94 protein-coding genes, 1 tRNA gene and 1 pseudogene (1 of these 96 running past the window's edge) are annotated in these 115,343 nt (G+C 42.4%); 65 read left to right on the top strand and 31 right to left on the bottom strand.

The features are described 5' to 3' along the window. Positions 1–88: 88 nt before the first annotated feature. Positions 89–610 (top strand): redoxin domain-containing protein, encoded by a 522-nt coding sequence (locus tag J2X69_RS07715; protein ID WP_310101044.1) that lies wholly within the window; start codon positions 89–91, stop codon positions 608–610. Here the strand turns inward: J2X69_RS07715 and J2X69_RS07720 are convergent. Next, entirely contained in the window at positions 607–1,818 is a 1,212-nt protein-coding gene (locus tag J2X69_RS07720; protein WP_310101047.1) for an ATP-binding protein, read from the bottom strand. The genes J2X69_RS07715 and J2X69_RS07720 overlap by 4 nt on opposite strands. A gap of 194 nt (positions 1,819–2,012) precedes the next feature. Here J2X69_RS07720 and gldA point away from each other — a divergent pair, with 194 nt between their 5' ends. From gldA to dnaN, 4 genes are all read left to right on the top strand, one after another. Further along, positions 2,013–2,921, top strand: a complete 909-nt coding sequence (gene gldA / locus J2X69_RS07725) for a gliding motility-associated ABC transporter ATP-binding subunit GldA (protein ID WP_310101050.1) — start codon at positions 2,013–2,015, stop codon at positions 2,919–2,921. Between the two features lie 2 nt (positions 2,922–2,923). Then, complete coding sequence (gene gldF / locus J2X69_RS07730) at positions 2,924–3,643, top strand: gliding motility-associated ABC transporter permease subunit GldF (protein ID WP_310101053.1); 720 nt, start codon at positions 2,924–2,926, stop codon at positions 3,641–3,643. Continuing rightward, complete coding sequence (gldG, locus tag J2X69_RS07735; RefSeq protein ID WP_310101056.1) at positions 3,640–5,316, top strand: gliding motility-associated ABC transporter substrate-binding protein GldG; 1,677 nt, start codon at positions 3,640–3,642, stop codon at positions 5,314–5,316. Before gldF ends, gldG begins: the two co-directional genes overlap by 4 nt. A gap of 248 nt (positions 5,317–5,564) precedes the next feature. Further along, entirely contained in the window at positions 5,565–6,689 is a 1,125-nt protein-coding gene (gene dnaN, locus J2X69_RS07740) for a DNA polymerase III subunit beta (protein ID WP_310101059.1), read from the top strand. A gap of 274 nt (positions 6,690–6,963) precedes the next feature. Here dnaN and J2X69_RS07745 read toward each other — a convergent pair whose 3' ends face one another. Genes J2X69_RS07745 through J2X69_RS07765 form a run of 5 tightly spaced genes read right to left on the bottom strand, consistent with a single transcriptional unit; the run spans position 6,964 to position 12,069 of the window. Further along, positions 6,964–7,584 carry an ATP-binding cassette domain-containing protein gene (locus tag J2X69_RS07745; RefSeq protein ID WP_310101062.1) on the bottom strand — a complete coding sequence of 207 codons (621 nt, stop codon included), beginning with the start codon at positions 7,582–7,584 and terminating at the stop codon, positions 6,964–6,966. A gap of 2 nt (positions 7,585–7,586) precedes the next feature. Continuing rightward, positions 7,587–8,366 carry an acyl-ACP--UDP-N-acetylglucosamine O-acyltransferase gene (gene lpxA, locus J2X69_RS07750; protein WP_310101066.1) on the bottom strand — a complete coding sequence of 260 codons (780 nt, stop codon included), beginning with the start codon at positions 8,364–8,366 and terminating at the stop codon, positions 7,587–7,589. Then, positions 8,363–9,757: a bifunctional UDP-3-O-[3-hydroxymyristoyl] N-acetylglucosamine deacetylase/3-hydroxyacyl-ACP dehydratase gene (locus J2X69_RS07755; RefSeq protein WP_310101070.1), complete on the bottom strand. Its 1,395-nt coding sequence runs from the start codon at positions 9,755–9,757 to the stop codon at positions 8,363–8,365. Before J2X69_RS07755 ends, lpxA begins: the two co-directional genes overlap by 4 nt. Positions 9,758–9,796: 39 nt before the next feature. Continuing rightward, positions 9,797–10,819: a UDP-3-O-(3-hydroxymyristoyl)glucosamine N-acyltransferase gene (gene lpxD, locus J2X69_RS07760; RefSeq protein ID WP_310101075.1), complete on the bottom strand. Its 1,023-nt coding sequence runs from the start codon at positions 10,817–10,819 to the stop codon at positions 9,797–9,799. 17 nt (positions 10,820–10,836) lie between these two features. Then, positions 10,837–12,069, bottom strand: a complete 1,233-nt coding sequence (locus J2X69_RS07765; RefSeq protein WP_310101078.1) for an HD domain-containing protein — start codon at positions 12,067–12,069, stop codon at positions 10,837–10,839. 59 nt (positions 12,070–12,128) lie between these two features. On the opposite strand from J2X69_RS07765, the gene J2X69_RS07770 reads away from it, so the two are divergent. From J2X69_RS07770 to J2X69_RS07780, 3 genes are read left to right on the top strand one after another with little or no spacing between them, the layout of a single operon-like run. Beyond that, positions 12,129–13,685: a bifunctional response regulator/alkaline phosphatase family protein gene (locus J2X69_RS07770; RefSeq protein ID WP_310101082.1), complete on the top strand. Its 1,557-nt coding sequence runs from the start codon at positions 12,129–12,131 to the stop codon at positions 13,683–13,685. 8 nt (positions 13,686–13,693) lie between these two features. Next, positions 13,694–14,125: a tRNA (adenosine(37)-N6)-threonylcarbamoyltransferase complex ATPase subunit type 1 TsaE gene (tsaE, locus tag J2X69_RS07775; RefSeq protein WP_310101085.1), complete on the top strand. Its 432-nt coding sequence runs from the start codon at positions 13,694–13,696 to the stop codon at positions 14,123–14,125. After that, on the top strand, positions 14,115–15,326 hold the full coding sequence (locus J2X69_RS07780) for an alanine dehydrogenase (protein ID WP_310101088.1): 1,212 nt from the start codon (positions 14,115–14,117) through the stop codon (positions 15,324–15,326). Before tsaE ends, J2X69_RS07780 begins: the two co-directional genes overlap by 11 nt. A 5-nt stretch (positions 15,327–15,331) precedes the next feature. Here the strand turns inward: J2X69_RS07780 and J2X69_RS07785 are convergent, their stop codons facing one another. Further along, positions 15,332–15,805 (bottom strand): response regulator, encoded by a 474-nt coding sequence (locus J2X69_RS07785; RefSeq protein WP_310101092.1) that lies wholly within the window; start codon positions 15,803–15,805, stop codon positions 15,332–15,334. Between the two features lie 379 nt (positions 15,806–16,184). Here J2X69_RS07785 and J2X69_RS07790 point away from each other — a divergent pair, with 379 nt between their 5' ends. The 5 genes from J2X69_RS07790 (at position 16,185) to J2X69_RS07810 (ending at position 21,822) form a co-directional block, all read left to right on the top strand. Continuing rightward, complete coding sequence (locus J2X69_RS07790; RefSeq protein ID WP_310101095.1) at positions 16,185–17,276, top strand: ThiF family adenylyltransferase; 1,092 nt, start codon at positions 16,185–16,187, stop codon at positions 17,274–17,276. Beyond that, a complete protein-coding gene (locus tag J2X69_RS07795; protein WP_310101098.1) occupies positions 17,266–17,973 on the top strand; it encodes a hypothetical protein in 708 nt (235 codons plus the stop codon). Before J2X69_RS07790 ends, J2X69_RS07795 begins: the two co-directional genes overlap by 11 nt. Then, positions 17,970–20,114: a 7TM diverse intracellular signaling domain-containing protein gene (locus tag J2X69_RS07800; RefSeq protein WP_310101101.1), complete on the top strand. Its 2,145-nt coding sequence runs from the start codon at positions 17,970–17,972 to the stop codon at positions 20,112–20,114. Before J2X69_RS07795 ends, J2X69_RS07800 begins: the two co-directional genes overlap by 4 nt. Next, positions 20,107–21,192: a hybrid sensor histidine kinase/response regulator gene (locus J2X69_RS07805; protein WP_310101104.1), complete on the top strand. Its 1,086-nt coding sequence runs from the start codon at positions 20,107–20,109 to the stop codon at positions 21,190–21,192. Before J2X69_RS07800 ends, J2X69_RS07805 begins: the two co-directional genes overlap by 8 nt. A gap of 90 nt (positions 21,193–21,282) precedes the next feature. Next, positions 21,283–21,822: an inorganic diphosphatase gene (locus J2X69_RS07810; RefSeq protein ID WP_310101107.1), complete on the top strand. Its 540-nt coding sequence runs from the start codon at positions 21,283–21,285 to the stop codon at positions 21,820–21,822. 21 nt (positions 21,823–21,843) lie between these two features. Here J2X69_RS07810 and J2X69_RS07815 read toward each other — a convergent pair whose 3' ends face one another. Both J2X69_RS07815 and J2X69_RS07820 read right to left on the bottom strand, forming a co-directional pair. Next, positions 21,844–22,302, bottom strand: a complete 459-nt coding sequence (locus J2X69_RS07815) for a hypothetical protein (RefSeq protein ID WP_310101110.1) — start codon at positions 22,300–22,302, stop codon at positions 21,844–21,846. After that, positions 22,289–22,894 carry an ACP phosphodiesterase gene (locus J2X69_RS07820; protein ID WP_310101113.1) on the bottom strand — a complete coding sequence of 202 codons (606 nt, stop codon included), beginning with the start codon at positions 22,892–22,894 and terminating at the stop codon, positions 22,289–22,291. Before J2X69_RS07820 ends, J2X69_RS07815 begins: the two co-directional genes overlap by 14 nt. Positions 22,895–22,955: 61 nt before the next feature. On the opposite strand from J2X69_RS07820, the gene J2X69_RS07825 reads away from it, so the two are divergent. Next, entirely contained in the window at positions 22,956–24,887 is a 1,932-nt protein-coding gene (locus J2X69_RS07825) for an AAA domain-containing protein (RefSeq protein WP_310101116.1), read from the top strand. A gap of 156 nt (positions 24,888–25,043) precedes the next feature. Here the strand turns inward: J2X69_RS07825 and J2X69_RS07830 are convergent, their stop codons facing one another. From J2X69_RS07830 to J2X69_RS07845, 4 genes are all read right to left on the bottom strand, one after another. Continuing rightward, entirely contained in the window at positions 25,044–25,583 is a 540-nt protein-coding gene (locus J2X69_RS07830; protein ID WP_310101118.1) for a DUF4924 family protein, read from the bottom strand. Positions 25,584–25,637: 54 nt separating this feature from the next. Continuing rightward, positions 25,638–27,122, bottom strand: a complete 1,485-nt coding sequence (locus tag J2X69_RS07835) for an efflux transporter outer membrane subunit (protein ID WP_310101121.1) — start codon at positions 27,120–27,122, stop codon at positions 25,638–25,640. Further along, complete coding sequence (locus tag J2X69_RS07840; protein WP_310101124.1) at positions 27,109–30,318, bottom strand: efflux RND transporter permease subunit; 3,210 nt, start codon at positions 30,316–30,318, stop codon at positions 27,109–27,111. Before J2X69_RS07840 ends, J2X69_RS07835 begins: the two co-directional genes overlap by 14 nt. A 156-nt stretch (positions 30,319–30,474) precedes the next feature. Then, on the bottom strand, positions 30,475–31,629 hold the full coding sequence (locus tag J2X69_RS07845) for an efflux RND transporter periplasmic adaptor subunit (RefSeq protein WP_310101128.1): 1,155 nt from the start codon (positions 31,627–31,629) through the stop codon (positions 30,475–30,477). Between the two features lie 988 nt (positions 31,630–32,617). Here J2X69_RS07845 and lepA point away from each other — a divergent pair. From lepA to J2X69_RS07865, 4 genes are all read left to right on the top strand, one after another. After that, the gene (lepA, locus tag J2X69_RS07850; protein WP_310101753.1) at positions 32,618–34,411 is read left to right on the top strand and encodes a translation elongation factor 4; all 1,794 of its coding nucleotides are present in this window, start codon (positions 32,618–32,620) and stop codon (positions 34,409–34,411) included. A gap of 106 nt (positions 34,412–34,517) precedes the next feature. Then, positions 34,518–34,871 carry a four helix bundle protein gene (locus J2X69_RS07855; protein ID WP_310101133.1) on the top strand — a complete coding sequence of 118 codons (354 nt, stop codon included), beginning with the start codon at positions 34,518–34,520 and terminating at the stop codon, positions 34,869–34,871. Positions 34,872–34,967: 96 nt separating this feature from the next. Further along, positions 34,968–35,852 (top strand): tetrahydrofolate dehydrogenase/cyclohydrolase catalytic domain-containing protein, encoded by an 885-nt coding sequence (locus J2X69_RS07860; RefSeq protein ID WP_310101137.1) that lies wholly within the window; start codon positions 34,968–34,970, stop codon positions 35,850–35,852. Between the two features lie 145 nt (positions 35,853–35,997). After that, a tRNA-Leu gene (locus J2X69_RS07865) sits at positions 35,998–36,081 on the top strand. Positions 36,082–36,290: 209 nt separating this feature from the next. Here the strand turns inward: J2X69_RS07865 and J2X69_RS07870 are convergent. Together J2X69_RS07870 and J2X69_RS07875 are read right to left on the bottom strand one after the other, a co-directional pair. Further along, positions 36,291–37,061, bottom strand: coding sequence for an arylamine N-acetyltransferase (locus J2X69_RS07870; RefSeq protein ID WP_310101141.1), 771 nt, complete (start codon positions 37,059–37,061; stop codon positions 36,291–36,293). Positions 37,062–37,208: 147 nt separating this feature from the next. Then, positions 37,209–37,664: an excisionase family DNA-binding protein gene (locus tag J2X69_RS07875; RefSeq protein WP_310101144.1), complete on the bottom strand. Its 456-nt coding sequence runs from the start codon at positions 37,662–37,664 to the stop codon at positions 37,209–37,211. A 227-nt stretch (positions 37,665–37,891) separates the two neighbouring features. Here J2X69_RS07875 and J2X69_RS07880 point away from each other — a divergent pair, with 227 nt between their 5' ends. The 11 genes and pseudogenes from J2X69_RS07880 to J2X69_RS07930 all read left to right on the top strand — a co-directional run. Next, entirely contained in the window at positions 37,892–38,992 is a 1,101-nt protein-coding gene (locus J2X69_RS07880; protein WP_409014405.1) for a glycoside hydrolase family 130 protein, read from the top strand. 127 nt (positions 38,993–39,119) lie between these two features. After that, complete coding sequence (locus tag J2X69_RS07885; RefSeq protein WP_310101149.1) at positions 39,120–39,674, top strand: GNAT family N-acetyltransferase; 555 nt, start codon at positions 39,120–39,122, stop codon at positions 39,672–39,674. A 409-nt stretch (positions 39,675–40,083) separates the two neighbouring features. Then, positions 40,084–40,845: an SDR family oxidoreductase gene (locus J2X69_RS07890; protein WP_310101153.1), complete on the top strand. Its 762-nt coding sequence runs from the start codon at positions 40,084–40,086 to the stop codon at positions 40,843–40,845. Between the two features lie 93 nt (positions 40,846–40,938). Beyond that, a complete protein-coding gene (locus J2X69_RS07895) occupies positions 40,939–41,853 on the top strand; it encodes a helix-turn-helix transcriptional regulator (protein ID WP_310101156.1) in 915 nt (304 codons plus the stop codon). 138 nt (positions 41,854–41,991) lie between these two features. After that, on the top strand, positions 41,992–42,339 hold the full coding sequence (locus J2X69_RS07900; protein ID WP_310101159.1) for a VOC family protein: 348 nt from the start codon (positions 41,992–41,994) through the stop codon (positions 42,337–42,339). Between the two features lie 126 nt (positions 42,340–42,465). Beyond that, the gene (locus J2X69_RS07905; RefSeq protein ID WP_310101161.1) at positions 42,466–43,242 is read left to right on the top strand and encodes a DUF3050 domain-containing protein; all 777 of its coding nucleotides are present in this window, start codon (positions 42,466–42,468) and stop codon (positions 43,240–43,242) included. Positions 43,243–43,262: 20 nt separating this feature from the next. After that, positions 43,263–43,700: a GNAT family N-acetyltransferase gene (locus tag J2X69_RS07910; protein ID WP_310101164.1), complete on the top strand. Its 438-nt coding sequence runs from the start codon at positions 43,263–43,265 to the stop codon at positions 43,698–43,700. Continuing rightward, positions 43,690–44,133 carry a GNAT family N-acetyltransferase gene (locus J2X69_RS07915; protein WP_310101167.1) on the top strand — a complete coding sequence of 148 codons (444 nt, stop codon included), beginning with the start codon at positions 43,690–43,692 and terminating at the stop codon, positions 44,131–44,133. Before J2X69_RS07910 ends, J2X69_RS07915 begins: the two co-directional genes overlap by 11 nt. 79 nt (positions 44,134–44,212) lie before the next feature. Next, entirely contained in the window at positions 44,213–45,259 is a 1,047-nt protein-coding gene (locus tag J2X69_RS07920) for a serine hydrolase domain-containing protein (RefSeq protein WP_310101170.1), read from the top strand. Between the two features lies 1 nt (position 45,260). Beyond that, positions 45,261–45,839, top strand: a complete 579-nt coding sequence (locus J2X69_RS07925) for a YdeI family protein (protein WP_310101173.1) — start codon at positions 45,261–45,263, stop codon at positions 45,837–45,839. 149 nt (positions 45,840–45,988) lie between these two features. Beyond that, a pseudogene (locus J2X69_RS07930) lies at positions 45,989–46,120 on the top strand (YdeI/OmpD-associated family protein); the annotation flags it as partial. 19 nt (positions 46,121–46,139) lie between these two features. Here J2X69_RS07930 and J2X69_RS07935 read toward each other — a convergent pair. The 4 genes from J2X69_RS07935 to J2X69_RS07950 all read right to left on the bottom strand — a co-directional run bounded on the left by J2X69_RS07935 (position 46,140) and on the right by J2X69_RS07950 (position 48,864). Continuing rightward, positions 46,140–47,189: a HipA domain-containing protein gene (locus J2X69_RS07935; RefSeq protein ID WP_310101175.1), complete on the bottom strand. Its 1,050-nt coding sequence runs from the start codon at positions 47,187–47,189 to the stop codon at positions 46,140–46,142. Continuing rightward, a complete protein-coding gene (locus J2X69_RS07940) occupies positions 47,182–47,508 on the bottom strand; it encodes a HipA N-terminal domain-containing protein (protein WP_310101178.1) in 327 nt (108 codons plus the stop codon). The genes J2X69_RS07935 and J2X69_RS07940 overlap by 8 nt, the downstream gene beginning before the upstream one ends. A 3-nt stretch (positions 47,509–47,511) precedes the next feature. Further along, a complete protein-coding gene (locus J2X69_RS07945; RefSeq protein WP_310101180.1) occupies positions 47,512–47,721 on the bottom strand; it encodes a helix-turn-helix domain-containing protein in 210 nt (69 codons plus the stop codon). A gap of 369 nt (positions 47,722–48,090) precedes the next feature. Next, on the bottom strand, positions 48,091–48,864 hold the full coding sequence (locus J2X69_RS07950; protein ID WP_310101183.1) for an RDD family protein: 774 nt from the start codon (positions 48,862–48,864) through the stop codon (positions 48,091–48,093). 209 nt (positions 48,865–49,073) lie between these two features. Here J2X69_RS07950 and J2X69_RS07955 point away from each other — a divergent pair, with 209 nt between their 5' ends. The 7 genes from J2X69_RS07955 to J2X69_RS07985 all read left to right on the top strand — a co-directional run bounded on the left by J2X69_RS07955 (position 49,074) and on the right by J2X69_RS07985 (position 56,726). Beyond that, the gene (locus tag J2X69_RS07955) at positions 49,074–50,048 is read left to right on the top strand and encodes a stage II sporulation protein M (protein WP_310101186.1); all 975 of its coding nucleotides are present in this window, start codon (positions 49,074–49,076) and stop codon (positions 50,046–50,048) included. Beyond that, positions 50,030–50,860 (top strand): hypothetical protein, encoded by an 831-nt coding sequence (locus J2X69_RS07960; protein WP_310101188.1) that lies wholly within the window; start codon positions 50,030–50,032, stop codon positions 50,858–50,860. The genes J2X69_RS07955 and J2X69_RS07960 overlap by 19 nt, the downstream gene beginning before the upstream one ends. After that, entirely contained in the window at positions 50,853–51,605 is a 753-nt protein-coding gene (locus J2X69_RS07965) for a DUF4129 domain-containing protein (RefSeq protein WP_310101191.1), read from the top strand. The genes J2X69_RS07960 and J2X69_RS07965 overlap by 8 nt, the downstream gene beginning before the upstream one ends. After that, positions 51,602–52,828: a DUF4350 domain-containing protein gene (locus J2X69_RS07970; protein WP_310101194.1), complete on the top strand. Its 1,227-nt coding sequence runs from the start codon at positions 51,602–51,604 to the stop codon at positions 52,826–52,828. Before J2X69_RS07965 ends, J2X69_RS07970 begins: the two co-directional genes overlap by 4 nt. Beyond that, entirely contained in the window at positions 52,800–53,789 is a 990-nt protein-coding gene (locus tag J2X69_RS07975) for a MoxR family ATPase (RefSeq protein WP_310101197.1), read from the top strand. Before J2X69_RS07970 ends, J2X69_RS07975 begins: the two co-directional genes overlap by 29 nt. 28 nt (positions 53,790–53,817) lie before the next feature. Next, a complete protein-coding gene (locus J2X69_RS07980) occupies positions 53,818–55,125 on the top strand; it encodes a DUF58 domain-containing protein (RefSeq protein WP_310101200.1) in 1,308 nt (435 codons plus the stop codon). A 65-nt stretch (positions 55,126–55,190) separates the two neighbouring features. Further along, the gene (locus J2X69_RS07985) at positions 55,191–56,726 is read left to right on the top strand and encodes a DUF1593 domain-containing protein (protein ID WP_310101203.1); all 1,536 of its coding nucleotides are present in this window, start codon (positions 55,191–55,193) and stop codon (positions 56,724–56,726) included. Positions 56,727–56,780: 54 nt separating this feature from the next. On the opposite strand, the gene J2X69_RS07990 is transcribed toward J2X69_RS07985, so the two are convergent. The 5 genes from J2X69_RS07990 to J2X69_RS08010 form a co-directional block, all read right to left on the bottom strand. After that, a complete protein-coding gene (locus J2X69_RS07990) occupies positions 56,781–57,116 on the bottom strand; it encodes a HopJ type III effector protein (protein ID WP_310101206.1) in 336 nt (111 codons plus the stop codon). Between the two features lie 118 nt (positions 57,117–57,234). Continuing rightward, positions 57,235–58,365: a VCBS repeat-containing protein gene (locus J2X69_RS07995; RefSeq protein WP_310101210.1), complete on the bottom strand. Its 1,131-nt coding sequence runs from the start codon at positions 58,363–58,365 to the stop codon at positions 57,235–57,237. A gap of 256 nt (positions 58,366–58,621) precedes the next feature. Beyond that, positions 58,622–61,771, bottom strand: a complete 3,150-nt coding sequence (locus J2X69_RS08000; RefSeq protein ID WP_310101214.1) for a PVC-type heme-binding CxxCH protein — start codon at positions 61,769–61,771, stop codon at positions 58,622–58,624. A gap of 502 nt (positions 61,772–62,273) precedes the next feature. Then, positions 62,274–63,776, bottom strand: a complete 1,503-nt coding sequence (locus tag J2X69_RS08005) for a RagB/SusD family nutrient uptake outer membrane protein (protein ID WP_310101218.1) — start codon at positions 63,774–63,776, stop codon at positions 62,274–62,276. 18 nt (positions 63,777–63,794) lie between these two features. Then, positions 63,795–66,893 (bottom strand): TonB-dependent receptor, encoded by a 3,099-nt coding sequence (locus J2X69_RS08010; protein WP_310101221.1) that lies wholly within the window; start codon positions 66,891–66,893, stop codon positions 63,795–63,797. Between the two features lie 392 nt (positions 66,894–67,285). Between J2X69_RS08010 and J2X69_RS08015 the strand changes: the two genes are divergently transcribed. The 9 genes from J2X69_RS08015 to J2X69_RS08055 all read left to right on the top strand — a co-directional run bounded on the left by J2X69_RS08015 (position 67,286) and on the right by J2X69_RS08055 (position 82,044). Next, positions 67,286–70,402, top strand: coding sequence for a TonB-dependent receptor (locus J2X69_RS08015; protein ID WP_310101225.1), 3,117 nt, complete (start codon positions 67,286–67,288; stop codon positions 70,400–70,402). Between the two features lie 45 nt (positions 70,403–70,447). Further along, complete coding sequence (locus J2X69_RS08020; RefSeq protein ID WP_310101228.1) at positions 70,448–71,956, top strand: RagB/SusD family nutrient uptake outer membrane protein; 1,509 nt, start codon at positions 70,448–70,450, stop codon at positions 71,954–71,956. 193 nt (positions 71,957–72,149) lie between these two features. Beyond that, entirely contained in the window at positions 72,150–74,834 is a 2,685-nt protein-coding gene (locus tag J2X69_RS08025; RefSeq protein WP_310101231.1) for a c-type cytochrome, read from the top strand. Then, the gene (locus J2X69_RS08030) at positions 74,831–75,634 is read left to right on the top strand and encodes a DUF1080 domain-containing protein (protein ID WP_310101234.1); all 804 of its coding nucleotides are present in this window, start codon (positions 74,831–74,833) and stop codon (positions 75,632–75,634) included. Before J2X69_RS08025 ends, J2X69_RS08030 begins: the two co-directional genes overlap by 4 nt. A gap of 314 nt (positions 75,635–75,948) precedes the next feature. Beyond that, on the top strand, positions 75,949–76,623 hold the full coding sequence (locus J2X69_RS08035) for a hypothetical protein (protein ID WP_310101238.1): 675 nt from the start codon (positions 75,949–75,951) through the stop codon (positions 76,621–76,623). Between the two features lie 533 nt (positions 76,624–77,156). Next, positions 77,157–78,215 carry an aldose 1-epimerase family protein gene (locus J2X69_RS08040; RefSeq protein WP_310101240.1) on the top strand — a complete coding sequence of 353 codons (1,059 nt, stop codon included), beginning with the start codon at positions 77,157–77,159 and terminating at the stop codon, positions 78,213–78,215. 121 nt (positions 78,216–78,336) lie between these two features. After that, a complete protein-coding gene (locus J2X69_RS08045) occupies positions 78,337–79,548 on the top strand; it encodes a hypothetical protein (RefSeq protein WP_310101243.1) in 1,212 nt (403 codons plus the stop codon). Between the two features lie 152 nt (positions 79,549–79,700). Beyond that, positions 79,701–80,723 carry a TIM barrel protein gene (locus J2X69_RS08050; protein ID WP_310101246.1) on the top strand — a complete coding sequence of 341 codons (1,023 nt, stop codon included), beginning with the start codon at positions 79,701–79,703 and terminating at the stop codon, positions 80,721–80,723. Between the two features lie 154 nt (positions 80,724–80,877). Further along, a complete protein-coding gene (locus J2X69_RS08055; RefSeq protein ID WP_310101249.1) occupies positions 80,878–82,044 on the top strand; it encodes a Gfo/Idh/MocA family oxidoreductase in 1,167 nt (388 codons plus the stop codon). Between the two features lie 88 nt (positions 82,045–82,132). Here J2X69_RS08055 and J2X69_RS08060 read toward each other — a convergent pair whose 3' ends face one another. Beyond that, positions 82,133–83,041 (bottom strand): sugar phosphate isomerase/epimerase, encoded by a 909-nt coding sequence (locus J2X69_RS08060; protein WP_310101252.1) that lies wholly within the window; start codon positions 83,039–83,041, stop codon positions 82,133–82,135. Positions 83,042–83,151: 110 nt separating this feature from the next. On the opposite strand from J2X69_RS08060, the gene J2X69_RS08065 reads away from it, so the two are divergent. The 5 genes from J2X69_RS08065 (at position 83,152) to J2X69_RS08085 (ending at position 91,118) form a co-directional block, all read left to right on the top strand. After that, positions 83,152–83,874: a hypothetical protein gene (locus J2X69_RS08065; RefSeq protein WP_310101255.1), complete on the top strand. Its 723-nt coding sequence runs from the start codon at positions 83,152–83,154 to the stop codon at positions 83,872–83,874. Further along, the gene (locus J2X69_RS08070) at positions 83,871–86,609 is read left to right on the top strand and encodes a carboxypeptidase-like regulatory domain-containing protein (RefSeq protein ID WP_310101258.1); all 2,739 of its coding nucleotides are present in this window, start codon (positions 83,871–83,873) and stop codon (positions 86,607–86,609) included. Before J2X69_RS08065 ends, J2X69_RS08070 begins: the two co-directional genes overlap by 4 nt. After that, complete coding sequence (locus tag J2X69_RS08075; protein ID WP_310101262.1) at positions 86,609–87,763, top strand: DUF4249 domain-containing protein; 1,155 nt, start codon at positions 86,609–86,611, stop codon at positions 87,761–87,763. The genes J2X69_RS08070 and J2X69_RS08075 overlap by 1 nt, the downstream gene beginning before the upstream one ends. Before the next feature lie 7 nt (positions 87,764–87,770). Next, a complete protein-coding gene (locus J2X69_RS08080) occupies positions 87,771–89,381 on the top strand; it encodes a hypothetical protein (protein WP_310101265.1) in 1,611 nt (536 codons plus the stop codon). A gap of 396 nt (positions 89,382–89,777) precedes the next feature. Further along, complete coding sequence (locus tag J2X69_RS08085) at positions 89,778–91,118, top strand: hypothetical protein (RefSeq protein WP_310101268.1); 1,341 nt, start codon at positions 89,778–89,780, stop codon at positions 91,116–91,118. Positions 91,119–91,213: 95 nt separating this feature from the next. Here J2X69_RS08085 and J2X69_RS08090 read toward each other — a convergent pair whose 3' ends face one another. The 5 genes from J2X69_RS08090 to tilS all read right to left on the bottom strand — a co-directional run bounded on the left by J2X69_RS08090 (position 91,214) and on the right by tilS (position 98,666). Continuing rightward, entirely contained in the window at positions 91,214–92,869 is a 1,656-nt protein-coding gene (locus tag J2X69_RS08090; protein WP_310101271.1) for a mechanosensitive ion channel family protein, read from the bottom strand. A 68-nt stretch (positions 92,870–92,937) separates the two neighbouring features. Next, the gene (locus J2X69_RS08095; protein ID WP_310101274.1) at positions 92,938–95,643 is read right to left on the bottom strand and encodes a hypothetical protein; all 2,706 of its coding nucleotides are present in this window, start codon (positions 95,641–95,643) and stop codon (positions 92,938–92,940) included. Between the two features lie 101 nt (positions 95,644–95,744). Next, positions 95,745–96,680 carry a malate dehydrogenase gene (gene mdh, locus J2X69_RS08100; protein ID WP_310101277.1) on the bottom strand — a complete coding sequence of 312 codons (936 nt, stop codon included), beginning with the start codon at positions 96,678–96,680 and terminating at the stop codon, positions 95,745–95,747. Between the two features lie 147 nt (positions 96,681–96,827). After that, entirely contained in the window at positions 96,828–97,343 is a 516-nt protein-coding gene (locus J2X69_RS08105) for a cyclic nucleotide-binding domain-containing protein (protein ID WP_310101279.1), read from the bottom strand. A 3-nt stretch (positions 97,344–97,346) separates the two neighbouring features. Then, positions 97,347–98,666: a tRNA lysidine(34) synthetase TilS gene (tilS, locus tag J2X69_RS08110; protein ID WP_310101282.1), complete on the bottom strand. Its 1,320-nt coding sequence runs from the start codon at positions 98,664–98,666 to the stop codon at positions 97,347–97,349. Positions 98,667–98,714: 48 nt separating this feature from the next. Here tilS and J2X69_RS08115 point away from each other — a divergent pair, with 48 nt between their 5' ends. The 15 genes from J2X69_RS08115 (at position 98,715) to J2X69_RS08185 (ending at position 114,456) form a co-directional block, all read left to right on the top strand. Continuing rightward, positions 98,715–100,355: an OstA-like protein gene (locus J2X69_RS08115; protein WP_310101285.1), complete on the top strand. Its 1,641-nt coding sequence runs from the start codon at positions 98,715–98,717 to the stop codon at positions 100,353–100,355. Positions 100,356–100,524: 169 nt separating this feature from the next. After that, positions 100,525–101,241: a T9SS type A sorting domain-containing protein gene (locus J2X69_RS08120; protein ID WP_310101287.1), complete on the top strand. Its 717-nt coding sequence runs from the start codon at positions 100,525–100,527 to the stop codon at positions 101,239–101,241. Positions 101,242–101,308: 67 nt separating this feature from the next. After that, on the top strand, positions 101,309–102,217 hold the full coding sequence (locus J2X69_RS08125; protein ID WP_310101289.1) for an outer membrane protein assembly factor BamD: 909 nt from the start codon (positions 101,309–101,311) through the stop codon (positions 102,215–102,217). Between the two features lie 22 nt (positions 102,218–102,239). Continuing rightward, positions 102,240–102,554 carry a DNA-directed RNA polymerase subunit omega gene (locus tag J2X69_RS08130; protein ID WP_310101292.1) on the top strand — a complete coding sequence of 105 codons (315 nt, stop codon included), beginning with the start codon at positions 102,240–102,242 and terminating at the stop codon, positions 102,552–102,554. A gap of 4 nt (positions 102,555–102,558) precedes the next feature. Then, positions 102,559–103,767, top strand: a complete 1,209-nt coding sequence (coaBC, locus tag J2X69_RS08135; protein ID WP_310101295.1) for a bifunctional phosphopantothenoylcysteine decarboxylase/phosphopantothenate--cysteine ligase CoaBC — start codon at positions 102,559–102,561, stop codon at positions 103,765–103,767. 150 nt (positions 103,768–103,917) lie between these two features. Next, on the top strand, positions 103,918–104,820 hold the full coding sequence (locus tag J2X69_RS08140; protein WP_310101299.1) for a DUF4835 family protein: 903 nt from the start codon (positions 103,918–103,920) through the stop codon (positions 104,818–104,820). 39 nt (positions 104,821–104,859) lie between these two features. Beyond that, on the top strand, positions 104,860–106,512 hold the full coding sequence (gene recN, locus J2X69_RS08145; RefSeq protein WP_310101303.1) for a DNA repair protein RecN: 1,653 nt from the start codon (positions 104,860–104,862) through the stop codon (positions 106,510–106,512). An 85-nt stretch (positions 106,513–106,597) separates the two neighbouring features. Further along, positions 106,598–107,413 (top strand): SDR family oxidoreductase, encoded by an 816-nt coding sequence (locus tag J2X69_RS08150; RefSeq protein WP_310101306.1) that lies wholly within the window; start codon positions 106,598–106,600, stop codon positions 107,411–107,413. A gap of 132 nt (positions 107,414–107,545) precedes the next feature. Further along, positions 107,546–109,135: an amidohydrolase family protein gene (locus J2X69_RS08155; RefSeq protein ID WP_310101309.1), complete on the top strand. Its 1,590-nt coding sequence runs from the start codon at positions 107,546–107,548 to the stop codon at positions 109,133–109,135. 79 nt (positions 109,136–109,214) lie between these two features. Continuing rightward, complete coding sequence (locus J2X69_RS08160; RefSeq protein WP_310101312.1) at positions 109,215–110,015, top strand: alpha/beta hydrolase; 801 nt, start codon at positions 109,215–109,217, stop codon at positions 110,013–110,015. 150 nt (positions 110,016–110,165) lie between these two features. Then, positions 110,166–110,618, top strand: coding sequence for a MarR family transcriptional regulator (locus J2X69_RS08165; protein WP_310101315.1), 453 nt, complete (start codon positions 110,166–110,168; stop codon positions 110,616–110,618). A gap of 72 nt (positions 110,619–110,690) precedes the next feature. Continuing rightward, positions 110,691–111,218, top strand: a complete 528-nt coding sequence (locus J2X69_RS08170) for a YceI family protein (RefSeq protein ID WP_310101318.1) — start codon at positions 110,691–110,693, stop codon at positions 111,216–111,218. A 114-nt stretch (positions 111,219–111,332) separates the two neighbouring features. Then, the gene (locus J2X69_RS08175) at positions 111,333–112,283 is read left to right on the top strand and encodes a ring-cleaving dioxygenase (RefSeq protein ID WP_310101321.1); all 951 of its coding nucleotides are present in this window, start codon (positions 111,333–111,335) and stop codon (positions 112,281–112,283) included. Beyond that, on the top strand, positions 112,276–112,884 hold the full coding sequence (locus J2X69_RS08180) for a dienelactone hydrolase family protein (RefSeq protein WP_310101324.1): 609 nt from the start codon (positions 112,276–112,278) through the stop codon (positions 112,882–112,884). The genes J2X69_RS08175 and J2X69_RS08180 overlap by 8 nt, the downstream gene beginning before the upstream one ends. Before the next feature lie 375 nt (positions 112,885–113,259). Then, positions 113,260–114,456 (top strand): ATP-binding protein, encoded by a 1,197-nt coding sequence (locus tag J2X69_RS08185; RefSeq protein WP_310101327.1) that lies wholly within the window; start codon positions 113,260–113,262, stop codon positions 114,454–114,456. 239 nt (positions 114,457–114,695) lie between these two features. Here the strand turns inward: J2X69_RS08185 and J2X69_RS08190 are convergent, their stop codons facing one another. Beyond that, on the bottom strand, positions 114,696–115,343 hold the end of the coding sequence (locus J2X69_RS08190) for an SMC family ATPase (RefSeq protein ID WP_310101330.1). The gene runs 2,394 nt beyond the window's last position; the window shows 648 of its 3,042 coding nt (coding positions 2,395–3,042); its start codon lies off the right edge, out of view; its stop codon occupies positions 114,696–114,698.

Genomic DNA, 115,343 nt, shown 5'->3' on the forward strand with positions numbered 1-115,343 from the left:
GAGCATGAATATGAAAATTTAACTTCTTAGCGTTTTCTTACCCTTACCTAAAAATATAAAAATGAAGTGACAGAAAAATTATAAACATATGAAAAAAACACATGTGATAATTCTGGTTACTGTACTTCTTGGTAGTGTGGCTTATTTGGGATATTCCTCCCAAGAAGATCAGGAGGTAACCGCTGCAGCTGTAGCTACTCCCGCTACTCTTCCGGACTTTCCCCTTAATGATATAAACGGGGAGTCTTACTCCATTCACCGGTTGACAGAAAACACCCCTACATTGGTAATATACTTCAATTCTACCTGTCATCTGTGCCAAGAAGAGCTTAACGCCCTTTCTAAGAGAATTGAAGAATTTAAGGAGTATGCTATTGTTCTGGTGACAGTGGAACCTGTAGATGAGATGCTGGGCTTTGCAATTGGCCTCGGGATTAAAGATAGAGCCAATGTTCATTTTCTGCTGGACTCCAGGATGGATCTTGCCAGTTTCTATCAGATCAAAAATGTACCGTCTATTTATTGCTACAATTCTCAAAAACAACTGGTGGCAGAATATGTAGGAAATGCCAAAATGGATGTTTTATTGAAGAAATTGAAAGGGGATTAATTTTCAAAATAGTGCTTAGAATTGCTTAAAAACCATTTCCAGGCTGGAACGACAGCAATTCCTTCGAAGCTGTCTTCCTGATTATATGTGATGATAAAACCGGTGCTTAGTCCGGTTTCCTTCATTGCGTCTTTTATTCCGTTGACTTCCCTTTCAAGATTGTCTGGAGTTAATTCCCAGCAAACCTGTACTGCACCGATTATTTCCTCATTCCATTTGATGAGAAAATCGCATTCGGAATTTTTGGATCTGTAGTAATGGATCGTTTGAAATGACCTTCTCAAATGTAAATACACGAAGTTTTCCAGCCTTCTTCCTAGATCCTTGCTAAAGGAGAGGGAATTTGCTGAGGCCAATGCCGGATCTACGCAGAAGGCTTTTTTTGGATTAGCCACTTGCTTTCTGATAGATTGGGAGTACATCGGGATCAAGTCAAATAGGTAGCTTTCTTCCAAATAGTCACAATAATCTATCGCTGTACGGACGGATTTGATCTCTAGCAACTGCGCCATTTTCGAATAACTAAATTCCTTGCCTATGTTGGAAGCTAGGAAAACTCCCAACCGGATCAGTTGAGTTTCATTGGATATATTTCTTCTGACGGCCACATCACGAGTCAATACGTCACGCATCAATGTTCTTAAATATTCTTGATCTTGGTTTTGTAGATATTCAGGGAAACCACCCAATTGAAAATAGGATTCGAAACTGGATTCCTCCGGGGCGAGACTTTTATAGGTCAAAAACTCCGTATAGCTGAACGGGAATAATTCTATTTGTTTGTATCGCCCGGTAAGTCTCGTTCCAAGTTCACGACTGAGCATGCTTGCATTGGAGCCTGTGATGTACAGCGGTTGGTCTTTTTCATGAAGTGAGCGTGCAAAAACTTCCCAGCCTTCTACCCATTGAAGTTCATCCAAAAGGATAACTGCTTTCCCAAACTCATTCCGTAGCTCCTCCAGTTTAGGGAAATCCGTAGGCTCAAAGTTGACGAGTCGTGGATCCTCAAAATTAAGGTATAGCCCAGAGTGGTCTTGGGAAAAGCGATTACGTATCAAAATGCTTTTTCCGCAGCGCCTAACCCCGCTGACGATCACGATTTGATTCGCGTAGTCGGGTAAGGTTTCCTCCCGTCCAATTAGCTTTTTTTGAAGGAAATTCGCTTCTTGATCTAATATTATTTCCCCAAGTGTATGCTTTTGTATCATTTAAAATGCTGTAAATCAATATAAATGTAATATCTTGTATTTATAATACAAGATATCTTGTATTATAAATACAAGATATTTTATGATCGCAAGGGCCAGAAAGCACAACGGCCTTTTTGATAATGACTTTCATCTCTGTTCCAACTAATGAAAACTACATTTTTTCCTTACTTTTGACTGACCAAAAAAGCTGCATGTCACTCGAAGTATCCCAACTCACCAAACTATACGGTACTCAAAAAGCACTTGATGAAGTGTCATTTTCGGCATCTCCGGGAAGGATTCTGGGGTTTCTGGGCCCAAATGGTGCAGGGAAATCCACTACGATGAAAATCATTACCGGCTTTTTGTCCACTGATTCCGGGGATGTAAAAGTTATGGGGAAGGACGCAGTCAATTCGCCCAAGGAAGTCAGTCCGTTGATAGGCTACTTGCCGGAGCATAATCCGCTTTACCTTGATATGTATGTTCGGGAGTTTTTGGAATTTTCCGGGGGAGTATATGGATTGTACGGAGCGGCACTAGCATCCAGGACAAAAGAAATGCTGAATCGTACCGGACTGGAGCCGGAGCAGCACAAGAAAATCGGGCAGCTTTCCAAAGGCTATCGCCAGCGAGTGGGCTTGGCCCGCGCTTTAATTCATGATCCACAGGTGATTATTCTGGATGAACCCACTACAGGATTGGATCCCAATCAGCTGGTGGAGATCCGAAGTCTGATCCAAGAAGTAGCGAAGAATAAGACACTAATACTTTCTACGCATATCATGCAGGAAGTAGAGGCGATCTGCCATGATGTGGTCATTATCAACAAAGGAAAAATACTTGCTTCGGATTCCCTTTCCAATCTAAAATCCAACTCTGATGAAACGATTTTGATTCTGGAGACGGAAGAAGAGCTGGATCTTGAATGGTTCGCAAATGTGGGTAAGATAGATTTTGGTACTAAGGGGAGGGTGGAATTGCTGATTTCAACAACAGATCCTGCTTTAGCCAGAAAAGCTATAATACAAATCCTCCATGAGCGTTCGTTAAACTTGGTCAGCCTTAATCAAAGTAAAAAAAATCTGGAGTTGATTTTCCGGGAAATTACCAACGCCTAACTATGAAAAGTCTTTTTCTAAAAGAAATCAATGCCTTTTTCGGGAGCCTTCTTGGCTATCTGGTATTAGCATTGTTTCTCGTGGCGATTGGTATGATCGTGTGGGTTTTTCCGGAAAGCAGCGTGCTCGAATATGGATTTGCGGATTTGGAAGCCTTATTTACTTATACCCCTTATGTTTTCGTATTTCTTATCCCAGCTCTTTCTATGCGGGCCATTGCGGATGAGCGGAAAACAGGGACTTGGGAGCTTTTAAGAACTTCGCCTCTTTCTTTAGTACAGATTGTTTTGGCAAAATACCTAGCGTTGCTTTGTCTTGTTCTGGTGGCAATTTTGCCCACGCTTTTGTATTTCTATAGCATTATGCAGCTGGGAGAGCCCGTGGGCAATCTGGATCAAGCAGGTTTTTTCGGCTCTTGGATAGGTTTAATTATGATCGGAGCAGCGTTTGCAGCTGTGGGATTGTTTGCCAGCTCTTTGACTTCACAGCAAGTAGTAGCTTTCGTATTGGGCGTGTTTTTGTGCTTTGTCCTTTACTTTGGATTCTCTGCTTTGGCAGAGATGCAACTTGGGAATTTGTCGTATTGGGCAGCCGATTTGAGTCTAAGTTTTCATTACATCAACTTGAGTAGGGGAGTGATTGACTCGGTGGATTTGTTCTTTTTGATTGGTATGATTTGGTTGTTTTTGGGTGGGGCAGTTTTGGTTTTGAGAAATAAATGAAAGAGTCAACTCGACATAGCGCAAAGCCCTGGCTTCTTTTTTTTGGAGGAGTTCTAGTCGTTGTTTTGCTGGCGAACTTCCTGAATTTTCGTATAGATCTTACCGAGGAAAAACGTTATTCTCTTCATCCTGCGACAGAAGAGATGCTTGCTCAGGTGAGCAGACCACTTCATGTGGAGATTCTTTTGGTAGGAGAAAATCTCCCGGGGGGCATGCGTCGTCTGCAAAAATCCATTGAAGAGACAGTCAGAACATTCAATGCCTACAGTGCTGAAAAGATTACGTATTCCTATTTTGATCCCCTAAGTTTGAGGGAGGAAGAACGTGGAGATTTTATTTTATCCTTGACGGATTATGGCATCAACCCCACAAACGTATCCGTGATGAGGAATTCGAGTCAGCAAGCACAGCTGATTTTTCCGGGGATTTTGGTAAGTGACGAGGAATATGAGACAGGTGCTCTAATATTAAAAGGTGATAGAGGAATGGGCCCGGATCAGATTCTTAACCATTCTATAGAAAATTTGGAATTTGAATTGAGCAATGCCATTCGAAAGCTGATTTCGCCTGAGTCATCTTCCATAGCGATGATCATGGGACATGGAGAAATGAGTTCCGATGAGGGGTTCGGACTGGTGGAAGCATTGGACGGGGAGTTTGAACTCTTCAAAGTCCCGCTTGAGCAAGCTCAGAAGCCGGCAGATTTGGCAGGCTTTAAGCTGATTTTCGTTCAGGGCCCTAAAGAGAGTTTTACTGAGCGGGAAGTTTATCTGCTCGATCAGTATGTGATGGGTGGAGGAAATCTGATCGTAACGCTTAATGGAGTAGCGGTAGAAATTGAGAATGCTGGAGGGGAAGGAACCTTGGCCATGCCGGTAGATTTGGGTTTGGACAATTTGCTTTTTCGGTATGGTATCCGTGTAAACAAGGATTTGATTCAGGATCTGAATTTTGGATATATTCCCGTGATGGGTGGGAATTTTGGAGATCAGCAGCAAATGGTTCCTCTTCCGTGGCCATTTTATATCCAGGCAGGAAGAATGCAAGAACATGCGATTACCAAGGGATTGGATGTAGTTCAATTCCGTTTTGTGAGCAGTCTGGATACGGTGAAAGCCGATGGAGTCACCAAAACACCATTGATCTTCAGTTCTGATTTATCGAGGGTTTTGCCTGCCCCCGCTCGGGTTGCTTTCGCGGATATGGATCAGGAGCCCGATGTGGGCCTTTTTGGGATGAGAAATTTGCCACTCGTATATTTGCTGGAAGGGGAATTTACTTCCTTGTACAAAAACCGATTTCTTCCGGATGGTTTTGCGAAGGAGGACTTTAAAGGAAGTGGAAATGGAAAAGTGGTGGTGATCGGAGACGGAGATGTATTTCAGGCCCAAACCAATCTGGAAGATGGTGCTCCCTTAGCTCTGGGAGAGGATCCATTTAGTCAAACAACTTTTGCAAATAAGCTATTTCTGAAAAATCTAGTTCAGTACCTTGCCGAACCTGAAGGTATCATTGCGTCGCGAACTAGAACATTTCAAATTCGTCCTTTGAATAAAGTGAAGATTGCGCAGCAAAAAACTTTTTGGCAGGCATTGAATGTGTTGGCACCGGTGATGGTGTTGGTGATTTTCGGAGGGCTAGTCTGGTGGATTCGAAGAAATAAATACAGTTGAAATCGAGCATGTCGAAGACGACACACAACTTGTCCCGAACTTGCTTCGGGAGAGGGATGATTATTCACCGTGCGAGATTCCATGTGGCCTTTGAAGAACAAATTATAAGCACATGAAAAACAAACTAGCTGATTATTGCCCTTCTATTTCATTAATTTTTGAGAGATTCATTTATACGGGGGTTCGAATTAGATTTTATTTATAAATTTACCCCCATTCAAAAGTAAAAATAAATTAAGCCCTACGATATGAAATTTATTGTTTCCTCTTCTGCCTTATTAAAGCAGCTTTCGGCTATCAACGGTGTGGTGACAACCAATCCCGTAGTGCCAATTTTGGAAAATTTTCTTTTTGAGATCAAAGAGAGTCAGCTGACTATTACTGCATCTGATTTGCAGACTTCGATGATCACAGAAATCAGCGTGGAGGCCAAAGAAGATGGAAATATCGCAGTGCCTGCCAAGATTTTGATTGAGACGTTGAAAAATCTGCCTGAGCAGCCCGTGACTTTCAGTATCGATCACGATACTTATGCGGTAGAAATCAGTTCTGATAACGGCCGATACCGGTTGGCAGGTGAGAATGCTACCGATTTTCCGAAAATCCCTACCGTAAGCAATGCTACTTCTGTGGATATGTCTACAGAGGTTCTTTCTTCTGCAGTTTCCAATACCATCTTCGCTACCAGCTCTGATGAACTTCGTCCTGCGATGACTGGGGTTTACATCAATTTGAGCCCTACCAATACTACTTTCGTCGCTACAGACGGACACAGGTTGGTTAGGTATAGAAGAGTGGATATTGCTTCTCCGGAGGCTGCTACTTTGATTATTCCCCGCAAAGCATTGAACTTGCTGAAGTCAACTTTGCCTTCCGAGAATCTTCCGGTGACAGTGGAGTTCAACCAGTCGAATGCTTATTTCAACTTCAATAACATTAAGATGATTTGTCGTTTGATCGACGAGCGCTTCCCGGATTATGAGAATGTAATCCCTGCGGAAAATCCAAATGTGATGACGATTGACCGTCAGGAATTGTTGAGCTCACTTCGTCGTATTGCGATCTATGCGAATAAGACTACGCACCAGGTAAGGTTGAAACTGACAGGTAGCGAATTGATGATATCTGCGGAAGACCTTGATTTCTCCAATGAAGCAAACGAGAGACTATCCTGTGAGCATGATGGAGAAGACATCGAAATCGGATTCAACGCAAAATTCTTGGTGGAAATGTTAAACAACCTTTCATGCAAGGAAGTTAGCCTGAAGTTCTCTGCACCTAACCGTGCGGGATTGATTCTTCCTGCTGAGCAAGACGAAAATGAAGATATCCTGATGCTGGTAATGCCGGTGATGTTGAATAACTACGTATAATAACCACAATCCATAAAACGAAAAGCCCGGAGATTCCTTCGGGCTTTTTTTGCGACCTTTGAGGTTTTCAAAACCTTGAATGTTTTGTTGCCTTTAACAATCCTGAATAGCGTTGCACTTCTAGGGTTGACTTTTTAGAAGGGGTAGGTCTAATTTGAGTATATCAATCTTCCTATTTCGAGCACTCGAAGGTTTTTTTAGAATAAGACGATCTCCCCTGATAAGTACGATTAGCTCCTAGATGAAGCTATGAGGCCAAGTTTATGACTGCTTTTTACTTAAAATCCTCCAAGGCTATTTTTTGTTCGCAGAACCCGTATTCTCTGGGCTCATTGGAGCAAATCACCAAAATTCTATTCTTACCGTAGAGTGTGATCAGCTCTTGATACCATTCTATTCCTTTGCGATCAAGATTGGAAGTGGGTTCATCGAGAAACACCAGCGGAACGTCCGAAAAAAGTGCCAAGCCCAGTTTCAAGCGTTGCTTCATGCCGGAAGAAAATTGGCCAACCGGCTTTGAACTGTGCTGGGTAAGATATAATTGTTCGATGATTTCCTTCGAAGAAATTCCATCCAAGGGTTTCTTAAACTTGAAATGAAAATCGAGCAATTCCTCCAGACTGAATTCTTCCGGTACCTCCATGTAGGGAGCAGAAATTGTCAAGATGGAAAACCAATCAGTTTCTGAAATTGATTTTCCATCTTGCAAATAATCAATTTTGCCGGAAGTGATCGGTATTGCGCCACACAGGCATTTGAGCAATGTGGATTTTCCGGACCCATTACTTCCTGTGATAGCCAGGGAATTTCCCTGAGATAGCTCAAGGGTTAGATTTTTAAAAATCCATTCGTATTGGAAGCGTTTGGAAGCTTCTTCTAAGTGGATTTTCAGCATGGTTAATTGATGTATCCTTTCATTACACCGCGTTCGGAGGAGCGGATGAAATTCAAAATTTCATCTCTTTCTTTCGTGGCAGGAAGATTTACTTCGATTTCTTCCAATGCTCGGCTATTGTTCATGCTGTTTAGGAAAAGGTAGCGATAGACTTCCTGAATGTGGGAAATAGATTCACTTGAAAAACCTCTTCTTCGTAGACCCAAAGAATTAACCCCTGCATATGAAAGTGGCTCACGGGCTGCTTTTGTAAATGGAGGGACGTCTTTTCTTACCAGAGATCCTCCTGAAACCATTGCATGCATGCCGATTTTCACAAACTGGTGAACTGCACTGGATCCACCTACAATAGCCCAATCATCGATGGACACATGGCCGGCAATTTGCACTGAGTTGGCGATAATGACATGGCTTCCTATCACACAATCGTGTGCTATGTGCACATATGCCATCAAAAGGCAGTGACTTCCGATGACGGTGGTTTGCTTTTCTACAGTGCCCCTGCTTATGGTGACACACTCTCTGATCGTAGTGTTGTCACCGATCATGACTGTGGAGTCTTCTCCCTGGAATTTTAGATCCTGAGGGATACCTGCAATTACTGCTCCCGGAAATATCTTACAGTTTTTTCCAATACTTGCGCCGGAAAAAATAGTGACGTTTGGTCCGATCCAAGTATTGTCGCCAATAGTGACATTCTCACCGATCATAGTGAATGGATCGATTTGAACGTTTTTTCCGATTGTGGCCTTAGGGTCAATATGGGCTAAAGGGCTGATCATGATTCTTTTCGGGTTATGCTTGCTGTCATTACGGCCTCACATACCAGTGTATTACCTACATAAGCTTCACCGCGCATTTTCGCTATGCCTCTTCTTATCGGGGCCAAAAGTTCACATTTAAAAATTAGTGTATCACCTGGAAGTACCATTTTTCTAAACTTACAGTTTTCGATTCCCAGAAAATAAGTCCAGTAATTCTCAGGATCATCCACTGTACTTAATACTAATATCCCACCTGTTTGAGCCATCGCCTCTACCTGTAGTACACCCGGCATTACGGGATTGGCGGGGAAATGTCCCATAAAGAATGGTTCGTTGATCGTTACATTTTTTACTCCAGCTACTACAGTATTGTCAAGATAAATGATCTTGTCAAGTAGCTGAAACGGATATCTGTGCGGCAAAATATTGCTGATCTGGTTGATATCCATTACCGGAGGAAGTTTTGGGTCGTAATATGGAATGTGCGAAGTAGCTGACTTTTCCATAGCACGTTTTATTTTTTTTGCGAAAGCGACATTGGCTGCATGACCGGGTCTTGCTGCCATGATCTGGGCTTTCAGCGGGCGGCCCACCAGAGCCAAGTCCCCAACGACATCCAATAATTTGTGCCGCGCAGGTTCATTGCGGTAGCGCAAGTCCACATTATTCAAAATGCCTTCCTTTCTTACCTCAACTTTTGGCTTGTTAAACATTTTGGCCAAATGAACCAATTCTTTTTCCTCTACTATTCTATCCACCACTACGATTGCATTGTTCAAATCCCCACCTTTGATAAGGTTAGAATTGTAGAGCATTTCCAGCTCATGCAAAAAGCAAAAAGTACGACAAGAAGCGATCTCCGATTTGAATTGGCCGATGTCAGTAATCGAGGCATGTTGGCTTCCCAATACCGGGGAGTTGTAATCCACCATCACTGTCACACGATAGTTGTCAGTAGGTAGAGCTACCATTTCTACTTCACGGGCAGAATCTTTGTATTGGATGCTTTCCTGCACTTCGTAAAATCTGCGAAGTGCATTTTGCTCTTCAAGCCCTGCATCTTCCAATACTTCAATAAACTGGATAGACGATCCATCCATAATAGGAGGCTCTGGTCCATCCAGTTGAATGAGTACATTGTCGATTTCCAAGCCGACCAAAGCCGCCAGCACATGTTCTACAGTATAGACCCTGGCTCCATTTTGCTCCAAGGTGGTTCCTCTGGATACATCTACCACCAAGTCGCAATCTGCATCTATAGTAGGTCTTCCTTCCAGATCAATTCGCTGAAACTTGTAGCCATGGTTGGGGGGAGCAGGTAGAAATGTCATATTGGAAATCACTCCGGTATGTAGGCCCACGCCGGATAATTCCACCTGCTTTTTAATGGTGTGTTGTTTTACTTTCATCTGATTTTTGAACCGTTCAGCATGCTAAAGGCTGCAAATTTACTGCTTTTTTTCTAGTTCTCTTATTCGGTCCTCTATCGCTTCTAGGTTTTTGAAGATAGAATAGGATTTTAGGAAGTTTTTCATGTCAATACCCATGTACCCAAACAAAGTGGTTCCCGGTTTGGACACTGACTTACTGATGCCTGTATTTGCGCCTACTGTGGTGTTATCTGCAATTTTTAGATGGCCTACGATTCCCGCTTTTCCTGCTATTATACAGTTGTTTCCGATCACTGTGGAGCCTGAAATGCCCGCCTGGGAAGCTATGACTGTGTTTTCTCCAATAATCACATTATGGGCGATTTGGACTAAGTTGTCTATTTTTGCGCCTCTCTTTATTACCGTGGATCCCATCGTAGCACAGTCAATAGTGCTGTTTGCGCCCACACTTACATTGTCTTCCAGAATTACGTTTCCGATTTGAGGTATAGCTTTGTATGTTCCATCTTCCTGGGGAGCAAAACCAAAACCATCTGAACCAATTACTGCTCCGGGATGTATTTCACAATTGTTGCCTATTACGGTGTCTGCACAGATTTTTGCACCGGCATGAATTATCGTGTTGTCACCTATCTGCACACGGTCACCGATGTGTGCATGACTATGTAGCTTAACCGACGTTCCGATTTTGCAGTTTTTCCCTATGTAAGAGAAAGCACCTCTATAAGCCTGCTCCCCAATCTGGGAACTGGAATCTATGAAACTCGGCTCTTCGACTCCTACTAAGCTGCTTTTCATTAGCATAGCATAAGCCTCTAGTAATTTTGTGAAACCCGAGTAAGCATCTTCTACCCTAATCAAGTTGGTTTTTAGGGATTTGGTAGGGATAAAGTCGCTGGAGACAATAACTGCCGTAGCTTCCGTGTCATAGATGAATGGAGTGTATTTTTCATTTGCCAAAAAACTTATGCCTCCTTGCTTGCCTTCTTGGATTTTGTCCAGTCGGGTTACTTTTTGGTTTTCGTCGCCTTCTACTTTTCCCTGTAGGATTGCAGCAATTTGTCCGAGGGTGAATTCCATAAACAATATAAATGGAGTTAATGATTTAAATTTAGGCTTTTAGCCATACATATGTAATGTTTCTCCACGATTTTACTCATGACCTTTATGTTTGGCAGATCCGCCGCCTGAGCTACATCAATTACCTTTCCCTTTTTTGTCAAAATATTAATTCTGTCTTTGGTAAGGTATCCATAGTTACTTACTGCTCCGTGAGAAAAGAAATAATCAAGGTCTTCTGTAGGGATTTTAAGTTTATCTATAGTTTTTACTTTCATCCGTGCGATTTCATCCGCAGAAAAAGGCTCCGTAGTCAAATTGATCTTGAAGAGATTGCGGGTCAAAAACATTCGGGAAATATTTCTCAGTACATAATCCGGGTGGTTTTTCCACAGTTTCACTGCCCCCCAAATATCCAAATCATCCATTTCGAGGAACAATCGTAAATATTCGGGATTAGTTCGAAAGTCCGCCAAAGTTACGTTCTGGTTCAAAAAGAAATCAAATTCTTCCGTGATTGTCAAGCGGACACCTGACTGACGTAGAAATCTCGCGCGCTGGATTAGCTTGATAAGCATTTTCTCAGCACTGACGGTAGTTTTATGCAGATATACTTGCCAATACATCAATCGACGTGCACTCAGGAAATTTTCAATAGAGTAAATTCCTTTTTCTTCAATGACCACTTGATCATTTTTCACATCCATCATCTTGATAATGCGGTCTGCTCCGATAGTGCCTTCTGATACTCCTGTGAAAAAGCAGTCGCGCTGCAGGTAATCCAATCTGTCAATATCTAACTGACTGGATACTAGTTGGTAAAAGAATTTCCGTTCGTATTGATTCTTAAATATTCTTAAAGTAAGGTCAAGTTTGCCACCAAACTCCTGATTGAGGAGTTCTATAGTAAGAAGAGAAAGTTCCTCATGGGGTATGCCCTTGAGTAAGCTATATTCTAAGGCATGTGAAAAAGGTCCATGTCCAATGTCATGCAAAAGAATAGCGATTAGTGCCGCTTCGTATTCCCCGTCTGTGATTTCAGTGCCTTTTATTCGTAGATTGTCTAGCGTAATGCTCATCAGGTGCATTGCCCCAATCGCATGATGAAATCGGGTATGGAGAGCTCCGGGATAGACAAAATCAGTCAATCCCAGTTGTTTTATTCTCCGCAAACGTTGGAAATAAGGATGGTCAATAATCGTAAAAATCAACTCGCTTGGGATCGTGATAAATCCGTACACCGGGTCGTTTAGTATCTTTTGGCTTTTCAAGGAGGCCTTTTTTGTTTGACTCAAAAGTAATTATAATTTTAAAAGAAACGGAATCTAAAATGTCTCAAAAATTCAACATACTCTGGGCGGACGATGAAATCGACCTGCTCAAACCACATATTCTTTTTCTCGAACAGAAGGGGTATGCGATCACTACGGTCAATTCCGGCGTGGACGCTATCGAAGAGGTAGAGCAAAAAAACTTTGATGTAATCTTCCTTGATGAAATGATGCCTGGGATGACAGGTCTGGAAACACTCCAGCAAATCAAGCAAATGAAACCTCAAGTCCCTGTAGTAATGATCACCAAAAGTGAGGAAGAGCACATCATGGACGATGCGATTGGCGGGAAGATTGCGGATTATCTGATCAAGCCGATCAACCCAAACCAGATTTTGCTTTCGGTGAAAAAGCTTCTTCAAAACAAGCAATTGATCGACGAACGCACGACTCAAAGCTATCAGCAAGATTTCATGAACATCAGTATGGCTTTCGGCGATGCTGAAGACCATCAGGATTGGGCCGATATTTACCGCAAGTTGACCTATTGGGAAATGCAAATTGACGATACGGAAAATAAGAACATGCTTCCCGTATTGGAGTCTCAGAAAATTGAAGCCAATGCCAATTTTTCCCGATTCATAAAAGATAACTATCTGGACTGGATGGAGGAGAAAAATCAGACCAAACCTCTGCTTTCCCATCATGTGATGAAGAAGAAGGTTTTTCCCCAACTCAAAGAGAAGAAGCCTCTTTTCTTCATAGTAATCGATAATTTCAGACTGGATCAGTGGGAAGATATAGAGTCAATCATTGCTCCTTATTTTAATCTGAAGGACAAGGATACTTATTATAGCATCTTGCCTACCACCACAGCTTTCGCTAGAAATGCGCTTTTTAGCGGAATGATGCCTATGGATATGGCGAGGTTTTATCCCAACTTCTGGGAGGATGAAGATTCGGATGAGGGGAAAAATAATTTCGAGGAAGAGTGGCTGAAGATCAACTTGGAAAAAAACAGACTATCCATCAAATCCAGCTACAACAAAATTATTCAAGCTCATCAGGGAAAAGCCGTTTTGGAGCAGTTCCATACTTTTCTTCAAAACGATCTCAATGTGCTGGTCTATAATTTTGTGGATATGGTTTCACACGCTAGGACGGACATGAAAATGATCAGGGAATTAGCTCCAAATGAATCTGCCTATAGGTCGCTGACTACCAGTTGGTTTGAGCATTCTTCTTTGTTTGAACTGCTTAAAAAAATCCATGATGCAGGATCTGAGGTGATCATCACTACTGATCATGGCACTAAGCGGGTGAACAAGCCGTATAGAATCATCGGAGATAAGAATGTAACTACCAATCTGAGGTACAAGCAGGGGAAAAACCTGAATTTTGAGCAGGGTAAGGTGTTTGAAATCAAAAAACCTGAAGATGCGAAGTTGCCGAGGTTGAATGTTTCTTCCACGTATGTTTTTGCTGTGGAGGATTATTTCTTTGCGTACCCCAATAATTACAATTATTATGTGAACTTTTATAAAGACACTTTTCAGCACGGAGGTGTATCTTTGGAAGAAATGATCATACCTATCGTTCATTTGTCACCAAAATAATTGAGCAGTTGACCCAGTTCACATACGAGCTAGATGAGATTGAAAAGGCCGCACATGCTGTAATAGAAGCGGCTGCTGACGAGAAAGTTTGGGTGTTTCAAGGCGAAATGGGGGCGGGTAAAACCACTCTGGTTAAGGCTTTGTCCAAAGCTTTTGAAGTTACCGATCAAGTAAGCAGTCCCACGTTTGGGATCGTGAATCATTATGAAAATCCAAGTGGTGAGATTATTTACCACTTTGATTTTTATAGGATGGATGATCCCGCAGAAGCCTTGGATATCGGAATAGAAGAGTATTTTTATAGCGGAAATTATTGCTGGCTTGAATGGGCTGAGAAAATTGCATCCTTTTTGCCTGAGAAGTTTTTCCTCATTCGGATCAGTAATGATTCCGAAACAAAACGAACCTTGAACCTACAACATATCCAAGATGCCAGCTGAAATTGATCAATTAACTGCTGTGGGACTTATACCAAAAGAATCGCCTGCCAAGGTTAGAAAGAAAGGCCAATCTTTGGTAATTGGCTTACCCAAGGAGGCTTCTGATCAGGAGAAGAGAGTAGTGATCACGCCTGAGTCCGTTGGTTTGCTTTCAAACAACGGGATTAGTGTAGTCGTGGAGGCGGGGGCCGGCTTGCAATCCAAGTTTTCGGATCAGGATTTTTCGGATGCCGGTGCAAAAGTCACAAATTCGAAGAAAGAGGTATTTGAATCCGGGGTGGTGCTTAAAATTGATCCGCCCACAGAAGAGGAGCTGAGCTATATGAGTATGGGCAGCTGCTTGATATCAGCATTGCAGCTCGAGCGGCAAAGTCAGGAGTTTATCCAGACACTAAACCAGAAGAAAATCACCGCGGTAGCGTTTGAATATCTGGAAGATAAGGTAGGGGGGATGCCTGTAGTGAGGGCGATGTCAGAGATAGCCGGCAGTACCGTAATGCTTATTGCCGCAGAATATCTTTCCAGCGAAAATAACGGTAAGGGACTGATCATGGGAGGAGTCACAGGAGTACCACCAACTCAAGTGGTCATAATCGGAGCAGGGACTGTTGCAGAGTATGCAGCTAGAACAGCCTTGGGCTTAGGAGCTAATATTAAGGTTTTTGATAATCATATATATAAACTCAGAAGACTAAAGCAGCTGCTTGGGCAGCAGATATACACCTCTACAATTGATAATTTCAGCTTGAATCAGGCACTTTCCGAAGCAGATGTAGTGATCGGAGCCTTGCGGGCAGAGAAGGGCAGAAACAAAATTGTAGTATCTGAGGAGATGGTCGCCAATATGATGCATGGAAGTATCATTATCGATGTGGCCATCGATCAAGGGGGGTGTATAGAGACAGGAAGAATGACTTCACACGAAGATCCTGTATACCAAATCCATGATATTACCCATTATTGTGTGCCTAACATTGCTTCACGCGTAGCACGAACGGCCTCTTATTCTCTAAGCAATATTTTTACTCCTATTATTCTTCAAATGGCTGATTTGGGAGGTGCTGAAGAAATGATATTTAACTACAAATGGTTTTTGCGGGGAGTTTATACTTATCGGGGAAGCCTGACCAATGCCTATTTGGGTAGGAAATTTGGCATCAGTCATAAGGAGTTGCAGCTGTTGCTAGCTGCAAGATACTGATGGTACTAGGAGAGTAAATTTTGACGAAGTAGAAATTCCAACTGATCATTGGATTTGATCAGCGCTTTGGTCAGTTTCTCGTTTTCACGGCGAAGCTGGAGGATTTCATAAGCATTTTTGATGACTGTACGTAAATAGTCTTCTTCCCAGGGTTTTGTCAGGTAGTGATAAACCTGTCCTTTATTGATTGCGTCAATGACTGCCTGAATGTCTGTATATCCTGTGAGTAGAATTCTTATTGGGTTAGGATGGATTGGGATGATGGATTCCAGAAATTCCACACCGGACTCCTCAGGCATTCTTTGATCGGTAATGATGATATCCATTTCCTCCTGATCGAGGATCTCTCGTCCGTCTTTCGCATTGATTGCGAGAAAAATTTTATAATCTCTTCTGAAAGTTGCCTTAAATGCCTGAAGATTGTTGTCCTCATCATCTACATAAAGAATTCGTATTTTTTCTGCAGGCTTACTTTCCATAATACAAAAGTCTAAAAAAAAAACTTCAATTCTACACGATTACTTATTGCATTTTCAAAATAGTCTTTTTTTTTCTTACCCATTTCACTGTTAAAATTCTTGAGAAACCCTATGGATAGGGTTTGATCCGTTAATTTTGGGCAATTCTAACTTCAGATCCTACAGTTAGACGGCTCTTATGTCTATTTAAAGTTCTGAAGAGCTGTCCTGTTAAGTCACTGAAATTCAGAATAAAAAAAATGACCGGTGACTTTGGGGCCTAGGTAGAAGAAAATAAAAGAAAATTATTCATTTATCATTAACTGATTTATTGCACTTTAGTGATTTATTACTCACTCCATATCAAAGCCTTTTTAGGTATATTTCAATGTCAAAACTAATGGATGCTTCTACTAAAGAAGTGTATAAGCCGTTGATATTAAGTGCTTCAGATGAGGTGTCGAACAGTGTCATACAAGAGCTGAAAAATGACACCACATTACTTATTCATGATGAGATTAGGTCGCAGGTAGGTGATTTAATCAAACTCAGAAACCCTCAAAAGAAATATCCCCCACTTGAACTGGATGAGGCAATTACAGATTTTTTTGGAAGCCAATCTATTTCGGATTTTGGTAATTGGGTGTATTATCCTTGGCGACATTGCCTCGTTCACATGCTTCCTGAGGAAGAGTTTGTGACGGTAAGGACGGTCAGAAACAAATATGTAATCACCGAAGAAGAGCAAAGAGAGTTAGCAGGCAAAAAAATCGGAATAATAGGGCTTTCGGTGGGACAGAGTGTAGCGTTAACGTTAGCTTTGGAAAGGGGATGTGGAGAACTTCGATTGGCAGATTTCGATACGCTGGAACTTAGCAATCTGAATAGGATTCGCACAGGAGTTCATAATTTGGGAGTAAAGAAGTCGGTAATTGCAGCACGTGAAATAGCCGAAATAGACCCTTATCTGAACGTAGTTCTTTATAGTGAGGGTGTTCAGGATGACAATATTCATGATTTTTTCACAAAGGGAGGTGATTTGGATTTATTAATAGAAGAGTGTGACAGCTTGGAAGTGAAAATCAAGAGTAGAATCAAAGCAAAGAAACTGGGGATTCCGGTGCTGATGGATACCAGCGATAGGGGAATGATTGACATAGAGAGATTTGACAGAGAACCGGAGCGCCCCATCCTTCATGGATTGCTACGGGAGTTTGGTGACGAGTCCGGCCTTGTTGCTGAAATCTCAAATCAGTATCCGGAGATTTTAATGGCTCTTTTGGATTTTAATAAACTGTCCTCAGGAGCTCAGCAAAGTATTCAGGAAATTGGAAAAACAATAACTTCTTGGCCACAGCTAGCTTCTTCAGTAATATTGGGAGGAGGGGCTTGCGGATATTACTCCAGAATGATTCTTCTTGGGAAAGAAATTCACTCCGATAGATATTATGTAGACTTAGAAAAGATCGCAAATTTTAGCCATGGAAGTTAGGGTAAGAGTAATAAGAGTTACTGAGGACGCTGAGGCTACAGAAAAGTATATTGAGGGACATTTAAAAGTTCTTGAATCTTATGGAGTCACTAAGGTTACCTCGGCAGACAGATCATGGATAGACAATCCAAATACGTACCTGATCCTATTTGAATCCATGGATGATTTTAGGGTTTTGGGGGGCGGTCGTGTTCAGCTTAGAAGTGAGGGATATCCTCTACCCTTAGAAGATGCGATTTCGGAAGTGGAACCTCGTATAATTGATTATATGAGTCAGTTCGGGGAATTGGAAGTTGCTGAGTACTGTGGTTTATGGAATAGTAAGGAAGTAGCAGGATATGGGATAGGAAGCATATATTTGGTGAAAGTGGGGGTTGCCATTGCCTCGCAATTCAATCTAAAAAAAATATTGGCTTTGTGTTCACCCGCTACAGTACGTATATCAAAAAAAGTCGGTTATGAAGTGATAGAGACGCTGGGGGATAAAGGTACTTTTTATTATCCAAAAGAAGGATTGATTGCTACAGTACTGGCCATAGAAGATATTACAAATTTGCCAACTGCGGATAGTTCTGAAAGAGAATTTATTTTCCAGCTTAGAAATAACGTGGTTCACCAAAAATTGGAAACAGGCCCCAAAGGAGATATGATGGTTAGGTTTGATTTAATCGCAAATAAGAATTCTGCCGACCAATGAAGAAGTCAAATATCGCTAGTTTCCTCATTGCCATTGTTATATTTTTTATCATCATTCTACCGCTGTCTAAGTACTTGGGCATATTTGGCAACAATGAAGTTCATCAGGTAGACCATTATTTTGTTTTCGAAGATAAGATCAAAGGTGATTATAATTGGAATCAGGAATATGATAAACTAGAGTTTAAGGAGTACGGTATTGTTGATTTAGGAGTGCAAAATGATACGGTGTATATTGGATTGGATTTAAGTTCTAATTTAATGGGTACAGCGGGCTTGTATTTCCTTGAAATTAATAATCCGTCATTCAGAAGTGTTGAGTTATACAGAGTCAATTCGGAAGGAGTTTTGGTTTTCTGTGCGCAGGAGGGGACCGAATTTGTGAATTCTAATGACTTTGGCAATCCAAATCCTACTTTTGAAATTCAGAATTCAGAAAATTGGTTGCCATATGTGATATTAAGGATAAGTGCTTCCGAACCTATCCGGTTTACCGGATTGCTTACTTCGGAAAGCAACTTTCATTCAAGTCTCAATAAGAGGACCGTTTTTATTAATATCTATATAGGTATTATGCTCGCCTTGTTTTTTTACAATCTATTCCTGTATTTTTCCGTCTTGGATGTCTTGTACTTATACTACAGTATGTATGTGCTGTTTATAGCATTAGCCCAACTTTCACTTTCCGGGCACTCCTATTGGTATTTTCTCTATCAGAATCCACTCCTTTATGAGATTAGTATCATAGGATTTACTTCCATAGCAAGTGTGTTTGCCATTCCGTTTGTACGTAACTTTTTAAGTACTAAGGAGCGATTGCCTTTTTTTGACTGGATATTGAAACTGTTATGGACTTCTTATCTAACTGCTTTTGTGTTAAGGCTCTTGGGAGCTGTCAGTTTAAGCTATCGGATTACGGATATAAATGGTTTTCTGGTCGTTATAATATTTTTCTCTATTGCGATATTATTGGTGCGAAAGAAGATTCGTTCTGCTTCATATTTTCTGATTGCCTGGAGCTTCTTCTTGTTGGGGATCGTTTTCTATATCCTACAGACCCAAGGCTACTTTAATTTGGGTTTTTATGCTAATTTACCTATGCTCATAGGAACTGCATTGGAGGCTATCTTGCTTTCTTTAGCCTTGGCGGACAAGATCAATATACTTAAAAAGGAAAATGAAAAGGAGCATGCCGAACGACTGAAAGCCCTTGCAGAAAATGAGCAGTTGGTTCGGGAGCAGAATGCAATGCTTGAGGCAAAGGTGAGAATCCGAACTGACGAATTGGAACAAGCGCTGCGCAATCTGCAGAATACACAGAGCCAACTTGTCAATCAGGAAAAGATGGCGTCTCTTGGGCAGCTGACAGCCGGTATTGCCCATGAAATCAATAATCCGATCAACTTTGTGAGTTCTAATGTCATGCCGCTGAAACGGGACATCAAGGATATTATGGAAGTGGTCGCATTTTATAGATCAACCGGTGAAAAAGAATTTACCCCGAAGTCTCTAAAGGAAGCAAAACAACTGGAGGAAGACCTGGAACTTGAGTATGTGCTGACGGAAGTGGATCAATTGCTTAAGGGAATGGATGATGGGGCAAAGAGGACTGTAGAAATTGTAAAGGGACTCAGACTGTTTTCGCGGGTAGATGAGCAGGATATGAAGAAAGTGGATCTTCATGACGGACTAAACAGCACACTAATTTTGCTTAATAGTACCATGCCTACCAAAGTTCGGATTATTCGGGATTTTGCAGAGTTGCCCTTGGTGGAGTGTTTGGCAGGTAAGATCAATCAGGTGTTTATGAATATTATAAATAATGCCGTACACGCCTTGGCTGATCATATTGATACTGTTGTGGATCCCATAATCGAACTTCGGACAAGAGCATTGAAGGATATGGTTACTATTGAGATCATGGACAATGGCCCCGGTATGCCCGAACATGTAAAACAAAGAATTTTTGAGCCTTTTTTCACAACAAAAGCTGTTGGTAAAGGAACAGGTTTGGGGCTTTCAATAGTTTATTCTATTATTGAAAGCCACAAAGGAACACTGGAAGTAATCACGGAAGAGGGCCAGGGAACTACATTTAAAATCACACTTCCTATTTATCAAAGTATGCAACGCTATGAATGATAAAATTCACGTCCTCTATATTGATGATGAAGACAATAATTTAAAGTCTTTCAGAGCTACATTAAGAAGGGATTTTAAGATTTTTACGGCCATAGATGCTGACGAAGGATTGAGGATTGCCAGAGAGGAAGAGGTGCATGTGGTGATAGCTGATCAGAGAATGCCAGGAATGACAGGCACGGAGTTTTTTGAGGAACTGGTCAAGTTCAATCCGGATCCTATACGTATTTTGCTTACTGGATATTCGGATATAGCATCCGTGATAGATGCAATCAACAAGGGGGAAGTATATAGATTTATAGATAAGCCTTGGAATATAGAGCAGATCAAAAACTCAATTAAGAATGCTGCAGATATATACTTTATGCGGCGTGAATTGAAGGATAAGAACCAGAAACTCAAAAAACTCCATTCTGAAATGAACCAGTTTGTTTACAGTTTGTCTCATGAATTGAGAGGGCCTTTGATGAGTATTTCAGGAGTCTCAAAACTGGCCAAAATGGAACTTAAGGACCCTGAGGCGATGGAGTATTTTGACATGATAGACAGTGCTACAGGCAAGCTGGATGATTTTATCTATAAAATGCTCGACTTCTATAGATCCACCAAAATTGACAATAAAATATCCGAAATCAATTTTAAGGACGTCGTCGATCAGGAATTAAGTGCCTATAAGGCTAAGATTGACATCGCTCATATCAATGTGGCGATACAGATCAACCAAGAATATGCTTTCTACTCCGATGATGCCAAAATTCGGGTAATCATAAATAATCTCTTTAGCAATTCAGTTCAATTCCAGAAATCGGGGGATAGTGAAAAAAGGATAACCCTGACTATTGTAGTTGGAGAGACTGAGGCTACAATTGTCTTGGAAGATAATGGTATAGGGATAGAAGAAAAACATCATCCAGAGGTCTTTAATCTGTTTTCCCGGGCCACCCAGAAGAATGTAGGGACAGGCCTAGGGCTCTATATGGTGAAGGAGGCAGTGGAGCAAATGGGAGGGAAAATAGATTTGGATTCTGTGTTCGGAGAAAAGACCACTTTCAAAGTTACCTTGCCAAACATGAAATAATGGACGGTTTGTGGGCAATTTCGCTCTAAACTGTATCTTTGCACGAGCTTTGTGAGAAGCCTCACTTTTTATCAACTAATTCACGATATTATGATTAATCCCTGGCATGACGTCAACATTGGGAAAAATGCCCCTGAATTCGTAACAGGTGTAATTGAAATACCTAAGGGCAGTAAAGGAAAGTACGAACTGGACAAGAAAACAGGGATGCTTATGCTGGACCGTGTGCTCTTCTCTGCGGTGCATTATCCTGCAAATTATGGATTTATTCCACAGACCTTCTGCGAGGATCATGATCCTTTGGATATTCTGATTATTTCTCAAATAGACATTCCTTCCATGTGTCTGGTAGAAGCCAAAGTGATCGGTGTGATGCGGATGATCGATGGTGGAGAGGCAGATGATAAAATAATAGCCGTAGCTGCCGGCGATCAGTCTGTAAATTACATCAATGATATCGATGATCTTCCTCCACATTTGATGAAAGAGGTTCACAGATTCTTTGAAGATTATAAAAAGCTCGAGAACAAGGAAGTGAAAGTAGAAGACTTCCTGGGCAAAGAAGATGCGATGCGAATCATTCAAGAAAGCGTGGATCTATACGATGCAAATTTTCGAACCAGAAAATAAAACAGAAGCCTGAGATTGATCTCAGGCTTTTTTGCTTTTCACCTTTTGCTTCCCAGCTTTCTTGGTCAAATAGGCAATTAAGTCTTTGTAGGCTTCATGTTCATGATTGGATACAGAGATGGATTGTCTATCCGAGAAAGCTATAGTCACCTGACGGAATTCTTTTTTATTCGCAAGTATGATTTCCTCTTCCCAGGCAAGAATTTGCGAGACCGGATAAGTTTTGGAATAGCCTCTCAAGGGTAATTTGACAATGATCTGATCCCTTCCTGCAGTAATAAACCGAAAGCCTGCCAGCATTTTCACCAGAAGCATCAGAATTACCAGTGTGATCAGCGTGCAGGCAATCAGATAAAACCAGATCCCAAAGCTTCCTATGTAGGTAAAATCCCTAAGGATATACACCAAACCCGAAATCAGGATGAGTAGTACTAGACTTAATGAAATGTACGTGGATACTTTTGGTTTAATGACCAGCATGGGGATTTCGGAGTTCTATTATTTTCACTCGTGCAAAAGTCTCCAAATCCTTGAAAAAAGCGAAGAATATCACTTGAAATTCTGCGTCTTTCTCAAGTAAGGAAAGATGTGCCATTTCCATTTTGGATTCGAAGCGGGTTCTGCGGGACATACCTGTGAGCGTTTCTCTGATCCCGTCAATCTCCCCATACTTCATCAGCCAATTGTCTTGCTTCATCCAGTGAAACATGCTTGCAAAGCGATCGGGAAAAAGATGATGGTAACGGTTTAGGGTGAAATAGGTGTTTTGGATAAATTCTTCCAGAGGGATTTTGGAATAAGCCTCCCAGTTTCTCGCAAGGTAGTAGTCAAAGAAAATATCCGTGATCACCGTGGCATAATGTCCGAATTTCGGTCTTAAATAACTCTGTCCTGCGTGAACCAGCGGATGTGTGTCCGTAAATTTGTCTATTGCCCGATGTAGCATAATCCCATTCTGGACTTCTTGCGGAAAGGTATTTATCATCTTTCCTTTTACAAAATCCCCGATGAAGTTACCCACAAGAACTTCATCCTGACCAAATGATAGATAAGCGTGGGCTAGGTAGTTCATTAGCGGTGGTGATAGAAGAAACTCGTGATGTTTTTATTAGTTTCGTCTAAAATACGGATTGATGCCCAATATCACGGAAGAATTAACTAAAGGACTGAAACTGCTGAGGATAGAATGGCAGGAAGATCTCGCCCAATACAAGCAGAAATTTTTGAATTCCTCACTCGCAGAGAAGAAAAAAGAAGGAATTACCTGGCATCCGGTTCATCTGAAAAAAAGTAAAATTGGGATGGGCGAGCGGCTATTGGTGGAGGTGGAGCGGCTAGACTCTACTCATGCTTCAGCTTTTAATTCCGGTAAATCTGTCACATTTTTCAGCACCCATGAGTCTTATAATGCTGCGGAAGACCGGGTTAATGGTGTGGTCAATTTTGTAAGGCAAAACACCATGACAGTAACTTTGCAGGCCGATGAGTTGCCTGAGTGGATGCACGGAAGTAAGCTGGGGGTGGATTTGCTCTTCGATGAGGCTAGCTATAGAGAAATGGAGTTTGCGATGAAGAAAGTGATTTCATCAGAAAACGGGCGATTGGAAGAATTGAAGGATATTTTGCTGGGTGAGAAAGCTCCACGTTTTTTTGATAAGCACATTGCACCAAAGTACAACCTCAATTTTTCACAAAACCAAGCCTGTGAACTGATCGCAAATGCCAAGGACGTAGCTGTGGTACATGGGCCTCCCGGAACCGGAAAGACGACTACACTGATCGAGGCGATCCAAGATTCCGTGATCGCCGGAGAATCGATTCTGGTGTGTGCACCAAGTAATGCTGCCGTGGATTTGCTCGTGGAGAAACTGATCGATCGGGGAATAGAAACTCTGCGCTTAGGTCATCCTGCGCGTGTAGAGGAGAAAATCCTAAATCAGACACTTGATGCTAAAACGGCTTTTCATTCCAGCTATAGGGATCTTAAAAAGCTCCGTAAAGAAACAGATCAATACCTGAAACTGGCCAAGCAATACAAACGCAGCTTTGGGCATGAGGAGCGGGCACAGCGGAAGCTGATGTACGGAGAGGTTTCCCGACTACGGGAAGCTTCCAAATCGCTTGAGGAATACATTCAGTACGATATCTTTCAGAAGACTAAAATATTTGCAAGCACACTTGTGGGCGCTTCCTCTTATAGCCTAAAAGGGATGGAGTTTGATGTGGTATTTATAGATGAAGCTGCGCAGGGATTGGAGGCAGCAACTTGGATTCCGATCCTGAAGGCCAAGAAGGTAGTGTTTGCCGGTGATCATTGTCAGCTTCCGCCCACGATCAAGTCCTATCAAGCAGCAAAAGATGGACTTGCCGAGACGCTTTTTGAGAAAGTGATTTCCGGAAAATCACAAGCGACACAGATGCTACAGGTGCAATACAGAATGCCCGAAGTGATTATGGGCTTTTCGAATGAGCAGTTTTATCAGGGAAGATTGATTGCCGATGAAAGCACAAAAGCTCATGTGTTTTCTGAAGACGAAACCTTCATAGAATGGATCGATACCGCCGGAGCGGGATATTCGGATCAGCAGGAGCCGGAGAGTCTGAGTACATTTAATCCTGAGGAAGCCCTTTTTGCGGCTAGCTATCTAAATGAGCTGGTGGGAAGAATTGGTGTCGCTGATTTTCTCGAAAAAGAGTGGAGCATTGGTTTGATAGCTCCTTACGGTGCGCAGGTACGTAGATTGCGTAGCTTGATTTTTGACTCGGAAGATTACCCTAATCTGCATGCCGTTAAAGAACTGATTACGATAGATACAGTGGATGGTTTCCAAGGTCAGGAGCGGGATCTGATGATGATTTCCCTTACCCGCTCCAATGAGAAAGGGGAGATTGGCTTTCTTTCAGATGTGCGCAGAATGAATGTTGCGCTAACCAGAGCAAAACGAAAATTGGTTTTGATCGGGGATAGCAGTACACTGGGGCAGCATCCCTTTTTCGATAAGTTGCTTCAGTATTTTGAGAAGCATGAAGGGTACAGAAGTGTTTGGGAGTTCCTTGCTGATTGAAAGATTGAAAAATTCTAAATCGTGAATTCACAAATCATTGGTAGGCGATCACTAAGCATGATCCAATCCTTAAAAAGGGGGACTTCTTTCTAAATGCACCATTAAAATTCTAGGTAACAATCTTCAAATTTTGTAATTTTGCAATCTTATTTCTGCTCAATTTTTAGAAATAGAATTCCTGACCCGGTAATGATAGCTCAGCGTGCTGAGAATATCTCCATAAGCATCTGCCGCTTTCGATTGCTCATCGGAGACCTTCTTTCCCAGCAGTCGGCAAAGCAATAAGCCATAAACTCCATTCAGGCAGATTTGGATTTCGCTGCCCAGAACTAGTCCTTCAGCCTGCGTCACTGCTTCCAAAATAAATGGTTTGGCTTTTCCGAAAACTTCAAAGTAGGTAAAGTCAGTTTTCAGGAGTCTCCAGTGGAGTTGTGCCAATTCCCCTACGAGTTTGTTCAACTCATCCAGATGCCCTTGCTCCAAGATGTCCTGAGTTTTCATTTGGTCCAGAAGTGTCAAGTACCAATCTGCTATCTCTTTTTTTTCATCCTCCGAGACGGGATACTTTTCTACTACGAAGGTTTTGATTTCATCTGCATTCCCTTGATAAGACCGGATCAAATCCTCCATTTGGTACATGTAGATAATGTATTCTGCTATATTTTGGGACTTCTTGTTTTCGGCTACTGACTGCATCGTGTTGGGGTTTGAAGGAGCAAAGTTGAGATTATTTTCCTGATTCAGAAGATATCAATCAACTGCTTCCTGTTCTTCAGCGGTCCATCCGCCTCCCAAACTTCTATAAAGCTCTACTTTGGCAAGAATCAGTTGCATCTTTAACTGCACCACTTCCAGCTGGTTTTGCAATGCATCTTCTTGGGCATTAATGATTTCAAGGTAGTTGGCAAATCCACTTTCAAATAGCAGGAAAGCATTAGCCATACCTTTGGTAGTCACTCTCATGCGTTCTTGGGCGATGGTATATTCTTCCTCCAGTTTTTCTATGCTCACCAGCGCACTGGATACTTCAGTGACAGCGAGAGTTACTTTTTCCTTAAAGTCAATTTCAGCGATTTCCCTTTCCTTAATAGCAATTCTATGCCTGGTTTTAAGTTTTCTGTTTTGAAAAATCGGTTGAAAAAGAGCACCATTTATCATGGCAAATCCTGAGCCGAGCGGGTCAAAGACATTACTGAAGCTCATGGAATTTAGCCCTGTTGAAGCATTGATGCTTAGGGAAGGGTATCTCATAGCCTTGTTGATACCTACCCGGGCATTGCTTGCAACGAGATCAAGCTCCGATGCAGCGACATCAGGACGGTTTTGGATCAGTTCCAAAGGTACTCCGGTACTATACGAGCTGTCCAGTGCCAACTGATCTAACACTCCTTTGTATTCAATCTCCTGTGGGGATCTGCCAAGCAGATTGTTGAGTTTGTTTTCCTGAATGGCATATGCTTTCTCCAGCTGGGGAATCAGAGACTTTGCACGCAGCATTTGAGATTCAGTTTGCTGAATTGCCAATGCCGTGTTTTCACCTGCCTCGTATTGAAGATTTACAACTTTTAGCGTATTTAAGCTTAGGTCATAATTACGCTTCGCTACTGTCATCTGTGACTTGAGCATGAGGATATTAAAATAGGTCGAGGCAATCTCAGCTACCAAAGCAGTTTGCACTGCTTTCTTAAATTCCCGGCTTTGCATATATTCTGCGAGCGCAGCGTCTTTTTGCCATCTCAGCTTTCCCCAGATGTCTATTTCCCAACTAGACTGCAGAGAAACAGCATATACCAGGTTTTCTGTATAAAATGTCTTGGGGATATTTTCACCATGATTTCTTCTAGAACGATTAGATCCGTAATTATTAAAATTACCCCCAAAATATTCTCTTCTGAATTCTGCAGGATTTGCTCCCAAGCTTGGGAGGAAGTTAGCCTTTGACTGTAGAAAGCCCTCGTTCGCTATTTCGATCTGCTTGGATACTTTTTGCATATCAAAGTTTCCTGCCAGAGCAGCGTCAATCAGAGCATTTAGCGTGGAATCCTTGAAGAATTCTTTCCAATTGATCGTAGCGATTTCATTTTCGCCTACAAACACACTGTCTTGTAGCTTTTCGCCTCCGTAATATTCTTCCGGTAAATCAAGGTCGGGTCTGGTATAATTTTCTCCGACTTTGCAACTTACCGCTGCCAGAAGCATAATGAAAATGGGTAGTAGTCTCTTAGTATGATTCATTGTTCGTTTCTGTTGTCTCTACTCTTTTACTTACGGTCAGGGATAAGCGGTCTTGCAATTGTTGGAAGACAAAGGCAAGTACAGGGATGAAAATAAGCCCTAGAGAAATTCCAAAAATCATTCCTCCTGCAGTACCTATACTTACTGATTTGGTTCCTTCCGCTGAGGAGCCCACTGAGAACATCAAGGGGATAAGTCCTGCAGTAAATGCAAAGGAAGTCATCATTATTGGACGTAGCCTTAGTTTACAGGCCTCTATTACAGCTTCCAGCACAGGTAAGCCTGCCCTTCGTTTTTGCGCCACAAATTCCACTATTAGAATACCGTTTTTTGCCAGTAGTCCTATAAGCATGATCATCCCTACTTGCACATAGATGTTATTGTCTATTCCAACAAGGTTAATGGAGGCGTAGATCCCCAGTATCCCTGCAGGAAGTGACAATATTACCGCCATAGGGAGCCAGAAGCTTTCGTATTGGGCAGCCAAAATAAAATAGGTAAGGATTATACTGATGATGAAAATAATGGTCGTGTCAGAACCCGATTTCTTCTCTTCCAAGCTCATGCCTGTCCATTCAAACCCCAAGTTGGCGGGTAATTTCTGCTCACTGAATTCATCTATCATATTCATCACATCACCCGTACTATAACCTTTGGCCGGGGTGATGTTGATCCTGGCAGCATTGTATAGATTATATCTGAACACCGTCTCCGGGCCATAGGAAGGCTCCAGTCTCACGAAAGAGCTCAGAGGCACCATTTCGTCCTTGTTGTTCTTTATCATGATGGAATTAATGGCATCAGGCGTTTCTCTATACTCAATGTCGGATTGCATGTACACCATATATTGGCGGGTGAATCTATTAAAATCACCTACTCTTGTCCTACCGAAGTTGGATTGAATCGTAAACATCATGTCCTTGACACTTACCCCCAATGCTTTTGCTTTCTCATAATCTATATCCAGTTTGAATTGGGGGAAATTCGTGTTGTATGAAGTAAAAGCTCCCTCGATTTGCTTTTGTCTGGACAGCTCTGCTACAAATTCATTGACCAGCACTCCGAACTCGGCAAGGTCTCCGTCAGAATAATCCTGAAGAACGATCTGCACACCGTCAAAATTACCGAAACCCTGAACGGTAGGACGGGGATACATGTTGACTTTGGCCTCGTTTAATACCTCCAGTTTTTTTGTTAGGTGCTTGACTACTTCCTTGATATTGGATATATCGCCCCTGCCACTAATTTCTTTTAATTTGATATAACCAAGTCCTGTGGATGCACTTTCAGAGTCATCGACTATGTTGTATCCGGAAACTGTGTTAACACTTGCCACAGCAGGTTCTTTATGTAAAATTGAATCAGCTGCTCTAAGCAATTGGTTTGTTCTGTGAAGGGAAGATCCTTCAGGCATGGTAAGGGAGAAAATAAGAAAATTATCATCCTCTGTCGGGATAAAACCCTTGGGGGTGATGGATGCAAGAAAGAAGGTGAAGGCAGTGACCAATATCAATCCTCCTAATGTCCACCACTTACGTGCAATGGACCATTTGACCAATCGAATATATTGAAAGGTAAATTTGTCAAAAACTGTATCGAACTTTTTTAGCCCTCTAGCTTGATAGGATTTGAACTTATTGAATTTCGAGGATATGCCGGTTCTGGCAAAAAAACCTTTTTTGTCAGCCTTTTCCTCACTCTTCTTCCTGTCCAAAATCAATGCGCTTAGTACAGGGACTAGAGTCAGTGCATTTACAGCGGAGATCAGCACTGCAAAGATGATGGTGAAGGCGAATTCTTTGTAAAAAACACCCACAGGGCCATCTAGAAATCCTGCCGGCAGAAATACAGCGGCAATTACAACGGTGATGGAAATGATAGCTCCTGTGATTTCTGACATAGCCGCATTTACTGCATCTATGACATTCATACCATGATCGTGGATTTTCTCATAGATAGCTTCGATCACTACGATAGCATCATCTACCACAATACCGATGGCCAGTACAATGGAAAACATACTTAATACATTCATAGTGGCTCCAATCAACTGAAGAAATAAAAATGTACCGATCAGGGACACAGGTATGGATATCGCCGTAATAATAGTGGCTCGAAAATCCTGCAAAAAGATGAAAACAACCAAAAAGACCAATACAAATGCTTCGAGAAGTGTTTTCTGGACGTGGTGCATGGATTCATCTATCTGGTCCCGTACACTATAGGTGATGTTGTATTTAATCCCGTCGGGAAATGAATTTGCCTGCTCTTCCATTATTGCACGCACTTCCTTATCTATTTCCACCGCATTGGCTCCCTGTTGCTGTACGATATCAATGGTCACCGCGGCTTTTCCGTCCAACCGGTTTTCACTGGCATAGTTTGAAGCACCAAATTCAAGTCTTGCAACGTCTTTCAGTCTGAGCTGAGAACCATCGGCTTCTGATTTAATAATTAGGTTTTCGTATTCTTCAGGCTCGCTGAAACGTCCACCATGCTTCAAAACAATTTCAAATACCTCTTCAGAATTTTCTCCAAATTTCCCAGGGGCAGCCTCAAAACTTTGATCTCTTACTTCATCCATGACATCCCGCGGGGTCAATCCATAGAGCGCAAGTTTCTCAGGGTTTAGCCAGATTCGCATCGCATAATCTCTCGATCTAAGGATAGAGGCTTCTGCGATTCCCCCGACTCTTTTAAGTTCTCTGGTTATTTTAATACGGGTATATGCATTCAGAAAAGTTTCATCATAGGTGCCGTTTTCACTGTAGATGTTGATAGTCATCAAAGACCCCTTCAGTCTCTTTAATACCACGATACCTGCTTCCCTTACTTCGGAAGGAATCTGCTCCATTACCATGGAAATTCTGTTTTGAATTTCTACAGCAGCTACATTTGGGTCAGTACCGGGCTCAAAATACACCGTTGATCTCCCTCTTCCGGAATTGGTGGCTGTAGAATTGATGTAACTCATGTTTTCAGCACCGTTTATAGCTTCTTCCAGTGGAAGAAGTACAGACTTGGCTACGGTTTCTGCGTTTGCACCTGGATAGTAGACCTGAACACTAACACTTGGAGGTGCGATTTCGGGAAATCTCTCAACTGGAAGTTTGGAAATACTTGCAGCCCCTGCCAAAACCAAGAGGATGGAGATTACCAATGCTAGGACAGGTCTTTGAATTATGTTTTTTATCATGCGTTCATCAGGGTTAACCTTGACAAAAAATGGCAACTACCCAAAAGGATAGCCACCCCTCTCCAAATCGGAGAGAATTAATATGTTAATGAATTTGATTAGAATCCTTCCCCAATCCGGTTAAAGGATTGGGCTGGATCTATTGGTTGTTAAGGGCTAATTGTCGGAAAGTAATTTTCCTTGTTCTAGGGGGTTGACCAAAACTCCCTCGCTCAACTTGTCGAGACCGGCTGTAACGATTCTATCGTTGGGTTTTAGCGTATTTCCGCTGACTATATAATTCGTGCCAGACCTTCCTTCAATAGTGATTTCATGTTGAGCTACAGTGTTGTCGTCATTTAGCAAGAAAATAAATCGCTTATCTTGAATAGTAGTGGTCGCGGACTGCGGGATGAGAATTGCATTTGGATAGATCTGTTCCATTAAGATTTTACCCGTATTTCCGGTTCTTAGCAGTGTATCAGGATTGTCAAAGTGTGCGCGTAAAGTAATGGAGCCTGTTGAACGACTGATTTGGCCTGAATTGGCATCGATTTTACCTACTTTATCATAAATACTTCCGTCTGCCAATACCAGTTTAACGTCAGGGTTCATTCGCTTGGAAGTGGAATCCTTTTTCATTCGCTCATAATAGAGGTAGTCAGATTCACTCATGGAAAAATAAACATAAATTTCCCTCACGTTGGAAAGGGTGGTGAGAGGAGCATCATCTGTTTTCTTAACCACATTGCCAATTGATTTCGGAATTCTTCCCATCAAGCCATCTACGGGAGCACTTATCGTAGTGAAATTCATGTTGATCTGCATATTTGCAGCTGCTGCTTCGGCTTTTGCAAGTGATGATTGGGCTACTTCATAATCAGCTAAGGTAGTTTCCATTCTCACTTCGGAGATCACTTCGTTATCAATGAGAGGACGGAGCCTGTTAATCTCAGTCTGCGCCTTTTTAAGCCTTGCTTTTTCAAGTTCTACATTGGCCTGAGCATTTTTCAAATCTTCCATGTATGGCTGGCTGTTGATCTTAAACAAAGGATCGCCTTTTTTGACGTACTGCCCTTCATCTACATAGATTGCCTCAAGGATGCCTTCCACTTGGGGGCGGATCTGAACGTTTTCTACCCCCTCTATAGATCCCAGATAATTAAATGCCAGAGCCGCTGATTCTTCCTTCAGTGTCAAGATAGGCAATGGGATTCCCTCTTCTTCAACTTCAGCTTTTTTACACCCAAAAGCTAATGCGCTTAGTGTCACGGAGGTGAGAATCGTGAACAGAGTTTTTCTGCTTGGCCGGAATAAGTAGTGATATTTCATCTGTTTATAATTTGATTTTCAATGGTCATATGGAATCTCGCACGTTGAATAATCATCCCTCTGTGTGTCGCCTTAGACATGCTCGATTTCATCTGTTTATATTTTGTTTTAAGAGGTCAGATGGAATCTCGCAAGGGCTATAATCATCCCGGTGTGTGGCTTTTTAGTCATGCTCGATTTCATCTGTTTATAATTGATTTTTTATGGTCAGATGGAATCTCGCATGATTGATAATCATCCCGGTGTGTGACGTTCTGAGTCATGCTCGATTTCATCTGTTTATATTTTGTTTTAAAAGGTCAGATAGCCTGTCCCGTCCGCCGCGGCGGATCGGGAGAATCTCGCTCGGTGAATAATCATCCCTTTGTGTGACGTTATTCGTTATGCTCGATTTCATGTGTTTATAATTGTTTTCTATTGGCCACATGCCCGCCTGTCGTCGGACAGGCTCGATTTCATTGGTTGATAGGCTTCCTAAATCCATTATTATATTATATGTATATCCGCTTTTCTGCCAGTAAAAGAGACTAAAGCATTATAGGATTTGGAAAACACTAGCGTCGAGGCCACTTCGGTCTTCTGTCATCGGCCAGCCTCGCCGTGGCGGGTCTTCCTGCCATTATACCAAAGAAAATGAGGCTACTGGCATCATTGCGGATAATCACATCATATTAAGCTCCTAGTAGAAATAATCATACCATGGCCAAAAAATCCATCCTATAAGTAGAAATGGCGGATTTTGGTGGGGATTTGTGTGGAAAACATAATAAAACGTGTATTTTTTTGCGAAAAGTGTAGAAAAAGTAATCGAATTGTCTTTTTGAAAGTGATTTTCGGAACAGATTTTAGACAGGTACAAATTTTGGTTATGGGAGTGACTCCTGCAGTTTTAACACTTTTTAAGTTTGGCGATAGCCTGTACTGATTGTGTAAGAAAGACTCGAAAATGAAAATGATCCTGCTATTTTTTACTACTTTTGCAGCAAGAATGGATATGCAAAAAATAAGGAATTTCTGTATCATAGCCCATATTGATCATGGGAAAAGTACATTGGCGGATAGGTTACTGCAGGAGACCCAGACGGTCTCTGACCGTGATATGCAGAATCAATTATTGGATAATATGGATCTGGAGCGCGAGCGTGGAATCACGATCAAGTCTCATGCGATCCAGATGAAATATACACATGAGGGTGAGGTTTATACGCTCAACCTGATTGATACACCCGGTCACGTGGATTTTTCCTACGAAGTTTCACGATCTATTGCTGCCTGTGAAGGCGCATTACTAATTGTGGATGCTTCTCAGGGAATCGAAGCGCAGACGATTTCCAATCTGTATTTGGCTCTTGGTCATGATCTGGAAATCATTCCGGTATTGAATAAAATTGACCTTCCCGGAGCTGATCCTGAAGCTGTGGCCGATGAGGTGATTGATTTGATCGGTTGTGATAGGGAAGATATTATTTTGGCCTCCGGCAAAACAGGTATCGGTATCGATGATATACTGAAAGCTGTAGTGAACAGAATTCCGGCTCCTACAGGCGATCCGGAAGCTCCACTTCAAGCTATGATCTTTGATTCGGTTTACAATCCTTTCCGTGGAGTGGAGGTTATTTTTAGAATTTTCAACGGAACCTTCAGCAAAGGGGACAAAATCAAATTTGTCAATACAGGCAAGGAATACGAGGCGGATGAAATAGGGATTTTGGGTTTAAACCAAATCCCACAGCAAACCATGAGTGCCGGTAACGTAGGTTACCTGATCTCGGGGGTGAAAGTTGCCAAGGAAATCAAAGTGGGGGATACGATCACGCACATCAAGAGACCTTGTGACAAAGCCATCCAGGGTTTTGAGAACGTAAAGCCGATGGTTTTTGCAGGGATTTATCCCGTCGAGACTACGGACTATGAGGAACTCCGCTACTCCATGGAGAAGCTTCAGCTGAACGATGCTTCGCTGGTTTGGGAACCTGAGACTTCCATGGCCTTAGGGTTTGGATTCCGTTGTGGATTTTTGGGAATGCTTCACATGGAAATTATCCAGGAGCGTTTGGAACGTGAATTTGATATGACTGTGATTACCACAGTACCGTCCGTTCAGTTCAAAGCGCTGATGACCAATGATACCTATCAGATTATCAATGCCCCGTCTGACATGCCGGATCCCACCCGGATGAAGCATATCGAGGAGCCTTATGTGAAGGCTTCCATCATAACCGCAGCAGAATACGTAGGCGCGGTAATCACCCTGTGTATGGACAAGCGTGGACAGATCAAAAATCAGGTTTACCTGACTTCTGAGCGCGTGGAGCTTACGTTCGATATGCCATTGGCAGAGATCGTTTTTGACTTTTTTGACAAGCTGAAAACCATTTCCAGAGGTTATGCTTCCTTGGATTATGAACTGAAAGGCTACGAAGTATCACATATGGTGAGACTTGATGTGATGCTAAATGGAGAGCCGGTCGATGCTTTATCGGCAGTAGTCCATAGAGATAAAGCCTACGATTGGGGCAGAAGACTTTGTGAGAAACTGAAAGAATTGGTTCCGCGTCAAATGTTTGAAATCGCAATTCAAGCGGCAATTGGTCAGAAAATCATTGCCAGAGAGACTGTGAAAGCTTTGCGTAAAAACGTATTGGCAAAGTGCTATGGTGGTGATATTTCCCGTAAGCGTAAGCTTCTTGAAAAGCAGAAAAAGGGCAAGAAGCGAATGAGACAAGTCGGAAACGTCGAGGTGCCTCAGGAGGCATTTATGGCGGTGCTGAAATTGGATTAATTTGATTTACGATTTAAGAAGTACGATTTACGAGATTTAATTGTACCTCGACCCTCAAATTTTATAGGCTTGTTTTCTGGATTTAATTCTAAATAAATGGTGTCTTATGAAACAGGAAATGATAAAAAGAACAAAGCAATTCGCCATAGATGTTTGGCGACTATGTTCGAAATTACCTCATTCTAGAGAATACAATAGTTATGTAAATCAGTTGATAAGAAGCTCCAGTTCTGTTGCTGCAAATTATAGGGCAGTGGGAAGGGCAAAATCAAAAGCGGATTTTATAAATAAATTGAAAATAGTTGAAGAGGAGGGTGATGAAAGTCAGTTCTTTCTTGAAGTGATAGATGAAATAAACACCAATCAGGAATTATCATCTGAAATAACACGACTAATTAAAGAAGCAGATGAAATAGTAGCAATTATTGTTTCAAGTATAAAAACAGCAAGATCTTCTTAAACTTAAATAGCATTTCGGTGTCTTTTATAATTTAAGGATTGGAGGTCCTAAAGATCTCGTAAATCGTAAATCTGAAATCGTAAACCAAAAACAGAAATGTCCATTCTAATTGACGGAAAACTAACCTCATCGCAAATCAAATCTGAAATTGCTGCCCGTGTAGCGGAAATCAAAGTAGAAGGAGGTAAAACCCCTCATTTAGCAGCAATATTAGTCGGAAATGACGGAGCGAGTCAGACCTACGTAGGGGCAAAAGTGAAGGCTTGTGAGGAATGTGGTTTTGAGTCTACATTGGTGAGATTGGAAGAGAACATATCAGAGGAGGAACTGCTGAAAGTAGTCGCTGATATCAACGAGAACCCGTCCATCGATGGATTGATCGTGCAGCTTCCTTTGCCTAAGCATATCTCAGTAGAGAAAGTAACTGATAAAATCAAGCCTGAAAAGGATGTGGATGGATTTACTCCTGCTAATGTAGGACGTATGGCGTTGAATTGGCCGGCGTATGTGGCGGCTACTCCCTACGGCATTATAGAATTGCTTAAGAGATATAATATTGAGACCTCAGGCAAGCATTGCGTGGTGATCGGAAGAAGTCATATCGTCGGAAGTCCCATGAGTATTTTGATGGCTAGAAATGGCTATCCCGGAAATGCTACTGTGACGCTGACGCATAGTCGTACTGCCAATCTTCCGGAAATAGCGAAAACTGCGGATATTCTTATCGTGGCTTTGGGTAAACCTCATTTTGTGACTGCGGATATGGTGAAACCCGGGGCAGTGGTGATAGATGTGGGAATCCATCGAATCGAAGATGCAAGTAAGAAGTCCGGTTTCAGATTGGTTGGAGATGTGAAGTTTGACGAGGTGGCTGAAGTAGCCTCTGCAATCACACCTGTGCCGGGTGGTGTAGGACCGATGACAATAGCTTCTTTGCTTTACAATACGCTATTGGCAGCGGAAAAGAAAGTTTACGGGTAATATTGGTTCTGTTCGTGGGACATGTCTACCGGCAAGGCAGGCACGAATAGGGACCTAATGGTAATTCCAAAGAAAATAAATGCAAAAGGTTCGTATTGGATTTGCATGGAATAGGCAAGTCAGGTACTTTTGCAGACTGTTAACCGCGCACGTGGTGAAACTGGTAGACACGCCAGCTTGAGGGGCTGGTGCTTTAAGTAGTGTGGAGGTTCGAATCCTCTCGTGCGCACAAAAACGGTCTGTATGATAAGTACAGGCCGTTTTTTGTTTTCAGTATAGTATTTTGTATAGCACTGGATTAAAAAAACTACACTTGAAAGTCTTGATCGTTTATTCGGTTGAGGCTTTTTTGCTTATATGAATGGGTAAGTTCAGCGAGGGTGTCTTCTTCGGCTCCCCTCCGCAGTGCTCAGTTTCCACAGAATTTGCCTATAAGGATTACTTGTTGGTGGGTTGTCGTCTGATCATAATGCTAAATTTATCCTTCAAATACCTAGTCAAACCATCTTCCCCTAGAATTGGTGTTTCTATTCTCAACTCACCTTTCCTTTCCATAAATTTGTCATTGAAAATAGTCACTCGGCCGGTTTCTGTAGGCTTGGTGCAAATTACATTCTTGACAAAGTATGAATCAGGATTAGTTTGTTTGTCCAGGCAAATGGCGTCAAAGTCCTCGGCATTCACTACGTCCAAACTAAACGTATACCGTTTTGAAAAATCTACCCCGTCCGCAGACATTGATAGAAGATACTCCTGCTGATTCCACTTGTCAATTTGAAAGTAATTTCTCCCATCATATTGCACGCCACTTCTGATCTCAAGCGGAGTGATAAACAAGTCACCGTAGCCGACATCAAGCAGAAATTCCTTTTCAGTTTTTACATATATGGCCATGTGATCAAGTTCTGGCCCAAGGGTACCGTCTTGATCAATGATACGCGAAGCTATGATTCTGCTTGTGAAGCCAATCCCGGTCAGAAGCTTGTTAAACAACAAATTCAGTTCGTAGCAAAAACCGCCGCGTCTATCATTGATTACTTTTTTATAGATCCTCTCGATATCTAAGTCGAACCTTCTACTATAGTACACATCCAAATTCTCAAATGGGATTTGATAGACGTGCTTCTTATGCAATTCTGTCAAGACATCATCTGTAGCGTCAATTCCGTCAGTGTAATCGATTCGTTCAAGATATTTTGCTTTATTCATAGGGAAAATAATGTGATACTTAATTTACTTCCTGTATAAGATGAGTCTTTTCAATGGTTTCAGAAGCGTGGAACATCCTACTATTTTTTGAATTGGAAATCAATAGGATAAATCACATTGGTATCAAGGACACAAGTGAATCTGACACTATGAATCATATAGCCTGCTATCTTCGTCAGCTTTCATGATTTCTATAAGCAGCTTCCGCTGTTCGGCTTTCATTTTTCTTTTGTGATCAATGATGTCCTGATACTTGATCCTTCTGTGCTTACCTATTTTGGTATAGCTGATTTCCCCGTTTTCAAGTAGTTTTACCAAATGCGGTCTTGAGCATCCGATAAGTTCCGCAGCTGCCTGAGTAGTGATTTCAGTTGCAATTGGAACGATTGATACTGGCTTGCCCTTGCCGGTTTCCTTTAAGATTTTAGCCAGAAGTTGCAGTGCTTTCATCGGAATTTTAATTCTCTCGCTAGTCTCTTCAATTTCAATTTCAGGGTAATCAGAATGAATCTGTTCAAGTGCTGCGGCCAATGCATCATAAGACTCCATGGCTGCTTTTTGCTCTTCTTTAGAAGGTCTTTCCATGTCATCAATAGTGTTCATTTCCATTTTCTTTGTAATCTTTAACTATACGAAATATTCGAAACAGTGTTCGTGTATTTCGAATTTCATGTTAATAAAACCAACGTTGTATCCAGTAATACGGATAAATGGCAAAAGCCATCCAAGCAGCTACAACTGCCCATAGCCTATCATTTAAACGGTGGGGTATGGCTGACTTTTTTTCCAGCATTCTTGGGTTTACCTTGAACGTAATAAATCCAACCCAAATGAAGAAGCCGATTTCATTCATCCTGCTTTTATTTTCTTTTTTGTCTCTGCAGGCTCAGGAAAAAACCTGGATGCTGGGACCTTTTCTTAGACCTGAAGGAGCCATTCCCATTATAGCTCCTCAGCCCACCACCAGTTTTGTGGATCCCATGACTGGTAAAACTGTCGCATGGGAGTCCATGGCTACTTTTAATCCTGCTGCTATCGCCCGGGACGGAAGCGTATATGTACTCTATAGAGCAGAAGAAAAACTGGGAGAAAAAGAAATCGGTGGACATACCTCCAGAATAGGTCTGGCCACATCAGTAGACGGTTTTGCCTTTGAGCGGGAGGATGAACCGATATTTTATCCGAAAGAGGACAATCAAAAGGAATTTGAATGGACAGGTGGGACAGAGGATCCACGGATCGTAGAGACTACTGAGGGGCTGTATGTGCTGACCTATACGCAGTGGAACCGGGATGTGCCAAGACTTGCCGTGGCCACTTCAAGGGATCTGCGAAACTGGGAAAAACATGGGCCGATTTTCAAAGAGTGGAAGGATGGGAAATACCACAATGTGGAATCCAAATCCGGTGCTATTGTCACTGAACTAAAAGACGGAAAGTTGACAGCCACTAAAATAGATGGGAAATATTGGATGTATTATGGGGTTCCCCATATTTGGCTGGCTACTTCGGAAGACTTGGTCCATTGGCAGCCGGTAGAAAACCACGAAGGAAACCGGGTTCCTGTGCTTAGTCCACGTCCGGGATATTTTGATTCTTGGCTGGTGGAGGCAGGTCCTCCTCCGGTGCTGACCAAAGATGGAATTGTAGTGCTCTACAATGCAGGCAACTCACAACAGGTGGGAGTGAAAAACCTCGGAAACCGGGTCTATACCGGTGGACAGGCGCTCTTCTCTGCTGCAGAGCCTTGGAAATTGATCGATCGGGTAGAAGCTCCCTTTATTCAGCCTACACTGGCATTTGAAAAATCAGGGCAATACCCTGAGGGAACCACCTTTCTGGAAGGCTTGGTTTATTTCGAAGGCAAGTGGTTGCTTTACTATGGTACAGCAGACAGTATGGTGGGAGTAGTATTTGCCGAGGGTAAGTAGGGTTTTCTTTCGGGAGGTAATTTGTCTTGTGAGCATAGAATCTTTCTTTTACAATTGAATTTCACAGACTATTACTTTTGTTTGAGTTGGAAGTAAATGGTTTGAGCATCCTAATCCCTATCACAAATTGAACATACGAAAAGCCATAGTTGAAGATTCTGAGGCGATTGCTGCACTGCTAATGCTTGCTACAGGAGAGGTGATTTACAAATTCATCGGAGAGCAGGATTACGATAAAGGCAAAGACTTTTTGCTTCACTTTGTGAAAAGTGAAGGCAACCAATATTCTTTTCAGAATTGCTATGTCGCAGAGGAAGAAGGGGAGGTTGTAGCCGCTGTTCTTGTGTATGATGGAGCGAAACTAGGGGAGTTGAGAAAACCGGTTTTGGAATACGTTCATAAGCATTTTGATGCAGATCTGAAAGTAGAAGATGAGACTCAGGCAGGAGAGTTTTACATAGATTCTCTTGGAGTAGCGGGCACCCAACAGGGGAAGGGACTTGGGTCAACCTTGCTTAATTTTCTTATCGATGAGCTCGTACGCAAGATGGGAAAAACGTTGGGTTTGCTTGTGGATAAAACTAACCCTGGAGCAAAGAAGCTGTACTTGAAATTGGGTTTTCAGCCGGTAGGAGAGAAGAAACTGCTCGGTCTTTCGCTTGAACATCTTCAGTTGAAATAGAAATATAATCTAGTTTAATCCAGTTCTGCACAGTGGACTGTGTCTCCTGACTACTAACTGACTACTTCCTGTCTGTGGGACACATGAAAGCATAAAATCCACTTTTATTTATTGACGGTGACTTGTGTAGTGCTGACCGGTAAAAGAAATAAAGCTTCCTGTCGTACTGACACAGTTAGGATAGGATAATTTCTCCAAAACTTGTTAGTTGTAGGCTGTTACCCAGCAATCAGACGTTTATGGAAAGAGCAAAAATCGTCAATTATTTGATTTGGAAAGTCAACCTGTGGGACGGAAACGATAGTGCTGAATTATTCATATGCTCCATTTTTGGCTACATCATCCATAGATTTGGCTAAGTCTGATTTTGTATTTTAGGGGAGCTTTGTGAAAACAAAATTTCAAAAAGATGACAGAAAGTAAAATTGCATTGGTCACCGGCGGAAGCCGTGGTCTGGGTAGGGATATGGCGATCAATCTCGCCCTAAAAGGTATAGATGTGGTGATCACTTATCACACGAATAAACCCGCAGCAGAAGAAGTAGTGACAGAGATTGAAAAACTGGGTAGATCAGGGAAGGCCTTTCAGTTGGATTCCAGTGATGTGAAAACTTTTGAGGGGTTCTTTGCTCAGCTATCCACTTATTTGAAGGAAGAGAAAGGAGTTGAAACCTTCGATTTCCTGATCAACAATGCAGGAACGGGGATTTACACTCCTTTCCTAGAGACTTCGGAAGAGCAGTTTGATGAAATGGCAAATATTCACTTGAAGGGTGTTTATTTCCTTTCCCAAAAAGCAGTGCCTCTTCTAAGCGATGGTGGTAGAATTATTAATATATCTTCAGGTCTGGCGAGATTCAGCTTTCCTAATTCATCTGCCTACGCAGCCATGAAAGGTGGAGTGGAAGTGTTTACCCGCTACTTAGCCAAAGAACTTGGACCTCGAAGGATTACCGCAAATGTGGTAGCTCCGGGAGCGATTGCCACCGATTTTGGTGGAGGGCAAACCCGGGATAATGAGCAGAGGCGAAATCTGATATCCAGTGTAACTGCTTTGGGACGTGTGGGAGAGGCGGAAGATATTGGTGGCGTGGTGGCATTTCTATGCACAGAAGATGCCCGATGGATCAATGGACAGCGTATAGAGGTTTCAGGTGGGATATTCTTGTAGGAGTCGTGATTTATTTTCGGCTTGTGTTCTTTGTCCATGGGCAAAGGATCGGGGTTGTGGGTTGAAAATCTTTCTTTAATCAATCTTTGAATTATGAAGAGCAATAAAATCTATAAAGTCGATTCTATATCGGAGTTTCACAAGGTGAGAGGCTTGCGTCCGCCGTTGCATCCTTTGATCAGTTTGGTGGATTATAGCACCATGGTGCATTTACCTGAGCATGACAAAGTGAGCTGGTTACAGTCCTATTATTCTATTTCGCTCAAAAAGGGTGTTCTGGGTAAATATAGGTATGGGCAGTCTGAATATGATTTTGATGAGGGATTAATGTCTTTCTTTGCTCCGAATCAGATATTGAACATCGAGTACGTGGAAAGTTCTTCAAAAGAAAAACAATCAGGATGGATCTTGCTGGTTCATCCTGATTTTCTGTGGGGTTCCGCTCTGGCAAAGAAAATAAAGCTGTACGGTTTTTTTGATTATTCCCTTACGGAAGCACTTTTTCTATCTGAAAGGGAGGAACAGACCATCGCCAGTCTACTGGGAACTATTCAGCAGGAATATCAGGCTAACATTGACAAGTTCAGCCAGAACATCATTATCGCTCAGATCGAACTGCTGCTTAATTATGCCGAACGCTTCTATGAGCGTCAGTTTATCACACGGAAAATAGAAAATCATGCCTTGCTTATTCGGCTGGAAGAAGTGCTGGAGAATTTTTTCAGCAGTGAAAATGAAGGATTGCCCTCAGTACAGTTTGTGGCGGATTCACTAAATGTCTCTCCCAATTATCTGAGCAATTCTCTAAAGTCTTTCACAGGACAAAGCACCCAAAACCACATCCATGAAAAGCTGATCGAGAAAGCAAAAGAGCGACTTTCCACCACAGCGTTGTCGGTCAGCGAGATTGCTTATGAACTGGGTTTTGAGCATCCCCAGTCGTTTAGTAAATTATTCAAAAGTAAAACCAATCTTTCTCCACTGGCTTTTCGGCAATCGTTTAATTAGTGGCTTAGCCCTTAGAAATAAATCGAAACAAAGGTTCTGAATTCATTGAAAATATTTAGAATATTCAACTAATCTTTGTAACGAGCTAGTTTAGCATGATAATGTGTAGTAACAAAATAATCTTAACCCATTTTTCTGATGAGCAGTACCGACAATCATATCAATTACATAGAGTTCAAAGCAAAAGACCTTGTTGAAATCAAGAAGTTTTATACACAGGTTTTTGGCTGGAATTTTACAGATTATGGACCAAATTATACTGCTTTTTCTGAGAGTGGGATAGAAGGTGGCTTTGAGAAGATAAATGAGGAGATAGTAAATGGAGCTTTGATTGTGTTATATCACCATGACTTGGAACATGCAAAAAACGAGGTAATCAAGGCAAACGGGAAGATTTCGACCGACATTTTTTCTTTCCCGGGCGGACGTAGATTCCATTTTCTTGATCCATCCGGAAATGAACTTGCGGTTTGGGCAGAGGTTTAATAGGTGGAAAGGGATAAATTCTTCCCGAATTTTATCAGTTTTGCATCCGAATAAAAGGATTGGTTCGTATGGTCTGATGCCAAATCAAATTTTCTGTAGAGCCGAAACACGCAAGATTAAACCAACATGGATAGAATAGTACATATTGAGCAGGAGATCTCCGGATTGAGAGAGGAATTAAAACATCATTCACTTTACAAAAAACTTCGAAATCTAGACGATATCCGACTTTTTATGGAGAATCATGCCTTTGCCGTCTGGGATTTTATGTCGTTGCTGAAAGCACTTCAAGTCCGACTGACCAATGTGCAGATCCCTTGGACTCCAAGCCCAAACCCTACACTGGCACGTTTTATCAATGAGATTGTCCATGGGGAGGAGAGCGATATCAATGAACTCGGTGAGCCCAAAAGCCACTACGAAATGTATCTGGATGCCATGGATCAGATCGGTGCCGATACCGATCAGATTTCGGGTTTTGTCCGGCTGATACAGCAAGGGAAATCAATTGATGAAGCATTTAGCCACATTGAAGTAGATCGAAATGTGGAAGCTTTTGTGAAGTTTTCCTTTCAGGTTATTGCCAGCCAAAAACCGCATTTGATAGCCTCTGCATTTACATTCGGTAGGGAGGATTTGATTCCGGATATGTTTATTGCTATCCTGAAGCAGGCGGATGCAGAGAATGTACAGTACAATAAACTGCGGTATTATCTGGAGCGGCACATTGAGTTGGACGGGGATGAGCACGGTCCTTTGTCACTCAAAATGATCTCCGAACTCTGCGGCGATGATGAGCAAAAGTGGGAAGAAACCCTGCAAATCGCCAAGCAGGCACTTCAGCAAAGAATCTCGCTGTGGGATTGCATTGCTGAGCAACTCGTCAAGCAGGAATTGGTTTAGGTTTTCAGAATATACTACAAATGGAATTACGAAAGAATGACTACCTCATCTCAACGGATAAGGGGAAATTGGACAGAACACTTATCCACCGTTTTTTAAGTACCGAGTCGGGATGGGCTAACGGGATAACATTTGAGACAGTAAACAAATCCATAGAAAATTGTCTAAACTTTGGTGTCTATCATGGGAAAGAGCAGATCGGTTATGCCAAGGTGATTTCTGATTTTGCAACCATAGCCTATTTGGGTGATGTTTTTATCCTCGACAAATACCGTGGGCTTGGCCTGAGCAAGTGGCTGATGGAGAGCATTACTTCACATGGAGAACTGCAAAATCTGAGACGCTGGATTCTTCTGACGAATACTGCTCCTTGGCTCTATGAAAAATATGGTTTTACCAAACTTGCCAACCCTGACTTCTATATGGAGCGGCACAACCCCAAAGTCTATGAAGTATAAAATTACCGAAATTAACCTAGCCGAATACCCTGAAGTCGTAGAACTTTGGGAAGCCTCCGTGCGGGCCACACACGATTTTCTTCAGGAAGAAGATATCGTGTTTTTCAAGCCATTGATTTTGAATGAGTATTTAAAAGCAGTCGCCCTGAACTGTGTACGGGCTGATTCCAGTGAGATTTTGGGCTTTAGCGGAGTGGCAGAAGGTAATCTGGAAATGCTCTTTGTCCATCCTGATCAGGCGGGAAAAGGAATTGGAAAAGCCTTATTGATGAATGCGATCTCTACACTGCAAGTCAGCAAAGTGGATGTCAATGAGCAAAATCCGAAAGCGCTGGAATTTTATCTCAAAAATGGGTTTAAGATCATTGGCAGATCCGAATTAGATGGTACCGGAAAACCATATCCGATTTTGCATATGAAGTTGGCCGTATAGAATGATCCCGTTATCAGTATCTAAAATTGTTTTTATCTAAGCTATTGGAAATATTTCCGACAATAAATTTATTTTCTAAATGAAAATCCACTTCCCGCTTTTTATCCTGCTTTTTTTAATTTCCTTCTTTTCAAAAGGGCAGGGCGAAAAGCAGTATTATTCCGCATTGGCATCAAAAATTGACTCTATAGTTCAGGGTAGCAACTTTAATGGTGTCGTACTTTTAACTGTGGGCAACGAGGCTGTTTTCCATAAGGCTAAAGGCTACTCAAATTTCGAAGATAGCGTACTGATGGAAAAAGACGATCAATTTGTCATCGGATCAATAAGTAAGCAGATAACTGCCGTAATGGTACTTCGGGAATATGAGAAAGGAAAGCTTAACCTGAACGATGAAATCGGGAAGTATCTGCCTTCGATCGACCAAAGCTGGTCTAAACGTGTGACGATTCATCACTTGCTGACGCACACCCATGGGATAGTGGATGTGAATCAGCCATTGGAATTTGAGCAAGGTTCCCAGTTCAACTATTCCCAGTTGGGCTACGAATTGTTGGCAAGAATTCTCGAAAACATAACCGGGAATTCATTTGAGGAGCTATCAACTCAGCTTTTTCTGGAAAGCGGTTTGTCCAACACAGTTCATCCGGAGAATAAGCAATACAAATCCCTAGTGAAAGGATATGAAGAATCAGAAAATGGGATATTGGAGTATGCGACAAACAGTTTGGTGAATCATGTGGCTGCAGGTGCATTTATCTCAAATGCAGAGGATCTGAGTAGATGGAATTACCTGCTGTATTCTGGCAGATTGGTAGGAAAAGAAAGCTTGGAATTGATGAAAACACGGTATGCGACAAGAATCCATCCCATTTTTGGACAAATAGAATATGGTTACGGTTTACTTTTTAACTTGGGAGAAGAAAATATTCAAATTGGAGCCTTGGGATATGCGCCCGGCTTTGCTTCCGCATGTTATTATTACCCTGAGACTGACTTGAGTATAATAGTATTAGAAAATGCGCCAAAACACTTGGATGATATCAAAAAGACTTTTAAAATACATACCCAATTAATGGAAGTAGTAAAGGAAGAAAGCCTACCAACCCAAAACCACGCTAAATAAAATGAATAATGCCGTTGACTTTTTTTTCGATAAGGCCACTCAGTGGCAGAAGGAATACAGGCAATTGAGAACACTGCTTTTAGACTGTGGACTGACTGAAGAATTGAAATGGGGAGTGCCCTGCTATACATTCCAGGGCAGTAATGTGGTGCTGATTCACGGCTTCAAGGAATACTGTGCACTGTTGTTTCATAAAGGTGCTTTGCTTCAGGATGCAGAGGGTATTTTGATCCAACAAACAGAGAATGTACAGTCGGCTCGACAGATCCGATTTACTGATGTGAATGAAATCGTAGAAACGAAGTCTCTATTGAAAAGCTATATTTACGAGGCTATTGAAGTAGAAAAAGCGGGGTTGAAAGTAGCATTGAAAAAGACAAAGGAATACCCTGTTCCGGAGGAATTTCAGGTGAAATTAGATGAAAATGCAGATTTGAAAGCTGCTTTTGAAGCATTGACTCCTGGCCGACAGCGTGGATATCTCCTACGTTTTTCCGCTGCTAAACAAGCCAAAACTAGAGAAGCGAGAATAGAGAAGCTGATTCCGCAGATTCTTGCCGGAAAGGGATTGAATGATTAATGATTTTACCAGTAAAGGCTTTCTTTACTGCAGCCGTTCGTGTCTCACGAATGGCATTACTAGCAGTCAAAGCAATAGCAAATCCCAAAGAATAACGGAAAGGCTAGAAACGTGAGTGATGACACTCACGTCGGCGAAAAAGTGCTTTTGAAGCACTGACACCGGGGAGGCAGCGGGGATATCTCTTGCATTTTGCTGCACCCAAGCAAGCCAAAACCCGTGAAGCGAGAGTAGAGAAATTTATCCCACAGATTCTTGACGGAAAAGGGTTGAATGATTAATTGGTTTTACCGGTACGTTTCAACTTCCCTTTTTTAATTTCAGAAAGGAGTAATTCAGCAATTTTAATCTATCCAAATAGGTACTTTTGTAAATCCCTTTCACATCCTTACTAAGAAAACTTCGCTGGATCATGGATTCTACTTCTGGATTATGGGTTGATAGCTCATTTAGAATCCTGCTTACTCTCGATGCTAATAAACCGATCTTTATTCCGAATTCAAAGAAATCATCATAGGCATGAAAACCATTGGCCTCATTACTTTTAGTGTAATAGCCATCGGCAAACAAACCGTCTTTTAGAGCTAATTCAGGATCTTTGACATGAATCCTTGTATTCACCAAATCATAGGCTGGGCTCAGTTGGTAGTCGCCTTGTGGTGTTTCTAATAAACTGAAGTTCTTCAGGTGAGCATCTCCATTTGAGAAAAGAAAATTGAATGTCACGAGCTTGAAAAATTCTTCGAGTGCAACTGGGTAGGCGGCAACATATTTTTTAATTAACACGGCTATTCCTTCATAGCTGTAGTTGTATTTAAATTCATTGCCATCAGTTTCTTTCGTTTTACCTGCAAGGGTAGCAAAGTCTTCCTTCCCCCATTTTTTTGATGTCACAGAATCAATATCAAATCGTTTGGTGATATAGGCTGGTTCTCCGTTCCTGAAAAATATCATAGCGTTCTCGGAGACCTTGAGTTTATACACTTGCTTGGCTATCTGCATGGTCAAATGTTCATTCGCCGGTACCTGATCAATTTTGTCCAAATCCCTTGGAATAGGTTTAAGTATGTAAGTCCCTTGTTCTCCCGCTGAGGTTAATCTAATTTGGCCCTTGTCCCATAGCACTGATAGCTTTTCTTGAACTCCTGATATAGATATTCTTTTCCGATTGGCTATAAGTTTTGCGAGTTCTTCATCCTCGCTTGGATTGTGGCTCTCATAAGGAAGAATATGAGATGTCTTCTTGCCATTGAAAAGTTGCCTAAGGCAGACCGGGCTATAAGTCTGGTAACCTTCGGCAAGAGTGCCTGGGCAGTTCACAAGTTCTTTAATGTAAGTTGAGTTAGTCATTGATAGGTTCGATGGTAATAGCCCCTATAGTATCAGAATTTGCAGTAAGTAGTAGAAGGGAAAAGAAGTCTTCTTCGTCAACTTGGTATTGCCTTGCCTGTAACTTAAGGTTCACACCTTCTGAGAGCATATTGAAGAAGAAGGGGAAGAGGTGGTCAGAAGAATATTCTTTTGCTGATTTTGGTAGGGTAAGGCTAACGGCCGGTTTCATTGGATCTTTAAACCAGATATCCTCATAAGTAAAGGTGTAGATTCCTTTTTTTAATTTTGTGAGTGTTCCTACCAACTCACCATTTCGGAGTACTCTTGCGCTATTCATTGCTTAAAATAATTTTTTCACAACGATAGATAATTCTAATCCCAGAACTTCTGCCAGCTTATTTAACACTTTCACGGATGGGTTTGCCTCACCACGCTCGATTTTATAAAGCGTATTGATGCTTATCTGAGCCATTTCTGCCAGGTCGGGTTGTATAAGGCCCAATAACTGTCTCCTTTCCTTAATTACACTTCCAATTTCTTCAATTGTCATTATAATGTGATTTTTTGTAAATATAAGAGATATTTAGACAGGAAGAGATGGAAATCATACTATAGTATGATTCCTAAGAAGGAAAGTCAAGTTTTCTTTATTTTTGGTTCCATATATCACAATATAATGTGGTTATGATGCCGTGATATAGAATGAATCCATTAGCGACTTTTCTCAAAGAAAGGAGAAAGTATCTTGGAATGACTCAGGAAAAGCTTGCTGAGAGAATGGGTTATTTTTCAAAACGGATAAGTCAAGGAATTGTAGCTTGTAAACTGATAGAGACCGGGTTCATGTGTAATTGGCTAATTAATCCCCAAGCATTGTCTTTTCCTGATGGAGGGGTATCGAGTAGGAAGTAGATAGCGATTATTCTTTTTGGGCGAAATATTCATAGTCCAGAATAAGCTGATCAATAAACGCAAGAGGTTTTGTCTCATAGCTGACCTGAAGCATTTTGCTTGTTTTTTCGGCCAATTTGTTGATCAATTCAAAATCATGGGATTTTAGGGCTTCCAGCCTTATATTTTTGATCTTCATGATTTGAGAATCGTTCAAATTGACTACCTGGGGATATTTTGGCTCGTGATCGGCTTTAACCTGGGTCAACAGATCCTCGCGTTTTATAGCTTCCTGTTTTAGGGAAATGACGGTCGTCCCGGCAGCTATATCGCCAAGTCTTTGGCCTTTACCTCCCATAAGTATGCTCAAGACAGCAATTCCCCCAGAGCTGATTGTGATATCCACGGGCCGGAGTAACCACCGAATCAGATAACTGCTCACTGTAGCCTTGGTTCCATCAAGCTGAACTACCCGGATCTCCATGGCGAACTTTCCTATCGACTGGCCATTCATGAATATCTCAAACAGCAGATGATACATCAGAAAAGGTAAAACAAACAAGGTAATCACGGCCACTGAATTACCTTCTACCTTCATAATTCCAAAAACGGTGATCGAAACCAAGACGACGTAGATTCCCATGACAAAGGCATCGACCAGCTGTGCCATTATTCTGGATCCCAAAGTTGCCGGACGCTGTCTGATTTGGATGTGCTGGGCAGTTTCGAAATAAATTCCTTCCATCTTCTGTGTGCTGTTCTGCTCTTGAAATAAAGTTATCAGGAAAAATACCCATCTCATGTCATATAATAAAATAATTTAATAGTTTTAGGTGTATCCTATTTTATTTAATATGTATATCTGCTTTCTGCCAGTAAAGAGCCTTAAGCATTATAGGATTTGGAAGACACTAGCGTCGAGGCCACTTGGGTCTTCTGTCATCGGTCTTCCTGCCATTGTACCAAAGAAAATGAGGCTACTGGCATGATTGCGGATAATTAAATAAATTAATGAGAGAATCACTTTTTATCAAGAAAAATCAGACGAAGTGGAGCAGTTTGGAACAGCATTTATCCAATAAAACTGAGCTTCCCCCATCTGATTTAGCAGACTTGTACTTGGAGATTTCGGATGATCTCAACTATGCCAGGACTTTCTATCCGGAAGGGAAAGCTATTGTCTACCTCAATCACTTAGCCTCCCAGTATCATCGTGAGGTCTATCGTGACAAAAAGATGGGCGTCAAAGGAGTAATAGATTTTTATGCAAAGGATTTTCCATTGATGTTTTACAAATACCTTCCCCAGCTAGCTATCTCTTTCTTTGTATTTGCCCTGTTTGTGCTGATGGGCACCTATTCTGCGCAAACCGACATTTCTTTTGTACGCTCCATTCTGGGCGACGGCTACGTCAACCAAACGCTGACCAATATCGAATCCGGCGACCCGATGGCTGTATATAAAAAAATGAACCGGATGGATATGTTTATGGGTATTACTGTCAATAACATCCGGGTAGCCATTATCGCTTTCGTAGCGGGAATTTTCCTTGGAGTCGGGACACTGCTCGTACTTATGTATAATGGGGTAATGTTGGGTTCATTCCAATATTTTTTCCATGCGAAAGGCTTACTTTGGGAGTCCGCACGTACGATCTGGATTCATGGGACAATAGAGATCTCAGTAATCGTCATTGCCGGGTGTGCGGGTTTGGTTTTGGGCAATGGAATACTTTTCCCCGGAACATTCAGCCGTCTTCATTCCTTTCGTCGCGGGATGAAAGATGGTGCAAAAATTCTAATCAGCACAATCCCATTCTTTGTGATTGCGGGCTTTTTGGAATCTTTTGTCACCCGACTTACCCAAATGCCTGATGCACTCAGTATACTGATTATCTCGGGTTCTTTGACTCTGATCTTATTTTATTATGTTTATTTACCTATCCAACTACACAAAAAATATACCCTATGCAGCAGCCCTACCTAGAATTAAGAACCAAGCGGGAATTAGGAACTATTCTTTCGGATTCGTTCACTTTTATTAGAATCAACAGCACTCTGCTTTGGAATATTCTTTTAAAGACGTCGGCTGTATTCTTTGTGCTGACAGTGCTGCTATCCGGGCTTTACCAGTATGGCAATATAGCACTCTGGGTTACTACCGATCCATTATACTTTTTTGTAGTGCTTCTCCTGATGCTTCTCGGCAGTATGCTTTTTTATGCTTCTGTATCTGCTGCGATTTATGCTTTTATGCAGAACTATATAGAGACCAAGGGAAACGTACAGGAGGAAGTTGTCATACAGAATGCCCGTGCAAAAATTGGGCATCTGGTATTACTCTCAGTAATGTGCTATTTGCTTATGATTCTTGGATTTATGTTTTTCATTATTCCCGGGATTTATTTTATAGTGCCTGTATCCATGGTCTTTCCGGTGTTTTGCTTTCTGGGAATAGGGAAAATTGACAGTATCCGTGCGGCATTCAAATTGGTATCGGGTTATTGGTGGGTTACTTTCGGGACTCTTTTGGTGTTGTTCATTGTGATAGGAATTATTTCTTTCGTATTTCAACTTCCGGGCACAGTTTATCTAGGTACTAAGACATTCTTTTCTGTGGTTGGCGGGAATGAAGAACTCTCAGGGGACTTTATCTATTTGCTTCTGGCTACTTTGGGTTCTGCTGCCAGTAATCTGATTTCTATAGTTATGGTGGTAGCCTTTGGCCTGATTTATTTTGATCTGGATGAGGAAAAAAACAGAACCGGAATTAAGGCGAAACTTGAGGATCTTGGCTAGAATAGGACTGATAGCTCTTCTGTTTTTTTTATTCCAATACCGGCCGGTGCTGGCTAAGCAGGATATTCTGCATGCCCAAGACAGCATGGGTACAAGATTGGATTCACCAAGTTTTACCTATCACAAGGCTTGGTCATTTGAGGAGGGGTATGCCGATGCCTATCTTTCTCAGGCGGAATACGATTATGAGGAAATCCGGCAGGAGAAAAACTGGCTACACCGGGTGAAATTGTGGTTTACTAATGCGTGGAACAGGTTTTTGGAAAGAATCTGGGGAGGATCAGCTCTTTCCGGTTTTTGGCAGGTGTTTTTTCAATTGGCACCTTACCTCTTGCTCTTGATGCTGATGAGCCTGCTCGTCTGGCTCGCCATGAAATACAGCTCAGGTGCTAGCCAAGATGGTAAAACCGCGCTGTCTTCTCTGAGTGCGGACGAAGCTCTGCTCAAAAGTGATAATCTAAAAGAACTTGAAGAGGAAGCACTGAGAAATCAGGACTTCCGACTTGCCTTGAGATACCGTTACCTCTCGGTATTACAGCATCTTATCCGGCGCAAACTGATCGTGTGGAAATCTTCTAAAACTAACTTTGACTACCAAAAGGAACTGGAGGAAACCCCATTTCTTGCACCTTTCACCGAAGTGACCAGAATCTATAACTTCGTTTGGTATGGGCATTTTGACTTAGATGCCACCACTTACGGGGAGCTGGAAGGAGCTTTTAGCAATCTAGACCAGCTGTCATGAGTAAAGGCCAAAAGATTCTGCTGATGCTGCTCTCCTTACTGATTTTGGGAGTGCTTTTGCTGATCCATTCCAGCCCTCCTGCTGTGGACTGGTCGCCCAGTTACGAGCAGCACGACAGTAGCCCTTTGGGGGCCAAAGTATTCTATGATCTGGTGAAAAAGGAATCAGGAGATTGGAGAGCTATTCACACACCGCCATTCGAGGCGATTGGAGAAATGCCGGAAGTAGCTACTTATGTGATTATTAATCAGTATTTCTCTACAGATCCCGACGAATGTGAGCTATTGTTGGATTGGGTGCGTAGTGGCGGTCATTTGTTTGTGTCGTCCTCAAGCATATCTACTGTGTTACTGGATAGCCTTGGACTCAGTGAGGATATTTTTCCTGAAAATTTTGAAGCGGAGCGGCTTTTTGCCTTGAGTTTGGAAGCACCTATGGACTTGTCCCATTCCATCACCTACGATCAATTTCATTTTGGAGAGTATTTCCAATGGGGAGATTCTGTGCAAGTACAAACATTGGGAAAGATCAGGGCCGAAAGTAATCTGGACACTGTAGGGGCGCAACCAAATTTTATCCAACTCAGGGAAGGAAAAGGACTAGTTACACTCCACGCTTTTCCGGAGGCTTTTTCCAATTATTTTCTCTTGGACAAAACCAATAAATCCTATACAGAACAGGTTTTGGGAACTTGGGATTTGAATTACCCCGTTCTGCTGGATCACTACATCAAAGAAGGCAAGGTTGCGCCTTCTTCACCTTTGTATTTAGTACTGGGCAATCCTTACCTGAAAGCTGCGTATTTTACCTGCTGGATTTTACTGGTTCTTTGGGTGGTATTTGAGGGGAAACGCAGGCAAAAAGCCATTAGAATCATCACACCTCCCCAAAACCAATCTCTGGAATTTGCCAAAACAATCTCCTCCATTTACCTCAACCGCAAGGATATGACAGAGCTGGGGCAGCTCCAACTTAAGCTGTTTTGGGATTATTGCAGAAGAACGTTCCACTTGCAGACAGGGGAGAGTCAGGAGGAAATTGCCGTTTCATTGGCCAACAAAAGCGGAGTTCATCCGGATCATACCCGGGCTTTGGTCAGGCAGCTGAGCGTATTGGAAGCAAAAAAGCTGCTGGGTTCTGAAGATATTTTGCAGCTATATCACTTAATTGAAGACTTTAAATTAAAACTACAGCATGGAAGAAATCTCCGACCCGCAGGATAGCGGCATGCCCTTCGGGAACCGCTTACCGGTGGAACATATAGCAGAGGGAATAGAGAAAATCCGCGGGGAAATCAAAAAAACGATCGTGGGCCAGAATGAAATGATTGAGCTCATGATCGTGGCCTTACTCAGCAAAGGGCATATCCTTCTGGAAGGTGTTCCCGGCATTGCAAAAACCCTAACTAGTAAACTGTTTGCCAAGTCAGTTGATACCGGATTCAGCCGGATTCAGTTTACTCCTGACCTGATGCCTGCGGATGTATTGGGTACTTCTATTTTTAATTCCGGAGAATTTGAATTCAGAAAAGGCCCCATCTTTTCCAATATAGTCCTGATTGATGAGATCAACCGTGCTCCTGCCAAGACCCAATCGGCGATGTTTGAGGTGATGGAGGAGCGTCAGGTGACAATGGATGGACACACTTATCCGATGGCTGCGCCATTTATGGTGTTGGCCACACAAAATCCCATTGATTCGGAGGGGACTTACCGCTTGCCAGAGGCACAAATGGACAGATTTCTGTTCAAAATCCACCTTGGATTGCCTAACCTTGAGGAGGAAATTATGATCCTCAAAAACAGGGGATCCGAAACAGAAAGTGAACCAACCGTAGTTCCTGCCATTTCGGGAGAGGAAGTTCTTCAGTTTCAGGAATGGACCTCCTCCGTAAGGGTTGAAGAAAAGTTGCTCCACTACATCGCCACTATGGTGGTCAAAACACGAAATCATCCCAGCCTGTACGCGGGTGCTTCACCTCGGGCATCTTTGGCGATTTTCCGTGCGTCTCAGGCTTTGGCAGCGATGGATGGGAGGGACTTTGTTATTCCGGAGGATATCAAAAGAGCGGCAATTCCAGCTATGCGGCACCGTATCATCCTTAATCCGGAAAAGGAAATGGAAGGTATTTCTCCTGATTTGATTCTGGAAGGAATCATTCAATCCATCGAAATCCCCCGCTGAGTTGGTTGGTTTGTTTAGACAGTTGTTTTTGGGAAAAAGACTATATACCGGACTGGCGCTAATAGCCGTGGTCTTTTTCTTGTCCTATTGGTTTTGGGTGTTGTACCCCATTGCCCTGTTTTTAGCAGCCATGCTGTTGGTGTTGTTTGTGGTGGATTTTTTATTGATTTTCGGGAAAAGGGAAGGGGTCTTGGGTAAAAGGGAGCTTCCAGAGAAGTTTTCCAACAGTGATGAAAACGAAGTAGAAATTACACTCGCCAACCGGTACAGCTTTCCTCTTCGGCTTTTTGTTCTGGATGAAATACCGGAACAGTTTCAAAAGCGGGATTTTGGGTATTTTGCAAGTTTAGCTTCAGGTGAAACCCGGATAAGCTCTTATGTCCTCACTCCTAAGCAACGGGGGGAATACCGATTCGGAAGCCTTCACGTAGTTGCTTATGGACCTTTGGGGCTTGTTGCCAAGCGTTACAGTTTTGATGACAGCCAGATGGTCAAGGTATATCCGTCCTTTTTGCAAATGAGGCGATATGAGTTTTTGGCTTTCAATGCACTGAAGCGGGAGCATGGGCTTAAAAAGCTTCGGAGGTTTGGGCAAAGTAGGGAATTCGAGCAAATCAAACCTTATGTCACAGGAGATGACCTTCGCAATCTCAATTGGAAAGCTGCTGCCAAATCGGGGAAATTGATGACCAATCACTACCAGGAAGAAAAATCCCAGCCGGTGTATTCCATCATCGATTTGGGACGGGTGATGAAAATGCCTTTCGAAGGGCTCAGCTTACTGGACTACGCGATCAACAGCAGTTTGGTTTTTTCCAACATAGCACTTAAAAACGGGGATAAAGCCGGATTGGCTACTTTTTCAAATCAGATAGGCCCCGCCTGTGAAGCCAACCACCGGCCTACCCAGCTTCTGTCAGTGATGGAATTGCTGTATAATATTAAGACGGGTTTTCCCGAATCGGATTTTGGCAAGCTGTACAGCTGGGCAAGAAAAAAGCTGGGTCAAAAATGTTTGTTGATGATTTATACCAATTTTGAACATGCAGGAGCCATGAGGCGTCAGTTACCGTTTCTCAAAGCGTTGGCCAAGCACCATTTGGTCTTGGTTGTGATTTTTGAAAATCACCTGCTCGAGGAATTCTCGGTCCAGCCTGCCGATACTCTTTCGGGAATAGTAGAGAAAACCATTGCTGCCAAGTTTATTTATGACAAAAGGCTTATCGCCAAGGAACTGAATCGGCATGGGATACAGACGATCCTCTGTGCCCCTCAGGAGCTGAGCATGCAGACCATTAATAAATACATGGAGATAAAGGCCAAAGGGTTGATTTGAAAGTCTGGTTTTAGGTGGTTCTATACCTCTATTTTATTATTTTACCGGCTCAACCCCAATAACCTATGCGCATTCCACCGAAGTCCCTTCTACCGGCAATCTTCCTGACGCTGACATTTTTCTCTTGCCAACCTACTAAAACAGAAACAGTCAAAGAAACTGCTGAGGATTCCAAGAAGCCAAGGACAATCGTTACCACTGATGGAGAGATTGACGATGTGGATTCTTTTATCCGCATGCTCCTTTATGCCAATGAATTTCAGATAGAAGGCTTGATTTATTCCTCTTCCATGTGGCATTACAAAGGTGACGGGAAAGGGACGCTTTTCACTTCGGAGATGGAAATGACCAAAAAAATGTATGGAGCTATTCCTGATTTGCGTTGGCCGGGAGTGGAGTGGATGAATCCACTGTTGGATTCGTATGAGGAAATTTATCCAAAGTTAAGTCAGCATGCTGATGGTTTTCCTACAGCTGATCATTTGAGAAGTTTGGTAAAAGTTGGGAATATTGATTTCGAAGGAGAGATGGAAGAGGATACTGAAGGGTCGGATTTCATAAAATCCAAGCTGCTGGATGATGATATCGAGCCTCTTTACTTGCAGGTTTGGGGCGGTACAAATACCATTGCCCGTGCTCTGAAATCAATTGAGGATGATTATAAGGACACTGACGAGTGGAAAAGCGTGTACAAGAAAGTGACGGACAAAGCAATACTATATGCGATTCTGGATCAGGATGCTACCTACCGAAAGTACATAGCTCCCAACTGGCCGGATCTAAAGATTTTCTATAATTCCAATCAGTTTTGGTGCTTTGCTTATCCGTGGAAAAGTGCTGTGCCTGAGCCGCAGCATTACCTTTTTGAAGGGGATTTCATGGGAAATGAAATTATAAACAACCATGGCCCATTGCTAAAGCACTATTACAGCTATGGCGATGGACAAAAGCAAGAAGGGGATGATGAACATATTCACGGAGATCCCACGAAACTTCAAAATGCGCAGTGGGGAACTTTTGGAATGTATGATTTTATTTCCGAAGGAGATTCACCTGCATATCTTCATCTTATCGATGTGGGTTTGGATAATTTGGACAATCCCCAATGGGGAGGCTGGGGAGGGCGACTCGCCCAATCTGCCGAGCAACCCAACCGCTGGGAAGACGGGGAAGGAGTCATGGATTTCAATCCTTTTACCGACACCCTAGATGCTACCTATCCACAGATTCGCTGGGTGGAGGCTATCCAGAAGGATTTTGCAGCACGGGCAGATTGGTGTGTGATGGATTATGCTGATGCAAATCATCCTCCCGTGGTGAAAGCGGTCGGAACACATTTGCCTTCGGCAAAGGCAGGTGAACGTATAACCCTTTCTGTGGAAACTTCCGATCCGGATGGAGATGGGTTGGAAATCCTATTTTGGATATACAAGGAAGTAGGAAGTTATGCCGGCGAAGCGAAATTAATACCCGAAGGGAATACGGTTCAGGTTCAGCTTAACCAGAGTGGAAAAGGTCTACTTCACGTAATCGCTGAAGTCAAAGACAACGGTGTTCACCCAATGACGAGGTATCAGCGGTTTGTGATTGAGGTTGATTGAAAGATTGGAAAATTGTAAAATTCTGGCACATTTGCGGGTGCTCAAAGAATTCAATCACCTTAACCTTAAAGCCTCTCCTTCAAATTTGACCCCTTCCCAACCTGACTGCATGAAATTCCGGATATTTTGGTGATCCGTTCCATCGGGATTTTGTAAGACATCTTTTCGGTAATAGTCTCCAAAAAGTGTCAAAGTCTCTGTCGGAGTTAAGTCATGGAGCTTTGCAAAGAAAAAGACCTTACAGCTGCCGTTGTTTTGCCCTGCCTCGTTTACTGTTGTTCCATTCAAAAATCGGGTGGGAGTAAATTCGTAGAGGGCATCTATGTGAGCAATCACTTCAGAAAAAGAAATGGTTGCGGGGGCGTTTTTGATCTGGTCTAAAAGATTCATAAAATTTAAATTTAAACGCAAGATGGGGATTTTCCGGAAAAAATCTTTTAGTCTCTTCCGTTCCATGAATCCAAGTTATAGAATAAAAATTGCGCCTTTGCGCCGTAGTGGGAGTTTTTTAATTCTCAGGCCTGCCCAGATTCTCAAAAACCACCAATCCATCTTTTCCCGCTACCACGATATCTTTCCAGCCATCCTCGTTTAGATCCGCAATCGAAAAATAAAGCCCGGATCCTTTGCCTTCGCCAAGTGGTCCATAGCTGATTATATTTTTGGTAAATGAAGTTCCGTTCCATTTGAAATAATATAAACCTGCATAATCTTTTCCACCCGGATCTTTCCCGTTATGTGCCCGATAGCGCTTGCCGGTGACCAGTTCATTTTGACCGTCATTGTCTATATCCACCCATTCCATCGTGTGGTATTGGGATTGGAATGGATCTATTTCATGTTTTATGAAGCTGATTTTATTTCCATCCTTCTTTTGCTCCAGCCAAAATAATCCGAATCCATGTGCCTGACCGACGATTAGGTCATTCAATCCATCTTCATTCACATCTGCGACGATCATCGGGATACTTGCATCGCCCAACTCAAAATCGGCATGGTGAATCCATTTTCCTGTTTTTAGGTCTGCAGGGGCCTCTAGCCAGCCGTCGGAAATAATCAGATCGCCCCGTCCATCTCCATTGATGTCGCCGAAGCCCAATCCATGGCCTTGCGTATCATGGACCGGGAATTTTTCGAATTGATTTGGCCCCGTCTTCTTATAGTAGGCGAGTGCTTTTCCGGGAGTATTTGGAACAATCTCCAATGCGCCATCCCCATCAATATCGAATCCTCTCGTCGTTTCAATATTTCCTGTTTGGGCGATCTCATGGTTTTTCCATTCACTGCCATCACCGGGATTCTCTTTCCAGACTAATGTGCCTTCAAACCATCCTCCGGTGATAAAATCCATTTTCCCATCCTCATTTACATCCATGGGAATGGTGGAGAAGTCCTCGTAGTATTCTCCGTAGCGCTTCACCTGACCGATCAAAAAGCGGTCGAGGAATTTTGGGCCTTTATACCAATAGCTACCCGATACCAAATCCAATGTGCCGTCATTGTCTACATCAAATACTCCGACAGATTCCGTGCTTTCGAAAGCGATTACCTGCTTCCTGAATTTGACGGTGGTTTCCTGCGCCGAAGCGATTAAAGGAAGGGAGATCATTAGAGGCAATACATAGTTAAGTAAAGTCATAGGGTCGGCTCTTGTTTTAATCTTAGGCGGATGAGTTATATGGAACTCCAATTGTACTAACGGGATTGTCGTTAAAGGTTAAAGGATACGTCATTGCGAGCGAGGTACGAGCGCGGCAATCCGGTTGTTTGAGGTTAAAGGATTAAGGGTTAACCATTAACCGTCAATGGAACTGAAACCTCGTAACCAAACTTTTTGACTGACCACTGACCACTGACCACTGACCACTGACCACTAACCACTGACCAACTGACCACTACTTCTCCATCGGATGTGCTTTCAGCAATTCGGCCGGTTGGAAGAATCCCGTGTGGTCCTTGACTTCTTCCCTTACTTTCTTCACCAGATCCGGAGAGACAGCCGAAGCGGAATTTCCAAAGGAATTTCTCACGAACGTCAAAACGGCCGCCACTTCGGAGTCGTTCAACATACCCTCAAAAGGTGTCATTGGCACCTGTCCCGGATAGTCTTTTCCTAGTACGGTTATAGGTCCCATCATCCCTTTCAATACCAGTTTTATCAATCGCTCTTCACTGCCGGTCACCCAAGGGGTACCTGAAAGTGGCGGAAATCCAGATGCTGTGAGTCCTTGTCCATCCGGCTGGTGACAAGTGCTGCAGAAGCCTTCTCGTGCGTAGATTTCTTTACCCAGCACAAAAAGCTCTCTATCTGAGCCAGTCAGTGAGGATTTGACGTCTTCTTCTTTTTTCTCTTTCACAGAAACGCCGGAAATATGTGCCACCGCAGCTTCATAAGCAGGAGTAATCCACTCTTCCATCTCCGTACCTTCCGCGACCGATAAAACTTGAAGTCCTTCTACGCGCGGCATCCAGGATGCCGCTACTATCGCTTCAAGACGTACACGTCCGTTTTCATCTTTTATAGCTTCAGTCATCAACTCTTTTTGATTGGATACCTGATGGCCTGTGTAGCGAAGGACTCTCACTGCAGCTGCCCTGGCCCGGTAATCTTGGGCTTTTAGTAGCTGCTTCAGCAGATCCTGATTTACCTTATTGATGCCCCAGCTTACCCATAGTGCTTCCAAGAGGTGATGTTCATATCTTGGATCATTCTTATCCAGCTTGCTTGCCCAATCGGCCACAGCTTCCGAAACTTCGGTTTGATCCCTTCCACGTAGTTCCCTGCGTGTTCTGTAGCGGGTTCTATACTCGGGTAGTTTTAGATTTTCCATCAACTCCGAAATGCTTGCTCCGTCGATTTTAGCCGGAGTCACCAATGGTCTGGATGGATAGGTGATTCTATAAATTCTTCCATGCTGATGATCCCGCAGAGGATCGCGGGCATTATGCTGCATGTGACCGATCAGGATATTGTGCCAATCTACCACGTACAAGGAACCGTCAGGTGCAATTTCCATATCTACAGGACGGAAATTCCTGTCTGTGGATGTAAGCAGATCCTGTCTCCATTTGGTCGAAAATCCGATTTCCTCATCTATCATTTGGTGCTGCTTAGTCCCAAGAAACCCAATGGTATTGTTGATGATCATATCGCCCTGCACATCGTCAGGGAAATGTCTACTTGAGATAAATTCCAAGCCGGAAGTCGGTCTTACCAAATGATCTTTTTGAATAAGGTTTGCACCTTTGTTTGTGGCATTTCCATAGCGCGGCAAGACGGATCCCGGTTGCATCCAGTTTACATTCGGTCCGGAAGTTTCTGCATAGAAGTTCTGTCCCCACTCATCAAAAGCTATCCCCCAAGGGTTTGGAATACTTACCTGAGCTACGCGCTCCAGCTTATGCCTGCTTGGTGTGTATCTGTAAAAACCGCCATTTGTCGCACGGACAGTCCCATAGGAAGTTTCCACGTTACTATGAAGGAATACCCCCTCTGCCATATAAATCGCTCCGGATTCATCTGTGGTAAAAGCTGAAATCGCATGATGTGTGTCATGATCGTCAAACCCGCTTAGTAAGATCTCCTTGCGATCGGCTTTATCATCATTATTGTCGTCGTAGAGAATGATTAGGTTGTTTCCCTGAGACACATACACCCCTTCCGGAGCCAATTCAAATCCCACAGGTATATGAAGGTCATCTGCAAAAACCGTTTCCTTATCTGCTTTGCCGTCATTGTTGGTGTCTTCATAGATCAACAGCTTATCTGCCGGTCTGGAATCTCCCGGCTTGTAATGTGGGTAGCTTGGCATGGTGGCCACCCAAAGCCGTCCTTTGTTGTCAAATGAAAGCTGAACGGGATTTGCCAGATTTGGCCAGTCCTCTTCGGAGGCGAAAAGCTCGATTTTATATCCGGGAGCTACTTTTAACTTGGCTAAGGCTTCTTCTCCGTATAGATATTCCAAACTTCCGTTTTGCTCCGGATTGTAGTTGGTTTCCACTTCCGGGAGTTTCTTCGTTTTGGCATCGGCAGCCACAAGATCTTTCTTTTCTCCCTTATTCGCCATCCAGATTGCAGTATCTCTGATTGCAGTCAACTCACGGATTTTTTCCAATTCAAAAGGGTAATTGTCGGGTCCGAAAGGATCGTATCTTCTGCCAAAGACGTGAACACCGTTTGGTATTTTGTAGTCATTTCTCCAAAACCAGTTTTTCTCCTGCACAGCCTCATGAACCAATGCCCTATTCGCTTCATTTTTGATTTTTTGCTTCCCGAAAATCTCATCTGCCAGCAGCACGGCCAGTTTCTGATATCCCGCCTCATTCAATTGCGAACCATCGATGGTCAGGTCTTCATCCGTTTCCAGATACCATTGCTTGCTTGGAGTATATGCATCCACAAACATCACCCGGTTTTTTGCTGCAATTTCCCGCATGGCTACCGTGTAGAGATTTAGGTTTTCATTTTCTGTTTTTCCGTTAGGCACATCTATCTTTTCGGACAAGTCCTCGAAAGCAATGGGAGAGACGATGACTAATTTGGGAGAAAGTGTGTCGTGGTATTTCTGGCGCAGCGTATGCTTGATGAACGCATCAAGTTCTGCCTTGTAATTTTCCAGCCCGTCTACTCCCTGAAATGATTCATTGTACCCAAAGAACGAAATAATAATGTCTGCTTGTAGTCTGGTCAGCCATTCGTCAGGTTTTTCCAGATGACCTTCGCTGCCTGAAGGAGTGGCATATTCATCCTGAAAAGCTTCCGCGCCCGGAAATGCCCAAGGATCGTTGGTTCCGGATCTAGGTCTAAAGCCGGGAGTGTCTCCGGGATCTGAAAGATTTCTGATGTATAGGTTTTTGTCAGGATTTCTGAGTTGCATCTCTGTTTCGAAGCTTCCATAATCCATCATTCTAGACCCCAGATTGTTTCCAATAAGAGCAATTCGGGCGTTGGGCTTTAATTCAACGGTCTCTTTTTGGCTGCATTGAACTGTGAGAACTCCCAGAATAAGTAGGAGAAAGAGTGGGAAGGGATGTTTTTTAAGCATGGGTTACAAATGGTTGTCACTTTTTTAGTGTGAAGCGGAATATGGCAAATTCCGACAATGATATTATGTTCTTTTTGTAGAAGAACAAAGTTTATTTTTACCGAAAAGGGTATTGGTTGATTTGCTTACTCAGTTTATATGAAATGTTTTTAACCACGGTGGACACAGGGGTGTTCGCAGAGGACGCAGTCTGGAAGAGTTTCCATCCACCTGCTTCCTATAGGGTAAAAGTCCAAGTTCATTAGATTTAGCACCTAATTTGCCGTAAGCAAGAAGTCGAAAACCTATTTCCAAGTACATTTTTATCCCCATTTCCGCCTCCCTCATCGGCATGCGGAAGCCCCAATTCATAATTGTTTTTTTACATCCAAATAGCTACTCAACTAGTTAAGAAGGTTTTGCCCGGATGGCAAAACCTTCTTTTACCCTGATTATTAAAAATGTCAAAAAGCAACTTTAATAATCCTATTCAATCCATTTAATGGAATGATTTTTATTATCCTTAATACCCTGGATTCTGAATCAGATTCTTGTTGTTTCTAATCTCAGCAGTAGGGATAGGGAAAAGCAATTCGCGTTCTTTAAGCGTAGGACCGTATACAAATTGATGACCTACATATTCCTCAAATTCCAATGTTTTGGCATTAAATCCTTTTCTGATTCTGACCATGTCAAACCATGTTTTATTCTCATAAGACAACTCATGGAATTTTTCTCTCCAAATCGCTTCCCGGAAATCGTCTTTGGAGAGACCGTTTAAAGGAGCTAATTCAGCCCTCGCTCTGATTTTATTGACGGCAGTATAAGCCTCACTATTGGGACCGTTAGCTTCATTGGAGGCTTCCGCAAAAATCAAAAGTACCTCAGCAAATCTCAATATAGGCCAATTCATGCCGCTACTGGTGGTATTTGTTTGAGCTACCTCATCAAAATGCTTGTAGATGTAATAATCGCCAAGTTCCAGTGTTTGGGATCTATCGTCCCTGAGAGTATAGCTGGTATAATAAAATTCTTTTTCAGCAGCTCTTTTGTCACCGTTTTCGTAAGATTTCACAAATTCTTCCTGGGCAAAAATACCCCCGGTTTCGGAGCTGTAATTTGATATACCCCTGTTGTAAGGAATAATGGATACCTGCCAGCTAGAAGGCAGAATATACGCTGCAAACTGAGCCATAAAGATGTTTTCGCCTAGGTTTTTCATCGATGGATCATGTAGATCATCATAGGATGTAAACAAGGAGAATACACCTGAGTCAATTACTTCTTTTGATTTGGCTGCTGCCAGTGAGTAATATTCTGCACCTTTCTGAAGTGGGTAGCCCGCCATTGTCAGATAGACAGATGACAATAGTGATTTTACAGCCCCTAGAGAGGCACGTCCGCTTGTATCTCTCATAGGAAGGCCTGAGTCTTCAGCATCCTGTAGATCCAATACGATTTGATTGTAGACATCTTCCGGATTTGCCGGAGGAGCAAATAGATCCTCAGAAGTCAGGTCAATGGGCTCTAAAGTCAATGGGATATTGCCAAAAATTCTCACTAAATTAAAATAGTAGTAGGCTCTCAGGTATTTCGCCTCGCCGATTAATTTTTGCTTCTCGGCTTCATCCATTGTTATTCCCGGGATCTTGGCAATTGCAATATTTGCGTTGGCAATGCCTTTGTAATAGCTGGTCCAGATGGTTTGGCCATATCCATTGTCGGAATTGTTTACAAGGTCTTTCACGAAAAGACTATTCTGGGCTTGCCCTAACTCCGTGTCAGCAAGACCGGTGGCAAATTCTACCATCATCCATGGGCCTCCGCCAAATCCACTGGACATAACGGGTTGTAAACCTTCATAGATAGAATTTACCACACTTTTTGCATGCTCGGGTTTGGTGAAATAATTGTCCAGAGTGAAGTTTGATTTGTCACTTTCGTCCAGAAAATCAGCACAGCCGGCCGCTGAGATCAATAAAGCAGCTAGGGATATTTTTTTTATATATAGTTCTATACGTTTCATAATTCTGCTAATTAAAATTTACAATGTGATACTTACACCAAGCATAAACACTCTAGGCTTAGGGTAGGCGTAGAGATCCACTCCCTGATCAAATGCAGCCCCTGAGGTGGATACTTCAGGGTCATAACCGTCGTATTTAGTAGAGAGAAAGAAATTCTGTACAGATAAATAGGCTCTCATTCTTGCCAGATTCATTCTCTCCAAAGTCTGAGGTAGGAAGTTGTAGGAAAGCATTAGGTTCCTTCCTCTGATAAATGAACCGTCCTGTACACGGTCAGAATCATCGTTTGTGTTGTATCCGGCAGTCAGAGGTCGGATTTGGGCGATGTTTGTTTCCTGATTCTCCGGAGTCCAAGCGTTCAGCACAGTTTTGAAACTGTTGGCAATACCTGTCCTATCCTCGGCAGAATGCTTGCTTCTAAATATTACGTCATTGCCATATGTGTACTGTAAGTCCACCAACAATTCGAAATTTTTATAAGTAAACGTGTTGGCAAATGTCCCAAAGCCATCCGGTATGCCTTTGCCTATAACTACCCTGTCGGCATCATTGATGATACCATCTCCATTCACATCCCTGTACTTAATGTCCCCGGGGCGTTTGTTGTATTGTGCTGCGGTAGATTCTTCGCTGATATTCCAAGTGCCCTCATGGATGAAGCCAAAGAAGGATCCCACAGATTCGCCTTTTCTGACGATGGTAGAGCCTAGGAAAATATCCGAGCCACCGGCTAATTCCAATACTTCATTTTTGTTGTATGAAAAGTTGAAATTCGTACTCCAGGAGAAATTTGCTTTTTCAAAATTGACAGTGCTCAGACCAATTTCAACCCCTTTGTTTATCATGCTTCCTATATTCTGACTTACTACTGTATAGCCGCTACTGGATGGTACAGGAGCGCTTAGTAGCATATCATCAGTGACTTTTCTATACAAATCGACCTCAAACATTACGCGGTTTTGGAACAATCCTAATTCCGCTCCAATATCAAGTTGAGTTGTTTTCTCCCAGCGTAGATCCGGATTGGCTAATCTGCTGATGCCAATTCCAATTTCCCGCTGGTCATTGAATATTACCGAATAATTGCCCATGCCGGCAAGCGCCTGATAAGCTGTAATTTCTGAATTTCCCGTCACTCCCAAGCTGGATCTGAATTTCAGATTGGAAATCACTGAGCTGTTCATCAGGAAATTTTCGTCCGATGCTCTCCATGCAAATGCCGCAGATGGGAAAAAAGCATATTGGTTGGATTCTCCAAATTTGGAGGAGCCATCCACCCTACCTGTGAACGTAAATAAATACTTGTCTTTCAAGGTGTAATTCAAACGGGAGAAGTAAGAATTAAGCCCATATGCTATATTGCCGGATTGAGGCTGGATGGCATTTGCACCGGCTCCCAGATTGTTGAACATGAAATAATCATCCTGAAAATTCTGTGCTCTGGCTGTGGAATTAAATCTGTCGACATGCTGCCAAGAAATACCGACCATTCCATTGAAAGCATGATTTTCATTAAAGGTTTTGACATAGGTAAGGTAATTCTCAAACTGCCAGGAGTTAAGTCTGTCATTAAAAATAGAAGCGTCTCCACCCTGATTTCTAGCGATATAGTTCAGTTCTCTGCCTCCATAGTAGTCAATCCGTTGATTCACAATATTAGCAGAGATATTGGATCGTAGTTCAAGTCCTTTTGCCAGAAAAAAGTTAGCATAAATATTCCCCAATACCGTCTGGGTATTTACTAGGTAAACCCGCTCTTTTGCCACTTGAAGCGGATTGTTTCCACCTTCCATTCCCGGATAATCTGCATTTCCAGCCCAGTTTCCGTCAGGATATCTTACCGGAATGATCGGCAGTGCTTCCAATACTTGACGCATGGCTATAATTCCTCCATTTCCCAGTGGGTCTACCTGGCTTTCTTTTTGGTCATTGTAACTTAATCCACCTCCTACTGTTACCCAGTTCTTCAGCTTACTGTCAAAGACAAACCTCCCTGAAAATCTTTTCATCCAAGACTCTTTCATCAAGCCATCTTCATTTCTGTAACCCAGATATGCCCCGTAACTATCGTCTTGATTTCCCCCGGTTAAGCTAAGCTGGTGGTTTTGGGTGAAGGCTTTTTGAAAAGATTCATCTTGCCAGTCAGTATCGTAAAGCGGGTTTCCATTGGCATCAAAAAGGTTAGGGTCTGTCCTTTTTAACTTAGGGTCTCTGTAAATTCCATTTGCCCATCCTGTTGGGTCATATTTTTGGGCATTTTGGTATGCCAAATCTTCTGTTGCCAAAAACTCTGCGGAATTCAAAAGAGGAATCTTTTTAGGAAGCACTCCTATGCTAAAGTCTCCGTCATATGTAATTGTTCCTCCTGTTTTGCTTCCTCGCTTAGTACTCACTAAGATTACCCCGTTTGCTCCCCGTGCCCCATAAATTGCTGTTGCTGAAGCATCCTTCAACACTTCTATCGAAGCGATGTCGTTAGGGTTGATATAATCAATCGGTGTACTCCCGTTTGCCAGTCCTGCCGAGTGCAAGATTACTCCATCAATGACATAGAGCGGATCATTTGCAATGCTTACAGAGGTATTGCCTCGTATTCGGATGTTTGCACGTCCGCCGGGCCGTCCTGAATTGACGGAGACATTCACACCCTGTACTCTTCCTGAGAGATTCTGGCTCAGGGATGCAGATGGTCTGTCTCTAAGCTCCTTTTCACCTACAGAACCTACAGATCCTGTCAGATCTGACTTCTTTTGGGTTCCGTATCCGATGACTATTACTTCATCCAGTTCAGCTTCATCTACCGTCAGTGAAATATTCATTGTCTCCGATACGTTTTCGATCAAGATTTCTTTCGTAGTGTAGCCAATGAAACTGATCACCAGTGTTTCGGATGAATTGGCGTCAATACTGAAGGTTCCGTCGCTTTCGGTAACTGTGCCTCGTTGTGAACCTTTTACCACGACAAGTGCTCCAGGAATTGGTTGATGCGAGCCTTGCTCTGTTACTTTTCCTTTTAGCGGTGCCGTTTGACTGTAGCCAAATCCGGAAAGGGAAAACAGGATCAAAAGAAGCCCTGCCTTAAGGGTTTCTCTTAAGTAGATAGTGTGTTTTAGCATTATAGTGAGGTTTATTGATCTTACAATATCATTTTATGCTAAATGTCTTCTGTCCTGCTGAATCCTGATTTAATGACTGTTAATATAAGTATATTGTTATCAGTTTATATTTTTTGAATTATAATTGATTTTTTATTGTATTTTTATCGATTTAGGTGGCTTGTTTGACGTTTTTTCTGATGAAAATAATGTGTTTCGTACAGTGTGATAATGAGCGTTTTTACTATTTGATAAATAATTTATTCCGTACAGCTGTCCTGCGGTATCCTGTTTAATTTTATTTTATATAAAATTATATAAGAGGGTGTATTTCAGGACGGTGCAGGACAGGATTTGTGTTTTGAGTTGGTTTATTGTGTGAGATTTTGTTCAATTACATTAAACCCATTTCTATGCTAAATTATTATCAAAAGAATGCAAGGATCCGATTTATAGGATTTTTGCTAGCCTTATTTCTCGTGTCTGTGTCATCAGCATTTTCGCAGTCTGTCACGGTGACAGGCACTGTAGTATCCGAAGGAGACAATGAGCCCATCCCAGGGGCTTTAGTTTCAATTAAAGGCACACAGAACGGAACAGTTACGGATATTGACGGCGGATTTACTATTCAAGCTGCGGTAGGACAGACACTGGTGGTGAGCTTTATTGGATTCACTACTAGTGAAGTGGTGGTGAGCTCAGCTTCCACTCCTCTCCAGATAACACTAGGATATTCAACTTCAGACCTCTCCGAGGTAGTGGTGGTGGGGTACGGCAGTCAGGTGAAACGGGAAGTGACAGGGGCAGTTCAGTCGGTAAGCCAGGAGGAGCTGAAAGACCTGCCTGTTTCGTCAGTAGCCCAAAAGCTGCAAGGGCGTATGGCGGGAGTGCAGATCAACCAAACGACAGGTAAACCCGGTCAGGGAATGAATGTCCGGATCCGTGGCCAACTTTCAGTATCCGGTGGTAGTTCTCCTCTATATGTAGTGGATGGATTTCCTATTACAGGTGATATCAACTCAATCAATCCGGACGAGATTCAGGAAATAACCGTCTTAAAGGATGCTGCCTCTACCTCGCTCTATGGTTCGCGAGCTGCCAATGGAGTAGTATTGATCACTACCAAAAAAGGCAAAGAGGGACAGACCAACGTTAATTTAAACGTTTTTACAGGATTACAGAATGTGCCTGAGAGAGGGCGCTTGGAAATGATGGATGCAGAAGCTTTCGCAATATTCAAAAAGGAAAATGCTGAAGCTACCGGTCAAGAGGTGCCGGATATTTTCCAGAATCCTGCCCAGTATAGAGGCAATACCAACGACTGGTACGATGCAATGCTGCGAAGTGCATCGATATCTTCATACAATCTGACTATCACCTCTAATAAGGAGAAAGTTAATACTGCGATTGTAGCAGGGGTTTTTGATCAGGAAGGTGTAGTGGTAGGTTCTGATTACAGAAGGTTTTCACTTCGGATGAATACAGATTATCAATTATCTGACAAAGTGGCTATCGGTGTAAATGTCGCTCCAAACTATGTGATAGACAATACTCCACGTACAGATGGTACTAGAGGGACGGGCATTCTATTCAATGCACTTCACACCTGGCCGATCATGCCGATCTACGGCGAAGACGGTGAGCTGACTTCCTTTAACCAACTTCCCGCCAGCACAGGTAATATCTATGCCTATCCTAACTGGGTCAGATCAGCACAGGAGATCACCAATGAAACTAAGCAGATGAATGTGTTGGCTAATACTTATGTAGAATGGAAACCAATCGAGGGGCTTTCTCTGAAATCTACATTTAATGCTGAAATCAGCAATTCTAAGTATTTGTGGTTCAACCCATCTACTGCAACTGCAAATATAAATGTTTCTATACCTACAGTAGCTGTTTCCATCAGAGAGAACCGAGAAAATCTTTCTTGGTTGAATGAGAATATCGCTACCTATACCAAGAGTATAAGAGATCATAATTTTCAGCTCTTGGGGGGATTCTCCAATCAAAAATTTAGAATGGATCGCACACGTATACAGGCTGATACCTACGCGGATGATAGACTTCCTACGATTCAAGGGGCTTTGAATATAAATCGTAACGGAACCAATACCGGCGTGGAAGAATGGTCTTTGACCTCCTTGTTTTCGAGATTGACTTATAATTTCAAAGGCAGGTATCTTTTTACAGCCTCCGTAAGAGGTGATGGGTCTTCCCGCTTTGGGATGGATAATCGCTGGGGTGTCTTCCCGTCCACTTCAGTGGGGTGGGTGCTTTCGGACGAAGGTTTTCTTAATACCAACTCAACTATCTCATTTGCTAAATTGAGAGCAAGCTATGGAGTGACAGGTAACAATAATATCGGGAACTATACCTCCTATGCGCTGGTAAACAATAGTCTAAATGGGAATACCGTGAATTCTGTATTTGGCGAAAATATAGCTCCAGGTTCTACAATTACTACCTTAAACAATAACAATCTGGGTTGGGAAACTACCGCACAGTTGGATGTGGGTTTTGAAGTTGGATTATGGGATGATCGATTGTTGTTTACCTATGACTACTATACGAAAAACACCACTAATCTGCTTTATGCAGTTCAGGTTCCACAAGAATCAGGTTTTACCAATTTCAATGATAACATCGGTGAAATCCACTTTTGGGGGCATGAATTTTCAGTGAATTCGATTAATACCACCGGTGCATTCAGATGGACTACTAATCTCAATCTTTCGATTAACCGCAATAAGGTTTTGGAACTGGCAGAGGGAATTGACCGCGTTTATGGTACCTATCACATCACCCAAGTTGGGCAGCCATTTGGTCAATTTTACGGGATGAAGAAGTTGGGCAACTACATGAATGAAGAAGATCTGGCAAGCTCTCCTATCATCCCCGGAAGATCCACTGTGGGAAGTATCAAACTGGAAGATGTGAATGGTGATGGCGTGATCACTTATGGTGGTGACAATGATGACCGCACAATTATCGGCAATCCATTCCCGGACTTCACCTACGGGATAATCAATAATTTCAATTGGAAAAACTGGGATGCAAGTATCACTGCTTCAGGTTCCCAAGGCAACCAGTTATATATGAGACATTTGTACTCTACGGCGAATTTGGATGGAGTATTCAATATGGTGGCGAAGGTGTCTAATCGATTCAAATCTCCGGAGGATCCGGGAGATGGGATATTCGGTACAGCTATAGGTGGAGGTAATGTGACAGGAGTGGAACGTGACTGGAATAACAGCAACTTCGTCTGGGATGCTTCTTACTTTACCATCAGGAATATCACACTGGGTTACACTTTTACCAAATTGCCAAAGTCTATTAAGTCGCTTAGACTGTATGCTTCCGGACAGAATATGTGGGTGTTTACCAAGTATTGGGGAGGGTCCAACCCTGAAGTAAGTATGCAGGACAATGGCGACGGGGACGGGGGTAACTTGAGTCCCGGTGTAGACCTGTCAGCTTATCCGGTTCCCCGCACAATCACATTCGGGGCAAATATCAATTTCTGATTTTGCTAGCCTTGAACTACGTATTCACATAAACTGAATTAAAAAATGAAAAAATATATCATTGTATTATTAGTAGCTACTTTGGGGCTAAGCGGTTGTGAGGATTTTCTCACAGTGATCCCAGAGACCCAGCTTAGCTCGGGTATTTTCTTTAAAACAGAGACGGACTTCGAACAAGCAGTCAACGCGGCTTATGCGCCTTTAAGGACTATTGTAAATGACAGAGCATATAGACTGGCGGAAATGCACTCAGACAACACCTATTATGGGCGAAATGTAAACTTCGGGGCAGTGGATCCTCAGGAAGATTTGGCGGATTTCTCTGTGGTGGAAACAAACGGCGTTACCGCAAATGACAATATTCTTCAGCAGTGGAGATTGGATTATTTGATCATAGCCAGAACCAATCAGATTTTGGCGTTAATAGATGAGGTGGAATTTGACCAGGACGCCAAAGACAATCTCAAAGGGCAGACACTTTTCCTTAGAGCTTATGCTTATTTTGAGTTAGTACGCTACTTTGGGAGTGTTCCTCTGCACCTTACACCGGTGAACACACGGGAAGAAGCTGCACTGCCATTATCAGATGAAGCTGAGGTATATGCTCAGATTATTGCTGATTTAGAAGCTGCAGTACCGTTGTTGCCATTGAAATCGCAGCAGGAGCTAGGGCGGGTCACCCAAGGAGCAGCGCGGACATTACTTGCAAATGTTTACATCAATTTAGAGCAATGGGCTGATGCTGAGAATGTATTGAAGCCTGTAGTTACCGGTGGAGAGTATAGTTTAATTCCCAGTTATGGGATGGCTTTTTCTGATAATGCTTCCAATAAAAACAATGCAGAATCGGTATTTGAAGTACAGTTTTTGGAAGGAGCGGATGGTCTTAATGGTAATTTTATTTATCAGATGTTACCACGACCTCTTTTAGCGGAGGAATTAGTAGAAATCACAGGGACTAGCAATCCCCAGCAGCTGGATGGAGAAGGAAATAATATCCCTACTCCGGATATTATAGCGGCTTATGAGGAAGGTGACCTAAGAGAGGATGCTTCCATAGGATATGTATTTTTATCCAGTAGCTTTAGAGAAGACAAGGTCTATCCTTACATAAAGAAATATGCCAAAAAGCATTCCCAGCATAATAATACGGGCACGAACTTCCCTATCTATCGCTATTCAGAAGTATTACTTTTCATGGCAGAAGTACTCAATGAACAAGGGAAAGACGGAGAAGCGCGTAATTACCTGAATCAAGTGAGAGACCGCGCAGGTCTTGGGCCTGTAAATAGTAGTGGAACTGACCTGAGAGAGGCGATTTTCAGAGAAAGAAGAGTAGAGCTGGCGTTCGAAAATAAGCGTTGGTTTGATATTCAGCGAACAGACCGTATTCAGGAGATTATTGTTCCTTATGGTCAGCGTATAGTTGCAAATCCGTTGGATTATTATTATCCGCCAAACCGGGATTCCAAACCACGTCCACATGTATTCACGAACCTTAATAAGTTCTATGCATTGCCGGCGGCAGAGTCTGACCTTAGTCCTTATTTCTAACTAAACAAAATTAAAAGACCCGACATCACTGTATAATGAACATGTGATGTCGGGTTGTTTAGTTGTAATTCTCATAGATGCATTATTGAAAAATAATATAATAAGCCCATAATATTTCATGAGTGGTTTTATTATAGCAGAATTAATCCCCAATTTAAAATTTGAACTATTGCTTTCCATTAACATTAACCCTATGCACCTCAAAAATTCAATAAGAAATATATTTCTTTTCTCCGCGGCTGTACTCATATCAGTTTCCTGTACTCCGGAAAAAAAGAAACGCGAATTAACCGGTAATCCAAAACTCGATAAGCTTACGCTACCCGATGGTTTTGTGGCGGAGCATCTTTTGAGTCCCGGAGAAAAGGATGAAGGATCCTGGGTTGCTATGACCTTTGATGACAAAAACCGCCTGATCACGGCGGATCAATACGGGTTTTTATATAGGTTGGAGATACCTGAAATAGGTGCAGATTCTGTAACACCCAAGGTAGAAAAACTCATTGTGGGGAATGTGGCAGAACCACAGGTGGGGATGGGATATGCACAGGGCTTATTGTACGCATTCAATAGTCTCTATGTAATGGTGAATCATCATGGTAACGAGGAGTTTGCAGAGAGTACCGGCTTATATAGAATTCAGGATTTGGATGGGGATGATCAATATGAAACTGTTACAAAGATCAAAGGGTTTACGGGACAGCCCGGGGAGCATGGGCCGCACAGCATGAAACTTTCTCCCGATGGACAGTCACTTTACATAGTGGCTGGAAATCATACAGATGTCCCTGAAATGGATGCTTACCGACTCCCGAATGTATGGCAGGAAGACAATCTTTTTCCTGAGATCAAAGATCCCAGAGGACATGCAAATGACAGAATGGCTCCGGGAGGATGGGTGGCAAATATAGACCCTGAGGGAAAACATTGGGAGTTGATCTCTGCTGGATACAGAAATCCTTTTGATATCGCCTTCAATGAAGTGGGCGATTTGTTTACTTACGATTCGGATATGGAGTGGGATTTTGGTATGCCTTGGTATAGACCTACGAGAATCTGTCATGTGACTTCGGGAAGTGAGTACGGATGGAGAACGGGTAATCAAAAATGGTCACCTAATTACCCTGATAATTTGCCTGCAATTTTGAATATCGGACAGGGTTCACCTACAAATGTGATGTTCGGAACAGAGGCAAAATTCCCGGAGAAGTACAGAACATCTCTTTTTGCCTTTGACTGGAGTTTTGGGATTATTTATTCCATGACATTGACTCCAAAAGGAGGGACTTATGAAGCCAAGGCTGAAGAATTTATTTCCGGTTCTCCGCTTCCACTGACGGACGGTGTGATAGGTCCTGACGGCGCTATGTACTTTATGACCGGTGGCAGAAGATTGGAGTCAGATCTTTATCGGGTATACTATGATGGTGATGTAAAAGAATCCGATAAGAAACCGCTTCAAATGGCTGATCTGCCTGCTGAAGCAAAATTGAGAAGACAGCTGGAGGCTCTGCATGTAGAAGGAGCGCCAGCCTCGGGACTTGACTTAGCCTGGGAGAATCTTAAAAACAGCGACAGGTTTGTACAATATGCAGCTAGAATAGCCGTGGAGCATCAGCCTGTCGGTTCCTGGAAAGCAAAAGCTTTGGCAGAAAAGGATCCTGTGACGTTGACACAGGCAATGATCGCATTGTCGCGCCACTCAGATAAAGGCGCAGGAGCACCTATGATTCAGGCTTTGATGGGAATTGACTACGGTTCTTTGGATGAGAAGGGCAAGCAAGACTTATTGAGAGCATTTGAGCTGATATTGGCTAGACAAGGAGAGCCCTCAGGATCTCTTAAATCTGATCTGGTAGCTTATTTGGATGCTAATTTCCCGGCAAACAGTAATAATCTTGATCGTGCATTGGCAGTGTTGCTTGTGTATCTGGATGCTCCAAATGCAGTAGAAAAATCATTGGCTTTGCTGGAAAAGGCCAAAGATGATCCTGACTATCAGAAGACATTTACTTCTTCTTCTGATCTCATCATGAGAAATCCTCAGTATGGATTGGATATAGCAAATATGCTGGCTAATGTACCACCTGCCCAGCAGACGTACCTTGCTACAGTTCTCGGCGGAGCTGAAGCAGGCTGGAGCCCTGAGTTGTATGAGAAATATTTCACTTGGATTCAAAATGCTTTCAAATACAAGGGAGGTCGTAGTTATGTAGGTTTTATCGACAGAGCTAGAAAAATGGCGTTGTCACATGTTCCGAAAAATGATTTTGATAAATACAACGAGCTCTCGGGAGCAGCCTTGCTTACAGGTAATGGAAATGATTTGGTGAATTCAGACATCCAGCCGGAGGGGCCGGGAAGAAGATGGACTGTGGAAGAAGCTGATTCACTGATGAGAGATTTAAGTGGCAGAGATTTGGCCAAAGGCAAAGCGATGTTTGCGGCCTCGCAGTGCCTATCTTGTCATACGCTCGGTGGAGAGGGCGGGATCATTGGCCCGGATTTGACACAATTGGGAACCCGATTCTCTCCAAAGGATATATTGGAAGCTACCATAAATCCCAGCGATGAAATTTCCGAGCAGTACGTAGCAAGTGTTCTGGAGCTGAAAGACGGCAGTTCTGTCATGGGAAGAATAGTGGACGAAGATAAATCCAGCTATTCAGTTTCCCAGAATCCTTTCTCTCCTGATGTTTTACGGAAAGTGGAAAAAAGCATGGTGTCTACTGTCAAGGACTCGAAGATTTCCATCATGATGCCGGGACTGATCAACAGACTCAACGAAGAAGAATTGAAAGATTTGATGGCTTACCTGATTTCAGGAGGCAAAGCAAATCATGAAGTGTATCAAACTAAAGCTCAAGCAGAAGAATGAAAAATCTATTAAAATCAAAATGGCTGAGAATCGAAGCGCTTGGTGTAGGAGCAATGATGGTAATCGGCTTTGTGAATTGCCAGCAACCTTCGGATAGTAAAGTGTCTTCACTAGAACCGATAAGTTCATCAGAGGCTGATTTCGAATCAATTTTTGATGGAGAGACTCTTGAAGGTTGGGAAGGAGATCCTGTTTATTGGTCCGTGAAGGACGGGGCGATCACAGGCGAAATCACTCCTGAGACACTTTTGAAAGCTAATACTTTTCTGATTTGGCAAGGTGGTCAGCCTGGAGATTTCGAGCTTAAAGCTGAATTTAAGATTTCCGAAGCCGGAAATTCCGGGATTAACTATAGGAGTGAGAGGGTGGAAGATGTGCCATTTGCCCTGAAAGGATACCAAGCCGATATCGACGGAAAGAATAGCTATACCGGTCAAAACTACGAGGAGAGAAAGCGCACCACACTAGCCTACAGAGGTCAAAAAACTAAGATTTCGCCGCAACCTGATGGCGTGGAAATGAGGGAATACGTAGAGCGGAATGCGTGGAAAGGTCTCAGTGTAGAGCAGGAAATCGGTGATCGGGCTGAGCTGGGTGCTATGGTCAAAGCTGGGGAATGGAACAGTATCCATATCATTGCGAAGGGGAATGTACTTCAGCATTATGTAAATGGTCAATTGATGAGCGAAGTGCATGATGAAGATCCCAAAAATAGAATGGAGTCAGGTTATTTGGGTGTGCAGGTGCATGTGGGACCACCTATGAAAGTCCAGTTTAAGGATGTGATGCTGAAGCAGTAGGAAATAAAATAACGGAAATGGCCCAAGTTGAAAAACTTGGGCCATTTTTTTTGCCTCAATTTAAACCGGGAGACTTAAACCAATTTTTCGATTTTAGTCCAAGGTTCTTCAGACCTGCCTGCAGGCAGATCAGGAGAACCAAACTGGGGCATTCTGAGATGGCAACATCATAGGTTCAGGTTGTCAGACATGAACCTTTTTTGCATTTGGGCAGGTTAAGTAGATAGCTTGTCGTTTTTTGAGTGGGGGGACAACTATTAAAGTCGCAGAATAGAGTTTCTATTTACCACAGTAATCATAAATCAAAATCACCAATGAATTATCATATCCTAATCAATAGTGTAAATACAGTGGAACAATTGGCAGAAGCCTGGTCTAATCAGGATTTAATCCAATTGTTAGATCGTTTTGGGTTTCCCGATGCATCCAAATCAAAGCCTGAAGAACTCAACGAATTGCTAAGTCTGGCAATCACCGATTTCGAGCCTGCAGAAGCAGCAGCGATTTTGCTGACGTATAAACTCTCTGAAGAATTAAATGAAGGGCAGATCGAGCAGATTTCACATGATATGCTTTTGGATAAAATTTCCGAGGAATATCCTGAGATACATCTTCACCATCAGCTATTCAATATCAATCAACTGCTTTACCATTCCTACAACGGGAAATTTCCCAATGCTAAGGCTACCGTTGTGGAGTTTCAGATGCTTGGCACCGACAAAGGAACCGAGGAAATCACAAAAGAAATTGTGCTAAAAGCATTTCAGCATACATTGAATGATAGCAATATAATTAAGCGTCTATTTACAGATCATCTTGAGTCCAAAGTTCCTTTTCATGAAGCCGATTCTATTATTTGGGAATTGACCAAAACAGGGGATGATCAGTATAAATTGACTACTTCAGAATATTGGATGGCTAGGGATGAGTTCTTAGAGGCAGAATTTGACGCTGAAGTAACCGTTTTCCAAGAGGCTGGGGAAGAGTAGTTTTTGGTTAGACTCCAGTGGCAGTGTTTTTTTAACCGCATAGAATCATAGGTGCTATGGTTTTGCCGAAGAGATAGATTTGTTCCCAATACACACCGGTAATGTCCCCTTCCGGTAAACTAATTCTCACCATAAAGAAACAAAGCCCAATCCCTCATCGCTATGTTTGTCTATGTGGTCGAAAAATGATCAATTTTCAATTCCCAAACTCAATGGTCAAGGGTGTGCTGACTCCAACCTGTGCGTGGTTTCTTTGCTGACTTTATGGCTTTTTGTGGTGGAAAACAAAACTTTGGGAGTCTGAACTGCACTAATGCAGGTCCATGTCATAAGGCCTGTGCCGGACGGGAGGCAGGCTTGAACCAACTATCGATATTTTTTAACCCCTCCAAAAAAAAGATTTTTGATCAGCGGCAAAGTTCCGACACCCGGATTTTATATCTTATTCCCGAGCTTTTATACTCAACCCATATAGGGCAGGACAGTCTCAGAAGGCGTTTTTAATAGATTACAGATCAGTCACAAATCACAGAATGAATATCTCAGATCCATCCAATTGGAAAGATAAATTGTCCAATTTCCGCCAGCTTGGAGGAATAGAAACTTCCGTCCTAGATAATGGAGCGGGTCGAGGAACCCGAATCGCGTGGATTAATACAGGCACGGGTCTTCGATTTAAAGTGGTTTTGGATCGGGGAATGGACATTTTGGACGCATTCTATAATGAGCATAGCCTGTCCTGGATTAGCAACGCTGGCCATGTGTCTGCTCAGCCTTTTTCCAATCAGGGAATAGATTGGTTGAGAACATTCGGAGGAGGACTGTTGACTACCTGCGGGATTTCTTCGATGGGTCCACCCAATGAGGATGAAACCGGAAGTCGCGGCTTGCACGGGAATTATAGTAATACGCCTGCGGAATTGCTTTCTATCAAACAACCGGATATTTATTCGGGAAATCTGGCTTATGAAATTGTCGGGATAATCCGTGAGACGACGACATTTGGTCCAAGTCTGGAACTGAAAAGAACTATCTCAGGCACTATAGGAAATGCTGCAATCCACATCAAAGATGAGGTGAGCAACCGGGGGAATTCCCCTGCACCGAATATGGTGCTCTATCATATCAATTGCGGTTGGCCACTAATCGACGAAGGAACGAGGATCGTGTGGAAAGGTGAAATAAAGCCCAAGGAAGCAGATGCATCACTTTCATCGTTCAACAAAGAACATAAATTCACAAAATGTGCGGGACCCTTGGATGAGCATTCGGGCTTTGGAGAAGATGTGGCTTTCATAGACCCAAAACCAGATAAGAATGATCAGGTCACCTGCGGTTATATGAATGATGAATTAGGGCTTGGATTGAGCATTTCATTTTCCAAGAAACAGATGCCATGGCTGATCAACTGGCAACACTGGGGCAAAAATGAATATGTCACTGCCCTCGAACCAGCTACCAATCCACCGATAGGCCAAGCTGCTACACGTGAAAACGGAACTTTGATTTTATTGGAGCCGGGAGAAAGCAGGACTTATGAAATCAAACTGGAAGTTCTCACAGGGAATGTGGTCAAGGAATTTAAAATGTAAATTTAAGAACGATGAATTGCGACGATAAAGGAGCTGAAATAATTTTCGAATTTTTCAATCTTCCAATTTTCCGATTCAATCTCAAACTAGAAATCTCAAATCTCAAATAATCAATAAACCCATGAGTTTAGCAAAAAAAGCCCTAGAACAGGGAGAAGGAATTTTAAGATTAACACCAACTTGGGTACCGCGATCGTTCTGTGTGCCCGGAAGAAGAATCAAACTTCATCCGGATGATTATTATTGTCTGGGCGGTAATCGTGGAGGCATAGATGAACGCTGGTTTTCCTCTACTACACCTGCCGAAAATGGCCCGCTCACAAGCAAAAATGAAGGACTAAGCCATGTCGCCTATGAAGATGGGGGCAAGACAGAGCTTTTTCTTTTGAAAGATGCGATCAGTGAGCTAGGTGGAGAAATCATCGGAGGCCGTCTATGGGACAAATACAAGGCTTGGCCGATGTATTCCAAGTTTTTTGATAATATGGGGCCGCTTCCGCACCACATTCACCCGAGCGATGAGTATGGGAAACTGACGGGTCAAAATGGCAAGCCTGAGGCATATTATTATCCGCCGCAATTGAATAATCACGGGGGAGATTTTCCTTATACGTTCTTCGGAATCGCCCCGGGAACGACCAAGGAGCAGATCAAAGAATGCCTGATGAATTTCAATAAAGGAGATAATAAAATCACGAATTATTCACAGGCATTTAAGCTTCAGCCTGGGACGGGTTGGGATGTTCCTCCCGGAATGCTTCATGCTCCCGGTTCCCTGTGTACTTATGAGCCGCAGAAAGCATCAGATATTTTTGCGATGTATCAATCTCTGGTAAATGAAGCAATTATTCCGGATGAACTGCTATGGAATGCTACCCCAAAAGATAGGGTGGGGGATTACGATCTGTTGGTCGAAATGATTGACTGGGAACTGAATGTCAATCCTAATCTCTTGGAAACCCGTTTTATGGAGCCGATTCCCGTGCAAAATGAAGAAGAAATGCATGCGGCGGGATATCATGACAGCTGGATCTGCTATAGATCCCATGATTACAGTGCGAAGGAATTGACAGTCTATCCAGGTCAGACAGTGACGATCAAAGACGCTGCCGCCTACGGAATGATTATGATGCAGGGGTATGGCAAAATGAATAATTGGGATATAGAAACTCCCGCTCTTATTCGATTCGGTCAATTGACCCATGATGAGTACTTTGTCAGTGAAAAAGCTGCGCAAGCAGGGGTGAAAATCACCAATCATTCTAAAACGGATCCTATCGTCATGCTAAAACACTTTGGACCGGATAATCCGGATCTGAAGGTGTGGGAGTAATTTTAGATGCTAGACAAAAGACACAAGCATCAAGACAAAAGAAGTAATTAAGAATATCCAATGCTGAATGATGAATACCGAAGTATATGGGTTTGAGCATCTGTCTTCGGTCTTCCTCCTTCACACTTTAATAACTATTAACCCATATTACCATGAGTTCTAATAACTATCCAAAACTACATAATGCCACTTGGCCGGGAATAGTGGGCAAAGGAGCGGATTCTGAGCCTGTAATTCCATTTGACTCACTTCTGGCGATGACAGCAGCTGCTGAAGTGGATGGGGTCAAATTCGACGGACTAGATCTGGGTTTGCTTGAACCCCATTTCACGCTCAACGATCCGGATGAAACCAAAATTCTAGCCGAAAAACTTCAAAAACATAACCTTGTTGCAGGTTCCTTAGTCGCTCCGATTTGGGCGGGTTCAGCCATGGGGTCCGACGATCAGCGGAAGACTTTTGTTGAAATGGTTCGTAAAGCATGCGAATTTGGTAAGCAGTTAAATGACTTGGGTGTTCGCCACTATGGAGTAGTCAGAATAGATTCAGCTGCAGGAGTTGAAGATTGGGCAAAAGATCCGGCGGGAAACACCAAAATTATTGCCGACACGTTTCGTGAAGCATGTGATGTGGCAGCTGGATATGGAGAAAAATTAGCGACCGAAGGAGAAATCTGCTGGGGCGCTATGCACAGTTGGAAGCATATGGTTGAGCTTCTGGAGATGGTGGACAGACCTAATATCGGGTTTCAGGCGGATATGTCCCATACGTTCCTTTATACCATGGGATACAATGCTCCTGAGCATAGAATTCTCCCAAAAGACGCAGATTTGAAAGATCGTGAGGCGGTCAAAGCTGCATTGAAAATAGTAACCGATGCACTTCGCCCTTGGACGATTGATTTTCATGTGGCTCAGAATGACGGTTCTGTCTTCGGTTCCGGGTCTCATGATAAGACAGGGAGACATTGCCAAGCTACTGATCCCAACGGAGTGTTGGATATCGCGCATGACGCAGGCTACTGGCTCCGGGATGAAAAAGGCGGGTTGACCAAAGCTTTCAAACACATCTGTTGGGATGGATGCATGTTCCCCAATGATGTCATGAACAACCAACAAACCTGGAATGATATCCTTGCTGCGTTGGTCAAGGTGAGAAATGCGCATGGGTGGTAATAGTGGTTTTCACGTCACTGCGAGCGAAGGAACGAAGCGAAGCAGTCTCTAATTTAATTAAGATTGCTTCTCCGCCTGTGGCGGATCGCAATGACGAAAATTTAAATTTTCAACTCTTCTCCCGATAACTATAGGGATTCAAAATCAAAGTAAAATGAAAGAAAAAAAACATATAAGAATAGGTCTCATCGGTACAGGACTAATGGGCCGAATCCATACCAATGGTTATAAAAGAGTACCTGACTTTTTTCCGGAGTATGAATATGTGCCGGTTTTGCAGGCATGCTGTTCCAGAAGAGCCGATAAAGCTCAGGCTTTTGCGGATCAGTGGGGGTATAAATCAGTGGAGACCGACTGGAGAGAACTCCTAAAGAGAGACGACATTGATGCAGTGGATATCTGTACTCCAAATGATACCCATTCAGAAATTGCGATAGCTGCAGCTGAAGCGGGTAAAATGATTTTATGCGAAAAGCCTTTGGCAAGAACTGTCGCTGAAGCTGAAGGCATGGTGAAAGCAGTGGAAAAAGCAGGCGTGAAAAACACTGTTTGGTATAACTACAGAAGAGTGCCTGCTGTGACCTTGGCAAAGCAGATTGTGGCTTCGGGGAAGCTGGGCAAGATTTTTCATTACCGTGCAAATTTCCTTCAGGATTGGACGATTAGTCCCGACTTGCCTCAAGGAGGTGATGCACTGTGGAGACTGGATGCAGATGCCGCAGGTTCGGGTGTGACGGGAGATTTGCTGGCGCATTGTATAGATACAGCCATGTGGCTGAACGGTGGCATCAAAGATGTCTCGGCCATGACGGAGACGTTTATCAAAGAGCGAGTTCACCAAGGTACAGGTGAAAAGAAAAAAGTAACTATCGACGATGCCTGTGTGTTTCATTGTCACTTTGACAACGGTTCTTTGGGCTTGTTTGAGGCTACCCGCTACGCGAGAGGTCACAAAGCACTTTATACCTTTGAGATCAATGGAGAGCATGCTTCCATTCGCTGGGATCTACATGATTTGACCCGTTTGGAGTATTTCGATCACAATGATGAAGGTCAGGTTCGTGGTTGGAGATCTATTCACGTGACAGATGGAGATCATCCGTATATGGGTAGATGGTGGATTCCGGGTACTTCCATCGGCTATGAGCATTCTTTCGTTCACCAAGTAGCTGATTTCTTCCATAGTTTGGAGACAGGAGAGGCTTGTCATCCTACTTTCAGAGATGCTTTTGAGACGCAGAAAGTTTGTGAAGCTGTAATCGACTCAGCTAACGAACGGGCTTGGAAAGATACAGGCGTGGATTGGGTAGAGAAGGTGTAACTCTCTAGTCTAACTAAAAATCAATTAATAAAGAATAGCTGCCTTATGAAGCAGCTATTCTTGTTTTCAGCTGTTTAATTTGAGCGACTTAGAAAAATTGCTTCATTTTCTTCAATCCCGTATTGGCTACTTCCTGTGCATCCTGAGCCCAGTAGTTTTCGTTGAAAAGCTCCAGAGACATAAATTTTGTTCCGCCCATAGCTTTGAGCATTGCCGCTACTTCCTTCAATGGCGCTATGCCGTCTCCCGGGTATATTCTGTCACTGTCTTTTTGCTCAAGTCTGGGTTTTGCATCGGTAAAATCATTCAGGTGAAAAACCTCGATGGCATTTCCATTGATCAATTTGAGTCCTTCAAATCCTGAACCGCCTCTAAACAGGTGAAAGATATCCGGAAGAATCCGTGCATCTGCATCGTTTGCAGCTGTTGCAGTAGCCAGCGTTTGGCCGATGTGATGGAATGGGGCAAAAGACCCCCAAAATTCCAATTGCGGCATAACGCCGGTTTTCCTTCCGAGCGTCAGAAGCTTCGCATACTGTTCCCCCGCCGCCAGTAAATCTATGGGGTCTGTTGCGCCGATAGCGGGCGCAGCTATTCTTTTACAGCCGATCTCAGCCAGCATATTCATCTCTTTTTCCATTTGCTCAAAGCCCGCTTTGCTTTTGGTCTCATCCTGTGCCATCCAGGGCGCAAAACCAATGGCATTTATGGGGATTATTTTTGCATCATCTAGCAGTTTTTTAAGAGATGCCAAAGATTTGCCGGTACTGAGGTAGGTTTCCAATTCAGCGATCCAAAGTTCAATCCCATCATAACCGGCTTGGGCTGCAATCTCAATAATTTGGGGTAGGCTGAGTTTTTGACCACGTAATGTGCTAGTATTAAGAGAGAATTGTATCGTTGCTTCCTTTTTTTTCGTAGTGGAAGCAAGCACAGGTGCCAGCGGAAGAGCGGTGGCTCCAAGGGCAATAGATTTAAGTAGATTTCTTCTGTTCATCTTAGGTTTAATTGATAACTTGAGGGGTAAGCCATTTAAATACTATATTTGCCGTTCAAATTATTCCATATAAAAGAGAGTATAATCTGATCTAGTATAGTATCGAACATATGCTAAAAATATACTTTTTCACACCTTTTCTTCTGTTTTTTATAGTAACTGCCAATGCTTTTGCTCAATCGCAATCCTATTTGACTTTATATAAGGAGCAGCTGCCGTATTTTCAAGAATTAATCACAGGTGGTCAATACAAAGAGCCTCCTTTGAATTATGAAGGAGATCCATATCATTTGGATAGGAAATTCGGAGAAGGAACGCTATCTATTAATAAAATACGCTACACAGATGTACCTCTGCTATATGATGCACATGCCGATTTAGTGATTACGTTCCACCCGATCTACCGTCAGAAGATTCTAATCAAGCCTGAGAAAATTGAAGAGTTTCAACTCATCGACGGAAGCATATTTAGAAAATTTCCCGGTAATAAATCCTATGTGCCCAACAGGAATGGATTTTATAAAGTGCTTCAAGACGGTGAGATAAAAGTCCTTATGAAGCATTACAAGTATACTGAGCCGACGAGGGAGGTAGGGAAATATACACATAGATTTGTGGGAAAATCCGATTACTTCTATTGGCACTCCGACGAATTTGTACTTGTAAGAAAAAAGAATCAGGCAATTAAGAGCTTGGGATTGAGTAAAAGAGAGGTGAGAAAGCATGTGAAGGGAAAGTCTCTTTATTTCTCTATGGACAAAGAAAAATATATTTTAGAGCTGGTTTCCTTGAGGGAAAGCGTGGCAGATACTTTTAATGGTTTTGTCAAATGAGAAGAGTCCTACTACTGATTTTAATTGTTTGCTTTTTCGCAGAAATAAATGCCCAGACAACTACTACAACAAAGCTGTCGGGTATGTATCTGGGAATGTCATTTGAGAGATTTGCAGAAAGAATAGAATCCGAAACGGATTATAAGTTTTATTATAAGAAAAAGGATGTAGAAAATATTCAAGTCAATCTTCAAGCCACTAATTCGGATCTCAAGTTGATATTGAATGAGGTCTTTGAGGGAACAGGCTTGATCTATTCCATAGACGCTTCCAAGCGGATTTGGGTGAGCAAAGGCCAACGAATACAAGTTGATTTTCCAAAGGATTATTTTGTGGTCCAGGAGAGACAGGATAATCTGGCAAATGCAGGTGATTCACTAGGTGCGTACGATAAGAACAAACGCTTTGTAATTGGGAGATCAGCAGATAATCCTCAGTCTAAAACAGCAATTTTGAGCGGTGTGGTGAGTAGCATAGAGTCTGGCAAACCGATGAACGGGGCAATAGTGTTGGAAAAAACCGAATATAACCAAACAGCCACTGATGCGAATGGAAAATATCAGTTGACTCTCCCGAAGGGAAGACACACCATTTGGGTACAGAATATAGGAGGCTATCAAGAGCAGCGCCAGATTGACCTGAAAGGGGATGGAATTCTCAATATGAGTATTGAAGAGACAATCGTCTCGCTGGATGAAGTAGTGGTGAGCTCAGGAGCCTTATCAAATGTCAATAAACTAGATATGGGCGTTCAGTCTATCAGTATTGCCGAAGTGAAGAGACTTCCTGCAGTATTGGGTGAGGTGGATGTGCTGAAGGGGATCTTGATTATGCCTGGAGTGAATACCGTTGGAGAGGCTACTTCTGGGTTTAATGTACGTGGCGGTGCCGCAGATCAGAATTTGATCCTGTATGGAAATTCCACGATTTTCAACCCGACTCATGCATTCGGGTTTTTCTCCGCGTTCAATGCAGACATTGTAAATGGAGTAGAACTTTACAAAGGTTCTATTCCGGTGAATTATGGAGGAAGACTGTCTTCAGTGCTGCAGGTGGATCCGAAATTTGGGGGATCTGAAAAAATTAGTGGTTCGGGAGGTTTGGGGATTCTTACAAGTAGGCTGAGTCTTGATGGGCCGATTGGTGACAAAACAACCTTTATGCTGGGAGGGAGGACAACCTATTCTAATTGGGCGTTGGACCTGCTGAATGATGAGGCAGATTTGAATGACAGTAGAATTACTTTCTATGATGTCAATGCGAATATCCGGCATAACATCAACGAAAAGAATACATTAGAGTTAACAGCTTATTTAAGTCAGGATGATTTTCGGTTTGATGCGGATACTACCTATTCTTACCGAAATGTAAACCTTGCCTTGGGCTGGAAGCATTTCTTCAATGATCAGCTGGAAGGTAGATTTTCAGTGGGGAGCGATAGTTACCAATTCGACATTATAGGGCAGGATAATCCTTTAAACTCCTTTAATTTCAGCTTTGATGTTCACCAACTATTTCTAAAGGCGGATTTCGAATACAGGATGAACGAGAAGCACATCATGACTTTTGGGGCTCAGGGAATTCAGTACACGTTAAACCCGGGAAGAAATAGGCCCTATGGTGCTGAATCAATTGTGATAGAAAAGGAACTGGATGAAGAAAATGCCAGGGAGATTTCAGTTTACTTCGGGGACGAATTTATTGTTTCGGAAAAGTTTTCGGTGAGCTACGGAGGAAGATACATGCTGTATCAATTGCAGGGACCCAAAACGGTAAATCAATATGTGCCTGGAGCTCCTATTACTGACAGTAATGTGATCGGAGAAGAAATAGTAGGAAATGGGGATATTGTAAAAACTTATCATGGCCCTGAATTTAGGGTTTCGGGGAGATATATCTTGGACAATAAGTCTTCGGTCAAAGCTGGATTTAATACCATGAGGCAGAATATCCACTTATTGACAAATAGCTCATCTATTTCACCAACAGACGCGTGGAAGCTAAGCGATACCTACATCCGTCCCCAGACGGGAGGGCAGGCTTCAGTCGGTTATTATCGTAACCTTGCAAAAAACAAACTCGAATTTTCTACAGAAGTGTATTATCGATATATGGCAAATCTGCTTGACTATCGCTCAGGAGCAAATATTATCCTTAATGAAAACATAGAACAGGACGTATTGAATTCAGACGGGAAGGCTTATGGGGTGGAGGTGTTATTGAAGAAAAGCACAGGATTGTTGCAAGGGTCTTTGGCCTATACGTATTCCCGGTCTCTGATGAAGACATCCGATGATCCAAGCATAGAGAAAATCAACAACGGAGACTACTATTCCAGCAACTTTGACCAACCACACCACGTGGTACTCACGGCGAATTATGAGTTGAGTAAGCGGGTAAATACTTCGCTAAACGTTAATTACAGCACGGGAAGACCAATCACTTTGCCTATCTCTAAGTTTGACTATGCAGGATCCGAGCGCGTTTATTTCTCAGAACGAAATGCATATAGAATCCCGGATTATTTCAGGGTTGATTTATCCGTTAATCTGGAGGGAAGCCATAAGGTAAAGAAACTCGCCCACTCATCCTGGTCATTTGGGGTTTACAACCTGCTGGGTAGAAGCAATCCCTATTCAGTGTATTACACACCTGTAGAAGGTCAGCTGAGAGGGTATCAGCTGTCGATTTTTGCCCAGCCTATTCCGTTTATTACATACAATTTCCGTTTCTGATGAATAGATTAGCCGCTCTTGTTATTTTCTGTACTGTGCTTGCGACCGGGTGTAGAGAACCTTTCAATCCGGATATATCTCCTACAGATCTTTCAGTATTGGTAGTAGAGGGGTATTTGGATACTGAAGGCTTACCAAGTACATTGAGATTGAGTTATACCAGAAATATTCAACAGGATGATGCCTATACACCGGGCTATCCGGATGCTATGGTTTCTCTTAGATCAGAGTCAGGGGAAGAATATCCATTGACTGCTATGGGAGCTGGGGAATTTGAATTTGCGTATGACATCCCTGAACATGAAAATTATAGGCTTTATATTTCAACTAATGATGGAAAAAGCTATACATCAGAGCTGATGAAGCCGATTCTTACTCCGGATATTATCGATGTGGGATTTGAGAGAAATGAAAAGGGGGCTGAAATATATGTGACGACGAAAGGGGACGAAAATGCAGATGATTTTCTGTGGACCTATGAAGAAATGTATGCGTTCCGACCCAAAATCCCATCTTCATATAAGTATGATACCGAGACGGGAGAAATAGTGATAAGAAAACCTGATGAGAGAACAGACCTGTGCTACAGGGGGACGGTAAGCTCAGATTTGATTTTGGAAACTTCATCCCGATTTGAAGATCAGTTTGTGTTTAGACAATCCATAGCCCAGATTTTACAGGGCGATGAGCGGCTTTCGGTGCGTTATAGTATTTTGATTTCCCAGAAGGCTTTGGATACAAAGGCTTCTGAGTTTTGGGAGATTCTCCGCAAGAATACAGACGATCTCGGCTCGATTTTTAGCCCGTTACCCTCTAACATAGGCGGAAATATCAAGAATGATCAAAACCCCGAAGTACCAGTGGTAGGGTATGTGAGTTTGGGAACTGTCAAGCAAAAGCGACTATACATTGACGTAAGGGAAGTGGCTCCATGGAGAGCTGTGGTGCCTGATTATAATAATTGCTTCATCGAGCCTGATACGATAAGGCCAATAGATTATGGATCGACATTCGCCAGTGGGAATTTTGTACCTGTAGTTGCGATTTATCCGGAGGACTTTCCCATACCGATTGGCTATCAGGGAGCTGTTCGTCGTTGTACTGATTGTACGTTAAGGGGAACAAATGTGAAACCTATTTTTTGGGAGGATTAATATGAGCATGTCACATAAAATTTTTGTATTTCTCTTTCTTGGCCTTGGATTTTGTCAGACTTCATTGGGTCAGGATAATGGGGTAGAGAAAGTAGATTTTTCTATTCCCAAGACGATCTATTTTGGAGGAGAGCGGGTTTGGATTGCCAGTCAAGCTATGCAGAGTGATATTCCTGCGGAGTCAAAGATCATCTATGCAGAACTTGTCAATCGATACAATGAGGCAGTCGCTATTGCCAAGATGCCTTTGGAGGAAGGAAAGAGCTTTAACTTTCTGCAGCTTCCGATAAATCTTCCCTCGGACAATTATCTCCTTCGCGTATTTACCAGAATAAGCCCTTACCAAGATTTAGAAGAAGGGTTGGTACAGCAATTTATCACAGTATTCAATAGAAACGTCCCGCCTACGGTCGTTCCTGAGCGCAAAAATACTGTTCGGACTCAAGGTTTCGGTGAAGTGATTTTGTCCTCTGAGATAAATACATCCGGGGACAAGTTGAAAATAGAGTTGCCTACGGGAGTGGAGATAAATGAGGTTAGCATAGCTGCGGAAAATCCATTTTTGACTGATCGGGGGATGATTTCCTCAGCAAGGGCGTATGAGTCAATTCAGCAACATACCTTGATCCCTGAGCTTTTTGGGCATGTCATCGAAGCCAAAGTGGAGGGAGCTTCTGTAGATACCACGAAGCTGTACTACCTGTCTCTGCATGGGGAGAAGTCAGCTCTGTTTACTGACCGTCCGAATGCAGCGGGAAGTATGTTTTTCGATGCAGGAGGGATGAAAAATTGGAAATTTCTTGTAGCTCAGGCAAGTAATAATGGGAGTTTGTTGGACTTTGGGATAGTTTCTCCCGGACCGGTCACCGGCTTCAAAAGTGATTTTGTGTTTCCTCAACTTGAAATAAGTCCTGCGGATCAAGGTCTTCTTCAGGAATTGCTAAAAGGCGGTCAGGTAGAAGGGTATTTCGTTAATGAATTTGAAGCTAGTTTGTTTCCTGTGGTGACGGGTTTTACGGAAGATCGAACGTATCTCCTGGATGATTATACAAGATTTGAAACAGTGGCAACTGTTATTAAAGAATATGTGCCGGAGATTTCGGTAAGGAACATTAAGAAGAAGAAGGAGTTTAGGGCATTAGATGAGGCGATGGATGCCGGTTTTAGTTCCAATCCCCTTATGCTGATCGATGCACTACCTGTTTTTGATTCGGATTTATTGGCTGGATTTGATCCTAAAAGTTTTGAAAAACTTGAAATACTGACCCGTACTTTTTATCTAAATGAAGAAAAGTTTCCCGGTGTAATGAGCTTTAGTTCTTATAAAAATGACTTTGGAGGATTTCCCATTCCTTCCAACGGGATCTACCTCGACTATGAAGGGATACAGCCTAAGGTAGCATCTGCTGTGTCTCTTTTTGACGCACCACATCCGGGTCGGGAGATCATGGATTGGCGAACGGTATTGTATTGGTCTGAAATCCCTGAAGCATCTCCCGTAGGCAATTCTATAGAGATTCAAGTCCCCGACCTAAAAGGGGAATATTTGATTACGATCAGAGCGAAGACCCAAGGAGGAGAATCAAAAAAGTATCTGAGAACTTTCATAGTAAAGTGAGAGGCTTGTTTTTTAATAGAGATTGAAAAAAGCAGAAACAAGTACCTTTTGAAGGACTGATTTCAAATTTGTCTGTGAAAACAGCGTAGGCGATTACCCCCTCGGTTAATCCGTTCTAATAAAATTCTAATTTTTTTCTATTGGCTTTCTAATACCTATTTTCTTAGAATAACCGGAACTTTGCGCTTGGTTAATGATATCGGCTTAGCCTTGGGTTAACCTTTTAATCAGTGGTTGGCCATCACGACTACATCATCACTTCAACTAGGGAATACTCCAGCAGCGTAAAGTCGATGAGTCTTTTAATCTACTTATGTTCAAAGGCTTGTGTGTGTTTTTCGGCTGTTGTTGCACGTGAGCAATAGAAAAATCAACGGTAACAGAAAAATGAGAAGAATGACGAAGCTATATTTTGCATTGGCTGTAATGGTACTAATGGCAGCGAATGTTTACGCGCAAGCACAAAATGACACTATACAGAAAACCGATGACCAGCGAACAGTTGAAAAACTAAAATATCAGCAACAACCGGGATTGGCACTTGCCGCTTCTAAAATATTCTTTTCCGACAAAAGGTATTCAATTAGTGGTTTTGGGGAGTTTAATTATGTGCCTGTCCAAAACAATGTGAATACGGATGTAGGAGACTTAGAATTGTATTATTCGGGACTTTACAGGTATGCGACTTTTTTTGGCTATCGTATCACAGACAAGTTAATCTGGAATTCAGAATTTCAGATAGAATTTTTGCATTACAAGATGCAGGAGACTCATCATGAGATAGTAATTGAGGCCTTTTTCGATTATCTCTACAAAGACTATTTAAAGGCCCGTGTGGGTTTTTATCCCCTGACAATTGGTTATGTCAACAACAACGATGAGCCGGTGATGTTTTATTCCGTAAACCGTTCGGATGTAGAACGGTTAATAATACCATCTACTTGGATTGAATTTGGAGCAATGTTTTATGGCAACATTTCAAAAAACTGGAGTTATGCTTTAGGGTTTTCGCAAGGGCTTAACAGTAGAAATTACCTGGGCGGAACTTGGATAAGGCAGGGCAGGGAAATACGTTTCGATGTGCCAAAATCTATTTCCATAAATCCACAGATAAATTATATGGGGATTAAAAATTTGACACTATCTGCATCAGGGTATTACGGAAATTCGGGTCAGGGAGAAATGGTTGAATTGAACAATGAGCAAGTTGAAGTAAAGGGAAATATCAACCTAACTACGGCTTATGCTAAATATGATTGGGGTAATTTTAGATTTGTAACAGTAGGAACTTATGGACGCCTTGGCGATACAGAGAAAATAGCCGAGCTGACAAAAGACAATCACCCGTCTTCCGATAGACAAGTAGGAAACAACGGACAGGTTCTTGGAAAAGAGGTTTATGGTTATCTGTTTGAATTGGGCTGTGACATTTTGCCATATTTAAGAAGGAATGACAGTATAAATGGGAAGAAGTCATTTCTTTTTAATACACATGAAATGAAGTTGAGCCTTTTTTCACGTTATGAAAGATTGAATACACACCACAGCATTCATCAGGATATCCAATCCTTGCCTAGAATTGAAAACAACCTGGAGATATTGACATTTGGCGTCAATTTCAACACAAAAGAAAACATTGTGTTGAAAGCAAACTATCAACACAGAAAAAATAATTTTGTTGGAGACTCAAATCCAATAAATAATGTTTTTGAAACAGGAATCGGATTTATATTTTAGGAAGAATATAAAGGGGCGATAGAACCTGCCTCAAGGGCTTGAGAGTACTGCAGGCAAGAGCAACATTGGTAAGAATGATGAATTATGCTTTTTAGTTACTCTTTTTTACGGCTTAATTCCCGTTGAACAAACTCGGTTACTTTAGCTTCGTATCCCCCGCTGTATTGCGGTACCAAGGTCTTCTTTTCAGGGAAGGATTCCATGTGCAATGTCTGCGTAGGGAAAGCAAAACGTACGCCTATCGAATTGGCTAACTTCACGATCTGTATCAATATCTCATGCCTGGACTGCAGTTCTTCTGCCCAGGTAGGAACCTCAAAAAAGATGTAAAACATAATGTCTTGGCTGAAAGAAGATAGGCTGTTGAAATAGACATGATATCCATCTTTTCGGGTATTCGGGTGGGCAAGTACGATCTGACGGAGTCCTTTTACGAACTCATCGATTAGCTCAGGTGGAGTGTCATAGGTAATTGTCAGGGTGGTGTAAAATCGCCTATATTGACGTAAACCATGGTTGTCCAGAATGGCATCTGCAATTTTCCCGTTTGGCACGTACATGAGAGAATTTCTGAACGTCCGGATTCGGGTAGATCTAAACCCGACTTCTTCTACTGTCCCATCGATCTCACCTGATGTAATCCAATCACCCACTTGGAATGGCTTGTCAATGAAAATCATGACCGATCCGAAGAAGTTTTTGATCGTGTCCTGAGCGGCTAAGGCAATCGCGACACCACCAATCGAGAGGCCCGTCAGGAATGGAATAATGTCAAGATTCAGACCATCCCGTAGGATAAACAATGTCCCCACCAGAATCACAAATGCCTTCAGTGTCTTGCGCATCAAAGGCACCAATTGATCATCTAGCGTGGATTCGGTTTTGGTGGCCAGTTTGGCAAAATAAGCTGCTATCACATCTGTCAACTTGTAGAAGATGATAGTGACTAGGAATGGTTTAAGGGTACGCAGTACGATCAGTATCCATGACCAAATCTCAATTGGCAGCTGGAGAACTCGGATAAAAAGCGACAGCAAAACCACAATTAGATAGAAGCTGATGACTCGGGCTACCGGTAGGATATAGTCTTCACCCACTTTGCCGTAGCCGTATCTGTTGAAAAGATAAAGCATCAATTTGTCCACCACCAAAGTGAAAATCCAGTGGGATAGAAAAATCAAAAGAAGTAGAATAAACAAACCTACCAATTGCCAAAGATGGAGTCCCAGATACTCCTGGTTTCCAATTTTGGGTAAGATGTTTAGAAGCTTAGCCGTTCCGTAGGGATAGGTTTCTGAGTGAAGTTCATCTATCTGGCTGACGCTGAAGGCCGAATATTTCCAACTATCACCGCTCTTTTGCAGGAAGATTCCAGGGAGCTTTTGTCTGTCGAAATAATAGATGTTCTCATTATTTGCGGAAGTGCTGTCAAAGTAGTTTTGTTCATTCGGGATTTCATTGGTTCGAATCAATATCCCTTTACCCTCAAAAATCTGTTTTAGTTTTATGGCTAGACGTTGTCCATCTTGATCCTTTCTATCAGAAAGGTCAAGTGTCAAGGCTGCTTTTTCAGGCTGGTAGTGCTCTTCTTCCAGATTGTAGAAAAAAGAGAGAGTCGTGTGATAAGGAGAACTCAGATTGACTGAATTGCCTATTCTGTAAACATCTTCCTTACCCGATATCAGTTGGCCAGAAGCCTGAGTGCTAATCCAAAGAAGTAAGGGTAATAGAATGAAATACTTTTTCAGCATTAGTTGGTTTGGTGATTTTTTGCAAGTTAGCCAATCGAGATACGAAGCCCAAGAGAACGGGCATATGCCTAATCAGCCAATTGAAATTCAGTAAGTGTAGTGCCACTTACAGTTCTGATCAAATATTGACCCAAGGACGACTGGTAGGTGATCTGGATTGGACCGGTGCTTTCCAGCGGCATGGTAGTTTGGAGATTTCCTTTTAGATCATACAAATAGCAAAACTCTTGATTGAGATCTGTGATCGTGAATAGCTGTCTGTTTGATCCGAAATCAAAATATTGATAAATCAGGTTTTGATCTGATACGCGGGTGCTGAACAGAGGTTTTTCATTTCGGTCAAGCACACTTACTTCATTAAACTGACGTGAGATAAAGACAAAATCGTTTTTCTTCTGGTCAGGAACCAGCAGGAATTCACTGTCCCGGTCATTTTTGATCAATTGGTTTCTGTATCCGATTTCTCCATTGAAGTTAGCGTGGATCACTTCTCCATTTTTGGTGATTCCTACAAGTTGGGTAGATCGGGACTTAGGGTCTCTCCAGGCGATCAAGCCGGAGTTGAAGGATTCCCCGAGTTTGACTGAAGATCCGGATTGGCTTTCCCCTCTTCTGTTGAAAAGCTGAAGTTTCCCGTTTTCTGTCAAGGCTACCATAAAGTCCCCTTTTCCGGGCACTCTGTAATGTGCAGGTGCGCCGGTAGTTTTAGCTCCTATCCGATTGGGATTCCAGCCTTCCAGCTGTTCTCCTGTCTTGTCAAGTAAGAATAAGTTGCCTTCCTCAGTGCTGATGAAATACCTGTAGTCTTTGGTATTGCTGTAATCGACGAGATTGAAATGGGTGATCTTTTCTCCGCTAGCCCCAAGTGGATATCCCGGGAGAGGGGATCCCAGTCTGTCTATTCCATAGATTTTCTCAGCTGTCGCTACGAGCAACTGTAGTTTTCCATTTTTATAGTAATCAATTTGGAAAGCATCTGACACAATTGGGCCTGGCAATTGCTCGGAATAAACCTCCTGGCCTGCCGAATTGATCAGGTGAAGCACATAGTTTTGATCTTGGACTAGTAGATCTTCGGTATTGTCTTGATAATTAATGATGGATTTTGGTCCATAGATTAATTGTTGATTAAAAGAAATCCTATTGCTTGGCTGCAAGGAAATTGCATCAGTTGTTACAATCGTGGGCTTGGACTCTCTATCATACGGGAAGCTCAGTGTAGCTTCTGTTCTATTTTGGAGTTGGTTTATTCTAAAGGAAACCCATAAGAAAGACCTGAAAGCTTCGGAATATTTTTGAAGGAAGGAACTCCAGGATGGATTGGATTTTTTAGTCCAGGAATCCCAAACAAGGTCTGTCAAGAAAATGCGGCTGAATCCTGCAGTAGGGATCAAATCTTTTTTAGCTTTGGGAGCTCTTGATGATTTTCCCCAAGTGCTTCCGGAGCGAATATCATCCAGAACAAGCTTCATGGCTTGTTGGGAATTGGCAAAAATCAGCACATCGTTTTCTGAGGTAATAAAAGTCTGTCCAAAGCCAGGGAATTTACCCTCCAATAAATGCGCTGGAAAATCTTCCTCGGAGAAGTATAAAATCTCATGGCCGGAATAGAAATCAGAACCCTCGTCACTTTCACTTTCTTGGAATTCTTTGAGTTGCTGAATAGCCGGCTCAGCATCTGTAGTCCTTGCCAAGAGCGCCAAATTTTGATCTGCTCCACCCGCATTTTCCAACTCAAGTAAATACAGCTCTCCGGTGAAATTATCCAGAAAACCTCTGTCTAAGAGCTTGCGCTGAATCTCTCCGTTAAACGTTGCTCTAGCTGTAAATGCCCGGTTAGCAATCTTTTGAGTTTCGTAAATGCTTTCTAGATTGATCTGGGTAAGGGCAAGGGTACGATTGGGGATTACTTCTTCGATAGCTGCAAGATTGGCTTGGATGGATGGCGTGAAGTTAACCTCCTCATCATAGATCACCGGGCCTTTGAAAACCATCTGGTTTTCTTCCAAGTGTAAGTCCAGAGCCACCACTCCCGGCATCATCTCCAAGGCAGCTATAGCAGAGCTTTCTCTTTGCCCACCGATTCCTTTCAGCAGACTTCCAAGGCCTTTGCCGTCAAGCAAAAGTCTGCCTTGTATAGTTGAGTTGTAGGGAATAGACTTCACCAAAGGGAAAAAACTTTGTTGATCTTCATTCACATAGAACCGTATGGCCTCTTCTACCAAGAAAGAGGAAGAAGAAATCACAGCTAAGTCACCGAGTAGTGATATGCTCCAAAGTCTGTTGTTTTCAGAATCGTAGAATTCCAGCACATCTTTGTCGGAATATTTTCGAGGTTGGAATCTTGATCCTGAAGGAATCCGGGATTTGATTTCGTCTATAAAATCCGTTGCGGTCGAGGGGTTGAGATTTATGGTAAAAAGTAGATCGAAGGTTTCAATACCTGTAGAATGAAGGCTGATAGTGGCTTGCTGGCCATTTATGGATTTTGCGATTTCACCGGAACCGCCATTGAGACTGTCCAGGGTGATGAGTTGATTGGATAATTTCTGAAATGCAGGAAATGTTTTTAAAATATCCCAAACGGGGTCATTGACTAAGGTATTCCATTGAGCAGCACCTTGGTGTGTCTCAAAAACAAACACTGCATTTTGACTGATTACTTCTAGGCTGTTGACTTTGCGGGATGAAAAGTGGGTTTTGTAGATCCAAAAGCAGCCTCCGGCGAGGATTAGGGCGGTAAAAAGAATAAGTAGGCTTTTCCAGATCTTCACGGGCTCACAGATGATTCAGATGGTATATTACAAAAATCAGACCTAAGAAACCCCTACAAAAGGAAGAGAATCTCAGGTCTGATAGTTAAATCTGCCGGGAATTATTTGCCCAGCTTGTTCAAAACTTCCATTACTTCTTTCACATGACCTCTAGAAGTCTCAAGAAGTGCTTTTTCTTCAGCATTAAGGTCGAGTTCCAATACTTTCTCTACGCCGTTTTTGCCAAGAATTACCGGTACACCCAGGTAACAATCATCGATACCGTATTCGCCTTCAAGTTTGATGCAGACAGGGAATACTCTTCTTTGATTTTTCAAGATTGCTTCTACCATTTGAGCAGCTGCTGACCCCGGAGCATACCAGGCAGAAGTACCCATCAGCTTAACTAGCTCACCGCCGCCGAATTTAGTTCTTTCGATGATTGCGTCAAGTTTATCTTTCGCTACCAATTCAGTCACAGGAATACCTGCAACTGTAGTGTAGCGTGGGAGAGGAACCATAGTGTCACCATGACCACCCATTAGGATTGCCTGGATTTCCTTTGGAGATACATTCAATTCCTCGGCAAGGAACGCGCGGTAACGCGCGGTATCCAAGATGCCCGCCATACCGATCACTTTGTTTCTGGAAATACCGGCAGTGATATGAGCTTGGTAAGTCATTACATCAAGTGGATTGGAAACCACAATGATGATTGCGTTAGGGGAGTGCTTGATGACATTCTCAGTCACTGACTTCACGATACCTGCATTGGTTTCGATCAAGTCGTCACGGGTCATTCCGGGTTTGCGTGGAAGCCCGGAAGTGATTACCACTACATCTGAATTAGCAGTCTTGCTATAATCATTTGTGCTTCCTGTGGTGCGGCTATCGTATTGGTTAATGGGTGCTTTCTGAAAAATGTCAAGTGCTTTGCCTTCAGCTACTCCTTCTTTGATGTCAATTAGTACAATTTCCTCGGCGATTTCGCGATAAGCCAATACATCGGCACAGGTTGCGCCCACATTACCAGCTCCTACTACGGTTACTTTGCTCATTAGATTTATAGATTTTATATATGAATATATTGCGTTAAAAGCGGCGCTAAGTTATTAAACAATGCCTAGGATTCGAAATAGAGCCCGGAATACTTTGGAAGTAATTAAGTTTTTTTGACAAATTTGGAATGCCCTGTTTGGACTTTGTTATTCAAACATTTGACGGAGGCTGAAGAAGCCAAATGATTCTCGGTAGGAGCGGAAAAGCCGCTGATTGTTCTGATTGTAATAGTCGGTCAGCGAGGTCATCATTTTTGCCTTGATCTTTGGGTTGCTGTCAAAAATCTCCTGTATCGCAAAGTGGGGAATTACAATCAGTTCGGCCTCCTCCGATACGACAATGGCGGTATAGGTTCTCTTTGCATTTTCGAGCAGGGAATTTTCCCCAAAAGCTTCACCTCTTTTGATTTCAAGGATAGTCTCGAAACTGTCTTTTATATCGATGGTGAGGCTAATATTTCCACTTTTGACCAGGTAAAGTGCTTGGCTGGGGTCTTTACTGAAAAACACCACTTCGTCTTTGACATACTTCCGGTGATGCATTGCAGGGATGAATCGAATCATTTCCTTGTTTTTCAAGCTTTCAAAAAACTTAATCTGTCCAAGAAAACGGAACATTTGTTCCTCAGTCTCAGTGTATGTTTTGGAAAATGGATTGCGCATTGCTTATCGTTTTTTTAGATAAAGTAGCTTTCTGGTGGCTGCTGTTGATTTAGCCCAATCAGCAATTCTATAGCCTATCACCCAAGCTATTTGACCTTCTGAAAGTAATACTTTTACCGCATGTTTTTTCATCACAGGTACTTTCATATCTATTAGGAAGTCCGATATTTTCTTGGTGTTTTTCATTCCCAGGGGTATAAATCGATCACCTTCTTGCCAAGTTCGGATCTCTAATGGGAAACTAAGCCTCTCCAGATCAAGCATGGCATTATGACGTGTTTTGTCCAGATTTTCCTTGCCTTCCAGTTTAAGTATCTCATACTTGCCTTCAGGCAGTAGGAACTCAATAGCATCTTCGGACACTGAGATAGATTCAAATTCGCTTGGGATAGATGCCAAGATCAATTGGCCCCTGTCATAATTGAGCAAATGGGTAGCGCTTTCGAATAGTTTTCCGGAATCCCCGTTTTGACAGGTTTCCAAAATGTCCTGTGCCTGACCGGAATTGAAACCATATGGACGGAGCCAGAAGTAGAGAAGAGATGCTGCACCGGGAGACCTCAGGATATCGGCCGTGGAAAGGGTTTGCATCCCGTCAGAATCTTCGATTTTTTCATTTTTCCAGTTTTCAAAAAGCGTGGTAAAAGCCTTACCTGTATCCTTCAGTCTGCCAAAACTATTCAGCAGATTTGCCTTGGCATCATCGGCTACAGCATAGAGCGCGGGTAAAGTGATGTGGCGGAGCTTATTGCGCTTGTAATCAGTTTTTTCATTTGAACTGTCTTCTCTCCATTCGATTTGATTTTCCTCTACATAGTTGCGGATTTCTTCTCTTCCAAAAGGCAGTAGGGGACGGACCAGCCAGCCTCTACGTTCTGCCATTCCGTAGATTCCTTCTATGCCTGTGCCTCGTAGAAGATTCAGGAAAATAGTCTCAATCTGATCATCTTCATGATGTGCCAGAACTATTCCGTCCAGTTTTCGTTCTGCCCGTAATTTCTCAAACCAGTCGTATCGAATCTCCCGGGCAGCCATTTGCGTAGAAATGTTTCTCTCGGTAGCGAATTTATACGTCTCTGCGTAATGTACATGAATGATTTTGCCTTGGGAAAGTGCCCATTTTCTTAGAAAGTTTTCATCCCCATCACTTTCCTCTGCGCGTAGTTGGAAATTGACGTGGGCTATTTCAAATGGGATTTCTGCTTTGGTAAGAAGATTGCCTAAGCACATGCTGTCCATGCCGCCGCTGCTTGCCAATAGGTAGGTTTTGGAGGGATCTAAAATTGATTTGTTCCGGATATGCCGGATAAAAGCTTCAACCATTGACCAAAAATATCATTTTCTGCTAATTTTGCCCACATTCGTGCCACTATGACTTCATCTCTCTCCCGTACTTTCTTTTTCCTGCTGGCTTTTTGGGGCGTATCATTTTATTCTTATGCTCAGCAACCTTCCACTTTGGAGATTAGGCAGGCAGATGAGTTGATAGGAGCTAAAGGTTTTGATCGCTTATTGGGAGATGTCCACATGAAGCATCAGAAGTCTTTGATTTATTGTGATTCGGCACATTTCTTCAGAGAAGAAAATAAGGCAAGGCTATTCGGGAATGTAAGGATAGTGGATGTGGAAGATCCTGTGCAGACTACCAGTGCCTATGCCGAATATGACGGAAATACCAAGCTTGCAAAGCTTAGAAAGAATGTAGTCTTCACCAATCAAAAAACTACACTAACCACCGAATATCTTGATTATGATCGCGCAGGCAACATAGCCTATTATTACAATGACGGAAAAGTAGTGGACTCTGTAAACGTCCTGACGAGTGAGCGTGGCAAGTACGAAGTGAATGTGGAGCGGATCACATTTCAGAATAATGTGGTGCTGGTCAATCCTGACTATACCATGAAAACCAATGATTTGGTTTATATGACCATACCCAAAACTGCGGAAACAAAAGGGTTGACGAATCTGATCTCAAAGGATGGCAATACGCTTGATGCCCAAAAAGGTAGTTTTTATGAAACTCAGGAAAAAAAATTCAGATTTTACGATGGAGTAGTGGAGACAGAAACGAGTAGAGTGAAAGCTATGGAGTTGTTTTACAGTGAGTTGGATGCTTATTATAAGGGGATAGAAGATGTGAGAGTGCTTAATAAAGAGCGTCAGGTAGAAGTTTTTGGAGACGAAGGGGAGTATTGGGATGAGCGTAAGCATAGCCTGGTCCATGGTAATGCCTTAGTCAGGAGGTATTTTGAAAAAGATACGCTGTATATGGCTTCTGATTCCTTGATTTCTCAGGATGGTGAAGCCGATTCCATGAAGTATTTATTGGCTTTTCGATCCGTTAAGCTGGTGAAAACAGATATGTCGGGCATAGCTGATTCACTGGCGTATAATTATTCTGATTCTTCCATACAGCTTTTCAAGGACCCTGTAATGTGGAATCAGAAAAGTCAGATTACAGCTGATAGCATGGTTTTTTATATAGCCAACGAGGAACTGGACCGTGTGTTTATGAAAGACAAAGTGTTCGTAATCACCCAGGATACAATCAGTAATTTCAATCAGATGAAGGGCAGGAGGATGTTCGGTTATTTTGAGAATGGTCAAATGGACAGAATCGACATAGACGGCAACGGGGAGTCTCTATATTTTGCATTGCAGTCTGATACCATCTCTCAGGGAATCAATAAAACGTTAAGTGCCAATATCAAACTTAGATTTAAAGAAGGGGTGATTCAGCGTGTGACTTATGGAGTCAAACCTGATGGGAAATTTACGCCGTTTCAGCTAGTGAATGAAGATAATTCTAGGCTGGAAGGGTTCGTGTGGAGGTTTGAGGAAAAGCCCACCATAGAAGATATTGATGCATGGAGAAAACCCGAAGAAATCGACCCTAAAGCGGAGAATTTATTTAATGATCCGGAAGTGAAATTGGTTTTGCCTACCGACGAAGAGATCCTGAAATCGTTGGAAGAACAGGGATGGAAACCCATAAAAAGTAGTCCATAAGCAGCGGTCGGTACTGGAAAATAAGCTGTAACGTGCTTAGGCTGAAAAAATTTCAAAAGGGTTAACAGATTTTAACCGCATTTTTCTCGAAATACTTAACCATTGGCTTAATTTTGTCCGTATATTGAATACAGTTACAACACTGAAGGCGTATCGATAGAAATTTTACATGAAACAAATACTCATATTTTTTGCATGGCTTTGGCTGTTGGTTCCCGTGTTGGTGGGAGCACAGCAAGTGCGTGTGTTGAGTGACGGAATAGAATTTCGTGGAGATCTGGGGTCAACCCAACGCAAAACGGTGATCCTCCAGAACGAGACTAGTCAAATCAAAACATATCTGCTCAAGAACCTTCGCGGGAATATTGGGTCTTCTCAAAAGGTAAGGATCTGCATAGGAGATCAATGTTATGATCCTAAAAGAGATCTTGCGAAAATTAAATTGACTTTGGCGCCTGGGGAATTACTGACTGATTTATACCTTGACTTTGACATGGGGATTGTTGAAACCCGGGGTTCTTTTGATTTATCATTTGTAAATGAAAACAATCTAAAAGACCTGTTCGTCGTTGAAGCTAGATATGCGGTGAATGATCCTGCTATCAAAGTGAACGAGTTTGACTACAAGGATATCGTCCTGAGTGATGTCTATCCGAATCCCAGTGTGAGAACTGCCCAGTTTGATTATAATTTCAAAAACCAGTCTGTTAAGGCGAGGATTACAATAAATAGCTTCATAGGCAACCCCATAGCAAATTATGAACTTGATCCGGAAAGAAACTCCCTGGCCATTAATGTCTCTGATTTCAATCCGGGGATTTATTTCTATACTCTTTTCTTGGACAATAAGAATATTGTGACCAAGAAGCTCGTTGTCAAGAAGTAAGACTTGGCCAACTGGCTATTATCCATTTGAATCCGAATAATTATCCCGTATATTTGCGGTCTTGAAAATGAAAATGCGTATACAATCCATTCTATTACTGATCATCATACTTGCTGCAAGTTCCTGCGGTCCATTCAACAAGCTGGAAAAAAGCACGAATTGGGAGGATATTTATGCCGGAGCAAACAAATATTATCAGGAAGGTGAGTATAATAAGGCCATTATCTTGTATGACAAGGTGTTGCCTGTGATCAGAGGAAGCGAAAAAGCTGAATTGGCAGATTATAACTATGCCAATTGCCATTTTAAGACAAAGCGGTACATTGAGGCTGCCGGTTATTTCAGCAATTTCTTCAGGACCTATAACAGAAGCCCACTGGCGGAAGAAGCGTTGTTCATGAACGCATATTCGCTTTACCTTGATGCTCCCGATGCCAATCTGGATCAGCAAAGTTCTCAGGAAGCAGTTGCCGCAATTCAGCAGTTTGTGACCAAGTTTCCTGCTTCAGCCAGTTATGAGCGTGCTATGGATATGTTGGTTGATTTGCAGGGTAGGTTTGAGCAGAAAGCCTACATGGAGTCTTCCATGTATTATAAACTAAAAGATGGTCTGTATCCCGGGGATTTCTACCGAGCGTGTATTATCAACTTTCAAAATTTCATAAAGAATTACCCTGAGAGTAAGCATAACGAAGAGCTTTCCTACAAGCTGGTGGAAGTGGGTACAGGATATGCTAGAAATAGTACTTTTCTTAAAAAAGAAGAAAGATTAAATGATGCCTTGGCATTTGCGACTTCTTTCTATCGTAAATATCCAACTAGTGTCTATACCGGGAAAGTAAAAGAAATCGAGGCAAGGGCGAAAAAGGAGTTGCAATCGCATGCTGTTCTTCAGAAGGAATATGCGGAACAATTGGCTGAACAGAAAGCCAGAGAAATAGAGAATCAGCCTTTAGAAAAAGTAGAAATTAATTAGAACTTATTAATCCAACAAAAATATGGCAGTTAATCCATCCATCATTACTAGAGATCTTGATATAATCGCCGATAAGACAGGCAATATATACGAGTCTCTTCATATAGTAGGGCAGAGAGCAAAGCAAATCTCCAATACGTTGAAAGAGGAGTTGAATATTAAGCTTTCTGAATTTGCGTCTACTGTAGATAATTTGGAAGAAGTATTTGAAAACAAAGAGCAGATTGAAATCTCTAAGTTTTACGAAAGAATGCCAAAACCAAGCACACTTGCCATGGAAGAATTCATGGAAGGGAAAGTGTACAGCAGATTTCCGGAAGAGCCGGCAGGCGAGTAAATCTATGAGTCTGAAGGGTAAGAAAATACTATTGGGCGTGACAGGAAGCATCGCTGCTTACAAGTCCGCAATTCTTACCCGTTTATTAGTCAAAGAAGGAGCAGAAGTGCAGATTATTATGAGCGCTTCTGCTTCTGATTTTATTACTCCGCTCACATTGTCCACACTTTCCAAGAAGCCTGTTTTAAGCCGATTTCAGAAAGACGAAACAGGAGTATGGAACAATCATGTGGAATTGGGACTTTGGGCGGATCTATTTTTAGTAGCGCCAATCAGTGCGAATACCTTGGCTAAATTTGCCAACGGTATCTGTGATAATTTGCTTTCTGCTACCTATCTGTCTGCAAGATGTCCCGTGATGGTAGCTCCGGCCATGGATCTCGATATGTATCAGCATCCTGCGGTACAATCAACTATTCAGAGACTTGAATCCTTTGGTAATATTATCCTTGATGCCGAATCGGGGGAATTGGCAAGCGGATTGTCCGGTCAGGGTAGGATGATGGAGCCTGAGCATATTCTGGCTAAAGTCGAGAGCTTTTTTGCTTCCAAAGCTGAGTTCAAAGGAAAAAAAGTATTGATCACCATGGGGCCTACACAGGAGGCGCTGGATCCGGTGAGGTATATTAGCAATCACTCCAGTGGAAAAATGGGACTTGCTTTGGCGGAAGCCTTTCTTTCGAGGGGAGCAGAGGTATTTGTGATTTCCGGCCCGATTTCATTGAAGGTAAATAAAGGTAGCTTTCGCTGGCAAGATGTGAAATCAGCCAAAGAAATGTACGAAGCTGCTTCTGAACTTCATAGCCAAATGGATATATGCATTTTTGCTGCAGCTGTGGCTGATTATACTCCAGCGGAAATTGCTCCTGAGAAGATTAAAAAAAATGATGTGACCCTTTCTATTGACTTGGTTAAGAATGTAGATATAGCAACAAATTTGGGTGCCCGGAAAAAACAGAACCAGATACATATTGGCTTTGCTTTGGAGACAGAGAAGGAATTTGACAATGCTCAGCGGAAGCTCATAAAGAAGAATTTTGATCTAATAGTGCTGAATTCCATGAAGGAATCTGGGGCGGGATTTCAGTTGGATACGAATAAAGTACATATTTTTCATGCTTCAGGATTGTCCGTTGAATCTGAGATTTTGCCAAAAAGCCAAATAGCAACTCTGATAGTGGATCAAATCAAAAATATCCCTGTTTGGGTTTGAGGATATATAATTCCTTATTTTTAAGACTATGAAATCGAGCATGTCGTAGTCGGCACACAAAGGGATGATTATTCACCGAGCGGGATTCTCCCGATCCGCCGCGGCGGATCGGGACAAGCTATCTGAACTCTTAAAACAAAATAAAAACAGATGAAAAAGGGAATTCTCCTGATACTCTTCTTTTGCTATTCATTCATCGGTCTTTCACAGGAGCTGAATTTCACTGTGACGATCAACAGTGAACGTGCGCGGATCCAGAACACAGATGTGTTTTCCCAGATGAAGACTAGTTTTGAGCAATTTCTTAATGGAAGGTCTTGGACTACGGATGAATTTCGTCCTGAGGAGCGTATCAAAGGGAATCTACTTATCACGATAAGTGATGTACCGCAGGTAGGGTCTTACAATGCTACTGTGCAGATCCAGACTGTCAGACCTGTTTATGGGACAAATTACGAAAGTCTGGTCTTTAATTTTGCTGATAGGAACTGGAGTTTTGATTACATAGAATCCCAGCCTCTGGAATTCAATCGATTTACCTACTTGAACAGTATTAGCTCGTTGTTGGCATTTTATGCACATATCGCCTTGGGGTTGGATTATGATTCCTTCGAAAGTCGAGGCGGAGATGAATTCTTTGCCGCAGCAAATGATATCGTCAATAATGCACAGCAATCCGGAAGACCGGGCTGGGTTCAGAATTCCTCTGACCGGAGAAACCGGTACGCTTTGACTAACGATATTTATATTTCTTCGGTTTTTTCTGTGATCCGGGATGCTTATTATCTGTATCATCGCCAAGGGTTGGATATTCTTCAGATTCGTCCACAAGAGGCATATGGAAATATCCTTGAAGCAATTCGGATTTTGGCAGAGGCAAACAAAACTCAGCCTAATGGGATTTTTACCATTACATTCATGGATGCCAAAAGCGATGAGATAGCTTCAGTAATGAAAAATGCTTCTCTAGAGATTCGGACAGAAATAGTCGAATTATTGCTGGAAGTTGACCCTAATAATGCTAGAAAGTATAACGAGCTGCTGAAAAGCTAAGCTCGATTTTTTAGTTTTGCCCAAACGAACGCTTTACCCATGCTCAAATCGCTCAGCATTTCTAATTATGCTTTGATTGACCAACTGCACATGCAGCCAAGTCCGGGACTCAGTATGATTACCGGTGAGACCGGTGCCGGTAAATCCATCATGCTCGGTGCAGTCGGATTGCTTCTAGGCAATAGATCTGACACTAAAGTCTTGCTTCATGAGGATAAAAAATGTGTGATCGAAGGAATCTTTGATATAGCCGATTATGGACTGAAGGAATTCTTTGAACAGGCTGAGCTGGATTATGAACCTACCTGTATCATCAGAAGAGAAATAAGTCCGGCAGGCAAATCCCGTTCTTTTGTAAATGATACCCCTGTGCTTTTGGAGGGATTGAAGTCGCTGGGAGGATTTTTGATGGATGTACATTCTCAGCATGATACATTGCAATTGGGAGAAGGGAGCTATCAGCTTAGCTTAATTGATGCTTTTGCCCAAACTCAACAGGAATTCATAAACTATAAGACTGATTTTAGAGCTTTTCAGAAAGCACACAAGACCTTCAAAGAACTGAGTAAAAAAGCTGTTGAATTACAAAAAGAAGCTGATTTCAACCAATTCCAATTGGAAGAATTGAGTGTTTTGGGATTGAAGGAAAACGAGCAGGATGAGCTGGAGTCCACTCAGGAAATTCTTGAGAATGCTGAGGAAATCAAATTGAAAATCAATGAGATGCTGAATCTTTTCCAAGATGAGCAATTCGGTATCATGCAGGGAATGTCACAGGTACAGCATGGAATGCAGTCCTTGGAGCGGTTGGCTCATGTATTTGCTTCGTTGAAGGATCGTTTTCAGGCAGTCACGATTGAGTTGAAGGACATAGAAGAGACGCTTGCTGATGAGGATAGTAGAGTGGAAATTGATTTTGAGCGATTGGATGAGATCCGGGATAGGCTGAGTAAGATTTACCAACTTCAGAAAAAACATGGGGTAGCTTCTGTGGAAGAGTTGATGGAGCTGGAAAGAGAGCTGGCAGATAAAGTATTTCAGGTTCAGAATTTGGATGAAACGCTGGAAAAGGCCAAACGAGAATTGGAGAAAAGTAGGGAGCAGGTAGTGGATTCAGGAATGTTGCTCCGCAAAAAGCGGCAGGGAAGCTTCAAGGATTTTCAAAATTCTCTGGAGAATTTGCTCGCAGCCTTGGGAATGGAGAATTCCAAAGTGGTCATGGAGCACAAGTCGATTGAACCATCCCCTGATGGAATGGATGAAATCGAATTGTTGTTTTCTGCGAATAAGGGATCATCTCCCCAGCCATTGAAGAAAGTGGCTTCAGGAGGAGAGTTTTCCAGATTGCTTTTTGCCATTAAGTACCTTATGGCCGATAAAATGGCAATGCCTACCCTGATTTTTGACGAAATCGATACAGGGATATCCGGTGAAGTAGCGTTAAAGATGGTGGGGATGATGCAGGACATTTCAAAGAAGCATCAGGTAATTTGCATTACCCATTTACCTCAGGTAGCAGGACAGGGGGACCTTCATTATTTTGTCTACAAGGATAACTCTTCAGAGAAAACGGTGAGTAAAATAAAACTTCTGGATCGGGAGGAGCGTGTGCTGGAGCTGGCAAAAATGATCTCCGGCGCCTCACCGTCCGCATCTGCTATCGAAAGCGCCAAGGAGTTGCTCCGTCGGTAATTCCGACCACACATCAATTTAGGGGCTTGAATGATTATTTTTTCCTATTTTTGGGCAATATTTTTGAAAATAACCCCCTAGCTATATGCCAGAAAATTTGCTAAAAGGAAAACTTGGAATCATTACCGGTGCTCTTGATGAGAATTCAATTGCTTGGAAAACAGCGCTTAAAGCGAAAGAGCAAGGAGCGAGATTTGTCTTGACTAATGCGCCTATTGCGATGCGTATGGGTGCTATCAACGACCTTGCAAAGGAATGTGATACCATCGTGATTCCTGCAGACGCTACGAGTACAGAAGATATCGAGAAACTCTACACTGAAGCCAAAGAGTATCTTGGAGGAAACTTTGATTTTCTTTTGCATTCCATCGGGATGTCGCCAAACATCAGGAAAGGTAGATCTTACGGAGATCTTAACTACGACTGGGCGATGAAGTCATACGATGTGTCTGCAGTCTCTTTTCACAAGATGATGCAGGTGGCAGAGAAACTGGATGTGATGAATGAATGGGGATCGATCATAGGGCTTTCTTATATCGCAGCGCAGAAAGTTTTTCCTTTCTACACTGATATGGCTGATGCCAAAGCTTTGCTTGAAAGCATCGCCCGTGGATATGGCTATAGATTCGGCAAATTGAAAAAAGTAAGGGTCAATACGATCTCTCAGTCACCTACTAAAACTACAGCAGGAACAGGGATAGGCGGATTTGATTCATTTTACAATTTTGCAGAATCCCTTTCTCCGCTGGGAAATGCTTCGGCAGAAGCCTGTGCAGAATATATCGTCACGATGTTCTCTGACTATACTAGACTGGTTACGATGCAAAACCTCTTCCACGATGGAGGATATTCCTTTACAGGAATCTCAGAAGATATCATGGAGAAGTTCAAGGATTTATAATAACTACTTACAATTGTATAAAAGCCCTTTGGAAATCCCTTAGGGCTTTTTTGTGCTTTCAGCTCATCGTTTATTTTATTTTTTTTTGTGTCTTTTTGGCTTAACTTATTGAGCTGAATTAGCTTGACAGATATGAATAGAAAATTTTTACTTCTTGCCTTTTTGGGCTTGTATATATCCTTTTCTTCTTATTGCCAGATAGAATCTGCTCCAGACCGGGAGGAAGGAGATGGGCAGTATGGAAGATTGATTTTGAGAGGAGTGATTCTCATTGATGGCACCGGAGCACCGCCTGTGGGCCCCGTGGATATTGTGGTGGAAAAGAATAGAATCGCTCAAATCCAGGTGGTCGGCTATCCCGGAATGCCTATTGATGAAAGCCGAAGACCAAAAGCCGGTCCTGAGGATAAAGTATATGAGTTGGAGGGGCATTATTTACTTCCCGGTTTTATTGATTCACATGCACATATAGGTGGAAGAGGCCAAGGTACTCCTGCGGAATATGTCTTTAAGCTTTGGATGGCACATGGGATTACGACCATTCGTGATCCTTCGGCAGGAAACGGACTTGATTGGGTCTTGGATCAAAAGAAAAGATCAGCCGCAAATGAAATCACAGCACCCAGAATTTTGGCTTACACTAGTTTTGGGCAAGGATCCAAGACTCCAATTACCACCGCTGAGCAAGCAAAAGCTTGGGTAAATGAGAATGCCGGAAAAGGAGCTGACGGGATTAAGTTTTTTGGAGCCAATCCTGAGGTGATGGAGGCTGCAATAATGGAGAACAAAAGAATTGGGCTCCGCTCCGCAATGCATCATCAGCAGTTGGATGTAGCCCGTTGGAATGTATTGAATTCTGCCAGAGCCGGTCTGACTTCCATGGAGCATTGGTATGGATTGCCGGAAGCCTTGTTCGAAGACCGTACGATTCAGGATTTCAGACTGGATTACAACTATCAAAATGAACAACATCGTTTTGGTGAGGCCGGTAAACTTTGGAAGCAAGCTGCCGCGCCGGGTTCGGATCATTGGAATAAAGTAATGAATGAACTGCTTGAACTGGATTTCACGCTTGATCCTACATTTAATATCTATGAAGCAAATCGCGATATGATGAGGGCAAGGACCGCAGAGTGGCATAGTGTTTATACTTTGCCTTCACTTTGGGAATTTTATGCACCAAGTCGCCATTCCCATGGTTCCTATTGGTTTGACTGGACTACGGAGGAGGAGATACAGTGGAAAGAAAATTACAGACTTTGGATGGCTTTTGTGAATGAATATAAAAACAAAGGCGGGAGAGTGGCTGCGGGATCTGATTCCGGATTTATCTATCAACTCTATGGATTCGCTTATATCCGTGAACTGGAATTGCTCAGGGAAGCCGGTTTTCATCCTTTGGAAGTTCTTCGTTCGGCTACATTGTATGGTGCCGAATTATTGGGAATGGAAAATGAGGTTGGTACTGTGGAAGTTGGAAAACTGGCAGATTTTATCATCCTTGAGGAGAATCCGCTTCAAAACCTGAAAGTACTTTATGGAACAGGAGCTATCCGAATTGATGAAAATAATAAACCAATACGGGTAGGCGGCGTAAAGTACACAGTGAAAGACGGTATAGTCTTTGATGCCAAAAAGCTTTTGGAAGATGTGAGGGAGATTGTGGAAAAGCAAAAAACTGAACAGGGGTATACTATTACCCAGCCAGGCTTAGCGTGGTAACCGAAATTGAATTTGGTATGCAGTGATTTTGGTCAATTCACGATTTCTATCGGCAGATTACACTAAAATAAATTAACTAATGCCCCAAATCAATGTAAACGGAGTTGATATTTTCTACACGGATCAAGGAAATGGGGAGGAAACGATTGTCTTTTCACATGGCTTGCTTTGGAGTCATAAGATGTTTGGTGATCAAATCGAATTTCTTCAAAGTCGATTTCGCGTGATCGCATATGATCATAGGGGGCAGGGGCAAAGTGAGGTAGTCGGACCATTTGATATGGATACACTGGCTGAGGATGCTGCCGAATTGATCAAAGAACTGTGTGAAGGCCCCGTGCACTTTGCAGGGCTTTCCATGGGAGGTTTTATAGGGATGAGACTTGCATCAAGATTTCCTGAATTGATCAAAAGCCTAATTCTCTTAGAAACATCAGCCAACTCTGAACCGGTGGAAAATCTCCCTAAATACAAAACCCTGAACGGGATAGTGAAATGGTTTGGCGTAGTGCCTCCTGTTACCGGGAAAGTGATGAAGATTATGTTTGCAGAAAGTTGGCTTAATGATCCACTCAATACCGAGAAAATTGATTTTTGGAAGTCAGAACTAAAAGCAAATAAAAAAACTATCTCAGGGGCAGTAGATGGAGTGATTTACAGGAGGGGGATTGAAAGTGAGCTTGGAGGCATCACTTGTCCTACGATGATCATAGTGGGGGATGAAGATGTAGCTACCACTCCTGTAAAAGCCAAGTTTATTCAGATGGGGATCCGCAAGTCAATATTGCACTTGCTTCCTGGAGCAGGCCATAGTAGCTCAATAGAAAAGCCTAAAGAAATTAATAGACTTATTGGGGATTGGCTAATAGAAAGGAGTTGAAAAGTGCATTTCTTCAGTTTATACGGTCTTTTGACATGCGGTATGGACTCCTAGTTAAGAAACTCTGAAAAAAAATCCATTTATTTTACCACTAGTTGAAACCTTTTTTTACATTTACATGTATATACATTAAATACATCAACAAAAGATATGGGGAGTTTAGAAGAAGCAATTAAGCAGAAGGAGTTTAAAGACCCATACAATAAATTAGTGGTCAATCTGCTCTACACACATAGCTATTTGGTCTCAGCCCAGAATGGAGTTCTAAAGCCTTTTGATCTCTCTCCTGAGCAGTACAATGTGCTTAGAATCTTAAGAGGTCAAAATGGTGTTCCCATTACAGTGTCCTCCATTCAGGATAGAATGCTCAATAGGATGTCCAACGCCAGTCGCTTAGTGGATAAATTGAAGGCAAAAATGCTCGTAGAACGGAGCGAATGCAGCAATGACCGTAGACAGGTAGATATTATGATTACTGAAAAAGGACTTCAAATACTGGACGATTTGCAAGTTCACATGGAAGGATTCAACAACCAAGTGATCAATCTCACCAAAGAAGAAGTAGACACCATGAATGAACTTCTTGATAAACTGAGAGGTTAAAAAATTTGCACCTATACGTGTATATACATTTAATATCAATACAAACAAAAATCAACTAAAACAAAAAAAGTTATGAGTACTACAAAATGGATTATCGACCCTACACACTCTGAAGTATCTTTCAAAGTAAAACACTTAGTGATATCTACTGTGACAGGTTACTTCAAAGAATTCGAAGGTCAGGTAGAAAGCACTTCTGAAGATTTTGACGGTTCAAGTGTATCATTCTCTACCTCGATTGACAGTATCAGTACCAATCAGACTGACAGGGATAATCACTTGAAGTCTGCGGATTTCTTTGATGCGGAAAATCATCCGAAATTGAGCTTTGCCGGTAAAATTGTAAATGAGGGAGGAGATTATAAGTTAGTTGGTGATTTGACTATAAAAGGGAATACCAAGCCTCTTACTCTTGATGTGGAATTCGGTGGCATTGCCGGAGATCCTTACGGACAGACTAAAGCCGGTTTTGAGATTGAAGGTAAAATCAGCCGTAAAGAGTATGGTCTGACTTGGTCACCGGTGACTGAAGCAGGAAGTGTAGTAGTTAGTGATCAAGTTCGTTTGATCCTAAGTGTACAGCTTGTAAAACAAGCCTAATTGATTTTAACCTTCGAGGTCTAAAAGACTTCGAAGGTTTCTTTAAACCATTCCGGTATTTTTAATAGACTAGAAATCAGGAATGGCAACAGCAACCATTTTCCCCAAACAACCATGAAACCATTAATCACGGGAATCCATCACATTACTGCAATTGCAGGCAATCCACAGGCAAATATTGATTTCTACACCGGAATCCTTGGATTAAGGCTGGTGAAAAAGACAATCAATTTCGATGCTCCGGGTGTTTATCATTTCTATTTTGGAGATGAGTTGGGAAGACCGGGTACAGTATTCACCACCTTTCCATTTACCGGAGCGCGTAAAGGAAGCAAAGGGGCGGGTGAAGTTACTTACACTGCTTTTTCTATCCCATCAGCATCGTTGGACTATTGGATAGAGCGGTTGAAGAAATATGGAATTTCCGTATCTGATATTTTAACCCGTTTTGGTGATCGGCTGATTCGCTTTGAAGATCATGACAGTATGGGTATTGAGTTGGTGGCCAATGACCGGGATGATAGAACAGGTTGGTCTTATGGTCAGGTGCCAATAGAACATTCGATTAAAGGGTTCTATGGAGCTACTTTAAATCTGAGAGCCAAAGAATTGACCGAAAAGTTGCTGACTGAACACATGGATTACCACTTCATCGGTGAGGAAAATGGCAGATTCCGCTATGGAACAGCAGGTAAGCCTGGAGATATAGTGGATATCGTTCTTGACAAGTCAGGGAATAGAGGTTCGCAAAGTGCCGGAACGGTGCATCACATTGCATTCAGAACAGAAAATGCAGCATCGCAACTTCAGGTTCAGGAACTCTTGATGCGGAATGGATATCAGGTAACGGAAGTGAAAGACCGGAATTATTTCACCTCCATTTATTTCCGTGAACCCGGAGGAGTGCTATTTGAAGTAGCTACGGATGAGCCTGGCTTTGCTATAGACGAGGATGAAGCACACTTGGGCGAATTGATCAAACTACCCGAATGGGCTGAACCAAATCGAGCGAAATTTGAAGAGAGTCTAGCACCGGTAAAGTTAAATGTGGAAGCTTATGACTAAGATAAAAGTAACGGGTGTTCCTTTAGCTGAGGCAAAAAAAGCTGCGATATTAATTCATGGTAGAGGTGCAAATGCAGAGAGTATACTTTCGCTTTCGCAATACCTTACCCTTGATGAGTATGCGCTTTTGGCACCGGAAGCCGATGGTGGAACTTGGTATCCCTATAGTTTTATGGCACCTGATGAGGCTAATCGAGCTGCTTTGTCCAAATCGCTGGAGCGTATAAAAGCAGCATGGGACCAAATTGCTCAAGCAGATATACCTTCGGAGAATGTTGTGCTGATTGGCTTTTCTCAGGGAGCTTGTTTGAGTCTTGAGTTTGCGGCACAGCATGCCAGGAAGCTGGGGGGAGTTATAGCTTTTACAGGTGGATTGATAGGAGAGAAAATTCAGGAAGAGAAATATTCGGGAGATTTTGAGGGTACAAAAATTTTCATTGGAAGCAGTGAAAAAGATATGCATGTACCACTATCCAGAATAAAAGATTCAGAAACCCTACTGAGCAGGATGGGTGCAAAAGTGAAATTATTGATTTTCAAGGATTCCAATCATACTATCCGTAAGGAAGAAATTGATTGGGTTAATGAGAATATATTGTAAATAGGTTTTCTTAATTCAAAAAATCCTCCGGCAGTCGTCAGAGGATTTTTTTTGTGAAAATTTTTAACCGCATAGGATGCGGAGATTTTCTCAGAGGCAATAGTTTAGAGATAATTTCCAGGTAACCTGCCTCCCCTAGAACGGAAGGCCAAGTTTGTAAGACAGAACGCCTGCCTGAGAGCAGAAAGTCAAAGCCTTATTTCCCAAATACACTTTCATCCCTGAATGTGCCCATATCTGTTATTTCCTGTTGACTATGGATGAATATTCTTTAAAAATTATCTTGTAACTGATTGATAATAAAATTAATATGATCTAATTTTTGAAATTACTCAATATAATGAGTAATTTTACTCAAGTTAAAGAGTAAAAAAAATGAGCTATCAGAGAGCAGAGAAAGACCAGATACAGAAACGCCTTTGCGATGAGCCTAGAATGTTCATCCAAGTAATCTATGGTCCTCGTCAGGTCGGTAAAACGACACTGGTGCGTCAGATCATGAAAGATATCAATTGGCCACATACACTGGTAGCTGCTGATGCGGTGCCGGCTACTGATAGGATATGGATAGCCCAGCAATGGGAAAACGCTCGGATGAAGCAAGACAGATCTCCTGAGACACCTTATATTTTGGTAATCGATGAAGTACAGAAAATTGATAACTGGAGTGAGCAGGTCAAGGCGGAATGGGATAAGGATACTGCTGAGGAGCGGGATATTCGGGTGGTATTGCTGGGTTCATCCAGATTGATGTTGCAGCAAGGCTTGACTGAATCACTGGCGGGCAGATTTGAATCCACTTATTTGGGACATTGGTCTTACAGGGAAATGAAGGATGCTTTCGGACTTTCCCCTGAAGAGTTCATTTGGTACGGTGGATATCCCGGCGCTATTTTGCTAAAAGAGGATGAAGATCGCTGGAAGAATTATGTTCGGGATGCGCTCTTAGAGACCAGTATCTCTAAGGATATCCTAATGCTTACCCGTGTAGATAAGCCGGCGCTTATGAAGCGGCTCTTTGAGATTGGTTCATCCTATTCGGGGCAGGTTCTCAGCTTCACCAAAGTCATGGGGCAGCTTGCTGATGCAGGAAACACCACTACACTGACCCATTATTTAGTGCTTTTGAATGAGGCTGGCTTGCTAAGTGGGCTCGAAAAGTACAGTCCTAATCTCGTCAGAAAGCGATCTTCCAGTCCCAAATTCATGGTGCATAATACTGCGATCATGTCAGGTGTTTCTAATGAAACCATGGAAACTCTCCAAGCGGATCATCGTGCATGGGGGAGATGGGTGGAGTCTGCAGTAGGAGCCCATCTGGTAAATCAGACTTTCAAAGAGAGAAAGTTGCACGTCTACTATTGGAGAGAAGGGAATAATGAGGTTGACTTTGTAGTAGAGTACAAGAAGCGAATAATAGCCTTGGAAGTGAAGACTTCAAAAGTCGGTGGATTGACAGGCTTGAATTCCTTCACGAGTGCCTATCATCCGGAAAAATCTCTTGTTGTCGGGACGGGTGGAATTCCCTGGGAGGAGTTCTTGCGGATGGATGTGTTAGATTTATATAATTAAAAAGGCAGTCGAATGGCTGTCTTTTTTGTGGGAATTTTTTTAACTACGAAGGAGGCAGGGCTTTGGGCGTAGATTAGAATCCTTTTTCATCTCATCCACTTTTGAGCAAAGCGCCTAAAAACGATAAATTATGCGCTCTAATTCATTTAATTCGTTTTTAAAATTATTTTGTAATTAATTGATTTTCAATGTATAATGTCTGTATTTAAGATTTTACTCAATGTACTGAGTAAATTCACTCACTGCGTTGAGTAAAATGAATAGCTCACCTGAGATCCCCGTTCAGGATCGAGTTCCACATTGGCGAAGACCCCGATTTCCTGCTGCAGATCTTCTACATGACTGATAATTCCGACTATCCGGTTTTCATGACGAAGTGATTTGAGGGTCTCGAAGACTACCCGAAGGGCATTTCTGTCCAAGGCTCCAAACCCCTCATCCATAAAGAAGAAACTTTGATCTGCCTGATTAAGTGCTTTTACTTTCTCTGCCAAAGCCAAAGCCAGACAAAGTGAAGCCTGAAATGTCTGTCCGCCCGACAGCGTTTTGAGAAGTCGCTTTTTGCCTCCGTTCAGATAATCAATCACCCAAAATATATTATTGCCGTCTATCTCCAGACTAAGCTGGTTTTTGCAAAGCTTCATGAACCTCACGTTGGCGGTGTTGCAGAGTTCCTTTAGGTAGATAGAACTCACGAACTTTATAAATCCACTTCCACGGAACATGTTTTCCAGTTCCTTGAGATAGCTTTCCCTTATCTCCAGCTTGGCAAAATCAGTCTGAAGAATCTTCTTCTCTGCTAGTTTAGCCGTAGTTTCTTGGATTTCTTTGTCGAGTAAATGAACCTGCTTTTGATAGGATTCTGCATTGGTTTTTAGATTCCCGAA

It is taken from the genome of Algoriphagus sp. 4150 (genome assembly GCF_031457395.1).
Taxonomy (GTDB): Bacteria; Bacteroidota; Bacteroidia; order Cytophagales; family Cyclobacteriaceae; genus Algoriphagus.

Bases quoted from the DNA above. Each gene is read 5' to 3' on its own strand.
- J2X69_RS07715 (WP_310101044.1), top strand. From the start codon at position 89: ATGAAAAAAACACATGTGATAATTCTGGTTACTGTACTTCTTGGTAGT.
- J2X69_RS07720 (WP_310101047.1), bottom strand. From the start codon at position 1,818: ATGATACAAAAGCATACACTTGGGGAAATAATATTAGATCAAGAAGCG.
- gldA (WP_310101050.1), top strand. From the start codon at position 2,013: ATGTCACTCGAAGTATCCCAACTCACCAAACTATACGGTACTCAAAAA.
- gldF (WP_310101053.1), top strand. From the start codon at position 2,924: ATGAAAAGTCTTTTTCTAAAAGAAATCAATGCCTTTTTCGGGAGCCTT.
- gldG (WP_310101056.1), top strand. From the start codon at position 3,640: ATGAAAGAGTCAACTCGACATAGCGCAAAGCCCTGGCTTCTTTTTTTT.
- dnaN (WP_310101059.1), top strand. From the start codon at position 5,565: ATGAAATTTATTGTTTCCTCTTCTGCCTTATTAAAGCAGCTTTCGGCT.
- J2X69_RS07745 (WP_310101062.1), bottom strand. From the start codon at position 7,584: ATGCTGAAAATCCACTTAGAAGAAGCTTCCAAACGCTTCCAATACGAA.
- lpxA (WP_310101066.1), bottom strand. From the start codon at position 8,366: ATGATCAGCCCTTTAGCCCATATTGACCCTAAGGCCACAATCGGAAAA.
- J2X69_RS07755 (WP_310101070.1), bottom strand. From the start codon at position 9,757: ATGAAAGTAAAACAACACACCATTAAAAAGCAGGTGGAATTATCCGGC.
- lpxD (WP_310101075.1), bottom strand. From the start codon at position 10,819: ATGGAATTCACCCTCGGACAAATTGCTGCAATCCTACAGGGAAAAGTA.
- J2X69_RS07770 (WP_310101082.1), top strand. From the start codon at position 12,129: ATGTCTCAAAAATTCAACATACTCTGGGCGGACGATGAAATCGACCTG.
- J2X69_RS07780 (WP_310101088.1), top strand. From the start codon at position 14,115: ATGCCAGCTGAAATTGATCAATTAACTGCTGTGGGACTTATACCAAAA.
- J2X69_RS07785 (WP_310101092.1), bottom strand. From the start codon at position 15,805: ATGGAAAGTAAGCCTGCAGAAAAAATACGAATTCTTTATGTAGATGAT.
- J2X69_RS07790 (WP_310101095.1), top strand. From the start codon at position 16,185: ATGGATGCTTCTACTAAAGAAGTGTATAAGCCGTTGATATTAAGTGCT.
- J2X69_RS07795 (WP_310101098.1), top strand. From the start codon at position 17,266: ATGGAAGTTAGGGTAAGAGTAATAAGAGTTACTGAGGACGCTGAGGCT.
- J2X69_RS07800 (WP_310101101.1), top strand. From the start codon at position 17,970: ATGAAGAAGTCAAATATCGCTAGTTTCCTCATTGCCATTGTTATATTT.
- J2X69_RS07805 (WP_310101104.1), top strand. From the start codon at position 20,107: ATGAATGATAAAATTCACGTCCTCTATATTGATGATGAAGACAATAAT.
- J2X69_RS07810 (WP_310101107.1), top strand. From the start codon at position 21,283: ATGATTAATCCCTGGCATGACGTCAACATTGGGAAAAATGCCCCTGAA.
- J2X69_RS07815 (WP_310101110.1), bottom strand. From the start codon at position 22,302: ATGCTGGTCATTAAACCAAAAGTATCCACGTACATTTCATTAAGTCTA.
- J2X69_RS07820 (WP_310101113.1), bottom strand. From the start codon at position 22,894: ATGAACTACCTAGCCCACGCTTATCTATCATTTGGTCAGGATGAAGTT.
- J2X69_RS07825 (WP_310101116.1), top strand. From the start codon at position 22,956: ATGCCCAATATCACGGAAGAATTAACTAAAGGACTGAAACTGCTGAGG.
- J2X69_RS07830 (WP_310101118.1), bottom strand. From the start codon at position 25,583: ATGCAGTCAGTAGCCGAAAACAAGAAGTCCCAAAATATAGCAGAATAC.
- J2X69_RS07835 (WP_310101121.1), bottom strand. From the start codon at position 27,122: ATGAATCATACTAAGAGACTACTACCCATTTTCATTATGCTTCTGGCA.
- J2X69_RS07840 (WP_310101124.1), bottom strand. From the start codon at position 30,318: ATGATAAAAAACATAATTCAAAGACCTGTCCTAGCATTGGTAATCTCC.
- J2X69_RS07845 (WP_310101128.1), bottom strand. From the start codon at position 31,629: ATGAAATATCACTACTTATTCCGGCCAAGCAGAAAAACTCTGTTCACG.
- lepA (WP_310101753.1), top strand. From the start codon at position 32,618: ATGGATATGCAAAAAATAAGGAATTTCTGTATCATAGCCCATATTGAT.
- J2X69_RS07855 (WP_310101133.1), top strand. From the start codon at position 34,518: ATGAAACAGGAAATGATAAAAAGAACAAAGCAATTCGCCATAGATGTT.
- J2X69_RS07860 (WP_310101137.1), top strand. From the start codon at position 34,968: ATGTCCATTCTAATTGACGGAAAACTAACCTCATCGCAAATCAAATCT.
- J2X69_RS07870 (WP_310101141.1), bottom strand. From the start codon at position 37,061: ATGAATAAAGCAAAATATCTTGAACGAATCGATTACACTGACGGAATT.
- J2X69_RS07875 (WP_310101144.1), bottom strand. From the start codon at position 37,664: ATGAACACTATTGATGACATGGAAAGACCTTCTAAAGAAGAGCAAAAA.
- J2X69_RS07880 (WP_409014405.1), top strand. From the start codon at position 37,892: ATGAAGAAGCCGATTTCATTCATCCTGCTTTTATTTTCTTTTTTGTCT.
- J2X69_RS07890 (WP_310101153.1), top strand. From the start codon at position 40,084: ATGACAGAAAGTAAAATTGCATTGGTCACCGGCGGAAGCCGTGGTCTG.
- J2X69_RS07895 (WP_310101156.1), top strand. From the start codon at position 40,939: ATGAAGAGCAATAAAATCTATAAAGTCGATTCTATATCGGAGTTTCAC.
- J2X69_RS07900 (WP_310101159.1), top strand. From the start codon at position 41,992: ATGAGCAGTACCGACAATCATATCAATTACATAGAGTTCAAAGCAAAA.
- J2X69_RS07905 (WP_310101161.1), top strand. From the start codon at position 42,466: ATGGATAGAATAGTACATATTGAGCAGGAGATCTCCGGATTGAGAGAG.
- J2X69_RS07910 (WP_310101164.1), top strand. From the start codon at position 43,263: ATGGAATTACGAAAGAATGACTACCTCATCTCAACGGATAAGGGGAAA.
- J2X69_RS07915 (WP_310101167.1), top strand. From the start codon at position 43,690: ATGAAGTATAAAATTACCGAAATTAACCTAGCCGAATACCCTGAAGTC.
- J2X69_RS07920 (WP_310101170.1), top strand. From the start codon at position 44,213: ATGAAAATCCACTTCCCGCTTTTTATCCTGCTTTTTTTAATTTCCTTC.
- J2X69_RS07925 (WP_310101173.1), top strand. From the start codon at position 45,261: ATGAATAATGCCGTTGACTTTTTTTTCGATAAGGCCACTCAGTGGCAG.
- J2X69_RS07935 (WP_310101175.1), bottom strand. From the start codon at position 47,189: ATGACTAACTCAACTTACATTAAAGAACTTGTGAACTGCCCAGGCACT.
- J2X69_RS07940 (WP_310101178.1), bottom strand. From the start codon at position 47,508: ATGAATAGCGCAAGAGTACTCCGAAATGGTGAGTTGGTAGGAACACTC.
- J2X69_RS07945 (WP_310101180.1), bottom strand. From the start codon at position 47,721: ATGACAATTGAAGAAATTGGAAGTGTAATTAAGGAAAGGAGACAGTTA.
- J2X69_RS07950 (WP_310101183.1), bottom strand. From the start codon at position 48,864: ATGAGATGGGTATTTTTCCTGATAACTTTATTTCAAGAGCAGAACAGC.
- J2X69_RS07955 (WP_310101186.1), top strand. From the start codon at position 49,074: ATGAGAGAATCACTTTTTATCAAGAAAAATCAGACGAAGTGGAGCAGT.
- J2X69_RS07960 (WP_310101188.1), top strand. From the start codon at position 50,030: ATGCAGCAGCCCTACCTAGAATTAAGAACCAAGCGGGAATTAGGAACT.
- J2X69_RS07970 (WP_310101194.1), top strand. From the start codon at position 51,602: ATGAGTAAAGGCCAAAAGATTCTGCTGATGCTGCTCTCCTTACTGATT.
- J2X69_RS07975 (WP_310101197.1), top strand. From the start codon at position 52,800: ATGGAAGAAATCTCCGACCCGCAGGATAGCGGCATGCCCTTCGGGAAC.
- J2X69_RS07985 (WP_310101203.1), top strand. From the start codon at position 55,191: ATGCGCATTCCACCGAAGTCCCTTCTACCGGCAATCTTCCTGACGCTG.
- J2X69_RS07990 (WP_310101206.1), bottom strand. From the start codon at position 57,116: ATGAATCTTTTAGACCAGATCAAAAACGCCCCCGCAACCATTTCTTTT.
- J2X69_RS07995 (WP_310101210.1), bottom strand. From the start codon at position 58,365: ATGACTTTACTTAACTATGTATTGCCTCTAATGATCTCCCTTCCTTTA.
- J2X69_RS08000 (WP_310101214.1), bottom strand. From the start codon at position 61,771: ATGCTTAAAAAACATCCCTTCCCACTCTTTCTCCTACTTATTCTGGGA.
- J2X69_RS08005 (WP_310101218.1), bottom strand. From the start codon at position 63,776: ATGAAACGTATAGAACTATATATAAAAAAAATATCCCTAGCTGCTTTA.
- J2X69_RS08010 (WP_310101221.1), bottom strand. From the start codon at position 66,893: ATGCTAAAACACACTATCTACTTAAGAGAAACCCTTAAGGCAGGGCTT.
- J2X69_RS08015 (WP_310101225.1), top strand. From the start codon at position 67,286: ATGCTAAATTATTATCAAAAGAATGCAAGGATCCGATTTATAGGATTT.
- J2X69_RS08020 (WP_310101228.1), top strand. From the start codon at position 70,448: ATGAAAAAATATATCATTGTATTATTAGTAGCTACTTTGGGGCTAAGC.
- J2X69_RS08025 (WP_310101231.1), top strand. From the start codon at position 72,150: ATGCACCTCAAAAATTCAATAAGAAATATATTTCTTTTCTCCGCGGCT.
- J2X69_RS08030 (WP_310101234.1), top strand. From the start codon at position 74,831: ATGAAAAATCTATTAAAATCAAAATGGCTGAGAATCGAAGCGCTTGGT.
- J2X69_RS08035 (WP_310101238.1), top strand. From the start codon at position 75,949: ATGAATTATCATATCCTAATCAATAGTGTAAATACAGTGGAACAATTG.
- J2X69_RS08040 (WP_310101240.1), top strand. From the start codon at position 77,157: ATGAATATCTCAGATCCATCCAATTGGAAAGATAAATTGTCCAATTTC.
- J2X69_RS08045 (WP_310101243.1), top strand. From the start codon at position 78,337: ATGAGTTTAGCAAAAAAAGCCCTAGAACAGGGAGAAGGAATTTTAAGA.
- J2X69_RS08050 (WP_310101246.1), top strand. From the start codon at position 79,701: ATGAGTTCTAATAACTATCCAAAACTACATAATGCCACTTGGCCGGGA.
- J2X69_RS08055 (WP_310101249.1), top strand. From the start codon at position 80,878: ATGAAAGAAAAAAAACATATAAGAATAGGTCTCATCGGTACAGGACTA.
- J2X69_RS08060 (WP_310101252.1), bottom strand. From the start codon at position 83,041: ATGAACAGAAGAAATCTACTTAAATCTATTGCCCTTGGAGCCACCGCT.
- J2X69_RS08065 (WP_310101255.1), top strand. From the start codon at position 83,152: ATGCTAAAAATATACTTTTTCACACCTTTTCTTCTGTTTTTTATAGTA.
- J2X69_RS08070 (WP_310101258.1), top strand. From the start codon at position 83,871: ATGAGAAGAGTCCTACTACTGATTTTAATTGTTTGCTTTTTCGCAGAA.
- J2X69_RS08075 (WP_310101262.1), top strand. From the start codon at position 86,609: ATGAATAGATTAGCCGCTCTTGTTATTTTCTGTACTGTGCTTGCGACC.
- J2X69_RS08080 (WP_310101265.1), top strand. From the start codon at position 87,771: ATGTCACATAAAATTTTTGTATTTCTCTTTCTTGGCCTTGGATTTTGT.
- J2X69_RS08085 (WP_310101268.1), top strand. From the start codon at position 89,778: ATGACGAAGCTATATTTTGCATTGGCTGTAATGGTACTAATGGCAGCG.
- J2X69_RS08090 (WP_310101271.1), bottom strand. From the start codon at position 92,869: ATGCTGAAAAAGTATTTCATTCTATTACCCTTACTTCTTTGGATTAGC.
- mdh (WP_310101277.1), bottom strand. From the start codon at position 96,680: ATGAGCAAAGTAACCGTAGTAGGAGCTGGTAATGTGGGCGCAACCTGT.
- J2X69_RS08105 (WP_310101279.1), bottom strand. From the start codon at position 97,343: ATGCGCAATCCATTTTCCAAAACATACACTGAGACTGAGGAACAAATG.
- tilS (WP_310101282.1), bottom strand. From the start codon at position 98,666: ATGGTTGAAGCTTTTATCCGGCATATCCGGAACAAATCAATTTTAGAT.
- J2X69_RS08115 (WP_310101285.1), top strand. From the start codon at position 98,715: ATGACTTCATCTCTCTCCCGTACTTTCTTTTTCCTGCTGGCTTTTTGG.
- J2X69_RS08120 (WP_310101287.1), top strand. From the start codon at position 100,525: ATGAAACAAATACTCATATTTTTTGCATGGCTTTGGCTGTTGGTTCCC.
- J2X69_RS08125 (WP_310101289.1), top strand. From the start codon at position 101,309: ATGAAAATGCGTATACAATCCATTCTATTACTGATCATCATACTTGCT.
- J2X69_RS08130 (WP_310101292.1), top strand. From the start codon at position 102,240: ATGGCAGTTAATCCATCCATCATTACTAGAGATCTTGATATAATCGCC.
- coaBC (WP_310101295.1), top strand. From the start codon at position 102,559: ATGAGTCTGAAGGGTAAGAAAATACTATTGGGCGTGACAGGAAGCATC.
- J2X69_RS08140 (WP_310101299.1), top strand. From the start codon at position 103,918: ATGAAAAAGGGAATTCTCCTGATACTCTTCTTTTGCTATTCATTCATC.
- recN (WP_310101303.1), top strand. From the start codon at position 104,860: ATGCTCAAATCGCTCAGCATTTCTAATTATGCTTTGATTGACCAACTG.
- J2X69_RS08150 (WP_310101306.1), top strand. From the start codon at position 106,598: ATGCCAGAAAATTTGCTAAAAGGAAAACTTGGAATCATTACCGGTGCT.
- J2X69_RS08155 (WP_310101309.1), top strand. From the start codon at position 107,546: ATGAATAGAAAATTTTTACTTCTTGCCTTTTTGGGCTTGTATATATCC.
- J2X69_RS08160 (WP_310101312.1), top strand. From the start codon at position 109,215: ATGCCCCAAATCAATGTAAACGGAGTTGATATTTTCTACACGGATCAA.
- J2X69_RS08165 (WP_310101315.1), top strand. From the start codon at position 110,166: ATGGGGAGTTTAGAAGAAGCAATTAAGCAGAAGGAGTTTAAAGACCCA.
- J2X69_RS08170 (WP_310101318.1), top strand. From the start codon at position 110,691: ATGAGTACTACAAAATGGATTATCGACCCTACACACTCTGAAGTATCT.
- J2X69_RS08175 (WP_310101321.1), top strand. From the start codon at position 111,333: ATGAAACCATTAATCACGGGAATCCATCACATTACTGCAATTGCAGGC.
- J2X69_RS08180 (WP_310101324.1), top strand. From the start codon at position 112,276: ATGACTAAGATAAAAGTAACGGGTGTTCCTTTAGCTGAGGCAAAAAAA.
- J2X69_RS08185 (WP_310101327.1), top strand. From the start codon at position 113,260: ATGAGCTATCAGAGAGCAGAGAAAGACCAGATACAGAAACGCCTTTGC.